Origin of the sequence: Clostridium gelidum (genome assembly GCF_019977655.1) — a bacterium.
Lineage (GTDB): Bacteria > Bacillota > Clostridia > Clostridiales > Clostridiaceae > Clostridium > Clostridium gelidum.
This window is the reverse complement of record NZ_AP024849.1, coordinates 5,141,319-5,256,661: the sequence shown is the minus strand read 5'-3', so window position 1 is coordinate 5,256,661 and position 115,343 is coordinate 5,141,319. Positions and strand designations below refer to the sequence as shown.

The 115,343-nt window shown below is 29.5% G+C and carries 98 protein-coding genes (2 of these 98 cut by a window edge); 81 read left to right on the top strand and 17 right to left on the bottom strand.

Features of this window, described 5'->3' with window-relative positions; translation table 11 throughout:
* The 12 genes from psyc5s11_RS24205 to psyc5s11_RS24150 form a co-directional block, all read left to right on the top strand.
* Positions 1-775, top strand: the end of a protein-coding gene (locus psyc5s11_RS24205; RefSeq protein ID WP_224035018.1) for a methyl-accepting chemotaxis protein. It extends 932 nt beyond the left edge of the window; only the last 775 of its 1,707 coding nucleotides appear in the window; its start codon lies beyond the left edge, outside the window; it ends in the stop codon at positions 773-775.
* Positions 776-1,247: 472 nt separating this feature from the next.
* The gene (locus psyc5s11_RS24200) at positions 1,248-2,954 is read left to right on the top strand and encodes a methyl-accepting chemotaxis protein (RefSeq protein WP_224035017.1); all 1,707 of its coding nucleotides are present in this window, start codon (positions 1,248-1,250) and stop codon (positions 2,952-2,954) included.
* Between the two features lie 454 nt (positions 2,955-3,408).
* Positions 3,409-4,482: a galactose ABC transporter substrate-binding protein gene (locus psyc5s11_RS24195; protein WP_224035016.1), complete on the top strand. Its 1,074-nt coding sequence runs from the start codon at positions 3,409-3,411 to the stop codon at positions 4,480-4,482.
* A 99-nt stretch (positions 4,483-4,581) separates the two neighbouring features.
* The gene (locus psyc5s11_RS24190; RefSeq protein WP_224035015.1) at positions 4,582-6,081 is read left to right on the top strand and encodes a sugar ABC transporter ATP-binding protein; all 1,500 of its coding nucleotides are present in this window, start codon (positions 4,582-4,584) and stop codon (positions 6,079-6,081) included.
* A 77-nt stretch (positions 6,082-6,158) separates the two neighbouring features.
* On the top strand, positions 6,159-7,385 hold the full coding sequence (mglC, locus tag psyc5s11_RS24185; RefSeq protein ID WP_224035014.1) for a galactose/methyl galactoside ABC transporter permease MglC: 1,227 nt from the start codon (positions 6,159-6,161) through the stop codon (positions 7,383-7,385).
* A gap of 266 nt (positions 7,386-7,651) precedes the next feature.
* On the top strand, positions 7,652-9,265 hold the full coding sequence (locus psyc5s11_RS24180; protein WP_224035013.1) for a response regulator: 1,614 nt from the start codon (positions 7,652-7,654) through the stop codon (positions 9,263-9,265).
* Positions 9,266-9,276: 11 nt separating this feature from the next.
* Positions 9,277-11,085 carry a sensor histidine kinase gene (locus tag psyc5s11_RS24175; RefSeq protein ID WP_224035012.1) on the top strand — a complete coding sequence of 603 codons (1,809 nt, stop codon included), beginning with the start codon at positions 9,277-9,279 and terminating at the stop codon, positions 11,083-11,085.
* Entirely contained in the window at positions 11,085-12,071 is a 987-nt protein-coding gene (locus psyc5s11_RS24170) for a substrate-binding domain-containing protein (RefSeq protein ID WP_224035011.1), read from the top strand. The genes psyc5s11_RS24175 and psyc5s11_RS24170 overlap by 1 nt, the downstream gene beginning before the upstream one ends.
* 86 nt (positions 12,072-12,157) lie before the next feature.
* On the top strand, positions 12,158-13,210 hold the full coding sequence (locus psyc5s11_RS24165) for a galactose ABC transporter substrate-binding protein (protein ID WP_224035010.1): 1,053 nt from the start codon (positions 12,158-12,160) through the stop codon (positions 13,208-13,210).
* Positions 13,211-13,830: 620 nt separating this feature from the next.
* Positions 13,831-14,883, top strand: a complete 1,053-nt coding sequence (locus tag psyc5s11_RS24160) for a galactose ABC transporter substrate-binding protein (protein WP_224035009.1) — start codon at positions 13,831-13,833, stop codon at positions 14,881-14,883.
* 79 nt (positions 14,884-14,962) lie between these two features.
* The gene (locus psyc5s11_RS24155) at positions 14,963-16,015 is read left to right on the top strand and encodes a galactose ABC transporter substrate-binding protein (protein ID WP_224035008.1); all 1,053 of its coding nucleotides are present in this window, start codon (positions 14,963-14,965) and stop codon (positions 16,013-16,015) included.
* Positions 16,016-16,142: 127 nt separating this feature from the next.
* Positions 16,143-16,712: a beta-class carbonic anhydrase gene (locus tag psyc5s11_RS24150; RefSeq protein ID WP_224035007.1), complete on the top strand. Its 570-nt coding sequence runs from the start codon at positions 16,143-16,145 to the stop codon at positions 16,710-16,712.
* A 371-nt stretch (positions 16,713-17,083) separates the two neighbouring features.
* Here psyc5s11_RS24150 and psyc5s11_RS24145 read toward each other — a convergent pair whose 3' ends face one another.
* Together psyc5s11_RS24145 and psyc5s11_RS24140 are read right to left on the bottom strand one after the other, a co-directional pair.
* Complete coding sequence (locus psyc5s11_RS24145) at positions 17,084-17,836, bottom strand: TIGR03915 family putative DNA repair protein (protein ID WP_224035006.1); 753 nt, start codon at positions 17,834-17,836, stop codon at positions 17,084-17,086.
* Between the two features lie 2 nt (positions 17,837-17,838).
* Positions 17,839-19,266, bottom strand: coding sequence for a putative DNA modification/repair radical SAM protein (locus psyc5s11_RS24140; RefSeq protein WP_224035005.1), 1,428 nt, complete (start codon positions 19,264-19,266; stop codon positions 17,839-17,841).
* A 237-nt stretch (positions 19,267-19,503) separates the two neighbouring features.
* Here psyc5s11_RS24140 and psyc5s11_RS24135 point away from each other — a divergent pair, with 237 nt between their 5' ends.
* The 6 genes from psyc5s11_RS24135 to psyc5s11_RS24110 all read left to right on the top strand — a co-directional run bounded on the left by psyc5s11_RS24135 (position 19,504) and on the right by psyc5s11_RS24110 (position 25,039).
* Positions 19,504-20,454, top strand: a complete 951-nt coding sequence (locus psyc5s11_RS24135; RefSeq protein WP_224035004.1) for an L-lactate dehydrogenase — start codon at positions 19,504-19,506, stop codon at positions 20,452-20,454.
* Between the two features lie 187 nt (positions 20,455-20,641).
* Positions 20,642-21,346, top strand: coding sequence for a lantibiotic protection ABC transporter ATP-binding protein (locus psyc5s11_RS24130; protein WP_224035003.1), 705 nt, complete (start codon positions 20,642-20,644; stop codon positions 21,344-21,346).
* A gap of 2 nt (positions 21,347-21,348) precedes the next feature.
* Positions 21,349-22,101: a lantibiotic immunity ABC transporter MutE/EpiE family permease subunit gene (locus tag psyc5s11_RS24125; protein ID WP_224035002.1), complete on the top strand. Its 753-nt coding sequence runs from the start codon at positions 21,349-21,351 to the stop codon at positions 22,099-22,101.
* Position 22,102: 1 nt separating this feature from the next.
* The gene (locus psyc5s11_RS24120; protein WP_224035001.1) at positions 22,103-22,885 is read left to right on the top strand and encodes a lantibiotic immunity ABC transporter MutG family permease subunit; all 783 of its coding nucleotides are present in this window, start codon (positions 22,103-22,105) and stop codon (positions 22,883-22,885) included.
* A 133-nt stretch (positions 22,886-23,018) separates the two neighbouring features.
* Positions 23,019-23,681 carry a response regulator transcription factor gene (locus psyc5s11_RS24115; RefSeq protein WP_224035000.1) on the top strand — a complete coding sequence of 221 codons (663 nt, stop codon included), beginning with the start codon at positions 23,019-23,021 and terminating at the stop codon, positions 23,679-23,681.
* Complete coding sequence (locus tag psyc5s11_RS24110) at positions 23,669-25,039, top strand: sensor histidine kinase (protein ID WP_224034999.1); 1,371 nt, start codon at positions 23,669-23,671, stop codon at positions 25,037-25,039. Before psyc5s11_RS24115 ends, psyc5s11_RS24110 begins: the two co-directional genes overlap by 13 nt.
* Positions 25,040-25,216: 177 nt before the next feature.
* Here the strand turns inward: psyc5s11_RS24110 and psyc5s11_RS24105 are convergent, their stop codons facing one another.
* The 5 genes from psyc5s11_RS24105 to psyc5s11_RS24085 form a co-directional block, all read right to left on the bottom strand.
* A complete protein-coding gene (locus psyc5s11_RS24105; RefSeq protein ID WP_224034998.1) occupies positions 25,217-26,236 on the bottom strand; it encodes a LacI family DNA-binding transcriptional regulator in 1,020 nt (339 codons plus the stop codon).
* A 12-nt stretch (positions 26,237-26,248) separates the two neighbouring features.
* Entirely contained in the window at positions 26,249-27,745 is a 1,497-nt protein-coding gene (gene galT, locus psyc5s11_RS24100) for a UDP-glucose--hexose-1-phosphate uridylyltransferase (RefSeq protein ID WP_224034997.1), read from the bottom strand.
* A 12-nt stretch (positions 27,746-27,757) separates the two neighbouring features.
* Entirely contained in the window at positions 27,758-28,753 is a 996-nt protein-coding gene (gene galE, locus psyc5s11_RS24095; protein ID WP_224034996.1) for a UDP-glucose 4-epimerase GalE, read from the bottom strand.
* 267 nt (positions 28,754-29,020) lie between these two features.
* Positions 29,021-30,190 carry a galactokinase gene (locus psyc5s11_RS24090; protein ID WP_224034995.1) on the bottom strand — a complete coding sequence of 390 codons (1,170 nt, stop codon included), beginning with the start codon at positions 30,188-30,190 and terminating at the stop codon, positions 29,021-29,023.
* 382 nt (positions 30,191-30,572) lie between these two features.
* Positions 30,573-31,094 (bottom strand): RNA-binding protein, encoded by a 522-nt coding sequence (locus psyc5s11_RS24085; RefSeq protein WP_224034994.1) that lies wholly within the window; start codon positions 31,092-31,094, stop codon positions 30,573-30,575.
* Between the two features lie 215 nt (positions 31,095-31,309).
* Here psyc5s11_RS24085 and psyc5s11_RS24080 point away from each other — a divergent pair, with 215 nt between their 5' ends.
* Positions 31,310-32,140 carry a hypothetical protein gene (locus tag psyc5s11_RS24080; protein ID WP_224034993.1) on the top strand — a complete coding sequence of 277 codons (831 nt, stop codon included), beginning with the start codon at positions 31,310-31,312 and terminating at the stop codon, positions 32,138-32,140.
* 67 nt (positions 32,141-32,207) lie between these two features.
* Here psyc5s11_RS24080 and psyc5s11_RS24075 read toward each other — a convergent pair whose 3' ends face one another.
* From psyc5s11_RS24075 to psyc5s11_RS24065, 3 genes are all read right to left on the bottom strand, one after another.
* Positions 32,208-32,453 carry a spore coat protein gene (locus psyc5s11_RS24075; protein WP_224034992.1) on the bottom strand — a complete coding sequence of 82 codons (246 nt, stop codon included), beginning with the start codon at positions 32,451-32,453 and terminating at the stop codon, positions 32,208-32,210.
* A gap of 22 nt (positions 32,454-32,475) precedes the next feature.
* Positions 32,476-32,649 (bottom strand): hypothetical protein, encoded by a 174-nt coding sequence (locus tag psyc5s11_RS24070; RefSeq protein WP_224034991.1) that lies wholly within the window; start codon positions 32,647-32,649, stop codon positions 32,476-32,478.
* A 210-nt stretch (positions 32,650-32,859) separates the two neighbouring features.
* A complete protein-coding gene (locus psyc5s11_RS24065) occupies positions 32,860-35,007 on the bottom strand; it encodes a methyl-accepting chemotaxis protein (protein WP_224034990.1) in 2,148 nt (715 codons plus the stop codon).
* Between the two features lie 283 nt (positions 35,008-35,290).
* Between psyc5s11_RS24065 and psyc5s11_RS24060 the strand changes: the two genes are divergently transcribed.
* The 15 genes from psyc5s11_RS24060 (at position 35,291) to psyc5s11_RS23990 (ending at position 52,006) form a co-directional block, all read left to right on the top strand.
* Positions 35,291-35,899 (top strand): HAD family hydrolase, encoded by a 609-nt coding sequence (locus tag psyc5s11_RS24060; RefSeq protein ID WP_224034989.1) that lies wholly within the window; start codon positions 35,291-35,293, stop codon positions 35,897-35,899.
* Between the two features lie 168 nt (positions 35,900-36,067).
* On the top strand, positions 36,068-36,382 hold the full coding sequence (locus psyc5s11_RS24055; protein WP_224034988.1) for a DUF3892 domain-containing protein: 315 nt from the start codon (positions 36,068-36,070) through the stop codon (positions 36,380-36,382).
* Positions 36,383-36,904: 522 nt separating this feature from the next.
* The gene (locus tag psyc5s11_RS24050) at positions 36,905-37,597 is read left to right on the top strand and encodes a hypothetical protein (protein ID WP_224034987.1); all 693 of its coding nucleotides are present in this window, start codon (positions 36,905-36,907) and stop codon (positions 37,595-37,597) included.
* A 287-nt stretch (positions 37,598-37,884) separates the two neighbouring features.
* Positions 37,885-38,703: an adenosylmethionine decarboxylase gene (gene speD, locus psyc5s11_RS24045; RefSeq protein WP_224034986.1), complete on the top strand. Its 819-nt coding sequence runs from the start codon at positions 37,885-37,887 to the stop codon at positions 38,701-38,703.
* Positions 38,704-38,720: 17 nt separating this feature from the next.
* Positions 38,721-40,187 (top strand): aminotransferase class I/II-fold pyridoxal phosphate-dependent enzyme, encoded by a 1,467-nt coding sequence (locus psyc5s11_RS24040; protein WP_224034985.1) that lies wholly within the window; start codon positions 38,721-38,723, stop codon positions 40,185-40,187.
* A 135-nt stretch (positions 40,188-40,322) separates the two neighbouring features.
* The gene (gene speE / locus psyc5s11_RS24035) at positions 40,323-41,177 is read left to right on the top strand and encodes a polyamine aminopropyltransferase (protein WP_224034984.1); all 855 of its coding nucleotides are present in this window, start codon (positions 40,323-40,325) and stop codon (positions 41,175-41,177) included.
* Positions 41,178-41,274: 97 nt separating this feature from the next.
* Positions 41,275-42,477, top strand: coding sequence for a saccharopine dehydrogenase family protein (locus psyc5s11_RS24030; protein ID WP_224034983.1), 1,203 nt, complete (start codon positions 41,275-41,277; stop codon positions 42,475-42,477).
* Positions 42,478-42,593: 116 nt separating this feature from the next.
* Positions 42,594-43,736, top strand: a complete 1,143-nt coding sequence (gene nspC, locus psyc5s11_RS24025) for a carboxynorspermidine decarboxylase (RefSeq protein WP_224034982.1) — start codon at positions 42,594-42,596, stop codon at positions 43,734-43,736.
* Between the two features lie 266 nt (positions 43,737-44,002).
* Positions 44,003-45,061 (top strand): LacI family DNA-binding transcriptional regulator, encoded by a 1,059-nt coding sequence (locus tag psyc5s11_RS24020; RefSeq protein ID WP_224034981.1) that lies wholly within the window; start codon positions 44,003-44,005, stop codon positions 45,059-45,061.
* Between the two features lie 274 nt (positions 45,062-45,335).
* A complete protein-coding gene (locus psyc5s11_RS24015) occupies positions 45,336-46,694 on the top strand; it encodes an ABC transporter substrate-binding protein (RefSeq protein ID WP_224034980.1) in 1,359 nt (452 codons plus the stop codon).
* 98 nt (positions 46,695-46,792) lie between these two features.
* A complete protein-coding gene (locus psyc5s11_RS24010; RefSeq protein ID WP_224034979.1) occupies positions 46,793-47,698 on the top strand; it encodes a carbohydrate ABC transporter permease in 906 nt (301 codons plus the stop codon).
* Positions 47,699-47,709: 11 nt separating this feature from the next.
* Positions 47,710-48,561 (top strand): carbohydrate ABC transporter permease, encoded by an 852-nt coding sequence (locus psyc5s11_RS24005; RefSeq protein WP_224034978.1) that lies wholly within the window; start codon positions 47,710-47,712, stop codon positions 48,559-48,561.
* Between the two features lie 51 nt (positions 48,562-48,612).
* Complete coding sequence (locus psyc5s11_RS24000; RefSeq protein ID WP_224034977.1) at positions 48,613-49,530, top strand: glycoside hydrolase family 43 protein; 918 nt, start codon at positions 48,613-48,615, stop codon at positions 49,528-49,530.
* Positions 49,520-50,872, top strand: a complete 1,353-nt coding sequence (locus tag psyc5s11_RS23995; protein ID WP_224034976.1) for a GH1 family beta-glucosidase — start codon at positions 49,520-49,522, stop codon at positions 50,870-50,872. The genes psyc5s11_RS24000 and psyc5s11_RS23995 overlap by 11 nt, the downstream gene beginning before the upstream one ends.
* Positions 50,873-51,100: 228 nt before the next feature.
* Positions 51,101-52,006 carry an ROK family protein gene (locus tag psyc5s11_RS23990; protein WP_224034975.1) on the top strand — a complete coding sequence of 302 codons (906 nt, stop codon included), beginning with the start codon at positions 51,101-51,103 and terminating at the stop codon, positions 52,004-52,006.
* A 407-nt stretch (positions 52,007-52,413) separates the two neighbouring features.
* Here psyc5s11_RS23990 and psyc5s11_RS23985 read toward each other — a convergent pair whose 3' ends face one another.
* Positions 52,414-52,560, bottom strand: a complete 147-nt coding sequence (locus psyc5s11_RS23985; protein ID WP_224034974.1) for a hypothetical protein — start codon at positions 52,558-52,560, stop codon at positions 52,414-52,416.
* A 176-nt stretch (positions 52,561-52,736) separates the two neighbouring features.
* Positions 52,737-53,783: a LacI family DNA-binding transcriptional regulator gene (locus psyc5s11_RS23980; RefSeq protein ID WP_224034973.1), complete on the bottom strand. Its 1,047-nt coding sequence runs from the start codon at positions 53,781-53,783 to the stop codon at positions 52,737-52,739.
* 495 nt (positions 53,784-54,278) lie between these two features.
* On the opposite strand from psyc5s11_RS23980, the gene psyc5s11_RS23975 reads away from it, so the two are divergent.
* The 12 genes from psyc5s11_RS23975 (at position 54,279) to psyc5s11_RS23920 (ending at position 71,559) form a co-directional block, all read left to right on the top strand.
* Positions 54,279-55,217 carry an ABC transporter permease gene (locus psyc5s11_RS23975; protein ID WP_224038259.1) on the top strand — a complete coding sequence of 313 codons (939 nt, stop codon included), beginning with the start codon at positions 54,279-54,281 and terminating at the stop codon, positions 55,215-55,217.
* Between the two features lies 1 nt (position 55,218).
* Positions 55,219-56,121 (top strand): carbohydrate ABC transporter permease, encoded by a 903-nt coding sequence (locus psyc5s11_RS23970; protein ID WP_375541972.1) that lies wholly within the window; start codon positions 55,219-55,221, stop codon positions 56,119-56,121.
* A gap of 30 nt (positions 56,122-56,151) precedes the next feature.
* A complete protein-coding gene (locus psyc5s11_RS23965) occupies positions 56,152-57,762 on the top strand; it encodes an extracellular solute-binding protein (protein ID WP_224034972.1) in 1,611 nt (536 codons plus the stop codon).
* 65 nt (positions 57,763-57,827) lie between these two features.
* A complete protein-coding gene (locus psyc5s11_RS23960) occupies positions 57,828-59,315 on the top strand; it encodes a glycoside hydrolase family 32 protein (RefSeq protein WP_224034971.1) in 1,488 nt (495 codons plus the stop codon).
* Between the two features lie 165 nt (positions 59,316-59,480).
* Entirely contained in the window at positions 59,481-60,428 is a 948-nt protein-coding gene (locus psyc5s11_RS23955; protein ID WP_224034970.1) for a carbohydrate kinase family protein, read from the top strand.
* Between the two features lie 424 nt (positions 60,429-60,852).
* Positions 60,853-63,660, top strand: coding sequence for a sigma 54-interacting transcriptional regulator (locus tag psyc5s11_RS23950; protein ID WP_224034969.1), 2,808 nt, complete (start codon positions 60,853-60,855; stop codon positions 63,658-63,660).
* A 216-nt stretch (positions 63,661-63,876) separates the two neighbouring features.
* Positions 63,877-64,299: a PTS sugar transporter subunit IIA gene (locus psyc5s11_RS23945; protein ID WP_224034968.1), complete on the top strand. Its 423-nt coding sequence runs from the start codon at positions 63,877-63,879 to the stop codon at positions 64,297-64,299.
* A 77-nt stretch (positions 64,300-64,376) separates the two neighbouring features.
* A complete protein-coding gene (locus tag psyc5s11_RS23940; protein WP_224034967.1) occupies positions 64,377-64,868 on the top strand; it encodes a mannose/fructose/sorbose PTS transporter subunit IIB in 492 nt (163 codons plus the stop codon).
* Between the two features lie 49 nt (positions 64,869-64,917).
* Complete coding sequence (locus psyc5s11_RS23935; RefSeq protein WP_224034966.1) at positions 64,918-65,703, top strand: PTS mannose/fructose/sorbose transporter subunit IIC; 786 nt, start codon at positions 64,918-64,920, stop codon at positions 65,701-65,703.
* A 22-nt stretch (positions 65,704-65,725) separates the two neighbouring features.
* Entirely contained in the window at positions 65,726-66,547 is an 822-nt protein-coding gene (gene manZ / locus psyc5s11_RS23930) for a PTS mannose transporter subunit IID (RefSeq protein ID WP_224034965.1), read from the top strand.
* 398 nt (positions 66,548-66,945) lie between these two features.
* A complete protein-coding gene (locus tag psyc5s11_RS23925) occupies positions 66,946-70,845 on the top strand; it encodes a GH32 C-terminal domain-containing protein (protein WP_224034964.1) in 3,900 nt (1,299 codons plus the stop codon).
* A 186-nt stretch (positions 70,846-71,031) separates the two neighbouring features.
* Entirely contained in the window at positions 71,032-71,559 is a 528-nt protein-coding gene (locus psyc5s11_RS23920) for a methyl-accepting chemotaxis protein (protein WP_311196387.1), read from the top strand.
* A 227-nt stretch (positions 71,560-71,786) separates the two neighbouring features.
* On the opposite strand, the gene psyc5s11_RS23915 is transcribed toward psyc5s11_RS23920, so the two are convergent.
* Positions 71,787-72,521 (bottom strand): hypothetical protein, encoded by a 735-nt coding sequence (locus psyc5s11_RS23915; protein ID WP_224034963.1) that lies wholly within the window; start codon positions 72,519-72,521, stop codon positions 71,787-71,789.
* A 567-nt stretch (positions 72,522-73,088) separates the two neighbouring features.
* Between psyc5s11_RS23915 and psyc5s11_RS23910 the strand changes: the two genes are divergently transcribed.
* The 20 genes from psyc5s11_RS23910 to psyc5s11_RS23825 all read left to right on the top strand — a co-directional run bounded on the left by psyc5s11_RS23910 (position 73,089) and on the right by psyc5s11_RS23825 (position 90,979).
* On the top strand, positions 73,089-73,307 hold the full coding sequence (locus tag psyc5s11_RS23910; RefSeq protein ID WP_224034962.1) for a hypothetical protein: 219 nt from the start codon (positions 73,089-73,091) through the stop codon (positions 73,305-73,307).
* A complete protein-coding gene (locus tag psyc5s11_RS27965; protein ID WP_258712389.1) occupies positions 73,285-73,407 on the top strand; it encodes a hypothetical protein in 123 nt (40 codons plus the stop codon). Before psyc5s11_RS23910 ends, psyc5s11_RS27965 begins: the two co-directional genes overlap by 23 nt.
* 49 nt (positions 73,408-73,456) lie before the next feature.
* Positions 73,457-73,582: a hypothetical protein gene (locus psyc5s11_RS27960; RefSeq protein ID WP_258712388.1), complete on the top strand. Its 126-nt coding sequence runs from the start codon at positions 73,457-73,459 to the stop codon at positions 73,580-73,582.
* Positions 73,579-74,085, top strand: a complete 507-nt coding sequence (locus psyc5s11_RS23905) for a maltose acetyltransferase domain-containing protein (protein ID WP_224034961.1) — start codon at positions 73,579-73,581, stop codon at positions 74,083-74,085. The genes psyc5s11_RS27960 and psyc5s11_RS23905 overlap by 4 nt, the downstream gene beginning before the upstream one ends.
* A gap of 380 nt (positions 74,086-74,465) precedes the next feature.
* Positions 74,466-75,814, top strand: a protein-coding gene (locus psyc5s11_RS23900) for an IS3 family transposase (protein ID WP_375541960.1) whose coding sequence is annotated in 2 segments (ribosomal slippage) — positions 74,466-74,853 and positions 74,853-75,814 — 1,350 coding nt in all. Because the reading frame shifts where the segments join, the coding sequence is not laid out codon by codon here.
* Positions 75,815-76,156: 342 nt separating this feature from the next.
* Complete coding sequence (locus psyc5s11_RS23895; protein WP_224034960.1) at positions 76,157-77,662, top strand: glycoside hydrolase family 32 protein; 1,506 nt, start codon at positions 76,157-76,159, stop codon at positions 77,660-77,662.
* Between the two features lie 99 nt (positions 77,663-77,761).
* Complete coding sequence (locus psyc5s11_RS23890) at positions 77,762-78,742, top strand: ABC transporter permease (RefSeq protein ID WP_224034959.1); 981 nt, start codon at positions 77,762-77,764, stop codon at positions 78,740-78,742.
* Positions 78,736-79,647 carry a carbohydrate ABC transporter permease gene (locus psyc5s11_RS23885; RefSeq protein WP_224034958.1) on the top strand — a complete coding sequence of 304 codons (912 nt, stop codon included), beginning with the start codon at positions 78,736-78,738 and terminating at the stop codon, positions 79,645-79,647. Before psyc5s11_RS23890 ends, psyc5s11_RS23885 begins: the two co-directional genes overlap by 7 nt.
* 154 nt (positions 79,648-79,801) lie before the next feature.
* On the top strand, positions 79,802-81,424 hold the full coding sequence (locus psyc5s11_RS23880) for a type 2 periplasmic-binding domain-containing protein (protein WP_224034957.1): 1,623 nt from the start codon (positions 79,802-79,804) through the stop codon (positions 81,422-81,424).
* 411 nt (positions 81,425-81,835) lie between these two features.
* Positions 81,836-82,822: a LacI family DNA-binding transcriptional regulator gene (locus psyc5s11_RS23875; RefSeq protein ID WP_224034956.1), complete on the top strand. Its 987-nt coding sequence runs from the start codon at positions 81,836-81,838 to the stop codon at positions 82,820-82,822.
* A gap of 231 nt (positions 82,823-83,053) precedes the next feature.
* Positions 83,054-84,478: a sucrose phosphorylase gene (gene gtfA, locus psyc5s11_RS23870; protein ID WP_224034955.1), complete on the top strand. Its 1,425-nt coding sequence runs from the start codon at positions 83,054-83,056 to the stop codon at positions 84,476-84,478.
* 175 nt (positions 84,479-84,653) lie between these two features.
* On the top strand, positions 84,654-85,115 hold the full coding sequence (locus psyc5s11_RS23865) for a GNAT family N-acetyltransferase (RefSeq protein WP_224034954.1): 462 nt from the start codon (positions 84,654-84,656) through the stop codon (positions 85,113-85,115).
* Between the two features lie 48 nt (positions 85,116-85,163).
* Positions 85,164-86,147 carry a phosphotransferase gene (locus tag psyc5s11_RS23860; RefSeq protein ID WP_224034953.1) on the top strand — a complete coding sequence of 328 codons (984 nt, stop codon included), beginning with the start codon at positions 85,164-85,166 and terminating at the stop codon, positions 86,145-86,147.
* 83 nt (positions 86,148-86,230) lie between these two features.
* Complete coding sequence (locus psyc5s11_RS23855; protein ID WP_224034952.1) at positions 86,231-87,058, top strand: multinuclear nonheme iron-dependent oxidase; 828 nt, start codon at positions 86,231-86,233, stop codon at positions 87,056-87,058.
* A 41-nt stretch (positions 87,059-87,099) separates the two neighbouring features.
* Positions 87,100-87,273, top strand: a complete 174-nt coding sequence (locus tag psyc5s11_RS23850; protein ID WP_224034951.1) for a hypothetical protein — start codon at positions 87,100-87,102, stop codon at positions 87,271-87,273.
* A 219-nt stretch (positions 87,274-87,492) separates the two neighbouring features.
* On the top strand, positions 87,493-88,083 hold the full coding sequence (locus tag psyc5s11_RS23845) for a glycosyltransferase family 2 protein (RefSeq protein WP_224038257.1): 591 nt from the start codon (positions 87,493-87,495) through the stop codon (positions 88,081-88,083).
* A gap of 82 nt (positions 88,084-88,165) precedes the next feature.
* Positions 88,166-88,489, top strand: a complete 324-nt coding sequence (tnpA, locus tag psyc5s11_RS23840; protein WP_224033074.1) for an IS66 family insertion sequence element accessory protein TnpA — start codon at positions 88,166-88,168, stop codon at positions 88,487-88,489.
* On the top strand, positions 88,482-88,832 hold the full coding sequence (gene tnpB, locus psyc5s11_RS23835) for an IS66 family insertion sequence element accessory protein TnpB (protein ID WP_224033073.1): 351 nt from the start codon (positions 88,482-88,484) through the stop codon (positions 88,830-88,832). The genes tnpA and tnpB overlap by 8 nt, the downstream gene beginning before the upstream one ends.
* Positions 88,833-88,931: 99 nt before the next feature.
* Complete coding sequence (gene tnpC / locus psyc5s11_RS23830) at positions 88,932-90,542, top strand: IS66 family transposase (RefSeq protein ID WP_224033072.1); 1,611 nt, start codon at positions 88,932-88,934, stop codon at positions 90,540-90,542.
* A 173-nt stretch (positions 90,543-90,715) separates the two neighbouring features.
* Positions 90,716-90,979, top strand: a complete 264-nt coding sequence (locus psyc5s11_RS23825; RefSeq protein ID WP_224034950.1) for a hypothetical protein — start codon at positions 90,716-90,718, stop codon at positions 90,977-90,979.
* A 144-nt stretch (positions 90,980-91,123) separates the two neighbouring features.
* On the opposite strand, the gene psyc5s11_RS23820 is transcribed toward psyc5s11_RS23825, so the two are convergent.
* Positions 91,124-93,256, bottom strand: coding sequence for a methyl-accepting chemotaxis protein (locus psyc5s11_RS23820; protein WP_224034949.1), 2,133 nt, complete (start codon positions 93,254-93,256; stop codon positions 91,124-91,126).
* A gap of 517 nt (positions 93,257-93,773) precedes the next feature.
* On the bottom strand, positions 93,774-94,634 hold the full coding sequence (locus tag psyc5s11_RS23815) for an AraC family transcriptional regulator (protein WP_224034948.1): 861 nt from the start codon (positions 94,632-94,634) through the stop codon (positions 93,774-93,776).
* A gap of 207 nt (positions 94,635-94,841) precedes the next feature.
* On the opposite strand from psyc5s11_RS23815, the gene psyc5s11_RS23810 reads away from it, so the two are divergent.
* The 6 genes from psyc5s11_RS23810 to psyc5s11_RS23785 all read left to right on the top strand — a co-directional run bounded on the left by psyc5s11_RS23810 (position 94,842) and on the right by psyc5s11_RS23785 (position 103,543).
* Complete coding sequence (locus tag psyc5s11_RS23810) at positions 94,842-97,037, top strand: alpha-galactosidase (RefSeq protein ID WP_224034947.1); 2,196 nt, start codon at positions 94,842-94,844, stop codon at positions 97,035-97,037.
* A gap of 233 nt (positions 97,038-97,270) precedes the next feature.
* Positions 97,271-99,469: an alpha-galactosidase gene (locus psyc5s11_RS23805; RefSeq protein WP_224034946.1), complete on the top strand. Its 2,199-nt coding sequence runs from the start codon at positions 97,271-97,273 to the stop codon at positions 99,467-99,469.
* 313 nt (positions 99,470-99,782) lie between these two features.
* Positions 99,783-101,066, top strand: coding sequence for an ABC transporter substrate-binding protein (locus psyc5s11_RS23800; protein WP_224034945.1), 1,284 nt, complete (start codon positions 99,783-99,785; stop codon positions 101,064-101,066).
* A gap of 127 nt (positions 101,067-101,193) precedes the next feature.
* Positions 101,194-102,078, top strand: a complete 885-nt coding sequence (locus tag psyc5s11_RS23795; protein WP_375542023.1) for a carbohydrate ABC transporter permease — start codon at positions 101,194-101,196, stop codon at positions 102,076-102,078.
* Between the two features lie 17 nt (positions 102,079-102,095).
* Entirely contained in the window at positions 102,096-102,923 is an 828-nt protein-coding gene (locus psyc5s11_RS23790; protein WP_224034943.1) for a carbohydrate ABC transporter permease, read from the top strand.
* 11 nt (positions 102,924-102,934) lie between these two features.
* On the top strand, positions 102,935-103,543 hold the full coding sequence (locus tag psyc5s11_RS23785; RefSeq protein WP_224034942.1) for a YczE/YyaS/YitT family protein: 609 nt from the start codon (positions 102,935-102,937) through the stop codon (positions 103,541-103,543).
* Positions 103,544-103,732: 189 nt separating this feature from the next.
* Here psyc5s11_RS23785 and melA read toward each other — a convergent pair whose 3' ends face one another.
* Positions 103,733-105,058, bottom strand: a complete 1,326-nt coding sequence (gene melA, locus psyc5s11_RS23780; protein ID WP_224034941.1) for an alpha-glucosidase/alpha-galactosidase — start codon at positions 105,056-105,058, stop codon at positions 103,733-103,735.
* A 219-nt stretch (positions 105,059-105,277) separates the two neighbouring features.
* On the opposite strand from melA, the gene psyc5s11_RS23775 reads away from it, so the two are divergent.
* A complete protein-coding gene (locus tag psyc5s11_RS23775; RefSeq protein ID WP_224034940.1) occupies positions 105,278-106,111 on the top strand; it encodes an AraC family transcriptional regulator in 834 nt (277 codons plus the stop codon).
* A 163-nt stretch (positions 106,112-106,274) separates the two neighbouring features.
* Here the strand turns inward: psyc5s11_RS23775 and psyc5s11_RS23770 are convergent, their stop codons facing one another.
* Positions 106,275-108,464, bottom strand: a complete 2,190-nt coding sequence (locus psyc5s11_RS23770; protein ID WP_224034939.1) for an alpha-galactosidase — start codon at positions 108,462-108,464, stop codon at positions 106,275-106,277.
* Positions 108,465-108,666: 202 nt separating this feature from the next.
* On the opposite strand from psyc5s11_RS23770, the gene psyc5s11_RS23765 reads away from it, so the two are divergent.
* The 8 genes from psyc5s11_RS23765 to psyc5s11_RS23730 form a co-directional block, all read left to right on the top strand.
* Entirely contained in the window at positions 108,667-108,807 is a 141-nt protein-coding gene (locus psyc5s11_RS23765) for a hypothetical protein (protein WP_224034938.1), read from the top strand.
* Positions 108,808-108,903: 96 nt separating this feature from the next.
* Positions 108,904-110,460 (top strand): alkaline phosphatase, encoded by a 1,557-nt coding sequence (locus tag psyc5s11_RS23760; protein WP_224034937.1) that lies wholly within the window; start codon positions 108,904-108,906, stop codon positions 110,458-110,460.
* Positions 110,461-110,559: 99 nt separating this feature from the next.
* Positions 110,560-111,690: a YibE/F family protein gene (locus tag psyc5s11_RS23755; RefSeq protein WP_224034936.1), complete on the top strand. Its 1,131-nt coding sequence runs from the start codon at positions 110,560-110,562 to the stop codon at positions 111,688-111,690.
* 451 nt (positions 111,691-112,141) lie between these two features.
* Positions 112,142-112,624 carry a flavodoxin family protein gene (locus tag psyc5s11_RS23750; RefSeq protein WP_224034935.1) on the top strand — a complete coding sequence of 161 codons (483 nt, stop codon included), beginning with the start codon at positions 112,142-112,144 and terminating at the stop codon, positions 112,622-112,624.
* A 36-nt stretch (positions 112,625-112,660) separates the two neighbouring features.
* On the top strand, positions 112,661-113,182 hold the full coding sequence (locus psyc5s11_RS23745) for a nitroreductase family protein (RefSeq protein WP_224034934.1): 522 nt from the start codon (positions 112,661-112,663) through the stop codon (positions 113,180-113,182).
* A 200-nt stretch (positions 113,183-113,382) separates the two neighbouring features.
* Positions 113,383-114,318 (top strand): cysteine synthase A, encoded by a 936-nt coding sequence (gene cysK / locus psyc5s11_RS23740; RefSeq protein ID WP_224034933.1) that lies wholly within the window; start codon positions 113,383-113,385, stop codon positions 114,316-114,318.
* Positions 114,319-114,496: 178 nt separating this feature from the next.
* Positions 114,497-115,213 carry a PadR family transcriptional regulator gene (locus psyc5s11_RS23735; RefSeq protein WP_224034932.1) on the top strand — a complete coding sequence of 239 codons (717 nt, stop codon included), beginning with the start codon at positions 114,497-114,499 and terminating at the stop codon, positions 115,211-115,213.
* Between the two features lie 84 nt (positions 115,214-115,297).
* Positions 115,298-115,343 carry the 5' portion of an ABC transporter ATP-binding protein gene (locus tag psyc5s11_RS23730; RefSeq protein ID WP_224034931.1) on the top strand. The gene runs 701 nt beyond the window's last position, so only the first 46 of its 747 coding nucleotides appear in the window; its start codon is at positions 115,298-115,300; the stop codon falls past the right edge of the window.

The following is a 115,343-nucleotide window of genomic DNA, read 5'->3' as shown; positions in this document are numbered from 1 at the left end:
AGAAATAAGCGCTTCAATCCAAGAAGTAGATTCAAGTATTAATGAACTTTCAGAAAAGGCTATGGTGGGAAGTGACAATGCAAGCAAATCTAAAGAAAGAGCTGCAGAAGTTCAAAATAATAGTAGACAAGCTATAGATGAAACAGAAAAGTTATATGCTGAAAAGGAAAAAAAGATGCTACAAGTTATTGAAAATGGAAAAGTAGTAAATAGTATTAAAATTATGGCAGATACTATAGGGAGTATAGCAGAGCAAACAAACTTATTAGCATTAAATGCAGCTATAGAAGCAGCAAGAGCTGGAGAACAAGGGAAAGGATTTGCAGTTGTTGCAGAAGAGGTAAGAACGCTTGCAGAACAATCAGCACAGGCAGTAACATCTATTCATGATACAATTATTAAGGTTCAAGAAGCATTTAACAATAGTATTGACACTAGTAATGATATGCTGAATTTCATAAATAATGAGGTTCATGAACAATTTAATGCTTATGGAGAAACTGGTAATCAGTATTATAATGATTCTGATTTTGTAAGCAAAATGTCTGAGGAAATTGCAGCTATGTCTGAAGAAATTACAGCTACTGTAGACCAGGTAAGTGAAGCAGTACAGAATATGGCACAAACATCACAAAGATCTAATGAACAAGCAGAAGATATAAAAGAGAGCATGAATGAAACGACTAAAGCTATAGAACAAGTGGCGCAAACAGCACAAAGCCAAGCAGAACTTGCTCAAAGGCTTAATGAAATTGTGCAAGAGTTTAAAATTTAGATATGAGATATGTAAAAATACTTTAGGTAATATGATAATTTTAATATAAGCGAGTTGCTATAGCAACTTGCTTATATTTCTGTAAAGACTGTTTAAGTAATATTTAATTAAGAAATTCGATAAAAGTGTGAAGAATTTTGTATGGATAGTAAATCGTAAAGTATATACAATTAAAAATGTAAACGAAGAACAAATAAGACACTATTTTTTAATATGAGTTAAATAAAGAAAAACAGGCGAATTTTTAGTAGTTAAGTACGAAGTTTATCTGTATTTTTTTGCGTATGAAAAAGATACACATTATAAAAGAGCAGCTATGCTGCGATACGGAACTTTCCTACATATAAGAACATTTCATAGCATCTTTGACTTGTTATTTTTTTGTCCCCCCTAATGTGTATTAAAGAATAAAAATTATTTTAGCAAATGAGTAAAAAAGTATATAGATTTTAAATTAGGAGGAAATATTAAAATGAATTTATTTAAAAAAGTAAGATCTAAATTAATTATTGCATTTTTGGTTGTATCTATTTTAATTGGGGTAGTGGGAACTATTGGAGTACTATCATTAAAAACTGTAAATATTAAAGCAACAGAAATGTATACTATAAGCCTCCAACATGTTAATCAGATTTTATCCATAAAAGCCAATGTTTTAGAAATTAAAAGTGGTATATTAATTATTATGTATGAAAAAGATAAATATAAAGTAGAAGAATCACAAAAAAATATTGCATCTGCATTAATTGAGAATGACAAATATATATCTGATTATGAAAAGTCACAAATGACAAAAGATGAAGAAAAGGTCTGGGCAGAGTTTAATGGCAGTATGATAAAATATGAAGATATTAGGGATAAAGTAATGGAATCAGTTAAATCTAATAATTTAGATGAAGCACAAAAAAAATATTTAGAAATGGTACCTGTACAGACAAATATGATTTATAGTCTTGGTAAGGTTATAGATATGAATTTATCCCAAGCAAAACTAGCAAAAGATGATATTTCGTCGACATATAAAAATGCAAATATAACTATTGTTGTATTAACTTTTATAGGTTTAATAATTGCAATATTACTTGGGTTAATTATGTCAAGTGGTGTAAATAAACCATTGAAAAAAATAAAAGATTTCGCAGAAAGGTTAGCATTATATGATTTTTCAAATCCGATTAATATTAATATAAAAGATGAATTTGGACAAACAAGTGTTGCTTTGAATAAAGCACAACAAAATGTAAACAATTTAGTTAAGGAGATCATGGAAAACTCTCAAGATATAAGTGCATCTAGTGAAGAACTTTCAGCAACTGCAGAGGAGTTATCTTCTAAAGTTGTAAGTGTAGATAAAGCTGTAAATAAAATTGTAAATGGTATGCAGGAGTCTAGTGCAACATCAGAAGAAATAAGTGCTTCGGTTCAAGAAGTAGATTCAAGTATTAATGAGCTTTCAGAAAAAGCTATGGAAGGAAGCAATAATGCAAACCAGTCTAAAGAAAGAGCTTCAGAAATTCAAAAGAATATTAGCCAAGCTATAGATGAAACAAAAAAGTTATATTCCGAAAAGAAAAATAATATGTTACAGGCTATTAAGAATGGAAAGGTAGTAGACAATATTAAGATTATGGCAGATACTATAGGAAATATAGCAGAGGAAACCAATTTGCTGGCACTAAATGCAGCTATAGAAGCAGCAAGAGCTGGAGAACAAGGAAAAGGATTTGCTGTTGTTGCAGAGGAAGTAAGAAAACTTGCTGAACAGTCATCCCAAGCAGTAATAGGTATTAAGGATACTATTATGATGGTTCAAGAAGCATTTACAAATAGTATTGATACTGGAAAAGATATACTACAATTTATTAATACAGATGTAAATGAGCAACTTAATGAATATGGAGAAACTGGTAAACAGTATTATAATGATTCGGATTTTGTAAGTAAAATGTCAGAGGAAATTGCAGCTATGTCAGAAGAAATTACAGCTACAGTAAGTCAGGTAAGTGAAGCAGTACAAAATATGGCAAAAACATCACAAAAGTCTAATGAACAAGCTGAAGATATAAAAGAGAACATGAATGAAACGACTAAAGCTATAGAACAAGTGGCAAAAACAGCACAAAGCCAAGCAGAACTTGCTCAAAAACTTAATAAAATAGTACAAAAATTTAAGATTTAGGTATGAGATGTAAAAAATAATTTAACTTTATTTTTTATTGTTTTTATAATTAGCAGTATAAAATATGGAGTATAAAAAAATATATATATCACATAATAAACTTGTTAATATATTAACAAGTTTATTATGTGTGGAGGTGAAAGTTATGGGTTAAAATGAATAATTCAAGTAATATTGATTTTAGTTTCTGTTTTTAAAGAGCTAAATACATAAATATCTTAATTAAAAAATATCTGATCACATTCGTTCACTGAGTAAGTTCGAAGAACGAAATGTAAAATTTGGACTCTCACTTTTGGATTCTTACGTATATCACTTAAGAAATTCGATAAAAGTGTGAAGAATTTCGTATGGAGTGTAAACAATTAAATCTATATAATTAGGAATGTAAACGAAGAACAAAAACATTAGTGTTTGTTCAATATGATTTATATATGAATATGGAGGGGTAAATATGAAAAGATTTAAAAAATTATTACCAATTGTTATGGCTACAGTTATGATTACTGCTAGTTTGGCAGGATGTGCAGGAAATAAGAACAGTGGAGCAGCTTCAGATGCAAAGAAAAGCGCTGACACTTCAAAGGTTTTAATTGGTTCTGCTATATACAAGTTTGATGATACTTTTATGACAGGTGTTCGTACTGCTATGGAGGGACAAGCAAAGGAAAAAGGAGCAACTCTTGAATTAGTGGATTCACAAAATAAACAACCTACACAAAATGAACAAATCGATACATTTATTACAAAAGGTGTAAATGCTTTAGCAATAAATCCAGTTGATAGTACATCAGCAGGTCCAGTTATTGAAAAGGCAAAAGCTAAAAAACTTCCAATTGTATTCTTAAATCGTCAACCATCAGAAACTGACATGAAGAGTTACGATAAGGTTTGGTATGTCGGTGCACATGCAGAACAATCTGGAACTCAATCAGGAGAAATTATAGCAGATTATTTTAAGGCACATCCAGAAGCAGATAAAAATAAAGATGGAGTAATACAATATGTAATGCTTCAAGGAGAACCAGGGCATCAAGATGCTACTCTTCGTACAGAATATTCTATAAAAGCTATTGAAGCTGCTGGATTTAAGACACAAAAACTTGCTGCAGATACAGCAATGTGGGATAAAGCAAAAGCTACTGACCTTATGAAAGCATTTATGACAGGTCAAGGTATTGATAAAATAGAAGCTGTTCTTTGTAACAATGATGATATGGCACTTGGTGCAGTAGAAGCTTTAAAAGCTGAGGGATATAACAAAGGCGATGCAGCTAAATATATTCCAGTAGTTGGAGTTGATGCAACAGCACCAGCATTACAAGCTATGAAAGAAGGATCACTTCTTGGAACTGTTTTAAATGATGCAGCTAACCAAGGAAAAGCTACTGTTAATATTGCTGCTGCAGCTGCTGCAGGTAAAGATATTACAAAAGAAAATATTGGTTATGAAGTAACAGATGGAAAATATGTATGGATTAATTATGTAAAAGTTACTCAAGAAAATTATAAAGATTATCTTAAATAAGATAAACCTAAATATATAAATAAACAATAAACAGGGGGGGGAGTTTATTTTATAAATTCCCATCCCTAAATTATTGTTTAACAGAAGGAGGATGGTTGTATGGGTGAATATTTGCTGGAGATGAATAATATAACGAAAGTTTTTCCGGGAGTAAAAGCTCTAGATGATGTAAGCTTGAAAGTTAGCAAAGGTAGCGTTCATGCACTAATGGGTGAAAATGGTGCTGGTAAATCAACACTTATGAAATGTCTCTTTGGAATATATCATGAAGATGGTGGAGAAATAATATTAGATGGGAAGAAAATGGAAATTAATACTTCAAAGCAAGCATTGGAGATAGGTGTATCAATGATACATCAAGAATTACATCCAATTCGTTTTCGCCCAGTTATGGAAAATATTTGGCTTGGCAGATTCCCAATGAAAGGAATTGCAGTAGATAAAAAAACTATGATCCGTAAAACAAAAGAATTATTTAAAGAAATTGAATTAGATGTTAATCCTGAAGCATTAGCTGGAACACTTTCACCATCTACACTTCAATTAGTTGAGATAGCAAAAGCAGTTAGCTATAATTCTAAAATTATTATTATGGATGAACCAACTTCATCATTAACAGAAAATGAAACTAAGCATTTATTTAAAATAATAAAGCAACTTCAAAATAAAGGATGTGCAATAATATACATATCCCACAAAATGGAGGAAATTCTTAAGATATCTGATGAAGTAACAATTATGAGAGATGGTCAGTATGTAGGAACTTGGGATGCCAAAGACCTTACAACAGACTTAATTATAAATCGTATGGTTGGTCGTGATATGACTAATAGGTTCCCACCAAGAGAATATACACCAAGTAAAGATGCTGTATTAAAGGTAGAAAATTTCTGTTCACCAACTAAAAAGTCATTCCAAAATGTAAACTTTGACTTATATAAGGGTGAAATATTAGGAATAGGTGGTCTGGTTGGTGCACAACGTACAGAATTAGTAGAAGCACTATTTGGACTTCGCGAAGTAGAGTCTGGAACTATAGAAAAAGATGGAAAGGTTATTAAAATAAAAACTCCAAAAGATGCAAAAGAAAATGGATTTGCACTTTTAACTGAAGAAAGACGTGCTAGTGGAATATTTGGTATTCTTTCAGTGTTAGATAATACTGTAATTGCAAGCCAAAAAGATTATGCTAAATTAGGTGTATTACAAGATGCAAGCAGATATAAAGCTGCTAAAAAGTCTAATGAAGAATTAAGGACTAAAACACCAAACATGGAACAATTGATTCAGAACCTTTCAGGAGGAAATCAACAAAAAGTTTTAATTGCACGTTGGCTTCTTACAAATCCAGATATTCTCATACTAGATGAGCCTACAAGGGGAATCGATGTAGGAGCTAAGTACGAAATTTATTCTATCATGCATGAATTGGTTAAAAAAGGTAAGTCGATTATTATGATTTCTTCTGAAATGCCAGAACTACTTGGAATGTCAGATAGAGTTATGGTTATGTGTGAAGGTAAAGTTACTGGAATTTTAGATCAAAGTGAAGCGGATTCAGTAAAAGTTATGAATCTTGCTACAAAATTTATGAAATAAGAGATATCTCCTTTATAAATGTATTTTATTAACAAATGATTTTTTTGTAGGAGAAAGAAAGTGAGGAATATAATAATATGAGTGGAGAAAAGATAATTTCACAAAAAGATTTTGGAAAAATATTTTTAGGCATTGGTGTTCTTTTAGTGGCTTTAGGAATTGTTTTTAATTTTATTTTAGACCCAGAAGTTGTTTATGATTTACCAATATATGTAGACGGAGTTGGGGTAGCCCTATTTATTTATGGAGCAATACAATTTTCCGATAAGAAAAATGAAGGTATGGATGTTGTTTTTTCAGCAAAAACTGCAAAGCATTTTTTAACAGATAATGCGATTATTTTAGCATTATTAGTATTAGTAGTTGTAATTATGATAATTCAACCACGTTTTATGCAGTATGCAGTATTTTTAGATATTTTAACACAATCATCAACTAAAATGATTGTTGCGCTTGGGGTTTGTTTTACATTACTTATTGCAGGTACTGATTTATCAGCAGGACGTATGGTTGGACTTGCAGCTGTAGTTTCAACTTCAATGTTACAAAATCCTGATTATGCAAATAGATTCTTCCCTAATATGCCACAAGTGGCAGTTATTATTCCTATAGTTTTAGCAATTGTTGCATGTGCAATATTTGGTGTACTTAATGGATTCTTAGTGGCTAAATATGATATGCATCCATTTATTGCAACGCTAGCATCACAAGTTATAGTTTATGGTGTAACTTCTTTATACTTTGATTTGCCTCCAAATAAATCACAACCTATTGGTGGTATTCGTCCAGACTTTATAGCTCTTGGACAAACAAAGTTATTTCAAATAGGTGATTTTCCGGGAATATCAATTCTAGTTCCAATTGCTGTAGTATTTATTATTTTAGTTTGGTTTATTTTAAACAAAACTGTATTTGGTAAGAATGTATACGCTATTGGTGGTAACCGTGAAGCTGCTGTAGTTTCTGGAGTTAATGTATTTGCAACTATCATGGGAATATTCATATTTGCATCACTTTTATATGGTGTTGGAGGAGTACTCGAAGCATCTAGAACAGCTGGTGCAACAAACAATTATGGTAATGGTTATGAACTTGATGCAATCGCAGCTTGTGTTGTTGGTGGTGTTTCACTAAACGGTGGTGTTGGTAAAGTTGGTGGAATCGTAAGTGGTGTTTTAATCTTTACTGTAATTCAATATGGATTACAATTTATAGCTGTTAGCCCTATGTGGCAACAAGTTATTAAAGGTGCCATTATTGCAGTTGCAGTTGCAATTGATATGGCAAAATATAGAAGAAAATAAAAAAATAAATAAAATAAATATATCTAAAGAAATACAGGTGAATCCCTACTTAAATATTAAGTGGTGGATTTACCTGTATTTTTGTTGTATTTATACTCATGCTAGTAATTATTTAACACTTAATGTATAATTAATAATGCTAGTATAGCATGTGATGTTATAATGCAAATAACATAAAGCTTTAAAAATTATAGAATGATTAAATGCAGAATAGAGCCTTGAGGAATTTATTATAGATTTAAAAGTCATCTATAGGAGGGAATTAAATGGATTTATATAGAATTATGGTTGTGGATGATGAAGAAGAAATAAGGATGGGGATTATTAAGAAAATTGATTGGGAAACTAATGGATTTGTTATAGTTGGTGATGCAGAAAATGGTCAAGATGCACTTGAAAAAGCTGAAAAGCTTCAACCAGATGTTATAATGACTGACATTAAAATGCCGTTTATGGATGGATTAGAATTAGGCAAAAGGCTTGCAGAATCAATGCCATCTACAAAGATTATTGTATTTTCAGGTTGTGATGATTTTGAGTATGCTCATGAAGCAATTAAAATAAATGTAATCGAGTATGTTTTGAAACCGATTAACTCTGTTGAACTTATAGAAGTGCTAAAAAGATTGAAAAAACAACTAGATCGTGAATATGATGAAAAGCGAAATTTACAAACACTTTATAAGCATTATGTCGAAAGTTTACCTGTAATTAGAGAGCAATTTTTAGTAGGTGCTATTGAGGGGAGAATAAGTGAAAATCAGTGGAATGAACAAGCTGAAAAATTAGATATAGAGTTTAAAGAAAATTATTTATGCGTAGCCTTGATTCATGCAGATGGGACAGTAACATCTGATGAAGAAAATATTATTTCAATTCAAAAGGAATCAGCATTAGTATCTATTTCAATAAAAAAGATAGTAGATGAAAATATGGAGAAGTATTGTAAATTTATTAGTTTTCCATATTCTGATATGGTTGTGGTCATAGGAAACTTTGAGAAAAAACAAGATATATTATCATTTATTAAAGGAATAAATGAAGTGTGTAAAATTTATGAGCGTATTATGGGATTAACAATATCAGCAGGAGTTGGATATGTTTATGATAATCCTATGGAAATAAGATTCTCATATAGGAGTGCACAAAATGCTTTGGATTATAGTTTTATACTTGGAACGGGAAAAGCTATTTATATTGATGATGTTGAACCTGACAATTCAATTCAGCTTCAATTTGATGAGCAAGAAGAACGTTCAATGTTAAATGCAATTAAAATTTCTTCAGAAGAGGAAATTACAGAAACAATAGATAAATTATTTAGAAAAATTGAAGATTTACTTTTACCATTTAATAAATATAGAATTTATCTTATGGAAATTATGACATCTCTTTTAAAACTAGTACAAGCATATAATTTAGATATAGATGAAATATTCGGTAAAGACTTCAATTGTTATAGTTATTTAGAGACATTTGATTCCATGCATGATGTAAAAGCGTGGTTTATAAAGAAATCTATCAAAGTAAGCAGTTTCATAAAAAAAGAACGTATAAATTCATCTATGTTACTTGTTGAAAAGGCAAAGCAGTATGTAAAAGATAATTACAGTGATTATGATGTTTCTGTAGAAAAGCTTTGTGCACAGCTACATGTTAGTCCTACATATTTTTCAACAATTTTTAAACGTGAAACAGAAATGAATTTTGTGAATTTTCTTACTACAGTACGTTTAGAGCAAGCAGTAAAGCTTTTAAACACTACAGATGATAAAACATATATGATAGCTGATAAAGTTGGATATCCAGAAGCTAACTATTTTAGCTATGTCTTTAAACGAAAATTTGGAGTATCACCATCAAAGTATAGAAAGAATTGAGCTGATATACTATGCGTAATTTAATTAAATCAAAAATAAAAAAGATAATAAAAGAATATAAAAATGCAAGTATACAGTACATAATTTCAATTTCATTTACAGTGATTGCAGTTATGGGAATGCTTATGGTAGGAAGTGCATTATATTTACGTTTTATAAACTCTACTCAATCTATGGTATCTGAAAATAATAAATCTATGTTAGATCAAGTGAATTTAAACTTAGATAGTTACCTTCGGAGCATGATGAAAGTATCTGATGCAACCTATTATAATGTTATTAAAAAGAAAGATTTATCAACAGATAGTATAAATAAAGAAATGGATTTATTATATGAAACAAATAAGGATTCACTTATTAGCATATGTGTTTTTTCACAAAATGGTCAAGTTGTATCAGCATCTCCAGTTGGAGAATTAAAAAGTTCAGTTGATCCAAGGGAAAGTGAATGGTTTTCTACAGCTGTAAATAAGAAGGAAAATCTACACTTTTCAACACCACATGTTCAAAATTTATTTGTAGATCCAGACAATAAATATCGATGGGTAGTATCACTAAGTCGTGCAGTAGAATTAACCAACAATAAAAAGACTACATCTGGAGTCTTACTAGTAGATATTAATTTTAGTGGAATTGAGCAGATTTGTAAGAGTGTAAATGTAGGAAAATCAGGATATGTGTATTTGGTTGATAGAGAAGGAGAAATAATATATCACCCTAGACAGCAACTTATTTATTCTGATTTAATAGAAGAAAATAATAAGGTACAAGCGGATTATGAAGATGGAAACCATATAGAAACTTTTCAAGGGGAAAAAAGATTAGTCACAATTAAAACTGTTGGTTATACAGGATGGAAAATTGTCGGTATTATGCCGATGGAAGATATTACATCTGATTACCGTAAAATGGGATTTTTTGCAGTGTTTATTATGTTTTTTGCTATATTTATTCTTGTATTCATAAATATGTTTGTTTCATCACGTATAGCTAATCCAATAAGAGCATTAGAGAAATGTGTAAAGAAACTTGAAAACGGTGTGAATGATGTGGATATTTCAATAAGTGGATCATATGAAATTCAGCATTTAGGAAAAGCAATTCGTTCAATGGTTAATCAAATGCATACACTTATGGACAACATAATGATTGAACAGGAATCAAAAAGAAAAAGTGAACTTGATGCACTTCAAGCACAAATTAATCCGCACTTTTTATATAACACTTTAGATTCTATTATATGGATGATAGAAAATGAAAACTATGATGGGGCTATTATTATGGTAACAGCACTCGCAAGACTTTTTAGAATTAGTTTAAGTAAAGGCAAAAATATAATAACAGTAAGGGATGAACTTGAACATGCACGTAATTATTTAACAATTCAAAATATACGTTATAAAAATAAGTTTACATATAGTATTGAAGTAGATGAGAAAATGCTTGATTTTGCAAGTATTAAGCTTATTATTCAACCCTTAATTGAAAATGCCATTTATCATGGGGTAGAATTTATGGGGGGAGATGGTGAGATCTTAGTAAAGACATACTCTAAAGAAACTGATTTGTATATTGATGTTATAGATAATGGACTTGGCATGCTACAGGAGGTTGCTGATACTCTGTTAACAAATGAAAGCAAACGTGAAAGAAAAAGTTCAGGTATTGGGTTAAAAAATGTTCATGAGAGAATACAGTTATATTTTGGGAAAAAATATGGCCTTGAAATTTATAGTGAGCCAGATGAAGGAACAACAATTCGAATTCATATGCCAGGTGTAAATTATTATGAAATTAATAAAAAGGAGGAAGAAAAATAGTGAAGAAGAAAAGAAAACAAATATCTATAATTTTATTTGTATTATTAGTCTTATCTTTCTTACTTCTTCTAAATGATACGCTACTAAGTGAAGAAAATAAAAAAATATATAATATTTCAATTATTGTTAGGGGGAGAAATAGTGAAAGCTTAATGATAATGAAACAAGGAATAGATCAAGCAGCTTCAGAAATGAATGCAAATATAAGTTTTGTTACATTATCAGAAGAAAACAGTGCGTCTGAACAAATGGAGCTTATGAATCGAGAAATTAAGAATAAATCAGATGCTATTATTATAGCACCAGTAGATTATGAAAAAATGAGTGAACCTATAGAAAATGCAATGAATAAAGTACCAGTTATACTGATTGAATCAAAAGTTAAATCAGAAAAAGTACTATCAAGTATTTCATGTGACAATTATAATCTTGGAGTAAGCTTGGGTAAAGAAATGATAGAAATGGGAAATAAAAGAGCAAATATTGCTATTGTTAAAAATAATTTAGAGTGTAGTAGTATAAAAGATAGGTATGATGGATTTATGAGTGCTATTAAAGATACAGAGAATACAATTACATCATGGGAAGTTTCAGGTGGAAAACAATCGGATTATTATAATCAAGCAAAGAAATTATTAGAAGATAATGATGTGGATGTGGTAGTTACTTTTGATCCTAGTATATTAGAGACGATTGCGGAAGTAAAAAAAGATTTGAGTAGTATTAATAAAGAGAAAACATTTGTTGAAATTTATGGAGTGGGAAGTACAAGCAAAATAATTTCTTTTTTAGAAGATAAAATAATTAGTGCAACTGCTATTCAAAACGAATTTAATATTGGATATTTGGGAGTAGAAACAGCAGTAAATAAGATTAATGGTAAAAAAAATAATAATAATAATAATACTATTTCTTCAACTGTTATTAATATAAGAAATATGTACTCTGAGGAGAATCAAAGATTATTGTTTCCATTTGTTAGATAAGGGATATTCAAAGAACTATTAGTTTCATTTTTAAATGGGTATTTGTTCACATTATAATATAATAATATTGCGGGGAGGGATCTATAGTGCGATTAATTAAGAAATTATCAGGAATATTAACAGTATTTTCAATTTTCACCTCATTGTCAGCATGTACTGCAAATCCAATAAATAATAGTTATAGTGTGAAAGAGATAAAAATAGGTGTAACATTATACAAACAAGATGATGCATTTATATCAACAATTACTAAAAATATTGAAGATATAGCAAAAGAAAAGGAAAGTAACAGTAAATATAAAATAACTATTGATGTTGTAGACGCAAAAGGAAGCTCAAGCAATCAAAGTAATCAAGTAGATAAATTTGTTTCACAAAATTATGATATTATATGTGTAAATTTGGTTGATCGTACTGCGGCATCAATGATTATTGATAAAGCGAAATTAGCTAATATTCCGATTGTTTTTTTTAATCGTGAACCTGTAGAAGAAGATATGCAACGTTGGAATAAGTTATATTATGTTGGAGCGCAAGCAGAACAATCAGGAGAAATGCAAGCTAATATAATTGTAAATGCTTATAAAAAAGATATCTCTAGTATAGATAAAAACGGAGATGGAAAGATTCAGTATGTAATGATTGAAGGTGAGCCGGGTCATCAAGATTCATCAATTAGGACAGAATATTGTATTAAAACTATAACTCAAAATGGAATTGAATTGGAAAAGTTAGCAGATGACACTGCAAATTGGCAATCTGCGCAAGCAAGCACAAAAATGACACAATGGATAAAAGAATTTGGTGATAAAATAGAAGTTGTATTTAGTAATAATGATGATATGGCACTTGGAGCAATAAATGCAATAAATAATGCCAATATAATTGGCAATAAACCTTTAGTTGTTGGAATTGATGGAATACCTAAAGCTTTGGAAGCTGTGAAGAATGGGTCTATGATTGGAACTATTATAAATGATTCTAAGGCACAGGCAAAAGCAATTTTTGATATTTCTTATACATTAGCTACACATGGAAATATGAATTCAATAGAAGGACTGGAAAAAGGTAAATACATCAGAACATCTCACACTGAAGTTACAAGTGATAACGTAGATTTATATTTAGAAAATAAGTAATATTACAATTCTTAAACGTTGTAAATTATATAGTAGCTAGTGAGACATTAAAGAGGCCATGAATAGATTGATTTTTAGAAAAAGCAATCTATTCATGGCTTTTTATATTCAACAGATATGAACAGTTTAATTTTTATAAATCAGCAAGATCTTGTTCCTCTTCATATCTAAGGCATATGAAAATAAATAACAAGTCCAAAGTTGCCATGAATATTTTTCATCAGGCAAAGAGGCAAATTGCCCTCATAGGGAGCCTATTAGGTCAATTTACCGACGTAGCATGATGGAAAATAGGCACATTAGAAAAGAGTAGCTGTGCTACAATACGGAACTTTTCTGGCAAATGGACTTGTTATTTTTTTGATTATGCCTAACAGTTCCTTCAGAACTAAAACTATCATTTGGATCTTTTTCAATAAAGTATCCATCATTAGGTTCTTTTGAAGGTTTAGCATGATTTGTACAATAAATCGAGTGAAGAACATTTGTAGAATGAATTTAGGTAGTACTTATTTTAGTATAAATTTTTTTATTAAAACGCATAATAAAATCATACTTAATTGTAAATAGTAATTTGATATTGTTGTATTATAATTTAGGTGATTATATGGAGGATTAAAATGAAGATATTAAAAAGAATACTAACAATTTTTATGGTTACAGCTATGATTATTGTTACATTAACAGATTGTAGCAAAAAAGCTGTAAGTACTAGTTCAGACCAAGAAAAACCTGTCAAAGTAGCGGTATTTTTAATAGATTTTACTGATAAGTATATTTCTTTAGTACGTGAAAATTTGGAAAATATTCAAAAAGAAAATGAAGGAAAAGTTGAATTTACCTTCTATGACGGGAAGTCGGATAAAGCTATACAAAATGAACAGATTGATAAAGTCCTAGAAGAAGGCACTGATCTTATATTATTAAATTTAGTTTCTTATAGAGATAGAGAAGCTGTACAAACAGTTATTAATAAAATTAAAGCAACTAATATCCCGGTGATTCTATTTAACAGGGAACCACTTGATAAGCAGGCGGTTCAATCATATTCTAAAGGTTATTTCGTAGGAACAGATGCGAAAGAAGCTGGTGTGTTACAAGGGGAAATTCTTATTAATGCATGGAATACTAATAAAGAATCTATCGATAAAAATAGAGATAATATAATGCAATATGTTATGTTAGAAGGTGAGCGTAATAATATAGAAGCAATTGAAAGAACAAAATATTCTGTTTCAACAATTCAACAAGCTGGAATAAAAACGGAGGAACTTGAGTTGAAATTTGCTGACTGGAATACAGAATTGGCGCAAAATGCAACGGAACCATTATTTTTAAAATATGGTGACAAAATTGAAGTGATAATTGCAAATAATGATGCTATGGCAATAGGTGCTATTCAAGCGTTACAAAAATATGGTTATAACAAGGGAGATAAAACAAAAACAATTGAAATTGTTGGAATTGATGCTATACCAGAAGCTCAAGATTTAATTAGAAAGGGATTTATGGGAGGTACTGTTATTCAAGATGCTCCTGCTATGGCTAAAGCTCTTTATACTGTTGGAATGAACTTGGTTTATAATAGAAATCCTCTTGATGGTACAGAATACAAATTTGATGATACAGGAGTTGCAATTCGTATTCCCTACAAAGAATATATAAGTGAATAACTATAATAAAAATACTACCTAAGATTAAAGATATTAAAATTTCTGTATTATGATTCAGAAAATGATATGGAGGATTCAAATGAAAATGTTTAAAAAAATATTAGCAGTTATGATAGTTTCAGTTATCATGACTGCACTAATAGCAAGTTGTGATCAAAGTGTTACTAGCACTAGTTCACGAGTTATTGAAGGAAAACCTGTTAAAGTAGCTGTATTATTATACAGATTTGATGATGATTATATTTCTTTAGTTCGACAAAGTTTAGAAGAAATTCAAAAAGAAAATGAAGGAAAGGTTGAATTTACTTTCTATGATGGCAAGAATGATCAGTCCATACAAAATGAGAGTATTGATACATTACTTGAAAAAGACCATGTGGATCTTTTATTAGTAAATTTAGTGGAAACAAACAGTACACGATTAGTTATTAATAAAATTAAAGAAAAGAATATTCCAGTAATTCTGTTTAATAGGGAGCCTGTTGCTATAGAGTCTATCAAATCTTACAGTAAATCTTACTATATAGGTACAGAGGCTGAAGAAGCTGGGGTATTACAAGGAAAAGTTATTACTAAGGCATGGAATAGTAATAAAGCAGCTGTAGATAAAAATAATGATAATGTACTGCAATATATTATGTTAATGGGTGAAAGTGATAATCTAGAAGCAATCACAAGAACAAAATATTCTGTTTTAACAATTAATAATGCAGGAATAGAAACACAGCAACTTGCATTAAAAGTTTGCAACTGGAGTGAAGAAGAAGCTAAAGATATTACTAAAGCACTGTTTTTACAATTTGGTAATAAAATTGAAGCAATAATTGCAAATAATGATTCTATGGCAATAGGTGCTATTAAATCACTACAAGAATATGGTTATAACAAAGGGGATAAAACCCCAACAATAACAGTTGTCGGAGTCGATGCAATACCACAAGCTCAAGAATTAATTAAAGAAGGTATTATGACAGGTTCTGTTCTTCAAGATCCTTCTGATCTGGCTAAAGCTCTTTATACTGTTGGAATGAATTTAGTGTATAATAGAAATCCTCTTTATGATACAGAATATAAATTTGATGGCACGGGGGTTTCAATTCGTCTTCAATACAAAGAATATATAAGTAAATAACCAGTATTAGGATAAAATATAAAAAAATTAACTTTACAACACTTTAAACTTAACTTAATATTAAATTAATAAAATAAAAAAGTATATATGCAAAATACTAACTAAATTTACGAGGATGTGGGGCTAAATGAGTAAATTAGAACAAATAATAGAGTATAATGGAAATTTTGTAAATAACAAAGAATATGAAGAGTACATAACAACTAAAATACCTAAGAAAAAAATGGTAATATTAACATGCATGGATGCTAGATTAACAGAATTATTACCAAGAGCTATGAATATAAAAAATGGTGACGCAAAAATAATAAAAGATGCAGGAGCAACTGTTATTCATCCTTTTGGTGGGGTAATGAGAAGTATATTAGTTGCAGTATACGAATTTGGAGCGGAAGATGTTTTTGTAGTAGGACACCAAGGTTGTGGAATGAGTAATTTAGATACAACAAGTCTTATTAATAAAATGATAGATAGAGGAATAAAAGAAGAAACCTTACTGACATTAAAAAATGCAGGAATTAAGGTTGAAAAGTGGCTTCGTGGATTTGAATCTGTTGAGGAATCTATAAAAGAAAGTGTAAGGATGATAAAAGATCATCCGCTGTTTCCCAAAGACATAAAAGTGCATGGCCTTATTATGAGTTCAGAAACAGGGGAAATAGAAATCATAATAAATGGAGATACTCAAGAAATATAGATACCCACAGTGAAAATCGTACTTATGCCTACATCCGCCGAAATCGGATACATATTTATTCCGTAGGACTGTGAAAATTTCGCTGGAAGCATTCTAAATGGGAGGTTGCACCCATTATAGTTTGCTCCAAATGTAAAATTTGGACAAACTATAATGGAACAACCTCCCATTAAGAAGCTTCAGCAGCTTATTTTCAATGCCTACTTCACAAATATGTATCCAATTTCTCTGTTTGGATATGCTACTAAGTATAGTAAATGTTGAATATAATACCAAGCATAAGTAAAACTTTAGTAGTGGACATCTATAAATTTAAGTATCAATGTCAATATTCAATACTCAATGATTAATAATTGACATTGACAATTAAATTACATGTCACAATCTGAAGTTTCTAATATATGCTTCCAATATCTTTTGGGCATCATTCTGCACTGCAATTTGAGATTTTTTCTTTCTTCAATAGTTGTAGATTTGAAGTAAGCTTTCCAAAGATTTGCATATTCATCGTCATGAAGTTTAAGTTTTTCGTAAGTATCTTTATCCATAGCAATTATTTCATAACAAATTCCATTATATATTAAAGCTTTTTCTCTAGGGATATCATGAATAATAAAATATTCTTTAGAAAATCTTTTTTTAAAATGGTCGCCAAGAAGCTCTAAAATATCATTGTCAGGTTCAATAGAGGAATATAAAAATTTTTCATCAATATAATTAAATCTAACAAAACCTTCAAATCTATGACATTCCATTGAAACGCGTCTATTTATATCATCCACAAGTCTTATTGCATATACATTCAAAAAACTATGAACATCATGTCCGAGTTTAAAAGCTACCTTTAAATATTTAAAGATAACCATAGCTTTATCTTTCTCATTACTTAAATAAACCATATATATCTTTTTTAATGCAACAAAATCTATCTTATTTATAATTGAATGTCTAACTTTTTTAAATTTATCTTTGTCAGTAATAATTTCAAGAATTTCTCCGAGAAAAAGAGGTGCATTAGATTCACTTTTTCCGTAAATAGAAGCTAATGGTTCCTTAGAGTAAAACCCATCATATATAGCAGTTATTAACCCTTCAAAAGTATCATCATATATTAATATTTTCATAATCAAAACTCTCCATGTACAGAAGTAAGTCTATCATTTACCCTAAGAATATTTGTTTCAGGCAATATAATATTTGAAGGTCTATCTTTTTTTATAGAATAGATAATACTTGGAGAGAAAATAGTTTCTTTTGGTATTATAATACCAGACGCTGTAGTTTTTTCTTCTATTGATGGTTTATCAAAAAATGATAATTGATTAGGATTTATACTATTATGTTTAGGGAGATTTTGTTCTAAAAGCTTATTCTTTATTTTAACATCATCAAATAAAACATCACCACAATATTTGCCACTACAAGTAATAAAATATTTAGCTCTTTTAAGAACTACCCTTAATTTTTTTAAATCCTCAAAAGTTAAATTATGAACTCTTCTAACTTTCAAAATTTTCTTAGCAGAAGTAACACCAATGCCAGGTATTCTCAATAAATTTTCATAAGAGGCTTTATTAATTTCAATAGGAAATTCATTTAAATTTGATAATGCCCAATATGTTTTTGGATCAAAATTCAAATCAAAATTATCATCTTCATTCTTCAGTAGTTCATCAGCTTTAAAACCATAATATCTAAGAAGCCAATCAGCTTGATAAAGTCTATGTTCTCGAAGCATAGGCGGATGAGTTATATCAGGAAGTAGTTTATTATCTTTAATAACAGGAACGTAAGCAGAGTAGTAAACTCTCTTCAAACTAAACTTGTTATAAAGATTTTCTGAAAGTTTAATGATTTTTCCATCACTTTCAGGAGTGGCACCAACAATTAGCTGAGTACTTTGACCACCTGGAACAAAGAGGGGAGTACTTTTTATGCTCTTCTTCATTTCATTATGGTTAATTATTGAATTTTTAATAATACTCATGGGTTTTAAAATATTATCCTTAGTCTTTTGTGGTGCCAAAAGTTTAAGACTATCGCTAGATGGAAGTTCAATATTAACACTCATTCTATCAACATAGGTGCCAGCTTCTTGAATTAAATTTTCATCAGCACCAGGTATTGCTTTAAGATGAATATATCCATTAAAATTTTTCTCTAAACGCAGTTTTTTTACTGTCTTAAGTAAAAGCTCCATAGTATTATTAGGATTTTTTACAATAGCAGAACTTAAAAAAAGTCCTTCAATATAATTACGTCTATAAAAATTAATTGTAAGATCGCAGACCTCATCAGGAGTGAAGCTAACTCTTAAAAAATCTCTAGAAACACCATTTATACAATATTTACAATCAAAAACACAATCATTTGAAAATAATATTTTAAGGAGAGAAATGCAACGCCCATCAGGAGTAAAGCTATGGCATATACCAGATTCAGAAGCATTACCTATTCCATCATTAGAGTTCTTTCTCTTTGAACCAGAAGAAGAACAAGAGACATCATATTTTGCAGCATTAGATAAAATTTTTAATTTATCCATTAAATCCATTACTTACACTTCCTTTTAAATAAAAATAGATGCAGAACATACATTCGATAATATAATTATATACGAATATATGTTCTGATACAACCTTTCTTTTTAACTAGGCATATGAAAGAAAATAAAAAGAATTAAATGGCTAAAATTTAATCTATCAAGAATTATAATATAGTTTCTAGTGTTGTACATTATTAAGTGGAAGATATATAATGTTTATAATTGAATTAGTAAAGGATGATATATATGGCAATTGGTAGAAGTAAAGTAGTAGTAGTTGGTACAGGAGCAGTTGGAGCAGCAGTAGCATTTGATATAGTAATGAATCATGTTTGTGATGATTTAATATTAATTGATATTAATAAGGAAAAATCATGGGCAGAAGCAACAGATCTTCAGCATTCCCTTGGATATAGTGGAAGTAAAATGAAAGTGAAAAATGGTGAATATGAAGAGTGTAAAGATGCTGACCTAATTGTAATAGCTGCAGCACTTCTTTATATTACAGGACAAACAAGATTGGATATGATTGAAAAAGCAGCTGGTATAATGGAAGGTATAGTTCCGCCTATTATGAAAAGCGGTTTTAATGGAATTATTGTTGTAATAACAAATCCAGTTGATGTTATATCATATTATGTACATAAACTTTCAGGGCTTCCAGCTAACAAGATTATAGGAACAGGTACAGCATTAGATTCTGCAAGATTAAAATATCATTTGGCAGATACTATGAATGTTGATCCTCAAAGTGTGCATGCATTATGCATGGGTGAGCATGGAGATTCTCAAATAATTCCTTGGAGCCAGGTTACAGTAGGCGGTAAGAAATTTTTAGATATTCTTAATGACAATAAAGTGCGATTAGAAAGTTTTGATATTAATTCTGTTTCAGAAGATATAAAAATGATAGCTTATCGTATCGTAAATGCAAAAGGCGCAACAACCTTTGGAATTGCTGCAACCACAGTTCAAATTATTAAAGCAGTATTACGCGATGAAAACAAAGTAATTCCTGTATCTGTAATGCTTAATGGCGAATATGGTGAAAAAGACATATATGCAGGAGTACCAGCAGTTTTAAATGGTCAAGGCGTAAAAGAACTGGTTGAATATCATTTAAGTGATGATGAAATGATAGAATTAAAGAAATCAATTGATGTCATAAGAGATTGTAATGGAAAACTTAAATTATAGTTTTCTATAGTGGCTAGGTTTAATGATAGCATTCATAATACAACATTTTTAAAGGAACTCTTTTTGAGTTCCTTTTGTTCGTCTTCTAAAGAATATTATGATTAAATTGGTTACTAAAGTTTTTTTATTTTCCTTATGATTTCCTTATAATTATTCTTTATTATTAAATTGTCAGGGGGATGAAAAAATGAATGAAATTATTTTAGAAACAAAAAGTTTATGTAAAACATTTAAAAAGCAGGAAGCGGTAAAGGATATTTCAATTAAAGTTCCAAGAAACTCAATTTATGGTCTTCTTGGAGCTAATGGAGCTGGAAAGTCAACTTTCTTAAAAATGATAACAGGAATGCTCAGACAAACTTCAGGTGAAATTTTATTTGATGGGCACAAATGGAATAGGAAAGATTTAAGTGAAATAGGTTCTTTAATTGAATCAGCGCCTTTATATGAAAATTTGACAGCAAACGAAAATTTGAAAGTTCGTACAACAGTGCTTGGATTACCAAATTCAAGAATTGAGGAAGTTCTTAATATAGTAGATCTTAAAGGTACAGGAAAAAAGAGAGCTGGAGAATTCTCAATGGGAATGAAGCAGAGATTAGGAATTGCTATTGCCTTACTTAATAATCCAAAACTTTTAATTTTAGATGAGCCAACAAATGGTCTTGATCCATTTGGAATACAAGAATTAAGAGAATTAATACGCTCTTTTCCTAAGGAAGGCATTACTGTAATATTATCAAGTCATATGTTAAGTGAGGTCGAGCAGATTGCAGATCATATTGGAATTATGTCTAATGGAATATTGGGCTATCAAGGGGAACTTAAAAAGGGACAAGACTTAGAAAAACTATTTATGGAAATCGCAGAAAAATATAGAAGGGAAGAATAGAAATGTTACAATGTTTTTTAAGTGAAAATGCAAAAATTAAACATACTTTTATGAAAAAATTAATGTGGCTAGCTCCAATTCTAATGAGTTTGATATCATTTTTCCTTACAGTAGATTACTTTCAAGTTGATACTTACAATTGGTGGTATACTTTGATTTTTCCAGGTATTCTTGCTTTAACCTGTGTACTTTTAAGTAGAGTGGATAATTCTATGAAGAATAGAGCAGTGATAGCACTTCCAGTAAATTTAAAAAAGATATGGATTGCAAAAGTACTTGTAGGGGTAAAGAATATATCTTTTTCCTGCATGATTATTTTTGTACTTGCACAAATAGGCATTTTTATACTACCAATAGAAAGCATTGGAAAAGTCACAATATTAAGCGGTTTGACTGGTATTATAATAATTGTAATTACATTTATGTGGCAAGTTCCACTGTTTATGTTTTTAGGGAGTAAAACGGGAATATTTCCAACAATAATTTTAAGTGTAGTGGTTAATTTTTTAATGGGTATTGTAGCTGCCATAGGGAAGTATTGGTGGATTAGTCCCTTTTCATATCCGTCAAGACTTATGTGTCCAATATTAAAAATACTTCCTAATGGAATGCCAGCTGAGCCAGGTAATCCAACTTTCACACCAGAATTGCTTGATTATTCTGTAATACCATTAGGAGTTATAATATCTATTATATTGTTTTTAGTAGTTACATATTTAACTGCTAAATGGTATGAAAGACAGGAGGCTGTATAATATGGTAGCTATTTTCCGATTGATTAAGGCAGATTTTGTGAAAATGAAGAGAACACCATTTTACTTAATTCATGTGTGTATACCAATTATAGGAGTAATTATTTTTCTGGCTTATTTTTCTGGTTCAAAGTCAAATGATGTAGTTAAGTTAAATTTATATTTACAAGCGTTATTAATGGCATTTCCTTTATTGATTGGAATTGTATGTTCAGCAGCAGTACAAGAGGAAGCCATGGCTGGGAAATTTAAAGAAATGATTGGTACAAAATATGGAAGAGGTAAGTGTCTATTAAGCAAGACATTAATGCTGATTTTAACAGGTTTTCTTTCTCTTACCTTAGTAGTAGGTGCATTCTATATTGGTTTTCAATATTTATTAAAACAAAATACATTACAGTTTAGTTTTTATATTTATGTAACATTAATTATATTTTGGTATCAAATTTTTATTTATTTATTTCATTTATGGTTGAGCTTAAATTTTGGAAGTGGAGCATCCATAGGGATGGGGATATTTGAAAGCTTGGTTTCAGCATTGTTTATAACAGGACTTGGTGATGGAATATGGCAGTGGATACCTTGTGGGTGGGGTATTAAAACTTGCAATAATCTTTTTATTAGAGAAGCAAATTCAATAGATGCATTTAACAAAGTGGCAGATATAAATGTTGGAATTAGCAATAGTATGAGTGGTATTAGAAATAGTGTGATATTCACAATTTTATTTGGAGTCTTTTTATTAATATGGTTTAACTTCTATGAGAGTAACGGAGAAAAACAATAGATTATTAAATTAATTTAATCAGTACTTCACTTATTAATAAATTGAAAAAGTGATTAATTATTAGGCACATGGACTTGTTATTTTTTTGATTGTGCCTTAATCTGGGTTATAATAAAATGAAGGGGGAAGTTAAATGGCACATATTTTAGCAATTGATGATGAAGAAGGAATATTAAGTATTATAAAAAGTGCATTAGAAAAAGAAGGACATAATGTAGTTACAGTTACTGATGCTATATCTTTTCCTAAAGAGGATTATGTAAAATATGATTTAATTCTCCTTGATGTTATGATGCCTGAAATAGATGGTTTTTCACTTTGTAAAGAAATCAGAGCATTAGTTGATTGTCCAATTATATTTCTTACAGCAAAGACAATGGAGCAGGATATTGTAATGGGATTAAGTTTAGGTGGGGATGACTATATAGTAAAGCCTTTTGGAATTAGTGAATTAAGAGCTAGGGTAGCAGCGCATTTAAGGCGCGAGCATAGAGAAAAACAAAATGCTTTTTCTATTTCTGATCTTAAATTTAATATGACAGCAAAGGAAGTATATTATAATAATGAATTAATTTATTTTACCAAAAGCGAATATAGTATTTGTGAATATTTAGCCACTAATCATGGACAAGTATTTTCTAAAGAGAGAATTTATGAAAACATATATGGCTTTGATGGAAATAGTGATATAGCAACTATAGTAGAACATATTAAGAATATTCGTAGTAAGCTGAAAACTATAGGATTAAATCCAATAGAAACAGTTTGGGGGATTGGATATAAGTGGAAGGCGTAAAAAGACAAAAAAGCATTTCTAAGATTTTTGCAATGTATATAATAATATTTTGTATAGTAGCAGCTATTATAGTAGTATTTGATTCGATTTTATTTTTAGTTGCAGCAGATAGTGGATTAATTTTGCCAGCTAATTATTATGAGCAACAAATTGAAAAACATAGAGATGATATAGCGAGTGTAGAAGATATTAGTGCAATAATACCTAAGGAATGTGAATATGCAGTTTATAATTTAGAAGGCAAGAAGCTTCAAGGAACTTTTTCAGAAGATAAATCATTAAATGTTTGGAAGTTTGTGCAAAATGGAGAAAAAATTAATGGACGCAGGTATTATAAAATTATACAGAGAAAAGGTGAAGTATGTGTTGTAGAATATACTTTAGTAAGCAATTTTGCTAATCCTATTTTAAGGAAATATGTTCCTAGTGCTGATTTAGGAGTTGTAATTATATTTGTTATTTTATTTATTACTGAAATAATTATTTTTTCTAAATGTTTTAGAAAGAGAATGTTAAAGGAAATGCAAATTTTAAAAGACACTACAATAAATATACAAATGGAAAATTTAGATTTCGAAATGAAGTATTCCAATATAATAGAAATTAATGAAGTACTTTCTGCTTTAGATAAAATGAAGACAGAATTATATGAATCACTTAATAAACAATGGAAGATGGAAGAAATGCGAAAAGAACAAATTGCAGCATTAGCACATGATATAAAAACTCCACTTACAATTATTAAAGGAAATTCAGAACTTTTAAATGAATTAGATTTAAAACAAGATCAAGCTGAATTTAATAAGCGTATTTTAAATGAAGTAAGCAACATGGAATCTTATATCAAATCTTTAATAGAAATTATGAAATCAGAAAAAGAACCTGCAATTGAAAAGAAAAAGATAGATTTAAAAACCTTTGTAAAGGAAATTACTGAACAGGGAATTTCAATGAGTATAAACAAACGATTAAGATTTTTATGTGAAACTAAAAATCTTCCGGAATTTGCACTTATTGATGAAGTTGAATTAAAAAGAGCTATAAATAATATTATTTCTAATGCAATTGATTATTCAAAAGCAAATGGAGATATAATATTTTCTGTTGATTTTAAGGATAAATATATAAGGTTTATAATTGAAGATTCAGGAAGAGGCTTTACCAAAGAAGGATTAAGTTCAGCCACAGAACAGTTTTTTCAAGGAGATAAAAGTAGAAGTTCAAAAAATCATTATGGTATGGGTTTATATATTGCAAAAAAGTTTATTGAAAGACATAATGGAAGAATATACTTGAGCAATTCAGAAAAACTTGGTGGTGCTAAAGTGACTTTAGAATTACCAAGTACACTTTCTTAAAAGCAATTATGATATATATAAGGCATATTAAAATAATGAAGGTATTAAGTACATTTTATTGAATGAAGATTTTTAAAAATAATATTATGCTATATTTAACAGGCAGCCCTAATTAAAGACTGCCTGTTTTTGGTATATACATATTAATGAGTTATGAGAACATAAATTATTAAAGTGTTATTTCTTTAAAGGAGCTACAGTATCACGCTCAATTAAAGAATTTATAAGTATTATTCGCTTGCTAGAAGAATTATCAGATTCTATCTTTTCTAACAATAACGTTGCTGCATTAGTTCCAAGAAGAAACATGTTTTGATCTATAGTTGTTAATTTAGGTTCTACAAACTTACTTAAAGCTATATTATCGAATCCTATAATGGATAGATTATTTGGCACATTTAAATTTAATTTTTTACAAGCATTAAGAACGCCAACAGCCATAAGATCATTACATGCAAAAACAGCAGTTGCAGAAGAAGTTTTTAATATATCAAGAAATATGTTAACAGTATTATCCACAGTTTCATTACTATTTCCATCGCCTATGTTAATAATATTTTTAGGATTAAAAATATTTAAATCGGTCATAATTTCTTTATATACTTTTTCTTTTACATTATAAGAATAACTATCTTTTCCTCTAACAAACAGTATATCCTTATGATTATTCTCCAATAAATAATTTAAAGCCATACCTGCACCCATAGCTTGATCATTAATAACTGATGAAATATTTGCAGATACTGAATGACCATTTACAAAGACAAGTGGAGTTTGAGTTGAAATATTATGAAAAAATTTAGAATTAATATTGTCTGTATTAGGGTCAATAACTATTATTCCAGATACATTCCTAGATAATAAGTTATTAACACATAATTTTTCATCTTCTTTATCATTGTTACTGCAAGCTAAAACTAAAGATAAAGAATTAAGCTTTAAGTTACTTTCAATTCCCTTTATAACTTCAGGGAAAAACATATTATTAATACTAGGAACTACAACACCTATAGTAGAGGACTTCTGCTGTGTAAGTTCACGTGCTTGCATATTAGGAATATAGTTAAGTTCATTAACGACTTCTAACACTCTTTTTTTTGTTTCAGCTTTAACAGGGTAATTTCCGTTCATCACCCTTGAAACCGTTGCAACAGATACATTTGCTTTTTTTGCCACATCTACTATAGTTATTTTCATAATTATTCCACCTTATAATGTATTTATAAATTTATCAAAAGCTGCGAGGCCACTTTCATCTCTCTTGAAAACACCAGCATGACATAATACTTCTAGGAATTTAAGTCCAACTTCTTCTTGTAATATGTCATAAGCATTCTCAGCAGAAATATTTGAATGTTTCTCTAAAAGATATTTATACCAATCAGAATGTTTTGCAACCATTTCATTATCTGAAACATCAGGTACTTTATTAATTAAACAATCTTTTAAGAAATTTAATTCTTCTTTTAATCTTGCAGGAAGTACTGCAAGTCCCATAACTTCAATAAGTCCTATGTTTTCTTTCTTTATATGATGAACTTCATCATGAGGGTGGAAAATACCCATAGGATGCTCAGTACTAGTTCTATTATTTCGAAGTACTAAATCAAGCTCATATTTACCATTTCTCTTTCTTGCAATAGGAGTTATAGTATTATGTGGTTCATCACCTGTATGACTTATAATATTTACCGATTCATCAGAATATTTTCTCCAAGAAGTTAATATATGGTCTGCTAAATCTAGTAAGTTATCTTTTTTATTACCTGAAAGTCTAATAACAGACATAGGCCATTTAACTCTACTTACTTCAACACCTTCATAACCAGAGACCGTATATTTTTTATCTATAGAAGATTCTGCCATAGCAAAGGTATAATGACCACCTTGATAATGATCATGAGAAAGTATAGATCCTCCAACTATAGGTAAATCTGCATTAGATCCAGCAAAGTAATGAGGTAATATATCTGTAAATATTAATAGATTTTTAAAAGTAGCTTTATTTATTTTCATAGGTATATGTTCAGCATTAAAAATTATGCAATGCTCATTATAATAAGTATAAGGAGAGTATTGCAAGAAATACTTTTGCCCTTGAGTAAAATCTAAAGGAATAATTCTATGAGTTTGTCTAGCAGGGTGATTTATATGCCCATAAAATCCTTCATTTTCTTTACATAGCAGGCATTTAGGGTAAGAACTTGATTTAACTAATTTAGCCTTTGCTATATCTCTTGGGTCTTTTTCTGGTTTTGATAAATTTATAGTTATATCTAAATCACCATATTCTGTAGCTGACTTCCAAACTATATTGTTATCAATTCTATCTTTTCTTATATAATTAGATGCTATGCTTAAATTATAATAGTATTCAGTTGCTTTTTCTTTAGATGCCTCATATAATTTGTTAAATTTGCTTATAACCTCAGAAGGTCTAGGCATAACACAATTCATGATTTCAGTATCAAATAAATCTCTTTCAGTCACAGTGTTTTCTATTAAATTTTGCTCAGCTGCATAATCTAATATATTTTCTAATATAGGGGTTGGAGTTTCTAAGCTCTCATTAACTTCTTCAGGATCAAATTCATTTAGTTTAAGAGCTCCAAGAAGCATGTTAGTAGCATATATTTTATCTTCTTCAGTTATAAGTCTTTGCTGCATAGCAAAATTTATAAGTCTGTTTATTTCATAGTTTATCATTTTGAATCCCCCTTATTTACGGTCTCCGTAACCATCTGGATGATTTTTATGCCATCCCCAAGCAGTACTTATTACATCTTTTACATCTGTATATTTAGGATCCCAACCTAATATTTTCTTCGCTTTTTCATTTGAAGCAATTAATTTTGCAGGATCTCCAGCACGTCTTTCGCCAATAACAACTTTAATTTCTTCATTAGTAGCTTCTTTTGCACAATCAATCATTTCCTTAACACTAAAGCCAACTCCATTACCAAGGTTGAAAATATTACTTTCATTACCTTTTTGTAAATATTCAACAGCTTTTATATGTGCATCTGCTAAATCAAGAACATGAATATAATCTCTAATACATGTACCGTCTGGAGTTTCATAATCTTCTCCAAAAACAGTTATAGCATCTCTCTTCTTTAATGGAACTTGAAGAATTAATGGTATTAAGTGACTTTCTGGAAAATGATCTTCACCGATGCTTCCATCTTCTATAGCACCAGAGGCATTAAAGTATCTTAATGAAACATAAGTTATTCCATTAGCGTTACTTACCCATTTCATCATTTTTTCCATAGTTAATTTTGTTTCTCCATAAGGATTTGTAGGATTTGTTTCATCATCTTCAAGTATAGGAATTCTCTTTGGTTCGCCATATACTGCTGCAGTAGAAGAGAATACGATATGTTTAATATTATGTTTTACCATGCTTTCAAGTAAAATTTGCATTCCATAGACGTTGTTATTGAAGTACATTAATGGTTTTGTCATACTTTCTCCAACTAAGGAATTAGCAGCAAAATGTATTACAGCTTCAATAGTATTTTCAGAGAAAACCTTATCTAAAAATTCAGAATCTCTAATATCACCTTTATAAAATTTTGCCTTAGGATTTACAGCTTTCATATGACCTGTTTGTAAATTATCAACTATTATAACTTCCTTACCTTGATTTACAAGTTCGTGTACTGTATGTGACCCGATATATCCGGCACCACCGCAAACTAAAATTGACATATTAACATCTCCCTTAATTCAATTAACAATGAACGATTAACAATTTAGTAGGAAGAAATCACTGCGTGATTTCAATTTTAAATTTTATTAATTTAAATGTTAACTGTTAATAATTATTTATACATTGCTAATTATTATTGTAATATATATTTTTACTAGATAAGTATAGATCAAAAACCAATATTTTAATGGAAAATAAGAATCATATGATTTTCAGAAAAGCTACAAGCTTTTCACCATCAATTATTCATTGTTAACTGTTAATTGTTAATTGATCTTCCTTGTTCCATCAGAAGTACTAACTACATAGAAATCTGGTTCATAACCTATTTTTTCTTTATATTTAACTGCTATAGTTTCTTTGAAATTGTCTACACATTCATCTTTTACAATACTAACAGTACAGCCACCGAAGCCTGCTCCAGTCATACGTGCACCAATTACACCTTCAGTTTCCCAAGCTAATTCAACTAAAGTATCTAATTCTATTCCAGTAACTTCGTAATCATCTCTTAAAGAAACATGAGATGCATTCATAAGTTTACCAAATAATTCTAAATCATTTTCTTCTAATGCTTTTACAGCCTTTAAAGTTCTTTGGTTTTCATATACAGCATGTTTAGCTCTTTTTGTTTTGATTGGATCACCGATACAATCTTTTACTTCTTCAAAGTCTTCTTCACTAAGTTCACCTAAAGCTGTAATATTTTTTACTGTTTGTATTTTAGCTAAGGCATCTTCACATTCGCTACGTCTTTCGTTATACTTAGAGTCAGCTAAGCCTCTCTTTTTATTTGTATTTCCAATTACTATTTTATAACCATTAAGATCTAATTTGCTGTATGAGTATTTTAAAGTATTACAATCTAAAAGTATTGCTGAACCTTCTTTGCCCATTCCAATTGCAAATTGATCCATTATTCCACAATTTACACCTATGAATTTATTTTCAGCTTCTTGGCACATTTTAACTATATCAACCATATCAATATTTAAGTTAAAGGATTCATTCAATATAGTTCCCATTAAAACTTCTAGGGAAGCAGAAGATGATAATCCAGAACCATTTGGAATGTTACCATAGAAAAGTATTTCAAAACCACTTGGAATTTTATAACCATGATCTTCTAAAGTTTTAATTACGCCCTTAGGATAATTAGCCCAATCATGTGCTTTTTCATTAACCATATTATCTAAAGAAAATTCTATAACTCCTAAATCTTTAAAATTTAAAGAATGAACTAAAACCTTCTTGTCATCTCTTTTAGCAACTACAGCATAAGTACCAATAGTTAGTGCACAAGGAAAAACATTACCTCCATTATAATCAGTATGTTCACCAATTAAATTAACTCTCCCTGGTGAAAAGAAAACACTTTCAGAGTCTTTTTTAAATAGTTCAGTAAAATTGCTTTTTAATAAATTAACATCATACATAATTAATTCCTCCTTCTTTTAACTTTATAGTAAGCGATTTCTATAAAAAAGTAAAGAGGAAATTGAAAAATAAATTTTAATTTAGATATTCAATTAAAAATATCATTTATGGATACAACTACCCAATAAGGTGGATTGGGCTGTTAAATTTCATAAATATTGCATAAAAGTATGTCCTATTAGTTCTGATTCCAATATATTTTCAAAGTATAAGGATAACTTCAAATTTAGAAAAGTGTATAGGAGGAAAGAAGAATACTGAAATTTGATAGAAAAGGGTTACTAATACTGCAGAGGTATAAAAACCAAAATACTAAACGTGCAAATTCATAAGTAATTTTAATAGGTAGCTTATAAATTAAGCTACCTATTATCATCCCTATTATTTTTTAGAATGAGAATGTCTACTTGAAGTATTATTTATAGGGTTAATATTGTTCATATTCCCCATGTTATTCATATTGTTTTGATTTCCCATTAGCATGCTTAAAAGTGAACTGATATCACCCATATTATTCATGTTAGGATTATTACTATTCATAGTATTACCATTCATATTATTAGATGGAGTGGTATTAGTATTACTTCTTTTAGAATTATTACTATTCATATTTGAATTCATACCATTCATGTTGTTAAATTGGGAAGGACCGTTATTCATATTACCCATTAACATATTCATTAAAGGATTTCCATTCATAGAATTCATGCCACCTCCCATGATTCCCATAATCATATTTAATAAAGGATTACCAGCCATCATATTCATATTAGGATTCATGCCACCCATTTGATTTGGATTATTTCCTCTATTTTGATTAGGCATCATAGGATTCATCATGTTGTTGCCCATTCCCATCCCAGAAAAAAGAGAAGAAATTATCATGTTTATTAAAGGATTCATTTTACCACCTTTTTTGTTAATTGCTTTAGTATAATCTATTGCAGTTAAGGGTAAATGGATACAAAAAGTGAAAATAAGGTATAGTAAAAATTGAATAAAGTATTTAAATAATTTAATGAAAAATAAATAAAAAGAGAATATAACTTTGAAGAGCTGAGAAAGATAATAGTACAAAATAAAAAGAGAATATAGTTTTTAGAATTTGGGAGTAATTTATGAGAATTGGAAACGTTGAAGTAGCAATAATTGATGTAATAACATTTATAGGAATAATAATTACTTTTTTAACTGGAGTATTTAACTTATTTCAAAATAAAAAAAGTCTTTATATAAATAATATTACAAAGTTTAGAGTAATATGGATTACTACACTAAGGGGACATATTGCGAATCTGAAAGAATTGAGTAACATAACTAATTTGTACATTATAACTAAGGATGGAACTAATAAAATATCTTATAGAAGAGAATTGGAGAAAAATGTATCATTAATAAAAATGTATCTTGATTTTACATCAAAACTTGATATTGAATTAATATCAAAAATAGAAGAATTAAAAGCTACAATTAATAGTTACTTATTATTATATTATTGTATAAATACTATTAAAGCTGTGGATAATGATGATGAACTTGTGACTAAATTTAATGAAGCTGTGGATATAATAAGTGAAAAAAAAGTATTAGTGATGCTTTTAAATTTGGTAGAAAATAAAGGAAAGATTCAAAATAGAATTCAAATAGAAGATGCGAATTTATTAGATTTAAGAAATAATGTTAAAGTAGCTTATATGGATGATTGCGTATTAATAAAAGAAATACTCAAGCAAAGTGATTATATAATAAATGACTGGGAGAATGAAATTGAAAGTTTAAATAAGGATATAGATCATATTGTTCAAATATATTTAAAAGCAGAATGGATTAGATGTAAAATAGAAACTAGAATGTGGCCATTTAGTAGATATAATGAAGAAAAAGTAGTAAATAAATTACAAAAGGAATATAAGGTAAATTCGAAAAAATATGCAGGTTTTAAAGTATAGATATTTATCTATAAATAAAACCTGCATTTTTAGTTAAATAATTTGAAGGCTAAAGTATAAGAAATTATTATTGTGCAGAAAATTTTTGTCTTGCTTGATCTATTTTAGTTTGTTCAGCTTGCTGTGCTGGATACCAGCCTTTAGAACTCATCTTATTATAAATTTCATTTTGCATTTTTAAAGAATCATTTAGTGTTTTGTCAAATACAGAATGAATATTTGGAGTGGCAGATTCTATGGTTCCGTGCAAATATAAATCAGAACCACCTTTTACTGTTAATAAAATATCTTCAAGTAAATCTTTATCATTCATAATTCACGTCTCCTTAAATTACCTATAATAATTGTAAAAATTGATTGAATGCTTGTTGATGAATACCAGCTAATTGGTTGACATAAGATTTAAGTTCAGCATCTTGAATTTGATTTGCATAATCTGTACATTTTGTTTTCATATGTTTTTCATGACTTAAGGCATCTTCAATATATGACAATTCTTTTGGACTCATTATTATTCACCTCCTCCTATACTAATTATGCCAAGTTATTTAACAAGTTTATTATGTGATAGATATTTTTTTTTATACTACATAATTAAAGAGGACATGTGATTAGATTTAATGAAATTGTGGATAGAAATAAAGAACGTAATTATAAAAGCACCTAAACATTGAAAAATGTTTAGGTGCTTTAGTGTAACACTTATGACATTTGCTAATTTAAAATTTAAATTGATTAAAACTAGCATCTAATTCACTAGATAATGTATTAACTTTTTGAGATGTATTTGCCACTTCAGAACTTGCGGAACTCAGCTCTTCAGAAGAAGCATAAATTTCTTGGGTAGTTGCTGAAATTTGTTCAGATACAGCAGAAATATTAGAAATATTACTTATTAAAGAGTCTTTTTCATTATCCAATTTAACAAAGTCTTTTGCAATTGAGTACATATTAGGGATCATTTCTTCTACCTGGACAGAAATTTCTTTAAAAGTAGCTATTGTATTATTTACAACTTTAGTTTGATTCTTTACATCATCATTTATGCTATTTGTACTAATTACTATTTCATTGGTATTTGTTATAGTATTAGATACAATAGTATAAATCTTTTGAGCAGAGTTTTTACTCATTTCAGCGAGTTTTCGAACTTCATCAGCAACAACAGAAAAACCACGTCCAGCTTCGCCAGCTCTTGCAGCTTCAATAGCAGCATTTAAAGCTAAGAGATTAGTTTGCTCGGCTATATTATTTATTACATTAGTCATTTCATTAACTTCTTTAATGTCAGCTGACATTATTTTTAAAGAAGAAGTGAAATTATCAAAATTATTATTAAGTGAATTTATTGAAAGTATTAATGATTCAAGTTCTAAATTACCTCTTTTAGCACTATCTCCAATATCAGATGAGGTAATAGTAGCGTTGTTTACTTTTTCTGTAAGTAAAGAAATGTTATCGCCAAATTCATTTAAACTACTAGTACTATTAATTAAATTATCAGTTTGACTTTGTGCACCTTGAGAAATATTACTAATTGATTGAGAGATACTTTCAATTAGTGAAGATACTTCTTGGGATATAGATGAAAGTCCAAGAGATTCATTATTAAGATTAGAAGAATTTAATTTAATTGTATCAATGCTTCCGTTTAGTGAAGTTTGAATTTCGACTAGTGAATTACACATAATTCCAATTTCAGAAGAGTCCTTTAAAATTTTATTATCTATTTTGGTCGTAAAATCTCCTTTAGCAAACTCTTTCATTATACTTGCAACGTATAAAATCTTTTTGGAAATTAGTGATATGGCAAATATTAATACTAAGGATATTAGTATTAGACTTATAGCACCTGTTATAATGGTTGTAGATTTTAAACTCACAAGTGATTTTAGCAAGTCACCTTTATCAACTGTAACTATAACGCACCATCCAGTACTTGGAACTAAAGAATAAGATAAAGTTTGAAGCTTATTTTCAGAAATAACTTCTGCAGAGCCACTTTTTCCTTGACTTATTTGGCTGATTAAATCATAATCACTTGAACCATCAGTACTTTTCAATATTTGATCAATATTTGAACCACCTTTAACATAATCACCATTAGAATGTCCAATAATTTTACTACTAGAATTTACTACAAATGCCTTTCCAGTATCTAAAAATGAAATTTTTTTGCTTAAGGTAGATATATCATCTCCATATCTAAATGCAACTAAAACTCCAACAGTTTTATTCATGTCTTTAATAGGTGAAGATATTGCTATTAAAGAATCCTTACTAAAATTACTTTGAAAAGGCTCTGAAACATAAGACTTTCCAGAAAGTGCAACATTAAAATAATCATATGATTTAATATTTACTTTATTTCCATTTAGGAGGGTTAGATTTCCATCAGGAGTTGCTATACCCATATCAGAATATTGTTGAAATTTCTTTTCTTCCAATAATATGTTTAATTTATTTTGAATAGAAGTTCCAGAATCAATAATAATTGGATTATGAGCTAAACTTTCAATTGATTTTATCTTTTCAGACATTACGTCACTTATATTTTGTGCTGCAACACTACTAATTTGGTTTAGCAAATCCTTGCTATTAGAATAAAGTGCTTTTTCGCCTAAAGAGTATGTACAAAATATAAGAGTAGTTAAAGTGAAAATTACAATAGGAAGTACTATTAGCAGTACTTTGAAGCTAATAGAATTATTATTAAATTTAGAAACACTTTTATTAGAAAGTGTAGGCTTTTTATTAAATTTAAATAAATCTAGACTTAACCTAAAAGAAGGTTTTTTAAATTTGAATTTTTTAAAGTGATTTTTGCTGCGAATAGAACTGCTGTTAATTTTTTTTAAAATGCTCATTATTATAAGCCCCCTTTTTCATTAATTATTCTTTAGTTAGTAAAAATATAGATAATAGTAATATATTAATATAACTAAACTATAATAATTCAATATTGATGAAAAGTACAGAAATTTTAACAAAATATTAAAATTTTACTTAAAAAATTAAAAATGTAATAAAATTATCTTATTTTAGCAGATACAAATATGTTACAATTTGGAATATAGTGCAAATAAAAAGGCATTGTAATTTTAGGTTCTGCTAATAAAGAGAATATATAAGAATACGAGGAGATTTAAAATGATTAAAAATATAATATTTGATATTGGAAATGTATTATTAGATTTTAATCCTGAAATGTACGTTAAATCAAAAGTTACTGAAGAAAAAGTAGAAGAAATATACAAGTGCATATTTCAAAGTGATGAATGGCCAATGCTTGATAGAGGAACAATTAGTGAAGAAGAAGCTAAAAGAAATATAATTAATAGAAATATTCAAAATAAAGAATTGATAAATTTAGTTTTTGAAAATTGGTATGATATTTTAATTCCAATTGAAAGCAGTGTGGATGTGCTAAAAAAATTAAAACAAAATGGATATAAAGTATATTATTTATCTAATTTTCATTTAGCTGCCTTTGAACATGTAACTACAAAACATAATTTCTTTGAATATTTTGATGGTGGAGTCGTTTCATATAAAGAAAAGCTTCTTAAGCCTGAAAAAGAAATTTATGAGAAAATTATAGATAAATATGATCTTGAACCAAATCAAACTGTATTTGTTGATGATATGAAAAAAAATGTGGAAGCTGCTATTAAATCAGGTTTAAAAGGAATCATTTTGAACAATCCCAAAGATTTAAAATCAGCATTAGAAGAATTAAATATTAATATTGAATATTAACATTGAATATAAGCACACAAAGTAGTATGTATTAAAGTTTAGTTATTGGAGAAAATAATATTGTAGTTGTTTAAATCACTCTGTTTTGAAAACTTACGAAATATAGTTAAGGCATTTTATAATAGTAATTTTCATGAAGCCGTAACTAAAAAGCAGGAGGCGTTAATTATGCAAAATGAAAGTATTATACCATCAACTGTATTACCATTTAATCTTAATAGTGAGGATTTAGTATCTAAATCGCAGTCTGATACGGATAAAAACTCAATAACAGCAATAATGAAACATTCAGGTGAAATAACAGGATATGAACTTTCAAATGGAGAGCAAATAACAAAAGAAAGAGGAGTAGAACTAGCTAAAGCTGGTTCTATATCTGGAGTATCTGTTGCTACATCAAGAAAAGGCGAAGAATACTTAAGAAGTTTACGTGATGACGATGAAAGTAATAACTTGAGTTCTTTACCAATAATAAAAGAATAAAAAAACACTTCTTAAAATATAATGTAAGTATAAAATATATTTTATTGTAATAAGGCACAATCAAAAAAATAACAAGTCCATTTGCCAGAAAAATTCGTATATGCAGGAAAGTTCCGTATTGCAGCATAGCTGCTCTTGTTATAAGTGCATAGCTACTTTTTTCTAATGTGCATATTTTTCATCATAGGGAAGCTCGACTCGTATGCACTCGCTGAGTAAGTGATTCACACAAAATCATAGATTTTGGTTCTCTACTCACGTCGGCAAATTGCCCTAATAGGCGCGCTATGAGAACAATTCGTCTCCTTGCCTGATGAAAAATATTCATGGCAACTTTGGACTTGTTATTTATTTTCATATGCCTAAGTGAGATTTACAAAAAAACTCATATCATGTTAAAATGATATGAGTTTTTTGATAAAAGTGTTAAAATGATAGAAGAGGCATAATGAAGGAATAGACATATGCCTATAAGCAAAAATAGAAAGCGTAAGAACTTAGTTAATGTTAGGAGATGTATGAATGAGTGATTTAAGTGATTTAAAGGAATTAACAAAAGCTAAAGCAGCACAAGAAATGAAGGAATTAAATGATAGGATAATAGAAAGATTAAGCTCTATTAAAAGAGATGGAATAGATGAATTAATAAAATATCTTGTAGATAGAACGGATTATTTTACGGCACCTGCTTCTACAAAGTTTCATTCGAATTTTGATGGAGGCTTAGCATTTCATTCAAATAATGTTGTGGAATTATTAATTCAAAAGAATAAACAATATAAGATTGGATTAAGTGAGGATACAATTTATTTAACAGGATATTTGCATGATCTTTGTAAATGTAATCTTTATGAAAAAACTATGAGATTAAAAAAGGATGAGCTGACAGGAAAATGGATAGGATATGCTTCTTATGAATTTGATGAAAAAATTCCACTCGGGCATGGCGAAAAAAGTGTTATTTTACTGCAACAGTTTGTAAAGTTAACATTAGAAGAATGTTTAATGATAAGATGGCATATGGGGGCTTATGTACCTAAGGATGAATATAGAGATTATAACAAAGCAATAGAAATGCATAAATCAGTGTTAGCCTTTACTAATGCTGATGCAGAAGCTTCACATTTCTTAGAAGAAGTAAGAGAACCAGAACTTTATACAATAGAAGAATACAACCACTATGTAAAAGAAAAAGCACTGAGAAAAAGCAATTAATTACATTTTATTCATATCTATAAGAAATAGGAAGTATTTTTAAATAAAATGGAGCATAAGCGACTTGAAATGAATTCTTAAATGTATATAAGAAATATTGTTATAAATAGTAGCAATTTTAAAGATAATATAGTAAAATGTCAATGTTGTATGATAAAAATGTTTCAATATAAATTAAAGAAATAAGTAATTTTAGGATAATAAAGGTTTGAATTACAATATTTCACTTAACAAATTTTTCAAACAAATTCTAATGCAACTAGAACTTAATTTGAACTAGAAAGGTTGTGATGTTAGGGTTGGACAACAAGCTGAAATTATACGGCTTTAACAACCTCACAAAAACACTTAGCTTTAACATCTATGATGTATGCTATGCAAAAAGTGAGCGCGAGCAAAAGGACTATATTGCTTACATCGATGAGCAATACAATTCAGAAAGACTTACAAGGATTCTGTGTGATGTAACAGAGAGTATTGGTGCACATGTACTTAATATTTCAAAACAAGACTATGATCCTCAAGGAGCAAGCGTAACTATTTTAATATCAGAAAAGGATATAGGGATACAAAAAATAGATTCGTCTTGTAATAAAGGCGAAATTGACATTTTGAAGACTAGGGAAACGGTTTTAGGACACTTAGATAAGAGTCATGTAACTGTGCATACGTATCCAGAATATCATCCAGATAACTCAATTGCTACTTTTCGTGTGGATATTGATGTGGCCACTTGTGGAGAAGTTTCTCCCTTGAATGCATTAAACTATCTTATAGGAAGTTTTGATTCAGATATCATAACGATAGATTATCGTGTAAGAGGTTTTACTCGAGATGTTGATGGTAAGAAATTGTTTATAGATCACAAAATAGCATCAATACAAGAATATATTGATGAGGATACTTTGAAGAAATATGATGCTGTGGATATAAATGTATATCAAGCAAATATATTTCATACTAAAATGTTAATAAAAGAAATGGAACTTCAAAATTATCTTTTTAATAAGGATGTTTATGAAATTAGGCCAAAAGAAAGGCTTGAGATTGAAAGCAACCTACGTAAAGAAATGATTGAGATTTTTAGTGGAACTAATATATATTAATGGGGGGATGAGCTAACATGAAAAATAAAGAATCCCACTCAAAAGCACCTATTTATGAGGCTCTAATGGAATATAAAAAGGCTAGAGTGGTTTCTTTTGATGTTCCAGGTCATAAGCAAGGTCGTGGAAATGCTATGCTTAGAGAATTTTTGGGTGAACAATGTCTTTCAGTAGATGTAAATTCAATGAAGCCACTTGATAACCTTTGTCATCCAGTATCAGTTATAAAAGAAGCTGAAGAACTTGCAGCAGATGCTTTTGGTTCTAAACATGCATTTTTAATGGTAAATGGAACAAGTTCATCAGTTCAGGCTATGGTTATGAGTGTTTGCAAAAAAGGTGAAAAAATTATAATGCCACGTAATGTTCATAGAAGTGCAATTAATGCATTAGTAGTTAGTGGAGCAGTTCCTGTTTATGTAAATCCAGGAGTGAATAAGGAACTTGGAATTCCACTTGGAATGTCAGTTAAAGATGTAGAAAGAGCAATAAAAGAAAATCCAGATGCCAAGGCAGTGCTTGTAAATAATCCAACTTATTATGGTATTTGCTCAAATCTTAAAGATATTACAGAACTTGCACATAAACATGGAATGTATGTTTTAGTAGATGAAGCTCATGGAACTCATTTTTATTTTGGTGATAATATGCCAATGTCTGCAATGGAAGCAGGAGCTGACATGGCAGCGATTAGCATGCATAAAACTGGTGGTTCTTTAACTCAAAGCTCATTTTTACTACTAAATTGCGATTTAAGTGTTGGTTATGTTCGTCAAGTAATTAATTTAACACAAACAACAAGTGGTTCATATCTATTAATGTCTTCACTTGATTTAGCAAGAAGAGATTTAGTGCTACATGGCACAGAAACTTTCAAAAAGGTAATAGAATTTGCAGAATATGCAAGGGATGAAATAAACAAAATAGGTGGATATTACGCTTTTTCAGAAGAATTAATTGATGGGGATACCATTTATGATTTTGATAGAACAAAGCTATCTATTTTTACTAGAGGAATAGGACTTGCAGGAATTGAAGTATATGATATTTTAAGAGATGATTATGGCATACAAATTGAGTTTGGAGATATAGCTAATATTTTAGCAATTATTTCTGTTGGAGATAAGAGTCTAGCAATTGAGAGATTGATATCTTCATTATCAGAAATTAAAAGATTATATTCAAAAGATAAAGCAGGAATGTTTGATCATGAGTACATAAATCCAGAAGTTGTACTTACTCCTCAAGATGCGTTTTACTCACCAAAGATTTCAGTGCCTATGAATGAAAGTGATAAAAAGATATGTGCTGAATTTGTAATGTGCTATCCACCAGGAATACCAATTCTTGCTCCAGGAGAAAAAATTACTAAGGAAATTTTAGATTATATAGATTATGCAAAAGAAAAGGGCTGTTTTTTAACTGGTACAGAAGATGCTAAAATTGAAAATATTAATATAGTTAGTAAATCAATTAACAATTAGCAATTAACAATTAACAATTAAAGTTCAAATACCTATGGGATTTGTAAAGAAATGTATTTTCAGAAATCCCGCTAGGTATTTCATCCTTAATTGTTAATTGTTCTCTGTTAATTGTTAATTGGAAAGGTGGTTATTATGGAGTTATGGTATACAGAACAACATACAGAGAATGTACAATTTTCAATTAAGGTTGAAAAGCAACTACATACTGAACAAACTGAATTTCAAAGAATAGATATTTTAGAAGCAAAGGAATTTGGGAAGTTTTTTACGTTAGATGGATTAATGATGATAACGGAAAAAGATGAGTTTATTTATCATGATATGATAGTTCATGTACCAATGGCAACTAATCCTAATATCAAAAAGGTTTTAGTTATAGGCGCTGGAGATGGCGGAACAATAAGAGAACTTACAAGGTACAAGACAGTTGAGAAAATAGATATGGTTGAAATTGACAAGAGAGTTGTTGATGTATGTAGAGAATATTTTCCACAAGTATCATGTAAACTCGATGACGAGAGAGTTAATATATTTTTTGAAGATGGATTAAAATTTGTACGAACTAAGGAAAATGAATATGACTTAATAATAGTAGATTCAACAGATCCTTTTGGACCAGGAGAAGGACTATTTACTAAAGAATTTTATGGAAACTGCTATAAAGCATTAAATGAAAATGGAATTTTGGTTAATCAACATGAAAGTCCATATTATGATAATGATGCTTTAGCAATGAAAGAAGCTCATGAAAAAGTAATAGGATTTTTTCCGATTATTAAAGTATATCAAGCGCACATTCCAACTTATCCATCAGGACATTGGTTATTTGGATTTGCTTCAAAAAAATATCATCCTATTAAAGATTTAGATGCAAATGCTTGGAATGAGCTGGGAATAGAAACAAAATATTATAATACAGACCTCCATGTAGGGTGTTTTGCATTACCTAATTATGTTAAACATATGTTAAAGGGACTTACTAAATAGAAATTAATATTTTACATGGTACAATTAGATTATAATAATTGTGATTTGAAAAGATTCATTTAAATCATAAATTTATGAAGAAATTGGAGGAATTAGAATGGGAAAAGCGTTAATTATTGGTGCTGGCGGTGTTGCTAGCGTTGCTATTCATAAATGTTGTCAAAACTCAGAGGTGTTTGAAGAAATTTGTATTGCCAGCAGAACTTTATCAAAATGCGATGCTATAAAAGCTTCATTAAAAGGAAAAACTAAAACTAAAATACAAACAGCTAGGGTAGATGCTGATAATGTACCTGAGTTAGTAGCACTTATTGAAAAATTTAAACCAGATGTTGTACTAAATCTTGCACTTCCATATCAAGATTTAACAATTATGGATGCTTGTCTTGAAACAAAAACTGATTATGTAGATACAGCTAATTATGAACCACTTGATGCAGCTAAGTTTGAATATAAATGGCAATGGGCATATAAAGAGAAATTTGAAAAAGCAGGAATCACAGCATTACTTGGTAGTGGTTTTGATCCAGGAGTTACAGGCGTATTTAGTGCTTATGCTCAAAAACATTATTTTGATGAAATAAATTACATAGATATTTTAGATGCTAATGCAGGTGATCATGGATATCATTTTGCAACTAACTTTAACCCAGAAATTAATATTCGTGAAATCACAGCTAAGGGTAGCTATTGGGAAGAAGGAAAGTGGATAGAAACAGAACCTCTTGAAATAAAAGAAGTTTATGATTTTCCTGAAATAGGGCCAAAGGATATGTATTTATTACACCATGAAGAATTAGAATCTTTAGGTTTAAACATTAAAGGAATTAAGAGAATTAGATTTTGGATGACATTCTCACAAAAGTATATAACACATTTAAATGTGCTTGAAAATGTTGGAATGACTTCTATTGAACCAATTGACTATGAAGGAAAACAAATAGTTCCATTACAATTTTTAAAAGCAATTTTACCAGATCCAGCATCACTTGGGCCAAGAACAAAGGGTAAAACTAATATAGGATGTATTTTCCAAGGTAAAAAAGATGGAAAAGATAAGACTTATTATGTTTACAATGTATGTGATCATGAAGAATGTTATAAAGAAGTTGGTTCACAAGCAATTTCATATACAACAGGAGTTCCAGCTATGATAGGTGCAAGCTTAGTTATGAAAGGCTTGTGGAAGAAACCAGGAGTAAATAATATTGAAGAATTTGATCCAGATCCATTTATGGATGAATTAAATAAATGGGGATTACCATGGAAAGAAGATTTCTCTCCAACATTAGTTAAGTAATATAGGAAATTAAAATAGAAGAAAGTCGTTAGGCTTTCTTCTATAACTTTTCACGGTTACTTGTCCACAGAGTAGCTTAGAGGACATTAGCTTTTAACTAAAAAGGAGGAAATTTAATGAAAGATATAGAAGTAAGTAAATTACCATCACCATGTTATGTTGTTGATGAAAGGCTTCTTACGAAAAATTTAGAAACTTTGAAATATGTGCAAGATAGTACAGGATGTAATATTCTTCTTGCAACAAAGGCATTCTCAATGTTTTCAACCTTTCCTTTAATAGGAAAGTATTTAAAAGGGGTTACTTCAAGTTCTTTATTTGAAGCTAGACTTGGATACGAAGAAATGGGAAAGCAAGTACATATTTATGCGCCTGCATATAGAGAAGATGAATTTGATGAAATAATGAAATATAGCGATCATATAGTATTTAATTCATTTAATCAATGGAAACTTTATAAAGACAAAATTAAAAATGTTCAAGGTAAAAAAATCGAATGTGGTATTCGTATCAACCCTGAATATTCGGAGATAGAAACAGATATATATAATCCATGCTTTGAAAATTCAAGAATGGGAGTTACATTAGCTAATTTTGAAGAAGATGAGCTTGAAGGAATAGATGGGTTACACTTCCATACTATGTGTGAACAAAATTCTGATACTCTTGAACGTACAATAAAAGTTGTAGATGAAAAGTTTGGAAAATATATTAAGAATATGAAGTGGATTAACTTTGGTGGTGGTCATCATATTACTAGACCAGATTATGATATAGAGACCCTAATAAAATCTATTAATTTTATAAAAGATAAGTATAAAGTAGATGTATATCTTGAACCAGGTGAAGCTATTGCTTTAAACACAGGTTTTCTCGTATCAACAGTTTTAGATACAATGAAAAATGGAATGGATATAGCAATACTAGATACTTCAGCAGAATGCCATATGCCAGATGTACTTGCAATGCCATATAGGCCTAATATTATAGGAGCAGGAAAGCCCAATGAATTTGAATTTACTTATAGATTTGGAGGACCAACTTGTCTTGCTGGTGATATAATAGGGGATTATTCATTTAAAGAGCCATTAAAACCAGGAGATAAACTTGTATTTTGTGATATGGCTATTTATTCAATGGTTAAAAATAATACTTTTAACGGAGTGAATCTTCCTGCTATTGTGAAATATAGTGAAGAAAAGGGCATTGAAGTAGTAAAAGAATTTGGATATGAAGACTTTAAATCTAGATTATCATAAATGAGAATCAAAATCTATGATTTTGATCTTCGAACTTACTCAGTGAGCGTAGTGAATCGAGTTTCATATTATTAAAGTAGTCTTAGAAATAACTTATTTCTAGGACTACTAATTTTTATAAAGAAATATTATGTATATAATTCATTTTATTGAATAAGTATAAAATAAATTGTAAATTTAAAAAGAAAAGGATTGCAATATAATAATGAATGATGTAATATAACAATATAAACACGCGTTTATGAGAGAGAAAGAAGTGAGATTTTGTGAATAGCATCGATATAGCAAAAATTGCAGGAGTTTCAAGGAGCACTGTTTCTAGAGTAATTAATAATTACTCTAATGTTCCAGACGAAACTAGAGAAAAGGTTTTAAAAGTAATAGATGAATATAATTATGTGCCACAGGCTTCTGCTAGAATGCTTGCAGGTGCTAAGAATAGAATTATTGGTCTTTTTATTGTTGATATGATAGAAAGATCAGTCGGAACGAAAAATCGAATTGCAAGTAGTCCTTACTACTTGGAATTTACAAGTTCCATAATTGAATATGCAAGTGAAATAGGATATAAAGTTCTTGTACATATAATACATAATGCAAAAGGTTATAAAGAGATTAAAGAAAGTTTTTATGATAAGACAATTTCTGGAGGAATATTTATTGGGGAAAACAATGATGATCTAGTAATTAAGGAGATAATAAATTCTGGATATAAAGTTGTATTGGTAGACCAATCGTTAGAATTAGATGAAGGCGTTTATAATAAATGTAAAATTGTAAATGCAGACAATTTTAGTGGAGCATATAATGCAACTAAATATTTAATTAATCTTAAACATACAAAGATTGCTCATATTACTGGTGGAGACGTAAAATTTTCATCTATTGAAAGAGTTAAAGGATACAAGCAGGCATTGATAGATGCGAATATTCCTATTATAAATAATTTTATTGTAAAAGCAGATTTTATTGAGGAAAGTGGATATCATGCAACCAAAAGGTTACTTTCAAAGAAAAACAAGCCAACAGCTATATTTTTAAGTAATGATAAAATGGCAATTGCATCTTTAAAAGCTATTAAAGAAGCTGGACTAAGAGTACCAGAAGATATTTCGATAATAGGTTTTGATGATATTGAAGCTGCTAAATATTTAAACCCACCACTAACAACTATAAGAATGGAATTAGCAGAAATGGCAGAAATGGCTATAAAAGGCCTTATTTCATCAATTGAAAATGATTTGGATTTTTCGGTGAATCATACAATACCTGTGAAGTTAATAGAAAGACGAACTTGCATGGAATTAAAAAATTCCACAGAATAAACAGGGTTTATACAAATTATGATTTTGTGCTTTTCTGGTTACTAAGTTGTCTGAAGGTTAAATTGATGTTAATATCAGTTGAGGTAATTGATTTCAGAATTTACATCAATTTAACATTTAGATATAATTTTATAAAATAAGGATCAAACCATAGAACATAAAAATTACACAAACTTATTTACATTTTAATAAACACGTGTTTATTGTCAATAGTTATAATAATTATTGAAATAATAATATACAAGATAATTAATATTATATAGGGGGAATTGTAATGAAAAAAAACTATCTAAAAAAAGTATTAATTTTCGCAATATCAATTGCAATAGTAGGATCTGCTTTCACAGGTTGTGGTAATTCAGAAAGTTCAACAAAAACTGAATCAGTAGTAACCACTTTTACAGAGAAGGATCCAAAGGAGTATAAAGGAACAATCAATCTATGGTCCTTTACAGATGAATTTAAAACATCACATTTTATTGAGAAGTTTAACAGTGTATATCCAAACATTGAGGTTAAATTGACAGTTATACCGATGGATAACAATGCATACTCAACAAAACTATCATCGGTATTAGCATCAGGAGGAGGTGCACCTGATGTCTTCACTTCAGAAGTTGCATTTGTAAATAAATTTGTTAATACATCGTACTATGAAGATCTTTCTAAAGAGCCATATAAAGGTGAAGAAATTGCAAAAAATATGATTCCGTATACTATAGATCTTGGAAGAAATCAAGAGGATAAGAGTATTAGAGCATTTTCTTGGGGAGCAACTCCAGGTGGAATGTTCTACAAGAGAAGTTTAGCTAAACAATATTTTGGAACAGATGATCCAGCGGAAATTACTAAGAAGTTTTCATCAGTGGATTCTTTAATTCAAACAGGAAAAGAATTAAAAGAGAAAAGTGGAGGTAAGGTTAAATTACTTCCAAATTATTCTGAAATGTACACTGTTGCAACTGGTAGTAGAACACATGGTTGGGTAGAAGATAATAAGTTAGTTATCGATGACAATATTAATAAATATATTGATGTTGCAAAGCAAATCAGAGATGCAGATATAGATGCTAAGTTTAATACATGGTCAGCACCATGGTCAGCATCAATGGCTGGCGCAGTAGATGGAACAAACGTATTCTGTTATGCACTACCTACTTGGGGATTACCATTCGTAATAGCTACTAATGCTAAAGACACAAGTGGAGATTGGGGACTTGCTAAAGCGCCTTCAGCTTATTATGCTGGTGGTAGTTGGTTAGGTATGTATAGTAAGAGTAAGAATAAGGAGCTTGCATGGCAACTAATTAAGTATATGACTACTTCAGATTTTCAAACATGGAATGCTAAAGAACATGGCGATTTTCCAAGTAATTTAGATTCGGTTAAGACATATTCAACTACTGATGATGGAAAGAGTAAATTTGCTGGTGGACAAAATGTAGCTGCGGTTTATAATGAGATACTTCCAACAATTAATGGTAAGCTAGTCACTAAATATGATGAAACTATTAATAACAAATTCCAAAGTGATTTAGACTTATATGTAACTGGAGAAAAATCAAAAGATGAATTTTTACAACAGTTTAAGGCTGATGTTAAGACTGCATTTCCAGATATAAATGTAGAATAACATTATAAGAATATTATGAGAACTTATTAGCTGTTTGAAATTAATGTGATTATTATATTTTAAACAGTTAATAAGCATTTAAATTAGGAGGAGGTTTTATGCAAAAGAAAAAAAGTAAAGTAGATAAAGGAAGATATGGAATATACTTTGTTATTCCGTATTTTGTTACATTTTTAATATTTTCATTATATCCGATTATATATACTTTTGTTATAAGTCTTAAAAAGTGGGATGGGATGTCAGAAAACGCAATTTTTGTAGGGATTAAAAATTACGTTACTCTTGTACATGATCCTGTATTTTATCAGTCTATTGCAAATACATTAATAATGTGGATCTGCGCTGTAATTCCACAGATGGGATTTGCACTTTTACTTGCAGTACTGTTCAATAATATAAAAAAGCTTAGGGGGAAAGAATTTTTTAGAGCAGCTATATATCTTCCTAACCTTATTACACCAACAGCAGTAGCAGTGTTATTTGCCTTTTTATTTGATTGGCAGACTGGTGCAATAAATAAGATTCTTATAAATTTGCATATAGTTAGTGAACCTATTAACTGGTTTTTGAGTGCTGGTACTTATAGAGGAATAATAGCACTTATATCATGGTGGATGTGGTTTGGATATAGTGCGATAATTTTTGGAGCAGGTTTAAATAATATTCCATCAGAATTGTATGAGTCCGCAAGCATAGATGGTGCAAGTCCTTGGCAGAGTTTTAAGAGTATAACAATGCCACTATTAAAACCAACTATATTATATGCTGCTGTTACATCACTTATCGGTGGTATGCAAACATTTGATATTCCTTATGTTATGACTCAAGGACAAGGAGGACCTAATAATAAGACATTAACGGTAGTTATGTATCTATATAACACAGCCTTCCAAAATTCAAACTATGGATATGGTTCTGCAATTGGATATGGTTTATTTGTATTGATACTTATATTATCTATAATAACTTTCAAATTTATAAATAGAAATGGTCAGAATGAATAGGGGTGATATTAATGGAAACAAAAGTTAAAAAAACTAATAAGTCGCCAAAAAGTATTAAAAAAGTTGCCTGCTATCTATTATTAATTTTACTTACGTTAATATGTTTAGTTCCATTCTATATAATGGTAATAGATTCTACACATAATAATGGAGAAATAGCTTCAAAATTGTGGCTTTTACCAGGTACAGCATTATTAGATAATTACCATAGGTTAGTTGAGAGTGTTGCTATATGGAAAGGATTTGCCAATAGTTTATTTATTGCAGTTGCTACTACAGTAGTAAGTGGATATTTTAGTGCTTTAACTGCTTATGGATTTTCAAGATATAAATTTAAGGGTAATAAAATACTTTATGCAATTGTATTAGGTTCAATGATGATTCCTATGCAGTTAGGATTCATAGGATTTTATCAATTAATAAGTAAAATGGATTTACTTAACAGCTATATTCCTTTAATAGTTCCTGCAATAGCAAGTGCAAGCTCTGTTTTCTTTATTAAAGGGTATACAGATGGCGCAGTGCATGAATCCTTAATTGAAGCAGCAAGAATAGATGGTTCTAGTGAATTTTATATATTTAACAAAATTGGATTACCTCTTATTATGCCTTCAGTTGCAACTATGTCTATATTTACATTTATAGGAACTTGGAATAGCTATTTAACACCTCTTATTCTAATATCCGATATGGACAAATATACACTTCCAATTATGCAGGTTGTTGCAAGAGGTGTTTACAAGACAGAATTTGGTACAATATATACATGTATTGCAATTTCTGTTGTTCCAATAATGATAGCATTTGCATTCTTGTCAAAGAAGATAATTGGTGGATTAACACTCGGAGGAGTAAAAGGTTAATGGTCAACACTATATTAAATATAATAATCAATTTAAGGAGGAACTAGAACGATGAATAATGATTTAGTTCATTTAAGAGATCCATTTGTAGTTCCAGTGTATGTAGAAAAAAAATATTATCTTTTTGGTACCACAGATAAGAATATTTGGGAAGGTAAATGCACTGGGTTTGATGTATATGTAAGTGAAGATTTAGAAATTTGGGAAGGACCTTTATCTGCTTTTCGTGCTCCAAATGATTTTTGGGCAGATAAAAATTATTGGGCTCCTGAGGTTCATTTTTACCAAGATAAATATTATATGTTAGCCAGTTTTAAGGCAGATGGGAAACGTCGTGGAACACAGATTCTCGTTTCAGATAAACCTATAGGACCATATATACCATTAACGGATGAACCTATAACGCCAAAAGAGTGGGAATGTCTTGATGGAACTCTGTATATTGATGAAGAAGGGGATCCTTGGATAGTATTCTGTCATGAATGGGCTCAGGTTAATGATGGAGAAATATGTTGTATGAAGCTAACAAAAGATCTTACAGCTACGATTAGTGAACCAATGCTTTTGTTTCATGCATCAGATGCGCAATGGTCATATCATAGCATTATGACTTCAATTTCAAATGATAAGGGTCAATATGTAACTGATGGACCTTTTTTATACAAAGCGGAGAATGGTGAATTATTAATGCTATGGTCAAGCTATACTGAAAAAGAATATGCAATAGGTATAGCACGGTCAGTGAGCGGTGAAATTGTGGGCCCCTGGATTCATGATACAGAGCCTCTAAAATTAAAGGATGGCGGACATGGTATGCTTTTTAAAACTTTTGATGGAAAATTAATTCTTACAGTGCATTCACCTAATGTAACTCCATATGAGAGACCTATTTTCATACCAATGAAAGACGAAGGTGGAAAATTATACATAGATAAGGAAGGTATAGGAGGTCTTGTTAATGAGCTTTAAAAAAGATTTTGTATGGGGAGCTGCTACTGCAGCTTATCAAATTGAAGGGGCTGCCTTTGAGGAGGGTAAGGGACTTTCAGTTTGGGATACTTGCTGTCAAAGAACGGGTTTTGTAAAAGATGGTGATAATGGTAACATTGCTTGTGATCATTATCATAGATACAAGGAAGACGTTCAACTTATGAATAAAATGGGATTAAAAGCCTACAGAATGTCAATTTCATGGTCAAGAGTTATTCCGAGTGGTATTGGTAAAATCAATGAGAAAGGGTTGGAATTTTATGACAGACTAGTGGATGAACTTTTAGAGAATGGAATTACACCTTATATAACACTTTTTCATTGGGATTTTCCGCATGAATTGTATAAAAAAGGTGGCTGGCTAAATTCGGATAGTTCAGATTGGTTTGCTGAATATACTAAGGTTGTTGTTGAAAGATTATCTGATAGAGTTAAGCATTGGATAACTCTTAATGAAATTCAATGTTTCATTGAATTAGGACATGGTGCTGGAACTCATGCTCCTGGTTTAAAACTTGATATGAGTGATGTTTTATTGGCAGGTCACAATGCACTTCTTGCACATGGAAAAGCAGTTCAAACTATCAGAAAGTATTCGAAGGGGGATTGTGAGATTGGATATGCGCCTGTTGGAGGAGCATCATTTCCAGATACACAGTCAAAAGAAGATATTGAAGCTGCAAGAAGAGCAACCTTTGATTTTGATAGCCCTAATATTTGGAATTCATCATGGTGGATGGATCCTGTTTGCCTTGGAAGTTATCCAGAGGAAGGTCTTAAAGCTTTTGAAAAGTGGCTCCCTAAAATTGGCGCAGATGATATGAAGACTATTTTCCAACCAATTGATTTTCTTGGTTTAAATATTTACCAAGGTTCAAGAGTACGTATGGGTCAAGATGGTAATGTTGAAATGGTAAATAAAAATGTAGGATATGACCAAACAAATTTAAAATGGCCAGTAACTCCTGAAATTTTATATTGGGGACCAAAATTCTTTTATGAAAGATATCAAAAACCAATAGTAATAACTGAAAATGGTCTTTCTAATACAGATTGGGTAAGTCTTGATGGTAAGGTTCATGATCCTCAGAGAATCGACTTTCTCAATAGATATTTAAGGGAATATAAGAGAGCAACGCAGGATGGAGTAGATGCGAAAGGATATTTTCAATGGTCTTTAATGGATAATTTCGAATGGGCTGAAGGATATAATGAGAGATTCGGACTTATTCATGTAGATTATCAGACCCAGAAAAGAACTATAAAAGACTCTGGTTTTTGGTATAAAAATGTAATAGAAAGTAATGGCGAAAATTTATAATGGGTTTAATTTAGATGATTCTAGTTGCAAAACTATTAATTAGGATTTAAAACCACTACAGTATACTTTAATAAAATAACTGTAATGAAAAAGGAACTGTCTCAAAATAGAAAGTAATTTAAAAATATTTATCGAGATCATAATATTGGAAAGTTATTGAAACTAATAGAGCTGACTTAGGTTAAAAGAAATATTCTAGGAGTAATTCGTTTTGAAGGGGAGATAGACATGCAAGAAAATAAATATTTGGTTTTGGATATTGGTGGAAGTTCAATCAAATATGCAATTATGACAGATGAAGCAGAATTCGTTGAAAAAGGAAAAGTTCCTACACCATTAGATAATATAGAAAATTTTATAAAAACAATAGGGAAGCTATACGATTTATATAAAGACAAAATACGTGGAATAGCTATAAGTATGCCGGGAATCTTGGACAGTAAAAATGGATATGCTTATAGTGGAGGAGCATTGTTATATAATAATGATAAAGAAATTGTAAAACTGTTAAGAGAACGTTGTGATACTAATATTACAATAGAAAATGATGGGAAGTGTGCAGCTCTTGCAGAGGTTTGGAAGGGGAGCCTAAAAGAATGTAGCGATGGGATTGTTATTGTCCTTGGTACTGGAATAGGTGGAGGAATAATTAAGGATAGGAAAATACATAAGGGAAAACACTTTTTTGCAGGTGAGTTTAGTTTTATGATGACTAATATCTCTGAGAGCGATAATTTGGATAATATGTGGGGTTTTAAAAATGGCTCAATTAGTTTAAGAAAAGGTGTTTCAGAAGTAAAAGGATTACCATTAGAAGAGGTTGATGGATATAAAGTATTTGAATATGCTAATGCTGGAGATGAAGAAGTTTTAAAAATTTTAAATAAGTTTACAAATGACTTAGCGAATCAAATTATAAATTTACAATGTGTATTTGACCCAGAAAAGATAGCAATTGGAGGAGGAATAAGTTCACAACCAATTTTAATAGAATATATAAGAAAAAATTTAGAAAAAAATTATAAGAAATTTGAAGATAAAGCTAATTTGCCTAGAATAGAAGTTGAAAAATGCACTTTCTGTAATGATTCTAATTTAATTGGAGCATTATATAATTTTTTTATAAATTTTTAGAATTAGCATTAAATGTGAAAATTGTTCCACAATTGAGTTTTATTGAGATAAATTTTTATAAAAAATATTAACATGAAACTTTGAATGAGAATTTTGGTAATAATAACTTAGAGGTGATGCTACAAAGGATAAGAAATTAAAAAAACAAAAAATTCCAAGAAAAGCATTGAAGATTTCAAAAATAAATCTTCAAATAGAAGTTTTTTCAAAAGTAAGTTTGATTCTTTCAAAAAGTGATGTTATATTATACAAATAGTAACTAGAAAATGTGGAAAACATACAGCAATATTAAAAGCTCATGATTTTGCTATTGAAGTATAGTTAAATAAAATTCTTATATAAGGAAATCCAAAAAAAAATAACAGACCAATATTTTTGGCCTGTTATTTTGTTTCAAATTATAAAGTTTAATTTTCTTTTAATGTATATTTAGACATTTCTGTTTCTATGATTTGGGTTTGAGAAACTAATTCTTCAGTAGATGCTGCTAGTTCTTGTGCTGTGGCTGAATTTGTTTGAACTACCTTAGAAATTTGATAAACACCAGCGGTCATTTGAGTTATAGCTTCAGTTTGGTTTTCAGATACTATAGCTATTTATTTTACCCATTTAAATGCATATAGCTTGTTTTGAAAAAAATGTTGTTATGAGTTTGTAAACTCATAACAACATTTTTTTGTAATATCTACTAATTTATTTTTACTTGTTATAGCATACAATTTCTAAATGTTTATTCAATATCCCCTGTTGATTCTCTATATTTAGTAGCTGTACGTACATACATTGTTCTAAAAGGAAGAGATGGATTTTCCATTCTAGAAATCAATAAGTTTGCAGCAATATCACCCATTTCACAACTTGGAATATGAACAGTAGTGATATGAGGCTCAATTAATCTTGATTCAGCAGAATCATCAAAACCACAAATTAAAACGTCATCAGGTACAGATTTGTTCTTATATTTTAATGCTTTGATAATATTTATTGCAAGAAAATCATTTGCACATATAAAAGCTTGAGGAAGAGTTGGAATTTGCATAATTTTATTTCCAAGCCATTCAACATTTCCATAGGGCTCTTTATCATTTTCAAGTATGCAATTATTTATGTCCAAAGAAATCTCGGAATCTGATAAAGCAGAGCAAAATCCCTGCCAACGTTCATAAAAGCTTTGACAATGAAAAATATCACCGACAAATCCAATATTTGTTATGTCATGGTTGATTAGATTTTTAGTAATATTATAAATATTATGATAACTTTCCATTAATAGAATGTCCGAATTTAGTGGTTCATTTTCTAAATTACTTGATGAATCAATAAAGAGTGTTGGAATTCCTAAATCACAAATGAGTTTACTGTAATACTTATCAAACATTTCTATACAAATGATACCATCGATTAATTCTGGATTAAAATTAAATGGCAAATTTGAAGAGTTCAATTCATTATCACGGATCATATACATAGATAATCTGTAACCTAGGTTACTTATTTTTTCTTCGAAACCAGATAAAAGATTAGAACCAAAATCAGAACTATTGGGCATACTACATGTTAGTAATGCTATATCTTTATTTACTGTAGGTTTGGAAGAAGCAGGTGATGTATTCATATAAGTAAATTGTTTGTATCTCATTTCTATTGCCTTTTGTATAATTTTGGACTTTGTAGTTTCTGCAAGAAGACCAGTATTGTTTAAAGCTTTAGAAACTGTATTTCTTGACATGCCTAATTCATCGGCAATATCTTGAACAGTAATTTTTTTATTTGGCATTATCAAATACTCCTTTAATTAAGTTTATTAAATATGTATATATGTTGCAAAATAATTCTTTCATAAAATTTGCAACCGTATGCTTTTTTTATCTATATTTCTAATTGTAATGTATATAAGTAAATTATTTATTATAAATTTATTGAGTTTAGTATAACAAATAAAGTGACAAATGTAAAATTAAATTGAAATGGATGAAATAGAAGATGACTAAGCAAAGAAGTATAATAAATACTAAATTGTGCAAATGTAAAATTAATAACGTGCAATTATAAAATAATAATTAAAAAAATGTAATAATGTATGTTGACAAAAGGATAAAAAGTTTGATATTATGTATTTAGAAATAAAAGATAAGGTTTACAAATATCTGAAAGTCATTAAAAAAGTGTGCGAATGTAAAAAGATAGGAAATGAATGTAAAATACAAGTGTAATATGAAACAATAATTATCATATTTCTAAAATTAAATGAAAGGAGAAGATGAATTTGAATATGACAAAAAGTATTTTGCCTAATACCAATAAAAAACAATCGAGAATGCATAGTAACTTGAAGTACATTAAAAAGAATTACCAATTATATCTTTTCTTCACGTTACCACCTCTCTTATTATTAATTATTTTTAAGTATATTCCTATGGGAGGAGTGCTAATTGCCTTTGAAGATTATAGTGCTATTTTAGGTACTTTACATAGTCATTGGGTAGGATTAAAGCATTTTGAAAGGTTTTTGGCTTCACCAGATTTCATGAATTTGCTCATGAATACTTTAAAGGTAAGTTTATATGGATTATTGTGGGGATTCCCGTTACCAATTATACTTGCTTTACTTTTATCAAGAATAAAGAGTAATGGGATTAAGAAAAAGATTCAATTAATTTTATATGCTCCTAATTTTATTTCTGTAATAGTAATTTCAGGTATGATTATAATTTTCTTATCACCGATTGGACCAGTTAATCAATTTTTAGGAACTGCTACAAACTTTATGACAATGCCTAGTTCATTTCGGACTATATATGTAGCTAGTTCAGTTTGGCAGGCGACTGGTTGGGCATCAATTATTTATACAGCAGCTCTTTCAGGTGCAAGTCAAGAATTAACAGAAGCAGCTGTTATAGATGGAGCGAATATTTTTCAACAGATTTTGAATGTTGATTTACCAGCTATTAAGCCAATTATGGTTATTCAATTTATTTTATCAGCAGGAAATATTATGAGCGTAGGTTTTGAAAAAGCATTAGCTCTGCAAACAGATTTAAATTTACCAACTTCAGAAATTTTACCAACTTATGTTTATAAAATGGGTCTTCTAAATGGAGATTATAGTTTTTCAACAGCTGTAGGTTTGTTTAATTCAGTTATTAATATAGTTTTATTAATAGTTGTGAATTCAATTGTTAAAAAATTAAACGAAGGAGAAGGAATATAAGATGAATATGAAAATGAAGAAATTCAAAAAATTATCATTTTCTGATAAATCTATTACGATAAGTGGTTATGTAGGCGTTACACTTTTTGTATTAGCCATTATTATACCACTTATATATATAGTTATTGCTTCTTTTATGGATCCAACTACGCTAAATAATCAAGGTATAACATTTGATTTTAGTAAATGGTCAATAGAAGGATATACAAGAGTATTTAAAGACGATATGATTTTAAGAGGTTTTTTAAATTCTGTATTCTATTCTACTGGTTATGCTGTAATTTCAGTTGGGATTACACTTTTAGCTGCATACCCATTATCTAGACCAGATTTTGTGGGGAAAAAAATTATTACTACTTTATATGTTATTACTATGTTTTTTGGTGGAGGGCTTATGCCAACATACCTTTTGGTTGACAATCTAAAGCTTCTTAACACAGTGTGGGCAATTTTACTTCCAGGTGCAATTAATGTATGGAATATTATACTGGCAAGAACTTATTTTCAAAGTTTACCAAAAGAATTAAGAGAAGCATCTGCTATAGATGGTGCAAGTGATATTACACATTTCTTTAAAATAATGATTCCAGTATGTAAACCAATTATTGCAGTATTACTTTTATATCAATTTGTAGCTCAATGGAATAGTTACTTTGATGCTATGATTTATTTAGATGATGCTAAATTGCAACCTCTGCAATTAGTGATTAGATCAATCTTAATTCAAAATACACCAAGGCCTGGTATGATTGCAGATGTTCAAAGTTCAGCAGCAATGGCTCAAATTGCACAATTATTAAAATACTCTACTATTGTTGTTTCAAGTTTACCTTTACTAGTCATGTATCCATTCTTCCAAAAATATTTTGATAAAGGAATAATGGCAGGATCAGTAAAAGGCTAAAAATATATAAAAAAAGGATGGGGAAATAATATGGGAAAAAATAAAATTAAAAAGTTGGTTAGTATTTCATTAGCTATGTTAACAGTATTGTCATTTACAGCATGTGGTAGCTCAAGCAAGAAAACAGATACAGCTACATTAAAGGATGTTTCATTTCCATTAAAAGAAACAGCTAATTTAAAAATGCTTACAAGTGCGCCATCAATTTCAACTCAAGATCCAAATGAAAGACTTATTTTTCAAAGATTAGAGAAAGAAACAAATGTGCATATCGATTGGACGTGTTATACAGATGATCAATTTCCTGATAAAAAGAATTTAGCATTATCAAAAAAAGATACACTTCCAGATGTAGTATTTAATGCTGGTATGAACAATAATGATTTGCTTCGTTATTCAAAACAAGGAGTTATTATTCCAGTTGAAGATTTAATAGCAAAAGATATGCCAAATTTATCAAAAATTCTAGAAGCAAAACCAGAGTATAAGAAAATGATTACTGCACCAGATGGTCATATTTATTCATTCCCATGGATAGAGGAATTAGGAAGTGGAAAGGAAGCTATTCAAGCTGTTGGAGATATTCCATGGATAAATAAAAAATGGCTTGACGAATTAGGTCTTCAAGTACCAAAAACAACTGATGAGTTAATTACAGTTCTAAAAGCATTTAGAGATAAACATCCAGAAGGGAAAACAGATGTGATTCCTATGTCATTTATTATAAACAATGGGGATCAAGATCCAGCTATATTACTTGGAGCTTTTGGATTAGGAGATAATGGTGACCATTATTTAGTGAATAATGATAAGAAAGTTGTTTATTCAACTGTTCAAGATGGATATAAAGAAGGTATTAAATATCTTAATAAGCTTCAAGCAGAAGGTCTTGTAGATCAAGAAGCATTCACTCAAAAGTGGGATACATTTGTAGCAAAAGGAAAAAATGATCGTTATGGTATGTTTTTCACTTGGGATAAAGCTAATGTAGCCGTAAATAAAGAGGATTATATTCCACTTCCAGCACTTGCAGGTCCTAATGGAAATGTTAATGTTCCTAGATCAAATGGATATGGGTTTGATTTAGGAAGATGTGTTGTAACATCGGCAAATAAAAATTTAGAATTAACAGCAAAATGGATAGATAAGTTATATGATCCTCTTCAATCAGTACAAGATAATTGGGGAACATACGGCGATGAAAAAAGTAAAAATGTATTTGAATTAACAGCAGATAAAACTTTGAAGCATTTACCATTAGGTACAGCATCACCATGGGAAGTTCGTGCAAATCAATTTGTTGGTGGACCAGCTGTTATTCTTAATGATTATTATGGAAAATATACAACAAGTCCAGATGATGCACAAGAAAGATTAGATATACTTCATAAAACTTATGTAAAAGATATGAAAGCTGAATATAACTATCCACCTGTATTTATGACTCAGGAAGATATAGAAGCACTTACACAATATGAAACAGCAGTAAAAGCATTTACAGAACGTAAAAAAGCTGAATGGATTTTAAACGGCGGTGTTGATGAAGAGTGGAGTTCATATTTAGAAGAAATGGACAAACTTGGATTGCCAAAAATATTAGAAATTAAACAAAAATACTTAGATGCATATTTTGCAAAATAAATAACTTTCATAAGCGACTTTAGGGTCGCTTATGTAATATATATGATAATTGAAAGGAAATGATTATGAATAATATAGTGAGCAGTAATAGTGAAATTTTAGACAAAGTAAGAGTTTTTGAAGAAGAAGCTATAAAGAATATTCCGGAAGGACAGAAACCTTCATTTCATTTATCTGCACCAGTAGGTTGGATTAATGACCCAAATGGATTTTCAAAGTTCGAAGGAGAATATCATCTTTTCTATCAATATTATCCATATGATACTAAATGGGGACCAATGCATTGGGGGCATAATAAAACAAAAGATTTTATAAAGTGGGAGCAGCTACCAACAGCTCTTGCACCTGATGAAGCATATGATATGGAAGGCTGTTTTTCAGGAAGCGCTGTAGAATCAGAGGGTAAACATATACTTATGTATACTGGAGTACTAGATAAAATTCAAGAGGATGGTACACATCTTATTAGGCAAACACAATGTATTGCAATTGGAGATGGTGTAGATTATGAAAAATTAGAATGCAATCCTGTTATTACAAGTGATTCATTACCAGAAGGTAGCAACCTAGAAGATTTTAGAGACCCAAAGATATGGAAGGATGGAGACGAGTTCTATGCAGTAATTGGTAGTAGACATGCTGATGGAAGTGGACAAATTCTTTTATATAAATCAAAAGATTTAAGAGGCTGGACTTTGGTTACCACTCTTGATAGATGTGAAAATAAGATAGGGCGTATGTGGGAATGTCCAGATTTCTTTAATATTGATGGAAATGATATTATGATAATTTCACCACAAGAAGTAAAAGCAGAAGGATTAAAATTTCATAATGGGCACAACACAGTATATTTAATTGGACAATATGATAAAGAAAATCATAAATTTGATAGGAAAAATTATGGGACTATAGACTTTGGTTTAGATTTTTATGCACCACAAACACTTGAAACTGAAGACGGAAGGCGCATTATGATTGGATGGATGCAGTCATGGAAAAATAATATTGTTCCTAGAGATTTTAAATGGTGTGGGATGATGAGTTTACCTAGGGAACTTACAATAAAGGATGGTCATTTAATTCAAAATCCAATTAGAGAGATTAAAAATTATTATAAGAATGATGTGGAATATAAAAATGTGTTGATTAAAGGTGATACTAAATTAGAGGGAATTTCAGGAAGAGAAATAGATATGACTGTTGAGATTGATGGAAATGATTGTGAAGATTTTACAATTAAGATAGCCCAAAATGAGGAATATGAAACTTTAATTAACTTTGATACAAAGAAGAATTTAGTTTCATTTGATAGAAGTTATTCAGCAAGACTTTGCGATGCACTGCATAAGAGAGAAATGAATGTTAGAAATCAAAGTGGAAAGATAAAATTAAGATTAATCATTGATAAATACTCTGTAGAAATTTTTGTGAATGATGGTGAACAAGTAATGACATCTACTTTTTACACTGATTTAGATGCAACTGATATTTCATTTTACGCAAAAGGTAATGCTACAATCAATATCGAAAAACATGATATTGCTGTAAAGTAGAAATATTTTAAAGGTGACTAAATTAAATAATTTGGTCACTTTTAAGTGAATTTATAGAAAAATATAGCCTTATTTATAAAGCATAAAATAGGCATTTAAAAATATATAATTAGTGCTTGCAGAATTCTGCAAGCAACTATTTTAAATTAGACAAGGAGATTAAAGATGAATAAAAATATTTTTTGTATTGGTGAACTTTTAATTGATATGGTTTGTGTTGACAACAAAGGGTTAATAAATGGAGAAAAATTTGAGAAAAAAGCAGGTGGAGCTCCTGCCAATGTAGCAGCAAGTATTACTAAATTAGAAGGTAATGCATATTTTTTAGGTCAAGTAGGAAATGATTTCTTTGGAACATATTTAATTGCTTTATTGAAGGATTTAAATATAAATACTGAGATGGCGGTAAAAAAAGGTAGTACAACAATAGCTTTAGTTGGAATTGATGAAAATGGAGAACGTAATTTTGATTTTTTAAGAGGTAGTGATGGTGAATATTCATTTGGAAATATTGATTTATCAAAGATAGCTAGTTCAGATATAATTCATTTTGGTTCAGCTACAGGGTTTTTAGAAGGAGAATTAAAGGAGACTTATTATAAGTTATTGGAATACGCAAAATCTAATAATATTTATGTGTCTTTTGATCCCAATTATCGTGACGCATTAATTACTTCAGACAAATTAGATTGGTTTATTGATGATAGTATTAAATTTATAAAACAAAGTGATTTTACTAAGTTAAGCGATGAAGAATTATTTTTATTGACTAAAGAAAAAGACATAACAGCAGGAGTTAATAAGTTACATGAATTAGGAGTTAAAGTTGTAACTATTACTTTAGGCTCTAAGGGAACATATCTAAGTGTTAATGGAGAAAATGAAATAATTTCATCTATGGAAATTAAGCAAGTAGATTCAACTGGTGCTGGAGATGCATTTGTTGGAGCTGTATTAAAACAAGTATCTGATATTGAAGATAAACGTAATATAAGTTTTGAAGAATGGAAAAATATAATTGCAGTTGCTAATAAAGTAGGAGCAATTACATGCACCAACTATGGAGCAATAGCATCAATGCCTACATTAAGCGAAATAAAAGAGTTATATTAATGTCTTTTATTATAAAAATATAATTATAGGGAGCTGAAAGAATATAAATGGTTATTTTTTTGAACCTCCCATATTCCTAACACTACATACATGTTAACTATTTAAAACTAAAGAAAAAATTGTGTTAAATATGAATACTAGTGTGTAAAAAGAAAATCAAGTGTGTAAAATAAAAATATTTAGTTACTAAAAGTATGTGAGAAACTTAAATTAGTAGAATATATTTTTTATTTACACGCTTTTTGGCATACTAATTGCTTTTATATTATTAGACAAGTAATAAAATGTAAAGGTTACTTTCAGTAATTATAAATACTTGCTTTGAAATTTTACCTAATAATTAAATAGAAGGACAAATTATTTTGAACTTATTAGCTAGAATAAGTACATATTAAAAATATAGGTTAAAAGGAGGTATTAATTAATGAAACAAATTGATAAGATTTATGACTATATATTATCAAATTCTAAAGCATTTACTAAAGAAAAATTATTGAAAATAAAGGGATTTAGTGCTCAAGAAGTTGGAGAGCATCTTCAAATGTTAAGAAGTAATGTATCAAGAGAACTTAATACTCTTTGTAGGGAAAAGAAAATAATTAAGATTATAAATAGACCTGTTCTGTATTTTGATAGAGAGCAATTTATAAAAATATTAAATGTAACGCTAAATGATGATTGCGATGAAATTATAGAAATTAGTAATTTTATTAGCGATGCATCAGATGCTAAACAAGAAGATAAGTCACCTTTCAATTCTTTAATTGGTTTTAACACAAGTCTAAAAAATCAAATAGAACAAGCTAAAGCTGCTTTGTTATATCCACCAAATGGTCTTCACACATTAATAATTGGCAGTACAGGCGTTGGTAAAAGTTTGTTTGCAAATATGATGTATGAATATTATAAGCATATAAAAGAGCTGACTGAAGATCCACCATTTATTATATTTAATTGTGCGGACTATAGTAATAATCCACAACTTCTTTTATCTTATATATTTGGTTATGTTAAAGGTGCATTCACAGGTGCTGAAAAAGAAAAGGAAGGTATAGTTGAAAAAGCAGATGGTGGTATATTGTTTTTAGATGAAATACATAGATTACCACCAGAAGGTCAAGAAATGGTTTTTTATTTTATGGATACAGGTACATATAATAAGCTTGGAGAGAGCGATAGGCACCGGAAAGCAAGTGTATTATTGATTGGAGCTACAACAGAAGATCCGAGTTCTACATTGCTTAATACTTTTGTTAGAAGAATTCCTATAACTATAAATATTCCTGCTTTTGAGGAAAGACCTATTGATGAAAAGTTAGAATTGGTGCAATATCTGATTTCAAAGGAAGCTCAGAGAGTAAATAAAACTATTACAATTTCATCAGAAGCTATAAAAGCTTTAATAGGTAGCACTACATATGGAAATGTTGGACAATTAAAATCCAATATACAGTTAGTTTGTGCAAAGGGATTTTTTAATTGTATTAACACAAATAAAGATATAGAGATAAATTTAGCACTATTACCTCCAAATATAAAAAGTGGAATACTAACATTTGGAAATCAAACCAAAGATAATACAACTATGTGGAATATGATGCCAAGTAGTATTACTATTCAGCCTGATGGTAATAAAACATTTTTAGAAACAGATGATTATGAAACACCATTTAATATTTATAGCATAATAGAAAATAAAACTTCTCTTCTTCAAGAAGAAGGAATGAATGATGAGGAAATAAAGAGTTTTATAACTACAGATATAAATATACATTTAAAACGGTTTTACGAGAGGTTTAAGAATGATATAAATCGTAGAGAAGGGCTATTAAAGATTGTTGATAAAGGTATTGTTGATTTTGCAGAAGAAATAAAAATATTAGCTGAAAATAAATTAAATAAAAAACTAAATGAAAGATTCATTTATGCTATAAGTCTTCATTTTAGCGCATTATTTAATCGTATTAAAAAAAATACTGTTTCTTTTGAATCAAACATTGATTTATCAATATCAATTGAAAGTAAAGAATATGAGGTGGCTAAAGATATTCATAAACTTATAGAAAAGAAATTTAATATTAGTATACCTAATGTAGAAATAGAGTATTTAGCATTACTTTTGAATTCAATACAAGAGTCATCTCGTCAAGAAAGAGTAGGTATTGTAGTAGCGGCACATGGTTCAAGTATTGCTACGGGTATGGTTAGCTTAGCTAAAAAACTTTTTGATGCTGATAATATTCTAGCAGTTGATATGCCACTTGAAATGAATCCTTCTGACATCTTAGAAACTGTTATTGAAAAGGTTAAAGCAGTTAATGAGGGGAAGGGAGTTTTGCTTTTAGTTGATATGGGATCTCTAAATAGTTTCAGTGATGTTATTACTGAAAAAACTAATATTATTACTAAAAGTGTTGATATGGTATCTACCCCATTAGTATTAGAAGCTGTTAGAAAATGTTCTGTTTGTGATACAGATTTAAATTCTGTTTATTCATACTTACTTACTGATTTTAGAGGATATACTAATAACATAACTACACAACTTACTCAAGAAAAGAAAGAACATGAAAAAGTTATAATTACTATTTGTTCTACTGGAAAAGGTGCAGCAATTAAACTTAAAGAATTAGTAGAAAATGTTACGAATAATATTGGCTCTGAAAATATCAACACTATTCCACTTGGATTGAATAATTTAACTAAGTCAATTAGTGAGATTTCTGAAGAAAATAATATTTTAGCTATTATAGGTATTGAAAACCCTAATATTGGGATTCCTTTTATATCCATAGAGCAATTGATTGATGGGACAGGAGAAAGTATTCTAATAAATATTATAGAAGGTAAAAATATTCAACCTATTATTAATAGAGGAGAAAATCAAATAATTTTTAAAAATCTCTGCATACAAACTCTTAGTGAATTTATAACATTTCTTAATCCTAAAAAGATCTATTCGTTATTAGATGAATTTGTGAATTTAATTGAAAAATCAGTGAATATAAATTTTGAAAATCCAGTTAAATTAAGAATTATATTTCATGTTGCATGTGCACTAGAAAGAATGCTTCTGAACAATGGATTAACATATGATAATGACAATTTAGAATTTGATAAACAAACTATACAAGCATTAAAGGAAGCTAGCTTAATTTTTAAAACTGCATTATCAATAAATTTAACTGATGACGAAATATATTATATTGCTGACATTATAAAGGTGTGTTAATTCTCTTAAATTTAAGAGATAACTGTGTTGAATTTAATTATAAGTATGTAATTTGAGAAGTTAGAGTGTAAAACAAAATATTCAATTATTAATAAATAAGTAAAAACCTTACTTGAGCATCATATATTTGTATTTACACTCTTATTTGGCATGCTAATTGCTTTATATAATTTAGTATAGAAACAATATATGTAGTAGTGAAAGGATGATGAAATAATGATCTCAGTAATAATAGGTACCCATGGTATGTTTTCAGAAGAAATTCTTAAATCAGCAGAAATGATTTTTGGAACTCAAGAAAATGTGGGTACTGTCACTTTTAAACCAGGTGAAGGTGTAGAAAACCTATTAGAAAAATATAATAAGCTTATAAATGAATTAGATTGCGCAGATGGAGTCTTATTTATGGTAGACCTTTTTGGAGGAAGTCCATTTAATGCAGCTAGTATTATTGCAATGAAACATGACAATATGGAAATTGTAGCTGGAGTTAATCTTCCAATGATTTTAGAAACTTTGGGAAGTAGAGATTTTTCAAGCTTATCAGAATTATTAGCAATTGCAGAAAATTCGGGTAAAGAAGCTATTAGAGTTTTAACTAAAAATATTCAAACAGATATAGAAGATGAAATGGTATAGAATTTTCAAACAGTTATAAAAATTATATGTAATTTTTTATAAAGCAAATATAAATTAAAAAAAGTGAGGTATAGGAAATGGAAATTAGTTTTGTAAGAATAGACGACAGATTAATACATGGACAAGTTGCAACAGTTTGGACGAAAGAGAGTGGGTGCAATAGAATATTTGCTTGTAGTGATGAAGTTGCAGCAGATGATTTGAGAAAACAATTAGTAATTCAAGTATCACCACCAGGAATAAAAGCATATGTGCTTCCAATAGCAAAAGCAATTGAAGCATATAACAATCCTAAATTTGACAGTTTCAAAACTTTATTTTTATTTACAAACCCTACAGATGTATTAAGAATGGTTGAAGGCGGAATAGATATTAAATCTGTAAACGTTGGTGGAATGTGTTTTAAAGCCGGTGACAAACAAATTACAAACGCATTATGTATGAATGATGTTGATATTGAAGCATTTAAAAAGCTTAATGAAAAAGGTATCGAATTAGAGGTAAGAAAATTAGCAAAAGATAACAAGATTAACTTAATGGATAGATTAAAAGAGTTAAAACTTATATAGATATAAAATTAAATTTTATATAATTAAAAGAAGAAAGAGAGGAATTATAATGAACACTTTACAATTAATTTTATTAGTAATAGTTGCAGCAATTGCTGGTATGGGAAGCGTACTTGATGAAGCACAATTTCACAGACCATTAGTTGCATGTACACTAGTCGGACTTGTACTTGGAGATATTCAAACAGGAATTATATTAGGTGGAACACTTGAAATGTTAGCACTTGGGTGGATGAATGTTGGTGCAGCAATGGCACCAGATGCAGCCCTTGCAAGTGTAATTTCAACAGTACTTGTAGTAGTTGGACATCAATCAATTGGAGCAGGTATAGCAGTAGCAATTCCAATTGCAGCAGCAGGACAAGTACTTACTATATTTGTAAGAACAATAACAGTATTTTTCCAACATTTAGCTGATAAATATGCAGAGACTGGTAATACAAGAGGCATAGAAATGTGTCATTTCTTAGGATTATCACTTCAAGGAATCCGTGTAGCTGTACCAGCTGCTATAGTAGGAATGCTAGCGGGTACAGATGCTGTAAACGCAATGCTTGCAGCTATTCCACCAGTAATTACAAGAGGACTTCAAGTATCCGGTGGATTTATAGTAGTTGTAGGATATGCAATGGTAATTAACATGATGAATATTAAGTCATTAATGCCATTCTTCTTTATTGGATTCATACTAGCAGCATTTACTGGTGTTAACTTGATTGGTTTTGGAGCAATAGGTGTTATTTGCGCTATATTCCACATTCAATCAATAGCAAAAGAAAGTAAAGTAGCAGTAGCTGGTGACTCGGATGGTATTGACGATTCAGACTTAATGTAAATAAAAAAAGGAGGATATTATAATGAGTGAAAAGAAATTAGATAGAAGTGATATAGTAAGCATGTTTATTCGTTCAAATTTTCTATTAGGATCATTCAACTTTGAAAGAATGCAAGCAATAGGATTTTGTGTAACGATGATACCAGCTTTGAAGAAGTTATATAAAGGTGACGAATTAAGTGAAGCACTTAAAAGACACTTAGAATTCTTTAATACACAACCATTCATGGCTACTCCAATTATGGGTATAACAGCAGCAATGGAAGAACAAAGAGCAAATGGTGCTGATATTAGTGAAGCATCAATCAGTGGTGTTAAGATTGGTCTTATGGGACCACTTGCTGGAGTTGGAGATCCAATATTCTGGGGAACTTTAAGACCTGTACTTGCAGCACTCGGTGCTGGACTTGCACTTACTGGAAGCATTATTGGACCATTAATATTCTTCTTAGGATTTAATGCAATAAGACTTGCAACAAATTGGTATGGAATGTTCTACGGATATGAAAAAGGAACTCAATTAGTTTCTGATATGTCAGGGAATAAACTTAGATATCTTACAGAAGGATCGTCAGTACTTGGATTATTAGTTATAGGTGGTCTTGTTTCAAAATGGACAAGTATTAACATACCATTTGTTTTATCTAAATATACACAAGCTGATGGAAAAGAAGTTATTACAACTGTTCAAAGTGTATTAGATAGTTTAATGCCAGGATTAGTTCCACTTCTATTAACATTTGCATGTATGTACTTATTGAAGAAAAAAGTTAATCCATTATTAATCATATTTGGATTATTTGCAGTAGGTATATTAGGTGTTGCATGCGGAATATTACAATAATTCTTGGTGTAACCTGTAGATTATTTTAAGAAATTTACTATAAATTAATAGTCACAATTAAATAGCATGAATTGCCCAATTATAATATATTGTATATAAAAACAATATGTTATAGGGTGATTTGTGCTATATATTAATACTGTATTTTAATTAGTTATATGTGAATTTAATTAAAAAGTAAACTTTACCTAAATGAAAAGGTTTTTATATTTATAGTAAACTCATATGGAATTTTTAAGGAAACTCGACTCCTTTTAGTCGCTGAGTAAGTGATTCACATCAAATCATAGGTTAGAGTTCTCTACTTATAGAAATATAAATTTAACGTTATTAAAATAATTATATTTAAGAATCGAAAGATAAAAACTACTAAAAATAAAGATAAAAGGGGTAAAAAAATGAAAAAATTAAAGTTGAAGTTAATAGCAATAACAGTAGCTACTATGACAACAGCAGCGTTACCTTCAGTAAGTGCATCAGCAGCTTGGATGCAAAATGAAGGAAAGTGGAACTATTTAAGTGATTCAGGAGAAATGAAGACAGGTTGGATTAACGATAATGGTGCATGGTACTATTTAGATAATTCAGGAGAAATGAAGACAGGCTGGGTTAACAATAATGGTACATGGTACTATTTAAGTAATTCAGGAGCAATGAATACAGGTTGGGTTAATGATAATGGTACATGGTACAATTTAAATAATTTAGGAGCAATGAATACAGGTTGGATTAATGATAATGGCAAATGGTACTATTCAAATAATTTAGGAGAAATGAAGACAGGCTGGATTAATGACAATGGCACATGGTATTTTTCAGCTGCATCAGGAGCAATGCAAACTGGTGTAGTTCAAGTAGATGGAAAAACTTATTGTTTAGATGCTACTACAGGATCTATGAAAGTAGGAGATGTAACAATTGATGGAAAAGTTTACACTTTTGCACAAAGTGGAGAAGCGATAGGAGACAGTATACCAACATCTAAAGCATTTAATTCAGCTGGTGTTCAATTGACTGGTACTAATACTTCAGGCAAGGATACTAACGCATCAAATACAGCAGCAACATCTAGTAGTAGTAGTAGTAGTAGTAGTAGTAGTAGTAGTAGTAGTAGTAGTAGTAGTAGTAGTAGTAGTAATAGTAATAATAATAATAATAAAGATATTAATGCTGGTGTTTCAACTAATTATTTAGAAGATTATCGTGAACAATATCATTTTTCTGTTGCTAAGGCATGGGCAAATGATCCTAATGGAATGGTTTACTTCAATGGTGAATACCATTTATTTTATCAATATAACCCAGATGCGTCAGTATGGGGACCAATGCATTGGGGACATGCGGTTAGTACAGATTTAATTCATTGGACAGAACTACCTATTGCTTTAGCACCAGATGATGGTGGAACAATATTCTCAGGATCAGCAGTTGTAGATAAGGATAATACGACTGGTTTCTTTGATGGAATTGCTGGTGGAGGATTAGTTGCAATTTATACTCAAGATTATAAGGATAACGGTGCAGAAAGACAAAAACAAAGTATTGCCTATAGTAAGGATAATGGAAGAACATGGATTAAGTATGAAGGAAATCCTGTTATTGCAGCAGAAAGTGATCCATTAAATAATTCTGCATTTAGAGATCCTAAAGTATTCTATAATGAAGATGCTAAAGAATGGATGATGGTAGTTGCAGGCGGACCACTAAGATTCTTCTCATCAACAGATTTAAAGACTTGGAAAGCAGAAGGACTGCAGCCAGAAATTCAAACAGAGTGTCCAGATATATATAAATTAGAAGTTGGAGATACTGGAACATATAAATGGGTGTTAAGTGAAGGTGGAAGATATTATAGAGTTGGAGATTTTAAAGAAGTAGATGGCGTTTGGAAATTTGTTCCTGATAATGATGAACATTTACCTATGAATTTTGGTAAAGATTCATATGCTGCTCAAACTTATTATGGTACAGGTGAAAATGGTACACCAGATGGTAGAAGAATTATGATTAACTGGATGAATAATTGGGATTACTGTAATGCCATTGCCCCAATAACAAAGACATTTAACGGACAATTTACGCTACAAAATGAATTAAAATTAGCTCAAACAGATGAAGGGATTCGTTTGATACAACAACCAATAGAAGAATATAAAACCTTACGTAAAGAACCTATAACCTTTGATAATGTTACAATTTCTCCAGATCAACCTAATATTATGAGTAACTTATCTGGAAGTAAATATGAAATTGTTTCAGAGTTTACACCAAATGCAAATACAACAGAATTTGGATTTAAATTACGTGTTGGAAAAGATGCAGGTCAAGAAACAATAGTTAAGTATAATATTGCAAGTGGAAAAGTAACCCTTGATCGTACGAAATCAGGACAAGCACCAGGGAATTTCGCACAAGCATATAGTAGTAAGGTAAATAAAACAGCAGATGGTAAGATTCAATTGCATATTTTTGTAGATTCATCATCTGTAGAGGTATATGGAAATAATGGAGAGGTATGTGGTTCAGCTCAAGTTTTCCCTAATCGTTCAAGTCAAGGGATAGAAGTATATTCACTTGGTGGAGAAACAAAAGCTACAATAGCATATTACCCATTAAGTGGTATTTGGAATAATGAACTTAAGGGAACTAAAGCTGTTTTAGTATCATTAAGTGAAGGAGAACTAGGCAAAACTGTAGGGGATGAATTTTCTATTTATACAGCTACACTTCCTGAATCAGCAGAGCAAGGGGTTATATGGAAATTTTCAGATGCTGAGGTTTTAGAAATTGTAAGCCAAGATAATATAAAGACAACATTTAAGACAGTAAAAGCAGGAAGTACAACTTTAACTGCTATTTCTAAAGATGGAAATGCTGAAAAAACAGCTAATTTAAATGTTTATGGTAATGATCCAAGTGGTATTATTAAAGATTTAACTAGCTTTAGTACTAATGGGACTTGGTATGTTAAGGGTAATGCTTATGTAGGGAATGATGATGGTGATGCATTCGCAGTATCAGAACAAACCAATGAGATTGGAATGGTATCTACATTAGAGGCAGATGCAGATGTATCAGATGGAAATACTGCAGGTCTTATACTATTATCTCAAAATGCAAATCCAAAGGAAGGATCTGTAATAGCAAATATAAATAAAAATGGTGAATATAGAGTGTTTGAATTCACAGGGCTTGATGGAAATGGAAATCCAATAGTTAAGGATTTAATTTACGGTATAGTTCCAAAAACAGATGATAATATATATAAATTAAAATCAGAAGTAAATGGAAAACATATTAAGTATTGGATTGATAACGAATTAGTTTGTGATACTAATCAAGATTTTGAAACAGGAAGATTTGGATTAAATGTTTTTGGAAGAGCAACATCATTTACAAATGTAACTCTTAAGAATAATGTTCCAAGTACTCAAACAAGTATTCCTGGCTCAGGTTTAACTTTTAACAATACACCAGAGGACTTACATGTTTCTGATGATAGCTATGTGGTAGATAAAGGTAAACAAGAAAATGGTTTTGCAATATCAGATCAAAATATAGATACTGCTCAAAACACATATACTTTAGACATAGATTCTAAGATTTTAGGAGATTGGCGTAACCAAATCCCAGCAAGTGGCGATGTTGCAGGTGTTGTATTATTTGCTCAAAGCGATGATTTCTTCGCAGGCGGAGGTATTATAGCTAATGTAGGAAAGTGGGGCTCATGGAGAATGTTTGCACGGCTACCAGATGGAAGTGAGGTTGAACTTGCAGATGGTAATGTTGGTGAAACAACCTACAGAACGTACAAGCTAAAAGTAAAACTAGTAGGAAACAAAATTAGTTTCTGGATAGATGATAAACTAGTGTGTGATAATATAGAACAAAATTATTATACAACAGGGAAACTTGGATTAAATGTATGGAATGGACCATCAGAATTCAGGAATATAACTCTTAAGGAAGATTCTGTTTTAGGAGCTGGACAAACATCAACAACAACTGGAGCAGCAGTTTCAGTTGCAGCAATAGCAGGAGTGACAGCACCAGTAACAGGAGCAACTCCAGTATTAACAATAGCTGATACGACAGAATATACAGGAACGATTGCATGGAGCGGAACTTCAGGAACATTTGCTGCAAGCACACCATACACAGCAACAATAACAATAACACCAAAAGAAGGTTATACATTAATAGGCGTGCGAAAAGACTTCTTTACAGTGAATGGAGCAAAAGCAACAAATGACGCTGATTCAGGCGTTATAACAGTAGTATTCCCACAAACCAATTAAAAAGTTATCTCAAGTTAGGACAATAGATAGTTTTGTGCTAAAAACAAAACTATCTACTGTTTTTTATTAGTTTGTAAAGACTTTCGTAATATTATTTATTGGCTTATTATGGAGTTGTTTTTAAGTGCATAATGAAATGATGCCAGGTTTGAAAAAATAAAAATATTTGCTAGGAGGCAGAAAAAAGTGAAACAAAAAGAAAGTAAAGAAATATTTTTAAATGTATATGATTCTGTTTCAAAACTTTCAGCGGAAATTCAAGAAGTAGCTTCAACTTCTCAGCAATTAACTACATTTGTTGAGGGAATATCCGTCTTTAGTGGAGAAACATATAATAAGGTTTTAGATTTGGATGATATACTTCAAGTTATGGAAAATATAGCGAAGCAATCTAATCTTCTCGCACTTAACGCAGCTATAGAAGCGGCGCGAGCAGGAGATTTTGGGAGAGGTTTTAGTGTAGTTGCTAAAGAAATGGGTAAACTTGCAACTCTAAGTAAAGAATCTGTTAAAAATGTTAACACATCACTTAATTCTATGATTAAGTCTATTGAATCCATGGCTTGTCAGATATCAGAAATAAGCACTAGTATTGAAGCACAAACAACTGCAACTGAAAAAATCGCAGCAACTTCACAGGATATATTGGAGTTAATGCAACATCTTGCTGATATTTCTAGAGTTTCTTCATCAGAGGATGACTTAAATAAATAATCAAAAACACCAAAATTAAAAATTCTAGGTGGTGAGTATCTTATGTGTACACTTACAAAGAATAATAACAGTTAGATTTAAGTAAAATTAACAAATTACAAAGATCTACTAAAGGGGGAGAGGGCTTTACAATTATATTAATTCATATGATTGATTTAAAAAATATTAAATTTAAATGTATAAAAATATTGTGAAGAGAAGAAAGATGTTATAAAAAGAATATTAATTTATACATTAGTAGAATCTATCTTAAGATTTCCAGATGATAAGTTTTTTGCTATATAATTAATATGATTAATTCCTTCAAATAATGAATCTTCTAATGCTTTGCTCAATAAAGTGGATATTGCTACTAAAATCAGCATAGTAAAAACAAGGAACATAAGAGATGCATTTTTATATATGTTTGAATTGATTACAAAAGATTCTGCACTTTTTTGAGATGTTTCAAAAATCTTAACTATAAAATTTTGAGTATTTGCAATTTTCAAAGAATAAGTCTCTTGACTTATTTGAATTACTGAAGAGCTAACATTTAATTTAAGCAAATCACCTAATTTGCTTCTCTCATCTTCTGTGCTTTGTACACTTGATAAAAATTCATTTAGTAATACGGGATCTTCTTTAAATATTTCTTTTAGAATCCCTAAATTACCTGTAAGCTTTAAAGCTTCTTCATCAGCGTTTTGTAAATATATATTTCTATTGTCTAAATCAGTTTCTGAAATAGATTTATACATGTTCATATTCATTGTTTGTAGATTAACTCTAATATCCGATATTGTCTGAGAAACTTTATATGGGCCACCATATAAAGAATTTGTTCTTGAAGAGATAAAGAGTACAACAGATATCACAACTATCATGAGAAAAAGAGTAAGTCCTATAATAGATGAAAATGTTCTTTTCAATTTATTATGAATAGAATAATTTTTAATAAGTTGTTTTAATTTTATGTACATATGAAATCTCTCCTTATAATAAGAATTTTATTATGTAATAAAATTCTCTTGTTTTTAAATCAAATATTATTGTTAATTAATATTCTTACATAGATAAGATACATATAAATTAATCTATATAATTATTTTATGTAAGTTTATAAAATCATTTTCTTTAATAATTATAAAGTACATTTAGTAATTATAAAATGTATTTATCAGCTAATAATATTGTTAAATGTAGTATATTTCATATTGTTAGGCACATGAAAATAAATAACAAGTCCAAAGTTGCCATGTGTATTTGCCTTATAGCGGGCTATAGTTGAACATGCTCATGAGTATGACACTAAATGGACACGCATACTGACTTGTTATTTTTTGTTCTATACGTAAATTACAAGGCTGTGCTAAGCAGAGGGATGTTTACTAGACTCAAAGTATAAAAACTACTAAAAATAATAAGAAAAGGGGTAAAAAGATGAAAAAGTTAAAGTTAAGATTAGTATCAATAACAGTCGCAACTATGACAATAGCCACAACATCTGCAATAAGAGTGTCAGCAGCTTGGAAACAAAATCAAGGTAAATGGTACTAGATAATGGCACATGGTATAGTCTAAGTGATTCGGGAGAAATGAAGATGGGTTGGATTAATGACAATGGTAGATGGTATTTTTCAGATGTATCAGGAATAATGCAAACTGGGGTAGTTCAAGTAGATGGCAAAATTTATTCACTAGATGCTGATACAGGTGTTATGCAAGTAGGAGATGTAATAATAATTGGAAGAAATGATACCATATAAATGTGTAAAATGTGGAATAACAGAAAATATACCTAAGGAGGTTGTAGAATACTTTGATGAGATGGATCAAAGTAATATAGATGAACTGCCTTGTTTCTAGTGTGAAAAATGTGGCGGAATTATGAGACCTAAAGAATACAATGGGATATATGGGAAAAATTATAAGATATAATAAGAAAACCATAGAGAAACTTTGTGGTGGATTTTCTATTGATGCTTATTTATCAGATATAACAAGAAAACATAAAGATATTGAAAGGTGGAGAAAAAAATGAATCAAAAAAATAGAATGTTGGCGGGTCTGCCATATACATGGCTAGATGGACTTAGTGGAGAAAGGGTGGAAAATAAGTTAAAAATATATGAATATAATTTACTTCGTCCAAATGAAACAGAAAAAATGAATAAGCTTATTAAAGATATACTTGGAAAAACGGATAATAATGTTTTTATAGAGCAACCATTTCATTGTGATTATGGTAAAAATATTGAAGTTGGAAACAACTTTTTTGCAAACTATAATTGCACTATTTTAGATGTTGGAAAGGTAACCATAGGAAATAATGTTTGGCTTGGTGGAAATGTTGTTGTAAATCCTGGAGTTAACATTGGAAATAATGTTGTTGTTGGTTCAGGAAGTGTTGTTACCAAAGATATTCCGGATAATGTGATAGCAGTAGGAAATCCATGCAAGGTCATTCGTGAAATTACAGAAGAAGACCGTAAGTATTATTATAAAAACTACGAGTTTGATGTTGATGATTACACTTTAACATAGCATAAATAAAAAAAATACGTTTTGTGTGTGTATAATTTGTAACATAAGGCACATAAAAGAAAATGACAATATATAGTATTATACTCACTTGCTATTTTTCGAATGTGCCTTATAAGAATTTTCATATTTGCATTTATATAAGTTTAAATAATGATTTTACAATTAGGAATTCTAAAGTTCTAATAAAAGAATTTTAAAACTTTAGAATTTTAGAATTTGCTTGTAAAATGCGGGTTAAGATATATGTGAAGACTTTATTGCAACATATATAGAATACAGGATTAAATAATAAAATGTACCCTATAAGATAGACAGTAAATAAAATATCTATCTTATAGGGTTTTTATGTATAATAAAACAAAGAGATAGGAGTAGATTTTATGAGTAATAAGTTATTTACAAAAGAAGAAATAGAATTGATATCTAGAAATAAATATGTAAAAAATGTTAGTGAAAGATCAATTACATATACAGATGAATTCAGACGAATTTTTATATCAGAATACGAAAAAGGAAAGTTTCCACGAAAGATATTTGAAGAATCTGATTTCGTGATAAGTATCTTAGAGATTGGACGAATTGAATCGATAAGTAAAAAATGGCGTGCTGCCTATAAGGAAAACGGTATACATGGTTTAGATGATACAAGAAAAGGCAAAGCTGGGCGACCTCGTGATAAGGAACTTTCTATAGACGAAAAATATGAACGTCTTAAAGTACAAACTACTCTACTGAAAGCTGAGAATGAATTATTAAAAAAACTCGATTTGATAGAAAGGAGAGTGATAAAACGAAAATAGGTTCATTAACAAAAGAAAATTTCATTCTTATTAAATCAGTAATTAAAAAATATAAATTAAAGAATATGACAAGCTATTTATGCACATTAGCTGGTGTATCACGTTCTGGATATTATAATTATTTTTCAGCAAAATCCGAATGCTTGCGCAGCAAGCGCAACGATAATGATTTGGAAGTTAAAGATATAATTTTAAAGGCATTCAACTTCAAAAAACATAAAAAAGGTGCAAGACAAATAAAGATGGTATTGAAATCTCAATATGGAGTTGTATATAATCTAAAACGTATTCGCAGACTTATGAAAAAATATGACATAGTTTGTCCTTATAGAAAAGCAAATCCATATAGACGAATGGTAAAAGCAACTAAAGAACATAAAGTCTTACCTAATGTGCTTAATAGGAATTTCAAACAGAATACCCCTGGCAAAGTATTGCTTACGGATATTACCTATTTGTTCTATAAAAATAAAAGCAAAAAGGCTTATTTGTCGACCATTAAAGATGCATCAACTAATGAAATAATGGCTTATAATGTATCTGATAGTCTCACATTAGATATAGTTATCGATACTATCACCAATCTTAAGAAATCAAAAAGTGTAAAATTTCATCCTGAAGCTTTCATTCATTCAGATCAAGGATCACACTACACAAGTCCTAAATTTCAGAAGTTAGTAAAAGAATGTGGGTTTGGTCAATCTATGTCTAGACGAGGAAACTGTTGGGACAACGCCCCGCAGGAATCATTCTTTGGGCATTTCAAAGATGAAGTAAACATAAAACAATGCCAAACATTAGAAGACCTAAAAAATGAGATAGACCAGTACATGATTTATTATAACAACTATAGATATCAATGGAATTTAAAAAGGATGACTCCTGTTGAATACAGAAATCATCTCATTGATTCTACACAGTATTTTTAACAATGTCCTTTACAAAGGGTACATTTTATAAAATATTACTGTATATTATTTAATTAAGAAAGATAAAAAATTATACAAAAACTTTTTATATATAGTATTGACACAAATTATAAACATATGTTAAAATAATTTCAATGAAAACGATATTTTTTTTGAAGATGTCGTGTAACGTTTCACCGGAAGGAATATTTTTAGATATATATGTTGTAAAAGTTAATCTACATTAAAATATAACATGGTAGATGAATTTTAGGAAGAATTATTAGTTCAACATATATAATATAAAAATATATTTTTTTAAATATTGTGTAACGTTTCACGGAAAGGGGATACAGAATTAAAATGAAGCAATTAGATAGTGTATTAGAAGAACTACAAGATTCAAAAGTAAAAAGTAAGCAATTAGAAGAAGCTCTAGAATTTATTAAAAATAATAAATATACAATAAAAAAAGAAAATAAACCCAAATATCATGTAATAGGAGATATTGGTTGGATAAATGATCCTAATGGATTTTCATGCTATAAAGGAGAATACCACTTATTCTATCAATATTATCCATATGATATAAAATGGGGTCCTATGCATTGGGGACATGCAACAACAAAAGATTTTATTAAATGGACACCTAAACCAGTGGCGTTAGCACCAGATGAGAGCTATGATGAAAACGGTTGTTTCTCCGGAAGTGCAATACAAGTAGGGGATAAACATGTATTAATGTATACTGCCCATCTTGATCCGGATAAAGAAAACCCACAATCTATACGTCAGACTCAATGTATTGCAATTGGAGATGGTAAAAGATATGTGAAGGTTGAGGAAAATCCAGTTATTAAAACTGAACAGATTATATCAAAAAGTAATTTATCAGATTTTCGGGATCCTAAGATATGGGAAAAAGATGGTCATTTCTATGTAGTAGTGGGTAGTAGACATGAAGATGGAAGTGGACAAATATTATTATATAAATCTGAAAATCTAGTTGATTGGAGTTTTGTTGGGGTTATGTGCAGAAGTGAAAATAAGTTAGGAAGAATGTGGGAATGCCCAGATTTATTTGAACTTGATGAATATGATGTTTTGTTAACATCACCACAAGAAATGAAGCCAGAAGTTCATAGATTTCAGAATGTATTTGGAACAATCTGCATGATTGGAAAAGTAAATTATGAAACAGGAGAATATACGTATGATATATGTGATGAAATTGATGGAGGGTTAGATTTTTATGCACCTCAAACATTAATTACACCAGATAATAGAAGAATAATGATAGCATGGATGCAGTCTTGGGAACGAAATATACCATCTGATAAATTTGGTTTCACTGGCATGATGACAATACCTAGAGAATTAACTGTTAAAAATAATAAATTAATTCAAAATCCTGTACGTGAAATAGAGAATTATAGAAGTAATAAAATTGAGTATAAAAATGTAAAAATTGATGGGGATGTTAGATTAGATAACATTGAAGGTAATTGCATTGATTTAATAATTGAAATTCCAAAAGTTGATTATATGACTTTTGAAATTAAATTGTTCAAAAATGAAGAATTTGAAACTGTTTTATCTTATAACGCAAAAGAAAAAGTACTAACCTTTGATAGAAGTAATAGTGGCAGTGGAATAAATGCTCTAAACAAAACAACTACTAAGATTGAATCTGGAAATGATGAAATTAAGTTAAGATTGCTAATAGACTTGTACTCAGTTGAGGTATTTGTTAATGATGGTGAATATACAATGACATCTACAGTTTATTCTCCGGAAAATGCTCAAGAAATTTCCTTTTATTCTGACAAACAAATTTGTGTGAATATAGAAAAGTGGAATATTGAGTAAAACATATAAAGGAATGATTTTAGTTATTATAGATGTAATATCGGCTTTAGAATAAGCACTAGAATTTAAGGAATCATATAAAGAATAGGAGGAGTTAAAATGGAGAAATCATCAAATGAAAACTCATTAATGAATGAATCAACTATAAAAAAGCCCAAAAAACAAAAAAAATCATGGAAATCAACATGGGCGCAGATGAAAAAACATTATCAAATATATTTTCTTTTATTACCAACATTGATTTACGTATTTATCTATAATTACATACCTATGTATGGAGTTCAAATAGCATTTAGAGATTATAGTCCTAAGAAAGGAATAATAGATAGTGCATGGGTTGGACTAAAGTATTTCGCGAAATTTTTTGAGTCTTATAGATTTGAACAATTATTAAGTAATACTTTAATACTAAGTCTGATGACACTAATAATTTCATTTCCAATTCCAATAATAATAGCATTAATGCTAAATCAGGTGAAATCAAAAAAATATGCAAGTTTTGTACAAACAGTATTATACGCACCAAATTTTATTACAGTTGTAGTATTAGTTGGTATGATGTCGGTATTGTTATCTCCAAGTACTGGTATTGTAAATTTAATTATTCAAAGATTTGGAGGAAATCCAGTTCACTTTATGGGTGAACAAGGCTGGTTTAGGTGGTTATACGTATTATCAGGTGTTTGGCAAACAACAGGGTTTAACGCAATAATCTATTTAGGTGCATTAGCAGGTGTTCCTACAGAATTATATGAAGCAGCAAAAATTGATGGAGCATCAAGATTCAAAACTATTATAAATGTAGATTTACCTTGTATAAAGCCAATGATTATTACAATGTTTATTTTAGCAGTAGGAGGTCTTATGAATGTAGGGTTTGAAAAAGTTCTTATAATGCAAAATGATTTAAATCGTAGTGTAGCGGATGTTATTCCAACGTATGTTTATGATATTGGTATTACACAAGCTCAGTATAGTTATTCAACTGCTATTGGTTTATTTAATACTGTTATTAATGCTATTTTATTAGTCTTAGCTAATATATTCTCTAAGAAAGCAACGGGGGAAGGAATATGGTAAAAAATCAAATGAAAACTAATAATAAAGTAAAAGATAGTTTAGGAGATAGAATTTTTGGTATTGGAAATATTTTAATTTTGACTGTTGCAGCATTACTAGTGATTTATCCATTATATTTTGTTGTAATTGCTTCTTTCAGTGATCCAGTTGCTGTACAATCTGGTGAAGTTTTATTTACGCCAAAAGGATTTACATTAGATGGATATGTAGCTATCTTGCATAATAAAGCAATTATAAGTGGATATGCAAATTCACTATTCTGCGTAGTTTTTGGAACAGGTATCAATTTATTCTTTACTATTACGTGTGCCTATGGACTTTCAAAAAAAACTTTACCCTTTAAAAATGGCATAATGTTTTTCTTAATGTTTACTATGTTTTTTGGTGGTGGTATGATACCAACTTATTTATTAGTAAAGAATTTAGGTTTACTTAATAGTTTATGGTCATTAATACTTACAGATGCACTTTCTATTATGAACGTGATAATTGTAAGAACGTATTTTCAAACAAGTATACCAAATGAACTTTATGAAGCAGCATTAATTGATGGATGTTCTGATATTAAAGCATTTATAAAGATCGCATTGCCACTTGCAAAACCAATTATTGCAATCATGGCATTATTCTATGGTGTTGGACAGTGGAATCAGCTATTTAAAGGGATTATTTATATTCAAAATCAAGAAGTGTATCCGCTACAACTAGTGTTAAGAAATATATTAATACAAAATAGCTCAGGTGCTTCAATGGGTGACTCAGCATCATTTTTAGCACAGCAAAGAATGGCAGAACTAATTAAATATGGAGCAATTATTGTAGGAAGTTTACCACCACTACTTGTTTATCCATTAGTTCAAAAGCACTTTAAAAAGGGTGTTATGGTAGGTTCTGTAAAAGGATAAATAAAATAAGAAAATTTATATTTGTTTTGTATATTGTTACTATCTTACTTTGGCGATATATATTTGTTGGAAAAATCATTAGTATATTTACTTGAATTAAGAGAAGCAATATTCATATAATTAATAACTAAAATTAAATAAGGGGGAATTTATTATGAAACTAAAAAAAATAATGGTACTAACATTAACATGTACATTAGTAGCAACGTCAATACTTACTGGTTGCGGAAAAACTGCAGATAAGGGTGGAGCAGCAAATAACTCACTAGAAAGTAAAACTTTCCATGCTACAGGATATCCAATTGTAGATGAAGCAATAACTTTAAAATTGACAGCACCCAAAACAGCGATTGCTCCTGATTTTGGAGAAATGAAAATAATGCAAGACTTGGCTAAGAAATGTAATATTAATATCGAGTGGAATAATATACCTGAAGCTGATTATGTAACAAAAAAGAATTTATTAGTTGCAAGTGGTGATTTACCAGATGGTTTTTGGAATAGTAAATTTACTGATTCCGATTTAGTAACTTATGGTGATGACGGTACAATTATTCCTCTTGGAGATTTAATAGAAAAATACATGCCAAATTTATCTGCTGAAATGAAAAAAGATCCAACAATTAAATCGAAGTTAACAGCTCCAGATGGTAAAATTTATTCATTACCATCAATTGAACAAATGGGATTAGTAAAAGCACCTTTCTTTACTGCTATTAATACTAAATGGCTTCAAAAATTAGGGTTAAGCACGCCAACTACTCCAGCAGAATTCAAAACTGTGCTTGAAGCTTTTAAAACAAAAGATCCAAATGGTAATGGTGTGCAGGATGAAATTCCATTTAGCTTTATGCCTAATTCTTTTTGTGCAGATCTTGGAGATTTAATGGCACCTTTTGGAATGGCTGATAACACTCAACATAGAATAGTAAGAGATAATAAGGTGATTTATACTGCCGTTCAAGATCAATATAAAGACGCAATTAATTATTTTCATAGCTTATATGCAGAAGGATTAATTGATCCTGAATCATTCACACAAGATGCACCAGCATATATTGCAAAAGGACAAAATGAACAAGATAAATTAGGAAGTTTTGTTTGGTGGGAAATTCCAGAAGTTGTTGGTGCAAATAGAGCAAAAGATTTTGCAATACTAGATCCATTTAAAAATGCACAAGGAGAAAAAGTAACTGGAAGAAGTAATCTAGATGAAACTAATAGAGCGGCATTTGTTATTACATCAGCAAACAAAAATGTTGCAGCAACTTTACGTTTTGTTGATTTAATGTATGCTAAAGACGTAAGCTCACAAATACAATGGGGACCAGTCGGCGATGTATTTACAAAGACAGATAGTGGACTTCTTAAATGGAAAGATGCTCCAGCAGGTACTACAATGGGTGAATATAGACAAAAAGTATGTCCAGGTGGTGGTAGCCCAGCTATCATAACAAAAGATGATTTTGGTACTGTTGTAGAAATGGAACCACGTGCAAAGGAAAGATTAGATATTATTCAATCTAAATTCGATCCTTATATGGAAAAACAATCTTATCCAAATGTATTCTTTGATAAGGATGAATTAAATACTATAAATACAGTTGAAACTGATATTTTAACTTACGTTAATGGTAAAAAAGCTGGTTGGATTAAAGATGGTGGTATTGATCAAGATTGGGATAGTTATAAAGCAGAATTAAATAAAATGGGACTAGACAAGTTAATGAAGGTTTATCAAGATGGTTTAGACAGATATAATAAAACTGCAAAATAATATATCGGAAGTAAATTATATTTAATTATCTATATATGTTGTAATTAGAAATTTACATGGAATAAAGAATATGAATACAAATTTTATGAAAAGATCATTTTGCAACATATATATTAAAATTTATTGATGCACTTAAATAGGAGTTGGGGTTGGTTTCCAACTCCTATTTATTTATACAAAAGAGGTAGTTATATAAAAGATTTATCTTTAAAGAAAAAATTATTTAAAATGATAGAACAGTTTAAAATTAAATAGTTCAATAAATAAGTGAATAAATATTGCTAAAACTATAAGATTATTGATAATATAAAGATGAAAATAATTTTATGTAACAAACAATATATGTAGAAATCTATATGAATAATGATATTCAGTAAAATAAAATTAATATAAAAGGATTTGATGTTATAGATGGCAGCAACAATGAAAGATGTAGCAAAAGAAGCAGGAGTAGCACTGGGAACAGTATCAAAAGTTATAAATAATATTCAAGTTGGTGAAGAATATAAAATAAAAGTAGAAGACGCAATTAAGAAATTAGGCTATGAAGTAGATGTATATGCACGTGGAATGAAAAAACAAAAAACAGATACAATTGCACTTATTATTCCTAATTTATTAAACCCATTTTTTGCTTCGTTTGCATATTATTTAGAATTTGAACTAAGTAAATACAACTATAAATTATTATTATGTAATTCAGATGGTCATGCAGGAAAAGAAGTACACTATATTAATATGGCGAAGCAAAATAAGGTAGATGGAATTGTTGGAATAACTTATAGTGATATTGATCAAGAAGTATCTAATAATTGCAAATTTGTTTCTATTGATAGACATTTTAGCAATTCTGATATTCCTTATGTTTCTTCTGATAATTATAAAGGAGGAGAAACCGCAGCAAAGAAATTAATAGAAACGGGTTGCAAAAATCTTGCTTTTATTCGTACAGGTTCTAATATATATGGGGAAACTTACAAAAGAAAACTTGGATTTATTGATACCTGTGAAAAGAACGGAATTAATTATACGTTATTAGAATTAATAGAGCCACATGAGAATGTAGAAGATGTTTGTTCAAAGTTCTTAGAGGAAAACATGTCTAATGGAAAATTATTAATTGATGGTATATTTTTTAGTACTGATACTCTTGCACTAAGAGTTAAAAAAGTAATTGAATCTTATGGATTTCTTATTCCAGAGGATGTAAGTATAATTGGATATGATGGTATTAAATTAATTGAGGAACTTGGATATTTTGTTTCAAGTATTCGTCAACCTGTTGATTTAATGGCAAAGAAGTGTGTTGAAATAATGATATCATTGATAAATAAAGAAACTGCAGCTGAAATTTCATATTTACCAATTACTTTTGTAGATGGCGGAACTACTAAATAATTAGAAATTATATTCTTCACTAATTTTAATACTAATATGAAACGTTTCAAAAATATAATAAAAATTATTGAGAGTTATTTATATATAACATTTAACCATATTTTCACTACATAATAATATGTGATTATTAAACTAAAAACTATATAATCTAAGTGAAAGCAGAAGATAATATAGTTTTTAGATAAATTTAAATGGTTTTAAATTAAAAGGACAGTAAAGAAGGAGATTATTATGAAGAAAAATAAAATTAAAAATGAAATTATGCTTATAACTTATGCAGATAGCTTAGGTGAAAATTTAACAGATTTAAAAGAAGTTTTAGATGAGCATTATGGAGGGGCTATCGGAGGTGTTCATATTCTTCCATTCTTCCCGTCATCAGGAGATAGAGGATTTGCACCAATGCGATATGACATAGTAGATGAAGCTTTTGGAACTATGGAAGATGTAAAAGAAATAAGCAAGACAAATTACTTAATGTATGATTTTATGGTAAATCATATTTCGAGGCAATCTGAATTTTTTAAAAATTTTGAAGAAAAGAAAGATGCATCAAAGTATAGTGATTTCTTTATAAGATATAAAGATTTTTGGGAAAATGTTGAACCAACTGAAGAAGAAGTAGATGCGATTTATAAGAGAAAACCAAAAGCACCATGTTATGAAGTTGAATTTAAAGATGGAACTAAAGAAAACGTTTGGTGTACATTTGGAGATGAACAAATCGATTTAAACATGGATTCAAAAGTGGCAAGAGAATTCATTAAAGAAACATTAATATCAATGTGTAAAAATGGTGCTTCAATTATCCGCTTAGATGCATTTGCATATGCAATAAAACAACCTGGAACTAGTTGTTTCTTTATTGAACCAGAAATGTGGGATTTACTTTATGAAATTCAAGAGATAGTAAATGAATATGGTGTTGAGATCTTACCAGAAATTCACGAACATTATACAATACAACATAAAATTGCTGAAAAAGGATTTTGGATTTATGATTTTGCACTACCAGTTTTAGTTTTACATTCACTATATTCAGGTAAAGGTGAAAATCTAAAAAAATGGCTTGATATGAGTCCAATGAAGCAATTTACTACATTAGATACACACGATGGTATTGGTATTGTTGATGTAAAAGATTTAATGACTGATGAAGAAATTGATGAAACAAAAGAAGCTATGTTTACAAAAGGTGCAAATGTTAATAAGATATACAATACAGCAGCATATAACAATTTAGATATATATCAAGTGAATTGTACTTATTATTCGGCACTGGGAAATAACGATAAGGCCTATTTATTAGCTCGTGCAATTCAATTTTTTGCTCCTGGAATACCACAAGTTTATTATGTAGGAATGCTTGCAGGGGAAAATGATATTGAATTAATAGAAGAAACTAAAAATGGTAGAGACATTAATCGTCACTATTATTCAAAAGAAGAGATTAAGAAAAACTTTGAAGATAGAAAGATTGTAAAGGATATTAGAGATTTAATGAAATTACGTAATTCTAATGCAGCATTTGGATTAGATGGGGAATGCATTACAGAAGTTAATGGTAATGAACTTATAATAACTAGAAAGTGTGGAGAACATACAGCAATATTAAAAGCTAATTTAAAAACTCATGATTTTACTATTGAAGTATAAGATTAAATTTTTAATCTATAGTTAAATTTATAATCATCTCCTGTTATTTATAATGGGGGATGATTAGCATTATTTAAGTTTGTTTAAGTAATTACAAATTGGCATATAAAGTCACAGTAATATATTAAGTTAACAAGCTACTATTAAAGTAAAAAAATATGGTGAGGTGCAAATAATGGAATCTAAAAATATTAGTATTAGAAAATTTAAAAGTATTGATAGTTCAAAACTATGCGAAATAATAAAAAGAAACTTAATTGAAATAAATAGCAAAGACTATCCTAAGGAAATTATTGATGGTATGTGTAGCCGATTTGTACCTGAGAATATGATAGAAAATGCTAAAAAACGTGATATTTATGTTGCCGAATTAAATGGCGAATTAATTGGTACTGCTAGTTTGGAAAACAATATAATTTATGGAGTTTTTGTAGATGTCAATTATCATGGGTGTGGTGTAGGAAAAAAACTAATGTCTATTATAGAAGATAATGCTAAAGAAAATTCAGTTAACTTGGTACAAGTACCTTCGAGTATAACATCTCAGAACTTTTATTATAAGTTAGGATATAACTATGTTAAAGAAGTGGAAACTCCTGATTCGGGAAGATGTATTATAGTTGAAAAAACATTATAGCCTTGTAATTTATGACGAATAATGGAAATTTGTATGGAGTGGTTAAATATGATAAATACAAAAAATAGCATATTGGATGAAATAAAAGAAACAATAGAAAGAATGTTTTCAATAAGAGTTACTGAGTATACGGAAATTAATAAGGGATTATTAAATTTAAAGTGGAAGTTTATAACAGATAATGGAACACTTTTTATTAAGCAGTATAACTCGGAGAGATACCCAACTTCAAAAGAAAAACGTTTAAACACAGCTCTCATATTTCAAAAGAAATTAAGTGAGAAAGATATACGGTGTCCGCATATTTTAACATTTAAAGGAGATGTAATATTAAGAACAAAGAAAAATGTGAGATTTATTATAACTGAATACTGTGATGGCAACCTTATTAATGCTGGAAAAATTAATTGTAACCAAGCTCATGATTTAGGTATTGAAATTGCAAAAATGCATAGTTTAATCAATAACCCAATTGATGAAAAAGCAATTCCAACATGGGTTGTACCATCAAAAGAACAATTGATAGCTGAATGGTATGAGAATTGGATGTTAACTAAAGATAGAAATACAGCAGATATTAACGGTTTCCTTAAACTTCAAAGAGAAATATTTGAAAACCTAGATATAAATATTTTTGAAGGATGCAAACTAGGCTGGGCGCATTCAGATTTATGGTGTGATAATATATTGTTTCATCTTAATTCCCTTTCAGCGATCTTAGACTTTGATAGATTACAATATATCTATCCCGAATTGGATATATCAAGAGCAATACTTTCCTTTACATTAGATAATAACTGTCTAAGGATGGATGTAGTAAATGCTTTTATAGATGGTTACAATCAGATTGGAAATATTTCTGCCGATGATATAATTCGTTCATTAAAACTGTTATATTGTTTAGAGAGCTTTTGGTGGCTTAGGAGCGATAGTTTTAACAGCGAAGGTCCACCGAAAAGATTTGCAGACGAAATGGTGTGGTTATCAGTTAATTGGATAAATTTAGACGAAATATTGAAGGCTAAGAGCTGATAATGGTTGTATTTAGTTCGGAAACTTCTTAAAATGTGTGATAATAAAAAGTTGTAGTTAATGCATTAATGTAAATTTGTGCATTGAGCACAGCGAAAGGAATGACAGTTATTATGTATATTGGGTGCAATTGGTCAAAAGCATTGGAAATTCTTATTGAAAGAGATGCTGTTAAAGTAGATTATATTAAAGCAGGGGCTTATGGAACATTCAATGAACAGTTTGCTAGAATGCGATCATTACGTCCAATTCTACTTCATGGGTTAGGAAACTTTGAATGTACTGGAATGAATAATATAGAAATAGTTGATTTTGAGTTAGCAAATAAATTAATTAGAGATTGTAGTTCTCCTCATTATGGATTACACTTTACTCTTAAGAATTCTGAGATATATCCAGGAATAACAGAAGAAAATATATATGAGAAAATGTGTGAAAACATTCAGATATTTAAAAATAACCTGCCTGTTCCATTGCTACTTGAAAATATTCCAGATACACCAGAAGATCGAGTAGTATATGATTACTATCCTTATTTTAAGCCAGAACAAATTAACAGATTGATTGCAGATAACAATGTATCTTTTTTGATTGATATAACACATGCAAAGATTAGTGCACTATATCATGGTTTTGATGTTTATGATTATATTGCACAATTACCCCTTGATCGAATTGTAGAAATTCATGTAAATGGTTATGGCTATGATAAAGATGGTTTTCCAGCAGATACACATGAATCTATGAAGGATGAAGATTATAAATTGTTAGAATGGGTACTTAATCATTCTAATCCAGATATTGTTTCACTAGAGTATGTTGGAACAATATCTGAAGATGACGAGACAATTATTTGCTTGTTGCAAAAGCAATTAAACCAATTACAAAGCATTTGTAATCCAACTCGATAGGTATAGGAAATATTTAATTTTAATTTGCATTATTCAATAGATTGAATCTGCTATCTTTTTGTTGCATCATAATAAATTATGACGATCATAGAATGGCTATGAGTTTTTCATTAGCTGGGTTAAGGATTCCAGGGGTTAAAATAAAAGATCCGCATTGTGTTTCTAAAACTTTCCCCAATTATTTCGAAGAGTTTGAAAAAATATATATTAGATAATTGTTATCCACATCTGTGCTTAATTAAAGAACAACGGATGTGGATTTTAAAATAACAGAGTGTCCCCCTAAGTACACTCTGTTAAATATAAGTCTCAATAATAGCTTTATTGTCACTGAATACTGTGATGGAAACCTTTATAGTTACTATAAACTTGTAACTAAAGATGTAGCAATTAATTACTTTAATAAAAATATAAATTAGTGGAGTGGATTTAATATATGTAGTTTTAGTATAATAATTCCAGTTTTCAATACGGAAAAGTACTTAAAAGAATGTATAGATAGCATTTTAAATCAAAGTAACAAAGATTTTGAGATTATTTTGATTGATGATGGTTCTACCGACAGAAGTGGTGAAATATGTGATTTATATCAGAAGAAAGAACCAAGGATAAAGGTAATTCATCAAGATAATGAAGGGCCTTCAAAAGCACGTAATTATGGACTTAACATTGCAGCAGGTAAATATGTTATGTTTATGGACAGTGACGATTATCTCTCAGATACTAATATAATATCTGATTTTGTTAGCATATTTGAAGAACATGACTGTTATATTATATATGGCACGTACAAAGGTTTTGTAGATAATGAATATAAATCCTGCACATATGACATATATCCTAAAATATTAAAAGTAGATAACACACAAACAAAAAACTTAATCACAGAAGAAGTTGTACAATTGTTATTTGATAATGGAAACTACTATTCTTCCCCAACTATTAAAATCTATAAAAGAGAATACTTGGAGAGTTATGGATTTAGATTTAAATTGAATATATATCATGAGGATGAAGAATGGTAAACGTAAAAAAATTAACGGATAGATAAATATAAACCTTCAATGTTAAAATTAACATAGATTTTAACAATGGAGGTTTATTTACATGAATAATAATGAGAAGATAAATTGGAGAGAAATTGTTGCTACCTTTTCTTCTTACGAAGGAACGTTAGGAACTTTCTGCAATGCAAATCACATTACTAAAAGTCAATTTCATTACTATAAAAAGAAATTCAAGAATGAAGATAATAATTTACAGTTTCATGCAATTTCAATGAGAGAAGAAAAAGTAACAACTGAAGTCACCGTAGTTCCAGCTGATAGACCTAATATAATAATAGAAATAGGAGCCGCTAAAATATATGTACCGGCTAATGAAATAGCTATTTTGAGTAAGTTGCTTAAGGATTTGATTACAAATGTTTAATCTTAATAAAGTTAATACAGTTTATCTTGCATGTGGAATAACAGATTTGAGAAAAAGTATTGATGGACTAGTAGTGATTGTGCAAACGCAGCTAAAGTTGGATCCGTTTGAAAAAGCCTTGTTTGTTTTTTGCAATAGGCAAATGAATAAAATTAAGATACTTCACTTTGATGAAGGATTCTGGCTGTACTATTTCCGACTTGAAAATAGTAAATTGAAATGGCCGATGACTCCAGACGAAGCTCTTAAAATCAACAAAGAGGAATTGAAATGGTTGCTTATGGGATATGAAGTTAGAACTAAGTCTAAATTTAAGCCAATTGAAGTAAGAAATAGCTTTTAAAACAAATATCGCTGTAAACCCTTAATTTTGAACTTTTACAAGTTTCGGAATTGAGGGTTTTGTGGTAAAATACCCCTATATTTGTTGTGAGGTATAGGGATGGATATTTTAGATTTAGAAGATCAACTTGATAAAAAAACAAAATTATTGATTTCTAAAATGGAAAAAGACATTGAATCAAAAGATAAGGAAATTGATGATTTAAAAAAGGAATTGGCTTTTCTTAAAGGACAGCTCCTTAATAAAAACAGAAAAATTTTTGGACAATCTAGTGAACAAGTTGATTCAAGACAGCTCTCACTTTTTAATGATGCTGAAAAAAACAGTGATATTAAAATAGATGAGCCTTCCATTGAAGAAATTACATATACAAGAAAAAAATCATCTTCTCATTTAGGAAAGAAAGATAATCTATCCGGCCTAGATAGAGTTACAATTGAGCATAAACTTGCTGACTCTGAAACATTTTGCGATAAATGTGGGAATGATTTAATTATAATCGGTAAAAAATCAAAAGAAATTTTAAAATATAAGCCAGCAGAACTTTACATAGAAGAACATATTTCATATACATATGCTTGCAAAAATTGCGAAGCGGATGCTGATAAAGCCAATATAATTTCTGCAAAAATTCCAAATACTTTCTTATATAAAAGTATGGCTTCAAATGAATTATTAGCTCATGTTGTGAGCATGAAATATCAATATGCAATGCCATTATATAGAATGGAATCATATTTTAAGATGATGAATGTTAATCTTTCAAGACAGACATTATCCAACTGGATAATAAGTTGTGCAAATGAACTTCAGCCTGTTTTTCATTATATGAAAGAGGAACTCTTAAGAAGAAATTATATCCACGCCGATGAAACTTATGTGAAGGTTATTGAGGAAAATGGAAAAGACTCCAACTCAAAAAGGTTCATGTGGCTATATCGCTCCGGAGGCATAGAGAACCATATAATTTTATATGATTATCAGAAAACAAGATCTGGTTCTTGTGCTGAAGAATTTCTTGAAGGTTTCTCTGGATATCTTCAAACAGATGGATATGATGGCTATAATAAAGTTAAGAATATAAAAAGACTATATTGTATGGCCCATATTCGAAGAAAATTCTTTGATATAATATCAACCTTAAACCCCGAAGCTCTAAAGCAGTCTCACGCAATAGAAGGGTTTAATTATTGTGAGCGACTTTATAAAGTTGAAAAAGATCTAAGGGAACAATATATATGTAGTGATGATTATTATGGTGATCGACATGCAATAAGGCTCAAGAGATCTGCACCCATTCTTAATAAATTTCAAGAATATGTAGATAATGAAATTGTTAATGCTCTTCCTAAAAGTCCTTTAGGTAAAGCTCTTGCATATGCTCAAAAGTTGTTGCCATATATGAGAACTTTCTTGACAAATGGATGTCTTGAAATTGATAATAATGCAGCTGAAAGAGCTATAAAACCATTTGTAATTGGCAGAAAAAACTGGATGTTCTCCAAGACAGTAAAAGGCGCAAAATCAAGTGCATTACTTTATAGTATTACTGAAACGGCTAAAGCCAATGGCTTAGCAGTGGAAAAGTATTTAGTATATTTATTTGAAATGTTTGCAAATTCAGAAGTTAAGGAAATGGACATACTAGAAAAATGTATGCCATGGTCTGAAAGCATTCAAGATGAACTGCGCGTTAAGACTACCAAATAATTATTTCTATATAAAATTATACCCAACAGAGAATATAAGTTTTTCTGTTGGGTTTATTTTATCACTTAAATTATACTAACGCTACGCGTCGATTCTTTGACGCTTACGAAGAATGGACACCAAGAATACTTTTAAATTGTAAAAAAATATATTTCTATAATAAGGATTTTTATATGAGAAGAATTAGAGAAGAGTCTATAATAACAACTACCAATGATGAAAAACGGCTAAAAAAAATCTTAGATATGATTGAAATAGCAAATGATATGACAAAATATATAGAAGTTAATTGTAAAAGTAAAAGGTTGAGAGACACATTTAAAGAGTATTATAAATCATTTAGGGCAGAGTATATAAAATTATTCAATGAAATTAATGAGGTTGATATAAAGAACAAAGCAAAAGTAATTATAGAGAATAATGTGTGCAGAGAGTAATGTAATTGCAAATATGATAACTCATGGGAAAGTAATATTTTATTTTTAGAATAATTTATTTTTTGATTCACAACCAAGAATATAAATTTTTATTTTTAACGAAAATAACGCCCTCTAATTTTTAGAGCGGCGTATTTTTATATTTTAATTTACTTTAAATTGAGATATTGCACTATTTAGATTTTCAACTACTTCGTTTAATTCCTGAGCAAACTCAGCTACCTTTTGACTTCCATTGATTTGTTCCTGTGTTGCATCTGATACCTGTTCTGTAGTTGCAGCAGTTTCTTCTGAAATAGCAGAAATGCTTTCCATAGCCATTTTAGTTTTATCTTTGGAATTAACTATTTCATTAATTGATGTAACCATTTCTTTCAATTGACTATCTATCTGATCCATTCCTTCGAATATTGTTTTAAAAGCAGTATCTGTCTTTTCAACCGCTTTCATCTGTTCTCTTATTATAATACTAGAACTGGTTGCTTCTTTTACTACAACTTCTGTCTTATGCTGAATATCATTAATAATTTTATTAATTTGAATAGATGATTCTTTTGATTTATCCGCTAATTTTCTTACTTCGTCTGCAACAACAGCAAAACCTCTGCCTGACTCACCAGCTCTTGCAGCTTCAATTGCTGCATTTAATGATAAAAGATTAGTTTGCTCGGCTATATCAACAATTAATTCTACAATTGCCTTTATATCTTTAACGTTTGAATTTAAATTATTTACATCTTCAACAATTTTAGCTGAAGCTTTATTTGTTTCTTCTGCTTTGCTATTCAATGTTTCAACTGATATAATAGCATCCTGCTTCATTTCTTTTGTTTTTTCTAATACTAATGAAACATTTTGTGTCTTACCGTTTACCATATTTATTTCTTGCGACAATTTATTCATATAATCTAAACCTTCGCTAGCACTTGTAGCTTGTTCTGAAGCTCCTTGTGTAATCTCACTCATTGTTGCTGCAATTTCTTCTGAAGATGCATAAGAATGCTCTGAAACATCTGTAATTATTTTTGTATTACTTGATACATTTTCAGCTAGACTTTTAACATCTACAATTAAAGTATTTATTTTTCCTACCATATCATTAAATGCGCTTATTACTTCACTGATCTCGTCTTTGCTCTCATCTACTATATGAAGATCTAAATTTCCTTCTTTAGCCTTTTTCATAAGTACGACTAATTTTTCTAGAGGATTTGAAATACTTCTTGATATTATTAATGCAACAGTCATTGCAATTATAAATGAAATTAAACCAACTGCTAAGGTATTATTTCTTAAAATATTTGAGTCTGAATTTAAATAACTATAGGGAATAACTCCAACTACGTACCAATCTGAACCATTTAAAGGTGCATAAGATACAAGAGATTCACCATTGCTGGTAGAAAAACATCGTTTTTGTAATTTTACCTCATCGTTGACACTCGCTAAATCTTTTTCTGTATCTAAAATTTTTCCAACAACATTTGCATCTTTATAATCTGTTCCAATTAAATTTTCATCTTCACTTGCTATAATAATGCCATTTGAATCTACAATAAATATAGATGAATTAGTACCTAAATTTACATTTTTAAAAGAACTAACGAGTATTTTGGGATTTAATTCTTCAAATGCAAAGCCTAAATTCTTACCAAAATTAGTTAAAGAACTTACCTCTGCAGACATATATAGACTATAGCTTCCTAATGGAGTTTTCTGTAATTTCCATATAAATTTTCCTTCAGCATTTTTAGATAAATCCGATAAATTTTTCTTTATATCATCCGAAAATTGATTTGAAAAAATACCTATTTTTATATTATTAGTGTCTATAATACCTAAACTCAAGATATCGTTTCTTGTACTTCCTTTAGTATTAATTAATTTAGATAAGGTATTAACTTTGGAAGAATCAAAAAAAGAATTAGTAGTTTTTATACTTTCCAAATAATCTTGTATTTGAGAATCGCTCATTAGTGTTTGTACAAAATTTGAATTATTACTCATCTCAGTTGAAATATTAACTCCTATTTGTGACATTATCTGAGATGAATAATTTGAAATTTTATTATTCATTGCATTTTTTGATTGAAATACTGATGTAATTCCTATTATTAATAATGGAATTAAAACTAACAGCCCGTAAGAAATAATCAATCTATTTTTTATTTTTAAACCTCTTATAATACGTTCAGTCTTAAATAGAATATTGACTTTTTTCTTATCATTTATATTTTTATCTGTCTTCGTGCGACTTATTTTTAAAAATTTACTCATTCTATATCCCTCCAAGTGCTTTATTAAGATATCGTTTGCATTGGTTACAATAAATTATCCTCTGTTTCTTTAAGTAGAGGACTCAAATCTATGATTTTATGTGAATAACTTACTCAGCGAACGAATGTGAGTCGAGTTTTCTTAATGATTATTATAAAACATATTTATAAATTTAAAAATGCATTTATTTGCTAATAATATGGTTAAATGTTGTATATATTGAATTAATTTATGAATTTCCTTATAAGAAGAGAATAAAGTGAAACTTTTCAAGTGGAGTTCTATACTCTAGCTGAATTTAGTTGAACTAATAACCTTAATGGGCACCTCGTCCAGGAGCGTACAGCCATTATCTCATACTTGAAGAAAAGCAGATATTCCAAATTTAAATTTGGCATAGTCGCTTTCACAAGTGCGAGGGAGTTTTACGGATGCTAGCTATCGGATAATTTAAGAAAATGAAGAAAAGCTTGAAAAGGCAAAATAAAAAAGGGCCAGATATGGCCCGATGAAACAATTATATTTGATTTGAAAAAAATCTTTCTCTATAATTTTTAGGACTTTCTCCTTTTACTTTTTTGAATATCTTAGAAAAGGTTAGTGGATCAGAATACCCTATAGAGTGGGCTACAACCTTAATTGATAAATCTGTATTTTGTAAAAGAGTACAGGCTTTATCTATTTTATAATTTACTAAAAAGTCCTGAGGTGAAATATTAATATTTTTTTTAAAGATATGAGTAAGGTAACTTCTGTTTATTCCTATATAACTCGCAATATCATTAATTTTTATATTATTAGAATAATTATTTTCTATGAATTCTATAGATTTTTCTAAATATAATTCAGCACTTTTGTAAGCTTTCTGATTAAAAACCTCTTTTCTAGTTTCAACTAATTTTGACATGAATAAGTATAGAAGACCTTCAAGTTTTAATTCATTAGAATAATCCATTTCATTTAATTTAAGCATTTCAGAAATATAGTCTTTTAATGTGGCATCCTTTGAATACTCAAATATAAGATTTTCTTCATTAAGATTAGCATAGCTCAAATAAGTTTCGGCCTTAACGCCATTAAACCCAATCCACATATAACTCCAAGGGTTATCTTTATCAGCCTCATAATAAGTAACAATACCAGGGCGAATTAGGAAGCCTTCATTCTTTTTGAGTTTGTATGTTTTATTGTTAACAGTATAAGAGCCTTCTCCATCAATTATGTAGTGAATTACATATTGAGGTCTCACTGCCGGCCCATATGAATAACTAGGAGAACAATCCGCGATTCCACAAAAACATAAAAACAGATATATGGATTGTTTTTGGGGGGGTTCAAGGTATTTAGCTCTAGAATCTTCAATATATTTAATATCCATAGTAATTCAACACTCCTTTAAGCTGTATGTATATGAAAAAATTAAATTTCAAACATAACATTTTTACATGAGCAACATACATAATACCATATAATTTAATATTATATCAGATTATAATGAATACATATACATGGTTAATTTTAAAATGATATTTTGACAATTTACGGTGAAAATTATATAAAAAATAGAATAAACGGAGGGACTAATATGACTATTGTTTATGATAATGTTACAAAAACATTTCATCTTAAAACTAAAAGAACAAGTTATATACTAAAGGTATTAGAAAGTAATCATTTATCTCATTTATATTGGGGAAAAAAGATAAGTACCAACAATTTAGATTATCTTATAGAAGAGAATTTATGGGGAAGTTTTCTTACCAATACAGATAATATAGGAACATTTCAGTTAGAAGTAATACCACAAGAATATCCAGGGTACGGTGTAACTGACTTACGTTCACCAGCAATTGAACTTCAGTTTGAAGATGGTAGTACAACTACTGACCTAAGATATGATGGATATAAGATTTATAAAGGAAAACAGTCTATTAAGGGATTACCATCCACATATGTTGAAAATGAAGAAGAGGCAGAAACGTTAGAAATATATTTAAAAGATGAATTGAAAAATATAAAAGTAATTTTAACATATAATGTGTTTGGAGATTTTGATGTTATAACAAAATCAGTTAAGATAATAAATGACAGTGAAGAAAATGTAAATATATTAAGAGCCTTAAGTGCTAATGTAGATTTTAAGGAAGATGACTTCGATTTTATACATTTATCTGGTGCATGGGCGAGAGAAAGACATATTGTTAGAACAAGCCTTAGATCTGGGATGCAATCAATAGAAAGCAGAAGAGGGGCAAGTAGTCATGGTCAAAATCCTTTTATGGCCCTGGCAAGAAAAGGCTCAAATGAACAAAATGGCGATGTTTATGGATTTAGTTTAGTTTATAGTGGAAACTTTTTAGCTGGTGTTGAAGTTGATATGTATAGTAAGTCAAGAGCCCAAATTGGAATAAATCCATTTAATTTTAAGTGGTTATTAGAAAAAGGAGAAAAATTCCAAACTCCAGAAGCAGTATTAGTATATTCACCTAATGGATTAACAGGGATGTCTCACATTTATAATAATTTATATGCAAAGCGTTTATGTAGGGGGAAATATAGAGATAAGGCACGCCCAATACTTATAAACAATTGGGAAGCAACGTACTTTGATTTCAATGAAACTAATATAAAAGAAATTGCAAAAGAAGCAAGTAACTTAGGAATAGAGCTTTTTGTTCTTGATGATGGATGGTTTGGCAAGAGAGATGATGATACAACATCACTTGGAGATTGGTTTGTAAATGAAAAAAAAATAAAAGGTGGACTTGGAAAATTATCTAAAGAAATAAATGATATGGGATTACAATTTGGTCTTTGGTTTGAACCAGAAATGGTATCTCCAAGTAGTGAGTTATATATAAAACATCCAGATTGGTGTATACATGTACCAGAAAGAAATAGATCAACAGCAAGAGATCAACTTATTCTAGATTTATCAAGAGAAGAAGTATGTGATTATATAATAGAATCAGTTAGTAATGTTTTAGACAATGCTTCAATTTCATATGTTAAATGGGATATGAATAGAAATATGAGTGAAATAGGTTCACTTGGATTACCACCTAAAAGACAAAAAGAAACAGCTCATAGGTATATGTTAGGTCTATATAGGATTTTAGAAGAGATAACAACAAAGTTCCCTGATATATTATTTGAAAGCTGCTCTGGTGGTGGTGGAAGATTTGATCCAGGAATGCTTTATTATATGCCACAAACATGGACAAGTGATGATACAGATGCCATAGAAAGATTAAAAATCCAATTTGGAACATCTTTAGTTTATCCAAGTGCATCTATGGGATGTCATGTATCAGCAGTACCAAATCACCAAGTAGGTAGAATTACGCCTCTTGAGACAAGAGGAATAGTTGCCATGGCCGGGAATTTTGGATATGAACTTGATATTACAAAATTAACAGAAGAAGAAAAAGATGCAATAAAAGAGCAAGTTAAGTTATACAAAGAAATAAGAGAAACAGTTCAATTTGGCGATACTTTTAGATTATTAAGTCCATTTGAAAGTAATGAAGTTGCATGGATGAATATTTCTAAGGATAAATGTGAAATTGTTGTAAGTTACGTTAAACAATATGCAGAACCAAACAAATGGAATAAACCATTAAAATTAATAGGACTGGAAGAAGATGTTAAGTACAAAATAGTTGATGAAGATATGATTTTTGGCGGAGATGAATTAATGAATATTGGATTAATAATACCTGAACTTAAAGGTGACTATGCAGCTAAGCAATGGATATTAAGAAAATATACACATATATAAAGAGTGCGAAGCACAATAAGGATCATTTCACCTTTAAAATAAGCGCGAAGCGTAACCAAGAACAATTGACCTCTAAAAAAAGTGCAAAGCACAACCAAAAACTTAATTAAGCACAATTAGGAACTTTTTAAGCGCAATTAAGAACTTAAGATGAAAAAAGCACGCCCATATAGAATGAGTGCGAAGTACAAGTGAACAATACTTTTTTGATTATAAGAGGAGATGAATTTAATATGAAAATCGTTTATGATTCCGTGCAAAAAACCTTCCATTTACAAAATAAAAACATTAGTTATGTAATGAAAATCATTAAAGATGGATATTTAGTTAATGTTTATTTTGGTAAGAAAATTAATAAATATAATGAAAGTAATTCAATTGCTTATTATGATAGAGGGTTTTCACCAAATCCAGATCCATTAGATAGAACCTTTTCATTAGATACTATCCCATCGGAGTATCCTGCTTATGGCAATGGAGATTTTAGGGTACCAGCATTTCAGGTAGAGCAAAAGAACGGTTCTAGAGTTACTGACCTTCGTTATAAGTCACATAATATATATGATGGAAAGAAGAAATTACAAGGACTTCCATCAACTTATGTAGAAGATGAAGCAGAAGCAAAAACTTTAGAAATTGTAATGGAAGACAAATTAATAGGGCTAACTGTAACTTTAATGTATACCATATATATAGATTTTGATGTAATAGCAAGATCAGTTTCCTTAAAAAATAATGGTGAGGAAGAATTAAATATTACAAGAGCTATGAGTGCGAGTATTGACTATAGAGAAAGTAATTTTGAACTAATAACTTTATATGGGGCTCATATTAATGAAAAAAATATAGCAAGGAGAAAGTTAGTACCTGGAATACAAATGGTTGAAAGCTGTAGAGGTGCAAGTAGTCCAGAGCAAGCACCATTTTTAGCTTTAGTAAGAAGTGACACTAGTGAAGATAGTGGAGAAGTCTACTCATTTAACTTTGTGTATAGTGGCAATTTTACAGCTCAAGTACAAGTTGATCAATTTTCAAATACTAGAGTAATAATGGGAATAAATCCTTCTGATTTTTCATGGTTGTTACAAAAAGGAGAAGAATTCCAAACACCAGAAGTTATTATGACATATTCATCTGATGGACTTAACGGAATGTCAAGAACGTACCACAAATTATACTCTACTAGATTATGTAGAGGAACTTTTAGAGATAAGGAACGTCCTATACTTATAAATAATTGGGAAGCAACGTATTTTGATTTTAATGCAGATAAGATTAAAGAAATAGCTAAAAGTGGAAAAGAGTTAGGATTAGAATTATTTGTATTAGATGATGGTTGGTTTGGCACACGAGATGATGATCAGTCTTCCCTTGGAGATTGGATTGTGGATAAAAATAAATTACCAAATGGATTAGATGATTTAGTTAATGATATAACAAATCTTGGAATGCAATTTGGGATATGGTTTGAACCAGAAATGATATCAGAAGATAGTGATTTATATAGAAATCATCCAGATTGGGCACTACATGTACCAAATCGTATGTGTACAGTGGGAAGAAGCCAGTTAGTACTAGATTTATCAAGGAAAGAAGTATGTGATTATATAATAGATGCGGTATCTAATATATTATCTAATTCAAAGATAACTTATGTAAAATGGGATATGAATAGACATATGACAGATATATGGTCTGAAGCTTCAGAGCCTAAACGTCAAAAGGAAACAGCTCATAGATATATCCTTGGACTTTATTATATATTAGAAGCGCTTACTACTAAATTTAAACATGTATTATTTGAAGGATGTTCCAGTGGAGGAGGGCGCTTTGATGCTGGAATGATTTATTATATGCCTCAGACTTGGACTAGTGATAATTCAGATGCAGTATGTAGGTTAAAGATTCAATATGGCACAAGTTTAGTTTATCCACCAATTACTATGGGAGCACATGTTTCTACAGTTCCTAATCATCAAGTAGGAAGAATAACACCTCTTGAAACAAGAGCTCATGTTGCTATGTCAGGGAACTTTGGCTATGAATTAAATTTAATGAATATTTCACAAGAAGAAAAAGAAATGATGAAAGAACAGATAGCATTATATAAAAAAATAAGGCATATAATACAATTTGGTGATTTTTATAGAATTTTAAGCCCGTTTGATACTAACGAAGCAGCATGGAATTTTGTATCTAATGATAAAACAGAGTTTGTAGGAATGTATTTCAAAATACTTTCAGAACCAGGTTCAAGCATCAGAACTCTAAAATTTAAGGGATTAAATCCAGATTGCTATTATGAAAATTTAGAAACTAAAAAAGTCTTTGGCGGTGATGAATTAATGAATGTAGGAATTACTGTAAATATAGTTGTAAAAGATTTTATTAGCAAACTATGGAGATTTAAAAAAACAAGTCGAATGGAATAAAATAATAATCAGTAAAATGCAGAATATTAGGTATAGAAATTATTTTTTTAGAGAAGCTCTTTAATATAATTATATTAAAAAGTTTCTTTTAAATTTATTAGTTTTTCATAATTAACAATTAAAGAAAAGGTTTTCTATTGCACACATTTAACCATATAACGATTACATTAAACCATTTAAAAAGGGTATGTAATATAATATTATGTATACATAGTAATTATTAAATAAATATTCAATAAGTATACATAGTAATTACAAGTTTCAAAAGGTATATTCAAATATTAAATTTAATTTAAAATAGGGGGTCAATATTATGAAAAAAAGTATTAAAAGATTAATAAGCGTTATTGTAGCAACTACAGCTATAGGAACTATGTTAACTGGATGTGGTGGAAGTAAGTCGAGCACTGAAAGTTCAAAAGGAGATGTTACCTTAACATATTCAATTTGGGATAAAAACCAAAAACCAGGTATGGAAGCAATGGCAGCAGCATTCCATGAAAAGAATCCAAATATTACAGTAAATGTTGAAGTAACACCATGGGATCAATATTGGACAAAATTAGATGCAGGAGCTTCAAGTGGAACTCTTCCAGATGTATTTTGGATGCATTCATCTAATTTCATGAAATATGCTAATGGTGAGGCATTAATGGATATTACTGATAAAATAAAGAATAGTAAAGATTTGAGCATGGATAATTTTCCAAAGGATCTTGTAGAGTTATATGCTTCAAAAGGAAAGAATTATGCTATGCCAAAAGATTATGACACTATAGCTTTATGGTATAACAAGACTATGTTTGATGCAAAAGGTATCCCATATCCAGATGGAACATGGGATTGGAATAAGTTAGTAGAAGTTGCTCAAAAGTTAAATGATCCAGCTAACGGAGTATACGGATTCTTATCTCCTGTAGATTCTCAACAAAATTATTATGATTTAATTTTTCAAAATGGAGGAGAGGTTTTATCTGCAGATAAGAAAAAATCAGGTTATGATAAGGCAGAAACAAAACAAGCTATGCAGTTTGCAGCTGATTTTAGTCAAAAATATAAGGTTTCTCCAACTATACAACAATTTGCGGATACAAGCCGTGATCAATACTTTGAATCAGGAAAAGGTGCTATGGCATTCTTTGGATCATGGATGGTAAGTGAATTCAAATCAAATGAGTATGTAGCAAAAAATTGTGATGTAGCTGTTCTTCCTACTGGAAAGCAAAAAGCAACAATGTTTAATGGATTAGGAAATGCTATTTCAGCAAAGACTAAAAATGCAGATGCAGCTTGGAAGTTTGTAGAGTATATGGGAACTAAGGAAGCAAATGATATTCAAGCAAAAAGTGGAGCAGCAATTCCAGCATTTAAAGGAACAGAGCAAGCTTGGGTTGATGGCAATAAACAATTTAATGTAAAAGTATATCCTCAAATGTTAGAATATGCTCATATATTCCCAAATTCAGAAACAAGATCAAAATGGGATGCAAAAGAAACAGAAATATTCTCTAAAGTGTGGGCAGGAAGTATTTCAGTAGAAGATGGATGTAATCAAATGGCTAAGGAAATGAATGATCTTTTAGCTACTGAAAAATAGATAATTAACTGATAGCAGTTAATGATTACATCATCAACTGCTATCATATTGTAAAGAAGGGGAGGAGGCACTTAGCATTATGATTAGTGAGAAAAATACAGAAAAAGTTATAAACAAAAAGAAAAAAATGAGTAAGAAAGATTTAAGTGATTGTAGATGGGCTTATGCGATGATTGCACCTACTATATTAGGACTTATTATATTAAACATATGGCCATTAATACAAACTTGTTATTTAAGTTTTAATAAAACTAGTGGTTTTGGTAATAATCAGTGGGTAGGTCTAGATAACTACAAACGTATGTTTTCTGATTCAGCTGTAATACATGCAGTAATTAATACACTTGAATATACTGCAATTTCTGTTCCAGTAGGAGTACTTCTTTCTTTATTTATTGCGGTACTACTTAATGCAAAGATTAAAGGTAAGACTCTTTATCGTACAATTTATTTCTTACCTATGGTTTCAGCTCCAGCAGCTATAGCTATGGTTTGGAGATGGCTATATAGCTCAGATTATGGTTTATTTAATTATTTACTTTCATTAGTAGGTATCAAATCAGTACAATGGCTTAATAATCCTAAAATTGCTCTTTTTTCTATAATAATAGTAGGGGTATGGAGTACTATAGGTTATAATATGGTTATTTTACTTGCGGGACTTCAAGAAATACCAAAAAGTTTTTATGAAGCAGCTGATATTGATGGAGCTGGACCTATTAGACAATTTTTTGCTATTACATTTCCATTAGTATCTCCAACGATGTTCTTTGTTGTTGTTACTACTATGATAGGTTCATTGCAAGTATTTGATTTAATATTTATGATGATAGATAAAACCAATATTGCAATGGAAAATACTCAATCATTAGTATATTTATTCTACAAAAATTCCTTTATGCTTAATGATAAAGGTTATGGTTCTGCTATAGTTATGTTGCTATTAGCAATAATTTTAATAATTACTGTAATTCAACTTAGAATGCAGAAAAAATGGGTTCACTATCAATAGTTTAGGAGGTGTAATTTATGAAAGAAAGATTAAAATCAAGTAATATTATTATTCATACTATATTAATAATAGGAGCTGTAGGTATGTTGATTCCATTTATATGGATGATAATAACTTCGTTAAAGAGTCTTACTGAATCAACAATGGTGCCTCCTACAATTATTCCTCAAAGTATAAAATGGAGTAATTATAAGGAAGTATGGAATATATTACCTTTTGGGACGTTTTACTTAAATACAGCATTAATGTTACTATTTAGAATTCTTGGTTCAGTATTTTTTAGTGCCATGGCAGCATATGCTTTTGCTAGAATAAAGTTTCCAGGCAAAAATTTCTTTTTTATGATAATACTTATTCAAATGATGATACCATCACAACTATTTATTATTCCACAGTATAATTTAGTTGCAAAACTAGGACTATTAAATACTATTTCAGCTTTAGTTGTACCTGGAATTGTAAGTGCCTTTGGTACATTCTTACTTAGACAATTTTTTATTGGAATACCTAATGAGCTTGAAGAAGCTGCAATATTAGATGGATGTAACAGATGGCAGATATTTTGGAAAATTATGATGCCTTTAACTAAATCAGGTTTAGTAGCACTTGGAATATTCACTTCATTATTTGCTTGGAAGGATTTAATGTGGCCGTTAATAGTAAATTCTTCAATAGATAAGATGCCTTTAGCATCAGGACTTGCATCATTACAAGGACAGTATTCAACAAACTTTCCTCAACTTATGGCAGGTTCAATGATAGCTATATGGCCAATGCTTTTATTATTTATAATATTTCAAAAGCAATTTATTGAAGGTATTGCGAGTACCGGATCAAAGAGTTAGTGGTAAAATATATGAATTTTAATATAAAAAGATATATAATATTTATAATTGGAATATTAGTAATGACACTAGGTGTATCATTAACAGTTAAATCAGAAGTTGGAGCAGGGGCATATGATTCAATAAATTTTGGATTAGCAAATTTATTTAAAATAAGTGTTTCAATAGCTATATGGGTAACATCATTTATTGTTGTTATTATAGCATCAATACTACGAAGAAAGTTTCTGAAATTAACTACATTTGTAACTGCTATAATAGTAGGAATTTCTACTGATATGTGGGTAATGACGATTAAAAATATAGTCTTTAATACAATTTTTGAGAAGGTATTTGCTTTTTCCATTGGAATATGTTTAATTTCAATAGGGATTGCAATATATATTATTCCAAAGCTACCTGCAAATCCAACAGATGATTTAATGGTAGCACTTACAGAAGAAAAGGGTATAAGTATAATGAAAGCAAAATTAACAATAGATACAATATGTATTATAATTGCATTTGCTTTAAAAGGACCTATAGGCATTGGAACTATAATTGCAACAGTTTTAATAGGGCCATTGATAGATATAATAAATAAATTAATAAGAAATATATTTCCCCAATATATTGAATAAAAAATAATAGATTGTTTATAAATATGACTTTTATAAACAATCTATTATTTTGCTGTTTTTTTATTATATAGATAAACAAATCATAAACTAGATTTATACTTTGAAAGATACGCCACACTAGAAAGATTACTCCTTCTTTCGGCTGGCTATCACATAAGTACAGGATTTATCTATGGTTCATTCACACAATTATTTATGGAAGTCCATCATGTAATCCCCATGTGCGTCTATCATTTCATCACACATTTTCAAAATATCATCAATAGATAATTCAGCAGCGGTATGTGGATCCATCATAGCAGCTTGATATAGTTTACTTCTATCTTTTGTTACTGCTGCTTCAATTGCTAATAATTGAGCACTTATATTATTAATATTCATAGCTGCAAGTTGTGTTGGTAGTTTACCTACATGAGTTGGATGAATTCCCATAGCATCTACCATGCAAGGAACTTCTACACATGCATCAGCTGGCAAATTATCAATAAGTCCTGTATTTATAACATTTCCACCTATTTTATATGGTATATTTGTTATAATTGCTTCCATTATATAAGAAGCATATTCATGAGAACGTTCATGTGTGATTTTACCATTTTGTAATATTTCATTTTTTTCTTTTTGCCAGCCTTCAATTTGTTCTATACATCTTCTTGGATATTCATCTAATGGAATATTGAATTTCTCAATTAATTCTGGATATTTTGATTTAATAAAGAATGGATTATATTCTGCATTATGTTCACTTGACTCAGTACAGTAATATCCAAGATGCTTAATATATTCATAACGTACCATGTCCTTATGCTTTTCTTCTCCAGAATTTTTTAATGCTGCTCTTTTTCTAATTTCAGGATATAGATCATTACCATCTTTATCGTATATTTCAAGTAGCCATCCCATATGATTAATACCAGCAATTAATTCTTTTCTTCCTTCTAATTTATCTTCCATGTCTAAGTCTTTTAATAAATTTTCGGAACATACTTGAACACTATGGCAAAGACCAATTGTTTTTACTTTAGTAAAACGCTGCATAAATCCAGTAAGCATAGCCATTGGATTTGTATAATTTAAGAAAAATGCATCTGGACAAACTTCTTCCATATCTTTTGCGAAATCAGCCATAACAGGAATTGTTCTAAGAGCTCTCATAATTCCACCAATTCCCATTGTATCTGCAATTGTTTGTTTCAAACCATATTTGTTGGGAATTTCAAAATCAGTAATTGTACAAGGATCATATCCTCCTACTTGAATTGCATTAACAACAAATGTTGCATCGTTAAGAGCAGCTTTTCGATTTTCTACACCTAAGAAACATTTGATTTTTGCTCTTTCTTCATTTATATTTTTGTTGATTGCATTTAATATTATTTCACTTTCTTTTAATCTCTCCTCATCAATATCATAAAGAGCAATTTCACTTTCACATAGTGCTTCGCTGCACATACAATCTCCTAATACATTCCTTGCAAATACAGTACTTCCAGCTCCCATAAATGTAATTTTCATTCACTTGTCCTCCTTAAATTCTTTTGATTTTATCATAAGTTAATTATATAATTGTAAATGTATACTTTCTATGTTCTATGTTTCAAAAAGTTGTCGTTATGTTGAATGTTTTCAATATTACCATGAAATAAAATAATCTATATAATCTAGACTTTGTTAGATAGTTTCAATTATCAATTTTCACGAAATAAAAAAACACTACTAAAGGAGACTAATAAAATGCAAAATAAGATAGAATTTACTTCGCAAAATAAATTAAGTGGTGCATTAACTATATATTATGGTGGTTCAGAAATATGTTCATCTTCTCATTCTTTTGGTCCTGCCATTCGTCCTCACTATTTGTTACACTATGTTCTAAATGGAAAAGGAAGCTATTATGTGAATAATAAATGCTATAAATTACAAAAAGGAGAGGGTTTTCTAATTTGTCCTGGAGAATCTACTTATTATAAAGCAGATATAGAAGATCCATGGGAGTATTGTTGGATTAGCTTTGATGGATATGAAGCTAGTAATATTCTGAAAAAATGTGGTTTATCAAAAGATAATTTGATTTTTAAAGATTATAGTGGAGGAAATTTTAAAGAGAATTTGCTTTCTTTGATTCATAATAATGAAGATAATAATAGCAATGAATTTGCTTTACTTGGGCAATTGTATTTATGTTTTTCTAGTATATATGATCAAATTAATTTAAAAGAAAAAAACATATGTGAATCTTATTTTGATAAAGCACTTGATTATATTTATAATAATTTTAGTTATGATATTAAGATAAGTGATATAGCCAAATGTGTTAGAATTGATAGAACTTATTTATATAAATTATTTATACAAGAACTTAAAATTTCTCCGCAGAAATATCTTATTTCTTTTCGCTTAAGTGTTGCTGTAAATTTATTAGAAACTACCAAATTGAATATAACAGAAATCTCTTATTCCTGTGGATTTAAAGACACACCTACTTTTTATAAGCACTTTAAAAAACAATTCAATATTACACCTGTCCAGTATAGAAAAAGTAATACTAATTACATTAAATTACCTTAGAAATGATATAAGATATAATCGAATCCATTAATGCGCTATTTTTTCATATGACTAAGAAAATTAATAGAAAAATAAAAGTACTTCAAAAGGATTAAAAAATCAGTTTGAAGTACTTTTTTTATTCGTGTAGTTTAAATGGATATACGTTAATTAGCTAAGTAGTTTAATTTGCTTTTAGGATCCAAGTAATGCTTTGATAATCACCTTCTAAGTCAGGTATAGTAATACCCCCATACATAAGTTCATCTCCACCAAATACTCCGTAAGTTTCAGTAATTGAGTAGTTTTTATCTGGATCTAATCCTTTGAAATGTAATTTTCTTATTGGTTCATTTGGAGATCCTAGAACTCTAAAATATGTCACAAAAGCTTCTGTTTTATCTTCTGATACAATTATCCAAGAGGCTTCATTTCCTGTGAATGGATTTAGTAATCTATACATATCTCCAAATTGGATAAGCTCTCTTAAATCTTTATAAGACTCTATCTGCTTTTTTACAGTGTCTTTTTCTTCATCAGTAAATTTAGTAAGATCAAGCTCATATCCGAAGTTACCTGACATTGCAACATCGCCTCTCATTTTAAGAGAAGTTTTTCTGTGAACTTGGTGATTTGGAATAGCTGATACATGTGATCCCATAGTACTAATTGGATAAACAATACTAGTACCATATTGAATTTTTAATCTTTCTACAGCATCAGTATCATCACTTGTCCAAATTTGAGGCATGTAATATAAAATACCTGCATCAAATCTTCCGCCACCACCAGAGCAACCTTCAAATAATATATTTGGAAAAGCTGATGTAAGTTTTTCATATATTTTATATAAACCTAACATATACCTATGAGCAGTTTCTCTTTGTCTTTCTGGAGGGAGGCAAGGAGATCCTATTTCTGTCATATTTCTATTCATATCCCATTTAACATAACTAATATTAACAGAACTTAAAATAGCAGATAGGGAATTTATAATATAGTCACATACATCTTCGCGAGATAGATCTAATACTAGTTGTTGTCTTGCTTCTGTGCGATATCTTCCAGGGACATGAAGGCACCAATCAGGATGTGATCTATATAAATCACTATCAGGTGAGACCATTTCAGGTTCAAACCATAAACCGAATTGTAAATCTAAATAATTTATAGTATTAGCTAAATCATCCAATCCATTAGGAAGTTTTTTTGTATCAACAACCCAATCACCTAAAGAAGAATTGTCATTATCTCTTTTGCCAAACCAACCATCATCAAGAACAAAAAGTTCAATTCCAAGATCTTTTGCACTTTTACCAATACTCTCAATTTTATCAGCATTGAAGTCAAAATAAGTAGCTTCCCAGTTGTTTACAAGGATAGGTCTAGTCTTGTCTCTGTAAGCACCTCTGCATAATCTTTTTCTATATAATTTATGGTAGGTTCTTGACATTTCACCTAAACCATTTGAAGAATAAACCATTACCACTTCAGGTGTTTGAAAACTTTCATTTGATTTTAGCAGCCAAGAAAAATCAAATGGATTTATACCAAGTGATACCCTTGTAGTTTTAAATTGATCAACTTCAGCTTGTGCTAGGAAATTACCACTGTATACTAAATTAAATCCATAGACATCACCATGTTCTTCAGTAGCATCTTTGCCAAGTAATGCAATAAAAGGATTTTGATTATGACTGCTTGATCCACGTCTGCTTTCTACTGATTGATTTCCAATTAGTAAAGGTGTTCTTTCAATATGTCTTTCTCTTGCCCAACTACCATGAAGATGTAAAAAATCATAATCACAATTGTTAAAATCTATACTCATGCTTAAAGCTCTTAATAATTTCAAATCTTCATTACCACTATTTATAAACTTTACATTTCTTGTTATAGCATCATAATTTTCATAAGCTGTATAAGATAAAATTACTTTAAGTCCAATTAAGGAATCAAACATTACTATTTCTAAAGTTTGAGCTTCAGCATCATCTTCAACATAAGTTGCTGGAAGATTTTCTAATTTTGGTTTCCCGTTTATTATCGTGTGTGATTCATATCTAAGGTCAGTTATAGTTGTCCCATTTTCAAGCTGAATTGAATAAGCGGGAGTACGAAAATCACTAGTCCCATAAGAAGGATATTCTTGTGGGAGAGTATCAAGGGAAAGCATACAATTACTAGGAGTAGGATTTGGAGAAAATGAACACCTTTCTTTAATGGCTAATAGATTATTGCAATTAAAGTTTCTTAATTTTCGTCCAAAATAAAGATGTGATAAATAACCATCTTCATGGATTTGTAAGATATAACTAGTATTTTTTGCGATTAAGTTAAAAGATTTTGTATTGTTATCATATATAATACTCATATTAATTCCTCCAATGTAATTAAAATTTAATATTTAAAAAAAAAATTATTTCAAATATAATTATAAAGTTATTTAAAGAAAATGAAATGGCTAAAAGTGTAGGACTTAATAAAAATTATTTTAGCACATTTTTTAATGGAAATATGGCGTAACACCTCAATAGTATATAGTAAAATTCAAAATAAATAAAGCATGTGAGCTTATGAGAAATCGTGGATTAACTATAAGTGATATCTCAAGTTCAGTAGGATATGATGATACACTTGGGTTTTCTAAAATATTTAAAAAGGAAAAAATTATATATCCTAAAAATTACAATAAAAAGATAATTTCAACAATTTAACATTCATTTTACACCTAATTTACAAAGTAATAAAACTCTGTTAACTTTGGAAGACTATTATAAATCTAAAGATTTATAATTAAAGGGGATGTATTAATGAATAAAACAGCTAAAAAAATAATGGGAGCTATGTTAGCTTTATCAATGATATTAGGGGTAGGGTATACCGTAAATAATCAAATAAATCCACAGCCTGTAGTAGCTGCAACAGATTCAGCAGTTAAATATAGTGGGAAAACTCCTAAATATGTATTTATGTTTATTGGGGATGGTATGAGTTTTCCACAAATTCAAGCAGCTCAGTATTATAAAGGTGTAGAGGAACATGGAGCAATTGATGCAAAAAAAGGTAATTATCCAAATCCAGAAAAGTTATCATTTATGAATTTTCCAGTTACAGGGACAGTAACAACTTATGACTCTACATCATTATGTCCAGATTCAGCATCAACAGCTACAGCGCTTTCAACTGGTAATAAAACATTAAGCAGTGTAATTAATATGGATGAGACAAAAACAAAATCTTATGAAACAATAACAGAAAAGTTAAAAAAACAATTAGGATATAAGATAGGAATAGTATCATCAGTAAATATAGACCATGCAACTCCAGGTGCATATTATGCTCATGTACCAGCTAGAAGTGAGTATTATAGTATGGGACTTCAACTTGTAGATTCTAACTTTGATTATTTTGCTGGTGGAAAATTTTTATCAGATGATTCTAAAGAAGTAAAAGAGCAAGGAAAAACTAAAATAGGCGAGTTAGCAAAAGAGAAGGGATATACAGTAGTTAATACAAAGGCAGATATAGAAAAGTTAAAAAAAGGTGATAAGGCAATTGCAGTTTGCCCAGATGATCAAGTTGAAAAAGAAAGTGGAGCAATAAAATACAGCTTAGACCGCATCGGAGATGAATTCACATTAGCAGATTATACTAAAAAGGGTATAGAAGTTTTGGATAATGATAAAGGATTCTTCATGATGGTTGAAGGTGGAAAAATTGACTGGGCTGGTCATGCTAATGATGCAGCATCAAACATTCATGATACAGAAGCATTTGGCGATGCAGTACAAGAAGCAATTAACTTCTATAATGCGCATCCAGATGAAACACTTATATTAGTAACTGGAGATCATGAAACAGGTGGACTTACAATAGGATTTGCAGGAACAAATTATGATACTTATTTACAAAATTTATCTAATCAAAAGGTATCATACACACAATTTGATAGAAGTGTTGCAAAATTCAGAGAAAACAAAACATCATTTGATGATGCAATGAAATCTGTTGAAGCTAACTTTGGTCTTAAAAGAGCTGGATCAACTGGAGAATCAACAAAAGGTGGAATGATACTCACATCATCAGAAGAAGCAAAAATTAAAGCTGCCTATGAAAAGAGTATGGTTCCAAAAGATAGTAGAAAATTAAATGAAGATGAAAATGTAATGTATGGAACTTATGAACCATTTTCAGTGACATTAACACATATCTTAAACAATAAATCAGGGATTTCATTTAGTTCATATTCTCATACAGGAATACCTGTAGCTATGATGGCAAAAGGACAAGGACAAGATTTATTTGCAGGGTATTATGATAATACAAATGTTTTTGATAAGATTAAGTCTATAACTAAAGTAAAATAAAATTTGATAGTTAAGAATTGGGAGTTAAGAATTAGGCATTGATATTTTCTTCATTCTAAATTCTTAACTTTCAATTAACATAAAAAGGAGAATGCTAAATTGTTTAAGGATTTTCATAGACGTAATACAATTCCAATTGTAGTAACATTAATAGCAATAATTTTGCTTATATGTTTACCTAATAAATTTCCACAAAAGACATATGACAATACTGAGAGAGTAGCTGCAAGGGTATTGAGTACAGATGAGAGTTTTATTAAGGATACAGGGCTTATAAAAATTGGGGAGCAGTTATGTGATGTAGAGATACTTGAAGGAAAATTTAAAGGAAAGATAACTAAAGGAACTAATTTATTAGCAGGATCTCTTGAACAAGATAAAATATTTCAAGTCGGGGATAAAATATTAGTTACTTTAGATTATGAAGGGGATGAAATTAGAGTAGCAACTCTTGTAGATCATTATAGACTTAATTATGAAATTTTACTTGTAGCTATTTTTGTAATTGTACTTATTGGTTTCGCAGGAGTAGTGGGCATAAAATCAATTTTATCTTTTATATTTACAGTCCTAGCTATGTGGAAGGTTTTAATACCTTTATTTTTGCAAGGATATAATCCGGTAATAGTAGGCGTAATAACAACGATGATATTAATAATTACAATAATAGTATTGGTTTATGGAATAGATAAAAAATCATTAGCTGCAATAATTGGATCATTGTCTGGTGCACTTGTGACGTGTTTTATGGCTTTGTTTTTTGTAAGTAAATTTAAAATTCATGGGGCAGTTATGTCATATTCAGAATCTCTTTTATATTCGGGATATGAGAATTTAAATCTTACGCAAATATTCATAGCTAGTATATTCATAGCATCTTCTGGAGCTGTTATGGATGTAGCAGTAGATATAACATCAGCAGTTGCAGAGGTAATAGAGAAAAAGCCGAGTATAACAAAGAGAGAAGCTATTAAGTCAGGAATAAATGTTGGTCGATCAATTATGGGTACAATGATGACAACATTGCTATTAGCATATTCAGGTGGATATATTGGATTGCTTATGGTATTCATGGCGCAAGGCACACCTATAATAAATATTCTAAATTTAAAGTATGTGTCTTCTGAAATACTACATACTTTAATTGGTAGCTTTGGTCTTGTAACAGTAGCTCCATTTACAGCATTAGCAAGTGGATTTTTGTTAGCTGGGAAAGATGAAAAATCTTAAATGATAGAGAAGAATTTTGAGAATAAGGTAGAGGTTTTGAGATAAGTAGTATAAATTCAATTTATAGATTTAACTATTTAGTAAAAAAATTATTAATTAGGTTGAAAATATATTAAATAATAAATAGAAAAAATGTGCTTCAAAATGATTAGAAAAATCAGCTTTAAGCACATTTTTTTATATATGGTGGTATAATAAAAAAAATATGTTATTCACCTTAAGGCACAATCAAAAAAATAACAAGTCCATTTGCCAGCCTATTTTCCATCATCCTGCGTCGGCAAATTGACCTAATAGGCCTGCTATGAGGGCAATTCGTCTCCTTGCCTGATGAAAAATATTCAGGGCAACGTTGGACGTGTTATTTATTTTCATGTGCCTAATAATATTTAAATAGTAATTTTTTATATGGTTTAAAGGTGTAGTTTATTATATATGGAGGGCTTTATAAATGAAAATATCAATACTATATAGTAGTAAAACAGGGAAAACTGAAAGAGTAGCAAAATTAATTGAGGAAGGAGTAAAAAGAGTTCAAGGAATAGAAGTTAAAGCTATGAATTTAAATGAAATTGATAAAGAATTTATAGATGATTCAAAGGGAATTATTTTTGGAACGCCTACATATTATGCAAATATGTCCTGGGAAATGAAGAAATGGATAGATGAATCATCAAGTTTTAATTTAGAAGGAAAACTTGGAGCTGCATTTTCAACAGCTAATTCAATTGCCGGAGGTTCAGATATAGCATTACTTGCAATTTTAAATCATCTTATGGTAAAAGGAATGTTAGTATATTCAGGAGGAGTTGCATTTGGAAAACCAAAGACTCATTTAGGGTATGTACACATAAATGAAATAGTAGAAAATGAAGATGAAAATGCAAGAATATTTGGTGAAAGAATTGCAAAAAAGGTTAGTCAAATATTTTAGTAGATTATTATAAATATATGAAATGGAGATGTTATTATGAGCGAAGTATTACAAAATATATTAACAAGAAGAAGTGTAAGAGAATTTAAGGAAGAACAAATAAAAGATGAAGAGTTAGATTTAATTTTAAAAGCTGGAACATATGCACCAAGTGGTATGAATAAACAAAGCTGGCAATTTACTGTTGTTCAAAACAAAGAAAAAATAGAATTACTTGCAAAAGTTGTTAGAGAAGCTTTAGGAAGAGATGCAGGATATAATTTTTATGCACCTCCAACTTTAATAATGCTATCAAATGATAAGGACAATGCAAATGGACTTGCAGATTGTGCTTGTGCCCTTGAAAATATATTTTTAATGGCAAATTCATTAGAAATAGGCTCATGTTGGATAAATCAGTTGAAAACTATTTGTGATGAAAAAGAAGTAAGGGAAGTATTAACAAGCTTTGGAATACCTGAAAATCATATTGTTTGGGGAATGGCAGCCATTGGATATCCTAATAGTGTAGCTAAAGAGCATGAAAGAAATGGTGGAGTTATTAAATTTGTAAAATAAATAACTTTAATTTTGAGAGTATCATAGAAATGGTACTCTTTTTTTGCTATAAATAAATTGCAATAAAATCAATAAACGGTAGTGATATTTTTGTTGATATAAAAGTTTAAAAAACTATTGACTATATACAAATAGAAGAATATACTAATAACATAGTAAACAGATAAGAATTATGAGAGAAAAAATAAGGAGTGGTTAAAATGTCAAAAATATATAAGAATTTAGCAGAACTAGTAGGTAAGACACCATTATTAGAAGTAACTAATTATAGTGAAGGTAAAGATTTAAAAGCTAATATATTAGCTAAATTAGAATATTTTAATCCAGCAGGAAGTGTTAAGGATAGAATTGCAAAAGCTATGATTGAAGATGGTGAAAATAAAGGATTATTAAAACCAGGTTCAGTAATAATAGAACCAACTAGTGGTAATACAGGAATTGGAATTGCATCTATAGGAACTGCAAAAGGATATAAAGTTATAATTGTTATGCCAGAAACAATGAGTGTTGAAAGACGTAGTCTTATAAAAGCTTTTGGTGCTGAAATAGTTTTAACAGAAGGTGCAAAAGGAATGAAGGGAGCAATAGCTAAGGCGGATGAGTTAGCTGCTGAAACTCCAAATTCATTTATACCAGGACAATTTAAAAATCCAGCGAATCCAGAAGTACACAAAAACACAACAGGTCCTGAAATTTGGGAAGATACTGATGGGAAGGTTGATATATTTGTAGCAGGTATTGGTACAGGCGGCACAATCACAGGGGTTGGAGAATATTTAAAATCTAAAAACCCAAATATTAAGATTGTTGCAGTAGAACCAGCTGGCTCACCAGTGTTATCAGAAGGTAAATCTGGTCCACATAAAATACAAGGAATTGGAGCAGGTTTTGTTCCAGATGTTTTAAATACAAAAATTTATGATGAAGTTATCGCTATAAAAAATGAAGATGCATTTGCTACATCTAGAGAATTATCAAAATCAGAAGGATTACTTGTTGGTATTTCATCAGGAGCTGCAACATTTGCTGCAACTGAACTAGCAAAACGTCCAGAAAATGCAGGAAAGACAATTGTAGTATTATTACCTGATACAGGAGAACGTTACTTATCAACTGGATTATTTGAAGATAAGTAGAAGTATAATATAGGTAAAACAAAGAAGTTCACCAAATTCATTTAGAAGATATTAAAAAAATCTTCTAAATGAATTTGGTGTTTTTATTTATAAAAATATTATTATTGACAATATACAATGTTGGGTATAATATAATTTTTAGAGATGAATATACAATGTTGTATATGAGGAGGAAAAAATGGTTAAAGCAATAATATTATATTATTTAAGCGTAAAAGCTACACATGGATATGAAATACAAAAGTACATTCAAACTACAGGCTTTGAAATTTGGGCTAAAGTAAAGTCAGGATCGATTTATTATGCTTTAAGTAAAATGGAGAAGAATGGCGAAGTTGAGTTAGTTAAAGAAGAAGCTAATGGATCAAGAGTGCGAAGAATTTATAAGATCACCGATAAGGGGAGAAGTGAATTAGAAAAAGTAATAAATGAGGAATTATCTAAATATCTAGTTCCAATTGGTACAGAAAAATTTATAATCCCCATGCTTATGAATAAGATAGATAAAGAAAAAGGAATCACTATTATAGATAAGCATATTAAAGAATTAAATGAAACCTTAGAGTATTGGAATTATTGGAAAGATATAAAAATAAATAATAATTCAACAGAATTAGAAAAAATATCATTTGAAATGAACATAGCGAGTATAGAAAATTCAATTAGATGGCATGAAACTTTAAAAAAAGAGTATGATATTTGTGTTAAAGAGGCAGATAAACAATATGAAATGATTAAGAACGTTGATTTTAGTGAGTTAGATGAAGTTAAAGAAGAAGGAACTAACATTGATAGTAAAAAAATTAATGAATTAAAAGATATCATTTTAAATAAACCTAAAGAAGCGAAGGAAGCTTTTGAAGAGTTATTAAGTTTATTACATAATAAAAAATAATTTTTTGCAGCAAATTAAGGCTGCAAAAAAATTATGCACTATATCCAACGTTGTATATAAAATATGGAGTAAGGAGAAAATAAAATGGAAAATATATTAAGTATTAAAAATCTAAAAAAAAGCTTTGGAG

Excerpts from the sequence above, each read along its gene's own strand:
- psyc5s11_RS24130 (WP_224035003.1), top strand. The coding sequence starts at position 20,642 with ATGAATGAAATTATTTTAGAAACAAAAAGTTTATGTAAAACATTTAAA.
- manZ (WP_224034965.1), top strand. The coding sequence starts at position 65,726 with ATGAGTGAAAAGAAATTAGATAGAAGTGATATAGTAAGCATGTTTATT.
- psyc5s11_RS24015 (WP_224034980.1), top strand. The coding sequence starts at position 45,336 with ATGAAAAAAAACTATCTAAAAAAAGTATTAATTTTCGCAATATCAATT.
- cysK (WP_224034933.1), top strand. The coding sequence starts at position 113,383 with ATGTCAAAAATATATAAGAATTTAGCAGAACTAGTAGGTAAGACACCA.
- psyc5s11_RS24040 (WP_224034985.1), top strand. The coding sequence starts at position 38,721 with ATGAAAAATAAAGAATCCCACTCAAAAGCACCTATTTATGAGGCTCTA.
- psyc5s11_RS23865 (WP_224034954.1), top strand. The coding sequence starts at position 84,654 with ATGGAATCTAAAAATATTAGTATTAGAAAATTTAAAAGTATTGATAGT.
- psyc5s11_RS23970 (WP_375541972.1), top strand. The coding sequence starts at position 55,219 with ATGAATATGAAAATGAAGAAATTCAAAAAATTATCATTTTCTGATAAA.
- psyc5s11_RS24145 (WP_224035006.1), bottom strand. The coding sequence starts at position 17,836 with ATGAAAATATTAATATATGATGATACTTTTGAAGGGTTAATAACTGCT.
- psyc5s11_RS23795 (WP_375542023.1), top strand. The coding sequence starts at position 101,194 with ATGAGTAAGAAAGATTTAAGTGATTGTAGATGGGCTTATGCGATGATT.
- psyc5s11_RS24155 (WP_224035008.1), top strand. The coding sequence starts at position 14,963 with ATGAAAATGTTTAAAAAAATATTAGCAGTTATGATAGTTTCAGTTATC.
- psyc5s11_RS24135 (WP_224035004.1), top strand. The coding sequence starts at position 19,504 with ATGGCAATTGGTAGAAGTAAAGTAGTAGTAGTTGGTACAGGAGCAGTT.
- psyc5s11_RS23820 (WP_224034949.1), bottom strand. The coding sequence starts at position 93,256 with ATGAGTAAATTTTTAAAAATAAGTCGCACGAAGACAGATAAAAATATA.
- psyc5s11_RS24190 (WP_224035015.1), top strand. The coding sequence starts at position 4,582 with ATGGGTGAATATTTGCTGGAGATGAATAATATAACGAAAGTTTTTCCG.
- psyc5s11_RS24195 (WP_224035016.1), top strand. The coding sequence starts at position 3,409 with ATGAAAAGATTTAAAAAATTATTACCAATTGTTATGGCTACAGTTATG.
- tnpC (WP_224033072.1), top strand. The coding sequence starts at position 88,932 with ATGGATATTTTAGATTTAGAAGATCAACTTGATAAAAAAACAAAATTA.
- psyc5s11_RS23985 (WP_224034974.1), bottom strand. The coding sequence starts at position 52,560 with ATGACCGCTGGTGTTTATCAAATTTCTAAGGTAGTTCAAACAAATTCA.
- psyc5s11_RS23800 (WP_224034945.1), top strand. The coding sequence starts at position 99,783 with ATGAAAAAAAGTATTAAAAGATTAATAAGCGTTATTGTAGCAACTACA.
- psyc5s11_RS23885 (WP_224034958.1), top strand. The coding sequence starts at position 78,736 with ATGGTAAAAAATCAAATGAAAACTAATAATAAAGTAAAAGATAGTTTA.
- psyc5s11_RS23975 (WP_224038259.1), top strand. The coding sequence starts at position 54,279 with ATGACAAAAAGTATTTTGCCTAATACCAATAAAAAACAATCGAGAATG.
- psyc5s11_RS24115 (WP_224035000.1), top strand. The coding sequence starts at position 23,019 with ATGGCACATATTTTAGCAATTGATGATGAAGAAGGAATATTAAGTATT.
- psyc5s11_RS24055 (WP_224034988.1), top strand. The coding sequence starts at position 36,068 with ATGCAAAATGAAAGTATTATACCATCAACTGTATTACCATTTAATCTT.
- psyc5s11_RS23990 (WP_224034975.1), top strand. The coding sequence starts at position 51,101 with ATGCAAGAAAATAAATATTTGGTTTTGGATATTGGTGGAAGTTCAATC.
- psyc5s11_RS23810 (WP_224034947.1), top strand. The coding sequence starts at position 94,842 with ATGACTATTGTTTATGATAATGTTACAAAAACATTTCATCTTAAAACT.
- psyc5s11_RS24085 (WP_224034994.1), bottom strand. The coding sequence starts at position 31,094 with ATGAATCCTTTAATAAACATGATAATTTCTTCTCTTTTTTCTGGGATG.
- psyc5s11_RS23770 (WP_224034939.1), bottom strand. The coding sequence starts at position 108,464 with ATGAGTATTATATATGATAACAATACAAAATCTTTTAACTTAATCGCA.
- psyc5s11_RS23950 (WP_224034969.1), top strand. The coding sequence starts at position 60,853 with ATGAAACAAATTGATAAGATTTATGACTATATATTATCAAATTCTAAA.
- psyc5s11_RS23790 (WP_224034943.1), top strand. The coding sequence starts at position 102,096 with ATGAAAGAAAGATTAAAATCAAGTAATATTATTATTCATACTATATTA.
- psyc5s11_RS23915 (WP_224034963.1), bottom strand. The coding sequence starts at position 72,521 with ATGTACATAAAATTAAAACAACTTATTAAAAATTATTCTATTCATAAT.
- gtfA (WP_224034955.1), top strand. The coding sequence starts at position 83,054 with ATGAAGAAAAATAAAATTAAAAATGAAATTATGCTTATAACTTATGCA.
- psyc5s11_RS24090 (WP_224034995.1), bottom strand. The coding sequence starts at position 30,190 with ATGTATGATGTTAATTTATTAAAAAGCAATTTTACTGAACTATTTAAA.
- psyc5s11_RS23750 (WP_224034935.1), top strand. The coding sequence starts at position 112,142 with ATGAAAATATCAATACTATATAGTAGTAAAACAGGGAAAACTGAAAGA.
- psyc5s11_RS24175 (WP_224035012.1), top strand. The coding sequence starts at position 9,277 with ATGCGTAATTTAATTAAATCAAAAATAAAAAAGATAATAAAAGAATAT.
- psyc5s11_RS23760 (WP_224034937.1), top strand. The coding sequence starts at position 108,904 with ATGAATAAAACAGCTAAAAAAATAATGGGAGCTATGTTAGCTTTATCA.
- psyc5s11_RS23765 (WP_224034938.1), top strand. The coding sequence starts at position 108,667 with ATGAGAAATCGTGGATTAACTATAAGTGATATCTCAAGTTCAGTAGGA.
- psyc5s11_RS24150 (WP_224035007.1), top strand. The coding sequence starts at position 16,143 with ATGAGTAAATTAGAACAAATAATAGAGTATAATGGAAATTTTGTAAAT.
- psyc5s11_RS23910 (WP_224034962.1), top strand. The coding sequence starts at position 73,089 with ATGGTACTAGATAATGGCACATGGTATAGTCTAAGTGATTCGGGAGAA.
- psyc5s11_RS23905 (WP_224034961.1), top strand. The coding sequence starts at position 73,579 with ATGAATCAAAAAAATAGAATGTTGGCGGGTCTGCCATATACATGGCTA.
- psyc5s11_RS24075 (WP_224034992.1), bottom strand. The coding sequence starts at position 32,453 with ATGAATGATAAAGATTTACTTGAAGATATTTTATTAACAGTAAAAGGT.
- galT (WP_224034997.1), bottom strand. The coding sequence starts at position 27,745 with ATGATAAACTATGAAATAAACAGACTTATAAATTTTGCTATGCAGCAA.
- psyc5s11_RS23940 (WP_224034967.1), top strand. The coding sequence starts at position 64,377 with ATGGAAATTAGTTTTGTAAGAATAGACGACAGATTAATACATGGACAA.
- psyc5s11_RS23890 (WP_224034959.1), top strand. The coding sequence starts at position 77,762 with ATGGAGAAATCATCAAATGAAAACTCATTAATGAATGAATCAACTATA.
- psyc5s11_RS23875 (WP_224034956.1), top strand. The coding sequence starts at position 81,836 with ATGGCAGCAACAATGAAAGATGTAGCAAAAGAAGCAGGAGTAGCACTG.
- psyc5s11_RS24000 (WP_224034977.1), top strand. The coding sequence starts at position 48,613 with ATGAATAATGATTTAGTTCATTTAAGAGATCCATTTGTAGTTCCAGTG.
- speE (WP_224034984.1), top strand. The coding sequence starts at position 40,323 with ATGGAGTTATGGTATACAGAACAACATACAGAGAATGTACAATTTTCA.
- psyc5s11_RS24200 (WP_224035017.1), top strand. The coding sequence starts at position 1,248 with ATGAATTTATTTAAAAAAGTAAGATCTAAATTAATTATTGCATTTTTG.
- melA (WP_224034941.1), bottom strand. The coding sequence starts at position 105,058 with ATGAAAATTACATTTATGGGAGCTGGAAGTACTGTATTTGCAAGGAAT.
- psyc5s11_RS23860 (WP_224034953.1), top strand. The coding sequence starts at position 85,164 with ATGATAAATACAAAAAATAGCATATTGGATGAAATAAAAGAAACAATA.
- psyc5s11_RS23935 (WP_224034966.1), top strand. The coding sequence starts at position 64,918 with ATGAACACTTTACAATTAATTTTATTAGTAATAGTTGCAGCAATTGCT.
- psyc5s11_RS24065 (WP_224034990.1), bottom strand. The coding sequence starts at position 35,007 with ATGAGCATTTTAAAAAAAATTAACAGCAGTTCTATTCGCAGCAAAAAT.
- psyc5s11_RS23895 (WP_224034960.1), top strand. The coding sequence starts at position 76,157 with ATGAAGCAATTAGATAGTGTATTAGAAGAACTACAAGATTCAAAAGTA.
- psyc5s11_RS24180 (WP_224035013.1), top strand. The coding sequence starts at position 7,652 with ATGGATTTATATAGAATTATGGTTGTGGATGATGAAGAAGAAATAAGG.
- psyc5s11_RS23960 (WP_224034971.1), top strand. The coding sequence starts at position 57,828 with ATGAATAATATAGTGAGCAGTAATAGTGAAATTTTAGACAAAGTAAGA.
- psyc5s11_RS24120 (WP_224035001.1), top strand. The coding sequence starts at position 22,103 with ATGGTAGCTATTTTCCGATTGATTAAGGCAGATTTTGTGAAAATGAAG.
- psyc5s11_RS24070 (WP_224034991.1), bottom strand. The coding sequence starts at position 32,649 with ATGAGTCCAAAAGAATTGTCATATATTGAAGATGCCTTAAGTCATGAA.
- nspC (WP_224034982.1), top strand. The coding sequence starts at position 42,594 with ATGAAAGATATAGAAGTAAGTAAATTACCATCACCATGTTATGTTGTT.
- psyc5s11_RS24140 (WP_224035005.1), bottom strand. The coding sequence starts at position 19,266 with ATGGATTTAATGGATAAATTAAAAATTTTATCTAATGCTGCAAAATAT.
- psyc5s11_RS24030 (WP_224034983.1), top strand. The coding sequence starts at position 41,275 with ATGGGAAAAGCGTTAATTATTGGTGCTGGCGGTGTTGCTAGCGTTGCT.
- psyc5s11_RS23785 (WP_224034942.1), top strand. The coding sequence starts at position 102,935 with ATGAATTTTAATATAAAAAGATATATAATATTTATAATTGGAATATTA.
- psyc5s11_RS24010 (WP_224034979.1), top strand. The coding sequence starts at position 46,793 with ATGCAAAAGAAAAAAAGTAAAGTAGATAAAGGAAGATATGGAATATAC.
- psyc5s11_RS23995 (WP_224034976.1), top strand. The coding sequence starts at position 49,520 with ATGAGCTTTAAAAAAGATTTTGTATGGGGAGCTGCTACTGCAGCTTAT.
- psyc5s11_RS23805 (WP_224034946.1), top strand. The coding sequence starts at position 97,271 with ATGAAAATCGTTTATGATTCCGTGCAAAAAACCTTCCATTTACAAAAT.
- psyc5s11_RS23745 (WP_224034934.1), top strand. The coding sequence starts at position 112,661 with ATGAGCGAAGTATTACAAAATATATTAACAAGAAGAAGTGTAAGAGAA.
- psyc5s11_RS24060 (WP_224034989.1), top strand. The coding sequence starts at position 35,291 with ATGATTAAAAATATAATATTTGATATTGGAAATGTATTATTAGATTTT.
- psyc5s11_RS24125 (WP_224035002.1), top strand. The coding sequence starts at position 21,349 with ATGTTACAATGTTTTTTAAGTGAAAATGCAAAAATTAAACATACTTTT.
- psyc5s11_RS23825 (WP_224034950.1), top strand. The coding sequence starts at position 90,716 with ATGAGAAGAATTAGAGAAGAGTCTATAATAACAACTACCAATGATGAA.
- psyc5s11_RS23880 (WP_224034957.1), top strand. The coding sequence starts at position 79,802 with ATGAAACTAAAAAAAATAATGGTACTAACATTAACATGTACATTAGTA.
- psyc5s11_RS23815 (WP_224034948.1), bottom strand. The coding sequence starts at position 94,634 with ATGGATATTAAATATATTGAAGATTCTAGAGCTAAATACCTTGAACCC.
- psyc5s11_RS23735 (WP_224034932.1), top strand. The coding sequence starts at position 114,497 with ATGGTTAAAGCAATAATATTATATTATTTAAGCGTAAAAGCTACACAT.
- psyc5s11_RS27960 (WP_258712388.1), top strand. The coding sequence starts at position 73,457 with ATGGGAAAAATTATAAGATATAATAAGAAAACCATAGAGAAACTTTGT.
- psyc5s11_RS23980 (WP_224034973.1), bottom strand. The coding sequence starts at position 53,783 with ATGCCAAATAAAAAAATTACTGTTCAAGATATTGCCGATGAATTAGGC.
- mglC (WP_224035014.1), top strand. The coding sequence starts at position 6,159 with ATGAGTGGAGAAAAGATAATTTCACAAAAAGATTTTGGAAAAATATTT.
- psyc5s11_RS23965 (WP_224034972.1), top strand. The coding sequence starts at position 56,152 with ATGGGAAAAAATAAAATTAAAAAGTTGGTTAGTATTTCATTAGCTATG.
- psyc5s11_RS24160 (WP_224035009.1), top strand. The coding sequence starts at position 13,831 with ATGAAGATATTAAAAAGAATACTAACAATTTTTATGGTTACAGCTATG.
- psyc5s11_RS24080 (WP_224034993.1), top strand. The coding sequence starts at position 31,310 with ATGAGAATTGGAAACGTTGAAGTAGCAATAATTGATGTAATAACATTT.
- psyc5s11_RS23925 (WP_224034964.1), top strand. The coding sequence starts at position 66,946 with ATGAAAAAATTAAAGTTGAAGTTAATAGCAATAACAGTAGCTACTATG.
- psyc5s11_RS24105 (WP_224034998.1), bottom strand. The coding sequence starts at position 26,236 with ATGAAAATAACTATAGTAGATGTGGCAAAAAAAGCAAATGTATCTGTT.
- psyc5s11_RS24050 (WP_224034987.1), top strand. The coding sequence starts at position 36,905 with ATGAGTGATTTAAGTGATTTAAAGGAATTAACAAAAGCTAAAGCAGCA.
- psyc5s11_RS23775 (WP_224034940.1), top strand. The coding sequence starts at position 105,278 with ATGCAAAATAAGATAGAATTTACTTCGCAAAATAAATTAAGTGGTGCA.
- psyc5s11_RS24005 (WP_224034978.1), top strand. The coding sequence starts at position 47,710 with ATGGAAACAAAAGTTAAAAAAACTAATAAGTCGCCAAAAAGTATTAAA.
- psyc5s11_RS23945 (WP_224034968.1), top strand. The coding sequence starts at position 63,877 with ATGATCTCAGTAATAATAGGTACCCATGGTATGTTTTCAGAAGAAATT.
- psyc5s11_RS23955 (WP_224034970.1), top strand. The coding sequence starts at position 59,481 with ATGAATAAAAATATTTTTTGTATTGGTGAACTTTTAATTGATATGGTT.
- tnpA (WP_224033074.1), top strand. The coding sequence starts at position 88,166 with ATGAATAATAATGAGAAGATAAATTGGAGAGAAATTGTTGCTACCTTT.
- galE (WP_224034996.1), bottom strand. The coding sequence starts at position 28,753 with ATGTCAATTTTAGTTTGCGGTGGTGCCGGATATATCGGGTCACATACA.
- tnpB (WP_224033073.1), top strand. The coding sequence starts at position 88,482 with ATGTTTAATCTTAATAAAGTTAATACAGTTTATCTTGCATGTGGAATA.